The organism is Terrilactibacillus tamarindi (genome assembly GCF_009718825.1).
GTDB lineage: Bacteria > Bacillota > Bacilli > Bacillales > Sporolactobacillaceae > Terrilactibacillus > Terrilactibacillus tamarindi.
Map to the genome: position 1 here is coordinate 1 of NZ_WNHB01000012.1, position 106,793 is coordinate 106,793.

At 35.8% G+C, this 106,793-nt stretch carries 105 protein-coding genes, 3 pseudogenes and 3 riboswitches; of the genes and pseudogenes, 75 read left to right on the forward strand and 33 right to left on the reverse strand.

Features of this window, described 5'->3' with window-relative positions; translation table 11 throughout:
• The first annotated feature begins 383 nt into the window (after positions 1-383).
• Together GMB86_RS08470 and rlmD are read left to right on the forward strand one after the other, a co-directional pair.
• Positions 384-1,331: a diacylglycerol kinase gene (locus tag GMB86_RS08470; RefSeq protein ID WP_155218685.1), complete on the forward strand. Its 948-nt coding sequence runs from the start codon at positions 384-386 to the stop codon at positions 1,329-1,331.
• 87 nt (positions 1,332-1,418) lie between these two features.
• Positions 1,419-2,807 (forward strand): 23S rRNA (uracil(1939)-C(5))-methyltransferase RlmD, encoded by a 1,389-nt coding sequence (gene rlmD / locus GMB86_RS08475; RefSeq protein WP_155218687.1) that lies wholly within the window; start codon positions 1,419-1,421, stop codon positions 2,805-2,807.
• Between the two features lie 15 nt (positions 2,808-2,822).
• Here rlmD and GMB86_RS08480 read toward each other — a convergent pair whose 3' ends face one another.
• On the reverse strand, positions 2,823-3,467 hold the full coding sequence (locus GMB86_RS08480) for a recombinase zinc beta ribbon domain-containing protein (protein WP_230459054.1): 645 nt from the start codon (positions 3,465-3,467) through the stop codon (positions 2,823-2,825).
• A gap of 382 nt (positions 3,468-3,849) precedes the next feature.
• On the opposite strand from GMB86_RS08480, the gene GMB86_RS08485 reads away from it, so the two are divergent.
• From GMB86_RS08485 to arr, 25 genes and pseudogenes are all read left to right on the forward strand, one after another.
• Positions 3,850-5,349 carry a type I restriction-modification system subunit M gene (locus GMB86_RS08485; RefSeq protein WP_155218688.1) on the forward strand — a complete coding sequence of 500 codons (1,500 nt, stop codon included), beginning with the start codon at positions 3,850-3,852 and terminating at the stop codon, positions 5,347-5,349.
• A gap of 1 nt (position 5,350) precedes the next feature.
• On the forward strand, positions 5,351-6,487 hold the full coding sequence (locus GMB86_RS08490) for a restriction endonuclease subunit S (RefSeq protein ID WP_155218690.1): 1,137 nt from the start codon (positions 5,351-5,353) through the stop codon (positions 6,485-6,487).
• A gap of 36 nt (positions 6,488-6,523) precedes the next feature.
• Positions 6,524-9,865: a DEAD/DEAH box helicase family protein gene (locus GMB86_RS08495; RefSeq protein ID WP_155218839.1), complete on the forward strand. Its 3,342-nt coding sequence runs from the start codon at positions 6,524-6,526 to the stop codon at positions 9,863-9,865.
• Positions 9,866-10,021: 156 nt separating this feature from the next.
• Positions 10,022-10,528 carry a hypothetical protein gene (locus GMB86_RS15490; RefSeq protein WP_230459055.1) on the forward strand — a complete coding sequence of 169 codons (507 nt, stop codon included), beginning with the start codon at positions 10,022-10,024 and terminating at the stop codon, positions 10,526-10,528.
• A 391-nt stretch (positions 10,529-10,919) separates the two neighbouring features.
• Entirely contained in the window at positions 10,920-12,047 is a 1,128-nt protein-coding gene (locus tag GMB86_RS08505; protein WP_155218692.1) for an ABC-three component system protein, read from the forward strand.
• Positions 12,037-12,528, forward strand: a complete 492-nt coding sequence (locus GMB86_RS08510; RefSeq protein WP_155218694.1) for an ABC-three component system middle component 2 — start codon at positions 12,037-12,039, stop codon at positions 12,526-12,528. The genes GMB86_RS08505 and GMB86_RS08510 overlap by 11 nt, the downstream gene beginning before the upstream one ends.
• Positions 12,525-14,399, forward strand: a complete 1,875-nt coding sequence (locus GMB86_RS08515; RefSeq protein WP_155218696.1) for an AAA family ATPase — start codon at positions 12,525-12,527, stop codon at positions 14,397-14,399. Before GMB86_RS08510 ends, GMB86_RS08515 begins: the two co-directional genes overlap by 4 nt.
• A gap of 74 nt (positions 14,400-14,473) precedes the next feature.
• Positions 14,474-16,129: a toxin-antitoxin system YwqK family antitoxin gene (locus tag GMB86_RS08520; protein WP_155218698.1), complete on the forward strand. Its 1,656-nt coding sequence runs from the start codon at positions 14,474-14,476 to the stop codon at positions 16,127-16,129.
• Between the two features lie 823 nt (positions 16,130-16,952).
• On the forward strand, positions 16,953-17,900 hold the full coding sequence (locus GMB86_RS08525; protein ID WP_196220168.1) for a hypothetical protein: 948 nt from the start codon (positions 16,953-16,955) through the stop codon (positions 17,898-17,900).
• A 112-nt stretch (positions 17,901-18,012) separates the two neighbouring features.
• A pseudogene (locus GMB86_RS08530) lies at positions 18,013-18,793 on the forward strand (sulfite exporter TauE/SafE family protein).
• Positions 18,794-18,877: 84 nt separating this feature from the next.
• Complete coding sequence (locus GMB86_RS08535; protein WP_155218700.1) at positions 18,878-19,174, forward strand: rhodanese-like domain-containing protein; 297 nt, start codon at positions 18,878-18,880, stop codon at positions 19,172-19,174.
• Between the two features lie 11 nt (positions 19,175-19,185).
• Positions 19,186-20,881: pseudogene (locus tag GMB86_RS08540) on the forward strand (FAD-dependent oxidoreductase).
• A 118-nt stretch (positions 20,882-20,999) separates the two neighbouring features.
• Positions 21,000-21,365, forward strand: a complete 366-nt coding sequence (locus GMB86_RS08545; protein WP_155218702.1) for a sulfurtransferase — start codon at positions 21,000-21,002, stop codon at positions 21,363-21,365.
• Positions 21,355-21,615 carry a metal-sensitive transcriptional regulator gene (locus GMB86_RS08550; RefSeq protein WP_155218704.1) on the forward strand — a complete coding sequence of 87 codons (261 nt, stop codon included), beginning with the start codon at positions 21,355-21,357 and terminating at the stop codon, positions 21,613-21,615. Before GMB86_RS08545 ends, GMB86_RS08550 begins: the two co-directional genes overlap by 11 nt.
• Before the next feature lie 105 nt (positions 21,616-21,720).
• Positions 21,721-22,080, forward strand: coding sequence for a rhodanese-like domain-containing protein (locus GMB86_RS08555; protein ID WP_155218706.1), 360 nt, complete (start codon positions 21,721-21,723; stop codon positions 22,078-22,080).
• A 16-nt stretch (positions 22,081-22,096) separates the two neighbouring features.
• On the forward strand, positions 22,097-22,396 hold the full coding sequence (locus GMB86_RS08560) for a rhodanese-like domain-containing protein (protein WP_155218708.1): 300 nt from the start codon (positions 22,097-22,099) through the stop codon (positions 22,394-22,396).
• 391 nt (positions 22,397-22,787) lie between these two features.
• Positions 22,788-22,973, forward strand: coding sequence for a hypothetical protein (locus GMB86_RS08565; RefSeq protein WP_155218710.1), 186 nt, complete (start codon positions 22,788-22,790; stop codon positions 22,971-22,973).
• A 448-nt stretch (positions 22,974-23,421) separates the two neighbouring features.
• On the forward strand, positions 23,422-23,667 hold the full coding sequence (locus tag GMB86_RS08570) for a hypothetical protein (protein WP_010023864.1): 246 nt from the start codon (positions 23,422-23,424) through the stop codon (positions 23,665-23,667).
• The gene (locus GMB86_RS15760; protein ID WP_230459056.1) at positions 23,667-23,906 is read left to right on the forward strand and encodes a retropepsin-like aspartic protease; all 240 of its coding nucleotides are present in this window, start codon (positions 23,667-23,669) and stop codon (positions 23,904-23,906) included. The genes GMB86_RS08570 and GMB86_RS15760 overlap by 1 nt, the downstream gene beginning before the upstream one ends.
• 259 nt (positions 23,907-24,165) lie before the next feature.
• Entirely contained in the window at positions 24,166-24,363 is a 198-nt protein-coding gene (locus GMB86_RS15495) for an SEC-C metal-binding domain-containing protein (RefSeq protein WP_230459062.1), read from the forward strand.
• Between the two features lie 124 nt (positions 24,364-24,487).
• Positions 24,488-24,646: a calcium-binding protein gene (locus tag GMB86_RS08585; protein WP_155218712.1), complete on the forward strand. Its 159-nt coding sequence runs from the start codon at positions 24,488-24,490 to the stop codon at positions 24,644-24,646.
• Positions 24,621-25,226: pseudogene (locus GMB86_RS15765) on the forward strand (plasmid pRiA4b ORF-3 family protein). The gene GMB86_RS08585 and the pseudogene GMB86_RS15765 overlap by 26 nt, the downstream one beginning before the upstream one ends.
• A 112-nt stretch (positions 25,227-25,338) precedes the next feature.
• Positions 25,339-25,731: a hypothetical protein gene (locus tag GMB86_RS08600; protein WP_155218718.1), complete on the forward strand. Its 393-nt coding sequence runs from the start codon at positions 25,339-25,341 to the stop codon at positions 25,729-25,731.
• A gap of 279 nt (positions 25,732-26,010) precedes the next feature.
• Entirely contained in the window at positions 26,011-26,577 is a 567-nt protein-coding gene (locus GMB86_RS08605) for a DUF4256 domain-containing protein (RefSeq protein ID WP_155218720.1), read from the forward strand.
• Between the two features lie 479 nt (positions 26,578-27,056).
• Complete coding sequence (gene arr / locus GMB86_RS15770) at positions 27,057-27,470, forward strand: NAD(+)--rifampin ADP-ribosyltransferase (RefSeq protein WP_230459063.1); 414 nt, start codon at positions 27,057-27,059, stop codon at positions 27,468-27,470.
• Between the two features lie 267 nt (positions 27,471-27,737).
• Here the strand turns inward: arr and GMB86_RS08615 are convergent, their stop codons facing one another.
• Positions 27,738-29,273: a multicopper oxidase family protein gene (locus GMB86_RS08615; protein ID WP_155218724.1), complete on the reverse strand. Its 1,536-nt coding sequence runs from the start codon at positions 29,271-29,273 to the stop codon at positions 27,738-27,740.
• A 232-nt stretch (positions 29,274-29,505) separates the two neighbouring features.
• Positions 29,506-30,450, reverse strand: coding sequence for an SDR family oxidoreductase (locus tag GMB86_RS08620; protein ID WP_155218726.1), 945 nt, complete (start codon positions 30,448-30,450; stop codon positions 29,506-29,508).
• Between the two features lie 169 nt (positions 30,451-30,619).
• Here GMB86_RS08620 and GMB86_RS15500 point away from each other — a divergent pair, with 169 nt between their 5' ends.
• The 7 genes from GMB86_RS15500 to GMB86_RS08645 all read left to right on the forward strand — a co-directional run bounded on the left by GMB86_RS15500 (position 30,620) and on the right by GMB86_RS08645 (position 35,272).
• Positions 30,620-30,787, forward strand: a complete 168-nt coding sequence (locus GMB86_RS15500; RefSeq protein ID WP_181406463.1) for a hypothetical protein — start codon at positions 30,620-30,622, stop codon at positions 30,785-30,787.
• Between the two features lie 194 nt (positions 30,788-30,981).
• Positions 30,982-31,104, forward strand: coding sequence for a hypothetical protein (locus GMB86_RS15990; protein ID WP_268987306.1), 123 nt, complete (start codon positions 30,982-30,984; stop codon positions 31,102-31,104).
• A gap of 274 nt (positions 31,105-31,378) precedes the next feature.
• On the forward strand, positions 31,379-31,618 hold the full coding sequence (locus GMB86_RS08625) for a DUF6429 family protein (RefSeq protein WP_155218728.1): 240 nt from the start codon (positions 31,379-31,381) through the stop codon (positions 31,616-31,618).
• Positions 31,619-31,735: 117 nt separating this feature from the next.
• A complete protein-coding gene (locus GMB86_RS08630) occupies positions 31,736-32,674 on the forward strand; it encodes a tetratricopeptide repeat protein (protein ID WP_155218730.1) in 939 nt (312 codons plus the stop codon).
• Positions 32,675-33,102: 428 nt separating this feature from the next.
• The gene (locus tag GMB86_RS08635; protein WP_141190992.1) at positions 33,103-33,696 is read left to right on the forward strand and encodes a YdeI/OmpD-associated family protein; all 594 of its coding nucleotides are present in this window, start codon (positions 33,103-33,105) and stop codon (positions 33,694-33,696) included.
• 276 nt (positions 33,697-33,972) lie between these two features.
• Positions 33,973-34,401 carry a VOC family protein gene (locus GMB86_RS08640; protein ID WP_141190991.1) on the forward strand — a complete coding sequence of 143 codons (429 nt, stop codon included), beginning with the start codon at positions 33,973-33,975 and terminating at the stop codon, positions 34,399-34,401.
• Between the two features lie 166 nt (positions 34,402-34,567).
• Positions 34,568-35,272, forward strand: a complete 705-nt coding sequence (locus GMB86_RS08645; RefSeq protein ID WP_230459057.1) for a C39 family peptidase — start codon at positions 34,568-34,570, stop codon at positions 35,270-35,272.
• A 472-nt stretch (positions 35,273-35,744) separates the two neighbouring features.
• Here the strand turns inward: GMB86_RS08645 and GMB86_RS08650 are convergent, their stop codons facing one another.
• Both GMB86_RS08650 and GMB86_RS08655 read right to left on the reverse strand, forming a co-directional pair.
• Entirely contained in the window at positions 35,745-37,295 is a 1,551-nt protein-coding gene (locus tag GMB86_RS08650) for a C39 family peptidase (RefSeq protein ID WP_230459058.1), read from the reverse strand.
• A 373-nt stretch (positions 37,296-37,668) separates the two neighbouring features.
• Positions 37,669-38,457 (reverse strand): LysR family transcriptional regulator, encoded by a 789-nt coding sequence (locus GMB86_RS08655; protein WP_141190990.1) that lies wholly within the window; start codon positions 38,455-38,457, stop codon positions 37,669-37,671.
• A 120-nt stretch (positions 38,458-38,577) separates the two neighbouring features.
• Here GMB86_RS08655 and GMB86_RS08660 point away from each other — a divergent pair, with 120 nt between their 5' ends.
• From GMB86_RS08660 to GMB86_RS08705, 10 genes are all read left to right on the forward strand, one after another.
• Positions 38,578-39,126, forward strand: coding sequence for a DUF4865 family protein (locus GMB86_RS08660; protein ID WP_141190989.1), 549 nt, complete (start codon positions 38,578-38,580; stop codon positions 39,124-39,126).
• A 44-nt stretch (positions 39,127-39,170) separates the two neighbouring features.
• Entirely contained in the window at positions 39,171-39,584 is a 414-nt protein-coding gene (locus GMB86_RS08665; protein WP_141190988.1) for a tautomerase family protein, read from the forward strand.
• Positions 39,584-39,892, forward strand: coding sequence for a carboxymuconolactone decarboxylase family protein (locus GMB86_RS08670; RefSeq protein WP_141190987.1), 309 nt, complete (start codon positions 39,584-39,586; stop codon positions 39,890-39,892). Before GMB86_RS08665 ends, GMB86_RS08670 begins: the two co-directional genes overlap by 1 nt.
• A 539-nt stretch (positions 39,893-40,431) precedes the next feature.
• Entirely contained in the window at positions 40,432-41,037 is a 606-nt protein-coding gene (locus GMB86_RS08675; protein WP_141190986.1) for a class I SAM-dependent methyltransferase, read from the forward strand.
• 75 nt (positions 41,038-41,112) lie between these two features.
• Positions 41,113-42,081 carry a C39 family peptidase gene (locus tag GMB86_RS08680; protein ID WP_246092836.1) on the forward strand — a complete coding sequence of 323 codons (969 nt, stop codon included), beginning with the start codon at positions 41,113-41,115 and terminating at the stop codon, positions 42,079-42,081.
• 172 nt (positions 42,082-42,253) lie between these two features.
• A complete protein-coding gene (locus GMB86_RS08685; protein WP_141190985.1) occupies positions 42,254-43,972 on the forward strand; it encodes a sensor domain-containing protein in 1,719 nt (572 codons plus the stop codon).
• A 190-nt stretch (positions 43,973-44,162) separates the two neighbouring features.
• Positions 44,163-44,414 (forward strand): hypothetical protein, encoded by a 252-nt coding sequence (locus tag GMB86_RS08690; protein ID WP_141190984.1) that lies wholly within the window; start codon positions 44,163-44,165, stop codon positions 44,412-44,414.
• A gap of 558 nt (positions 44,415-44,972) precedes the next feature.
• The gene (locus GMB86_RS08695) at positions 44,973-46,178 is read left to right on the forward strand and encodes an MFS transporter (RefSeq protein WP_141190983.1); all 1,206 of its coding nucleotides are present in this window, start codon (positions 44,973-44,975) and stop codon (positions 46,176-46,178) included.
• Positions 46,178-46,573, forward strand: coding sequence for a carboxymuconolactone decarboxylase family protein (locus GMB86_RS08700; protein ID WP_141190982.1), 396 nt, complete (start codon positions 46,178-46,180; stop codon positions 46,571-46,573). Before GMB86_RS08695 ends, GMB86_RS08700 begins: the two co-directional genes overlap by 1 nt.
• A gap of 121 nt (positions 46,574-46,694) precedes the next feature.
• The gene (locus GMB86_RS08705; protein WP_373681550.1) at positions 46,695-47,531 is read left to right on the forward strand and encodes a helix-turn-helix transcriptional regulator; all 837 of its coding nucleotides are present in this window, start codon (positions 46,695-46,697) and stop codon (positions 47,529-47,531) included.
• A gap of 104 nt (positions 47,532-47,635) precedes the next feature.
• Here the strand turns inward: GMB86_RS08705 and GMB86_RS08710 are convergent, their stop codons facing one another.
• Entirely contained in the window at positions 47,636-48,013 is a 378-nt protein-coding gene (locus tag GMB86_RS08710; RefSeq protein WP_230459059.1) for a hypothetical protein, read from the reverse strand.
• A gap of 174 nt (positions 48,014-48,187) precedes the next feature.
• Here GMB86_RS08710 and GMB86_RS08715 point away from each other — a divergent pair, with 174 nt between their 5' ends.
• The gene (locus GMB86_RS08715; protein ID WP_155218732.1) at positions 48,188-48,457 is read left to right on the forward strand and encodes an ACT domain-containing protein; all 270 of its coding nucleotides are present in this window, start codon (positions 48,188-48,190) and stop codon (positions 48,455-48,457) included.
• A gap of 13 nt (positions 48,458-48,470) precedes the next feature.
• Entirely contained in the window at positions 48,471-49,826 is a 1,356-nt protein-coding gene (locus GMB86_RS08720) for a PFL family protein (protein WP_155218734.1), read from the forward strand.
• 150 nt (positions 49,827-49,976) lie between these two features.
• On the opposite strand, the gene GMB86_RS08725 is transcribed toward GMB86_RS08720, so the two are convergent.
• Positions 49,977-50,129: a hypothetical protein gene (locus GMB86_RS08725; RefSeq protein WP_155218736.1), complete on the reverse strand. Its 153-nt coding sequence runs from the start codon at positions 50,127-50,129 to the stop codon at positions 49,977-49,979.
• Between the two features lie 433 nt (positions 50,130-50,562).
• A riboswitch (FMN riboswitch) is annotated at positions 50,563-50,711 on the forward strand.
• A gap of 216 nt (positions 50,712-50,927) precedes the next feature.
• On the opposite strand from GMB86_RS08725, the gene ribD reads away from it, so the two are divergent.
• Genes ribD through ribH form a run of 4 tightly spaced genes read left to right on the forward strand, consistent with a single transcriptional unit; the run spans position 50,928 to position 54,399 of the window.
• Positions 50,928-52,019: a bifunctional diaminohydroxyphosphoribosylaminopyrimidine deaminase/5-amino-6-(5-phosphoribosylamino)uracil reductase RibD gene (gene ribD, locus GMB86_RS08730; RefSeq protein WP_196220169.1), complete on the forward strand. Its 1,092-nt coding sequence runs from the start codon at positions 50,928-50,930 to the stop codon at positions 52,017-52,019.
• A 4-nt stretch (positions 52,020-52,023) separates the two neighbouring features.
• A complete protein-coding gene (gene ribE, locus GMB86_RS08735) occupies positions 52,024-52,662 on the forward strand; it encodes a riboflavin synthase (RefSeq protein WP_155218738.1) in 639 nt (212 codons plus the stop codon).
• A gap of 18 nt (positions 52,663-52,680) precedes the next feature.
• Positions 52,681-53,874, forward strand: coding sequence for a bifunctional 3,4-dihydroxy-2-butanone-4-phosphate synthase/GTP cyclohydrolase II (locus GMB86_RS08740; RefSeq protein ID WP_155218740.1), 1,194 nt, complete (start codon positions 52,681-52,683; stop codon positions 53,872-53,874).
• A gap of 54 nt (positions 53,875-53,928) precedes the next feature.
• On the forward strand, positions 53,929-54,399 hold the full coding sequence (gene ribH, locus GMB86_RS08745) for a 6,7-dimethyl-8-ribityllumazine synthase (protein ID WP_155218742.1): 471 nt from the start codon (positions 53,929-53,931) through the stop codon (positions 54,397-54,399).
• 50 nt (positions 54,400-54,449) lie between these two features.
• On the opposite strand, the gene rarD is transcribed toward ribH, so the two are convergent.
• A complete protein-coding gene (gene rarD, locus GMB86_RS08750) occupies positions 54,450-55,376 on the reverse strand; it encodes an EamA family transporter RarD (RefSeq protein WP_155218744.1) in 927 nt (308 codons plus the stop codon).
• Between the two features lie 28 nt (positions 55,377-55,404).
• Positions 55,405-55,947, reverse strand: coding sequence for a flavodoxin family protein (locus GMB86_RS08755; RefSeq protein WP_155218746.1), 543 nt, complete (start codon positions 55,945-55,947; stop codon positions 55,405-55,407).
• A 392-nt stretch (positions 55,948-56,339) separates the two neighbouring features.
• Between GMB86_RS08755 and GMB86_RS08760 the strand changes: the two genes are divergently transcribed.
• A complete protein-coding gene (locus GMB86_RS08760; RefSeq protein WP_155218748.1) occupies positions 56,340-56,540 on the forward strand; it encodes a CsbD family protein in 201 nt (66 codons plus the stop codon).
• 96 nt (positions 56,541-56,636) lie between these two features.
• On the opposite strand, the gene GMB86_RS08765 is transcribed toward GMB86_RS08760, so the two are convergent.
• A complete protein-coding gene (locus tag GMB86_RS08765) occupies positions 56,637-56,792 on the reverse strand; it encodes a hypothetical protein (RefSeq protein WP_155218750.1) in 156 nt (51 codons plus the stop codon).
• A 235-nt stretch (positions 56,793-57,027) separates the two neighbouring features.
• Between GMB86_RS08765 and GMB86_RS08770 the strand changes: the two genes are divergently transcribed.
• Positions 57,028-58,230 carry an aminotransferase-like domain-containing protein gene (locus GMB86_RS08770; protein ID WP_155218752.1) on the forward strand — a complete coding sequence of 401 codons (1,203 nt, stop codon included), beginning with the start codon at positions 57,028-57,030 and terminating at the stop codon, positions 58,228-58,230.
• 305 nt (positions 58,231-58,535) lie between these two features.
• On the opposite strand, the gene serC is transcribed toward GMB86_RS08770, so the two are convergent.
• Together serC and GMB86_RS08780 are read right to left on the reverse strand one after the other, a co-directional pair.
• Positions 58,536-59,621, reverse strand: coding sequence for a 3-phosphoserine/phosphohydroxythreonine transaminase (serC, locus tag GMB86_RS08775; RefSeq protein WP_155218754.1), 1,086 nt, complete (start codon positions 59,619-59,621; stop codon positions 58,536-58,538).
• A 223-nt stretch (positions 59,622-59,844) separates the two neighbouring features.
• Positions 59,845-60,831: a DMT family transporter gene (locus tag GMB86_RS08780; protein WP_155218756.1), complete on the reverse strand. Its 987-nt coding sequence runs from the start codon at positions 60,829-60,831 to the stop codon at positions 59,845-59,847.
• A gap of 299 nt (positions 60,832-61,130) precedes the next feature.
• Between GMB86_RS08780 and GMB86_RS08785 the strand changes: the two genes are divergently transcribed.
• Positions 61,131-62,048, forward strand: coding sequence for a LysR family transcriptional regulator (locus GMB86_RS08785; protein ID WP_329602834.1), 918 nt, complete (start codon positions 61,131-61,133; stop codon positions 62,046-62,048).
• Positions 62,049-62,394: 346 nt separating this feature from the next.
• On the opposite strand, the gene GMB86_RS08790 is transcribed toward GMB86_RS08785, so the two are convergent.
• Positions 62,395-63,729: a 5'-deoxyadenosine deaminase gene (locus GMB86_RS08790; protein ID WP_155218760.1), complete on the reverse strand. Its 1,335-nt coding sequence runs from the start codon at positions 63,727-63,729 to the stop codon at positions 62,395-62,397.
• Between the two features lie 127 nt (positions 63,730-63,856).
• Positions 63,857-63,957: riboswitch (purine riboswitch) on the reverse strand.
• A 274-nt stretch (positions 63,958-64,231) separates the two neighbouring features.
• On the opposite strand from GMB86_RS08790, the gene GMB86_RS08795 reads away from it, so the two are divergent.
• Positions 64,232-65,224 carry a Gfo/Idh/MocA family protein gene (locus GMB86_RS08795; RefSeq protein WP_155218762.1) on the forward strand — a complete coding sequence of 331 codons (993 nt, stop codon included), beginning with the start codon at positions 64,232-64,234 and terminating at the stop codon, positions 65,222-65,224.
• A gap of 66 nt (positions 65,225-65,290) precedes the next feature.
• On the opposite strand, the gene GMB86_RS08800 is transcribed toward GMB86_RS08795, so the two are convergent.
• Positions 65,291-65,860: a LysM peptidoglycan-binding domain-containing protein gene (locus tag GMB86_RS08800; RefSeq protein WP_155218764.1), complete on the reverse strand. Its 570-nt coding sequence runs from the start codon at positions 65,858-65,860 to the stop codon at positions 65,291-65,293.
• 522 nt (positions 65,861-66,382) lie between these two features.
• On the opposite strand from GMB86_RS08800, the gene GMB86_RS08805 reads away from it, so the two are divergent.
• The 3 genes from GMB86_RS08805 (at position 66,383) to GMB86_RS08815 (ending at position 70,133) form a co-directional block, all read left to right on the forward strand.
• Complete coding sequence (locus GMB86_RS08805) at positions 66,383-67,903, forward strand: FAD-dependent oxidoreductase (protein WP_155218766.1); 1,521 nt, start codon at positions 66,383-66,385, stop codon at positions 67,901-67,903.
• A 405-nt stretch (positions 67,904-68,308) separates the two neighbouring features.
• Positions 68,309-69,244 carry a permease gene (locus tag GMB86_RS08810; RefSeq protein ID WP_155218768.1) on the forward strand — a complete coding sequence of 312 codons (936 nt, stop codon included), beginning with the start codon at positions 68,309-68,311 and terminating at the stop codon, positions 69,242-69,244.
• A gap of 40 nt (positions 69,245-69,284) precedes the next feature.
• Positions 69,285-70,133 (forward strand): TIGR03943 family putative permease subunit, encoded by an 849-nt coding sequence (locus tag GMB86_RS08815; RefSeq protein WP_155218770.1) that lies wholly within the window; start codon positions 69,285-69,287, stop codon positions 70,131-70,133.
• 47 nt (positions 70,134-70,180) lie between these two features.
• Here the strand turns inward: GMB86_RS08815 and GMB86_RS08820 are convergent, their stop codons facing one another.
• Positions 70,181-71,227, reverse strand: a complete 1,047-nt coding sequence (locus GMB86_RS08820; protein WP_155218772.1) for a 2,3-butanediol dehydrogenase — start codon at positions 71,225-71,227, stop codon at positions 70,181-70,183.
• A gap of 508 nt (positions 71,228-71,735) precedes the next feature.
• Here GMB86_RS08820 and GMB86_RS08825 point away from each other — a divergent pair.
• A complete protein-coding gene (locus tag GMB86_RS08825; RefSeq protein ID WP_155218775.1) occupies positions 71,736-72,251 on the forward strand; it encodes a type 1 glutamine amidotransferase domain-containing protein in 516 nt (171 codons plus the stop codon).
• Between the two features lie 50 nt (positions 72,252-72,301).
• Here GMB86_RS08825 and GMB86_RS08830 read toward each other — a convergent pair whose 3' ends face one another.
• Entirely contained in the window at positions 72,302-73,063 is a 762-nt protein-coding gene (locus GMB86_RS08830) for an arginase family protein (protein ID WP_155218777.1), read from the reverse strand.
• Positions 73,064-73,205: 142 nt separating this feature from the next.
• Positions 73,206-73,312: riboswitch (TPP riboswitch) on the forward strand.
• 108 nt (positions 73,313-73,420) lie between these two features.
• On the opposite strand from GMB86_RS08830, the gene thiW reads away from it, so the two are divergent.
• From thiW to thiE, 4 genes are read left to right on the forward strand one after another with little or no spacing between them, the layout of a single operon-like run.
• The gene (gene thiW / locus GMB86_RS08835; protein ID WP_155218780.1) at positions 73,421-73,927 is read left to right on the forward strand and encodes an energy coupling factor transporter S component ThiW; all 507 of its coding nucleotides are present in this window, start codon (positions 73,421-73,423) and stop codon (positions 73,925-73,927) included.
• On the forward strand, positions 73,924-74,715 hold the full coding sequence (gene thiD / locus GMB86_RS08840; protein ID WP_155218781.1) for a bifunctional hydroxymethylpyrimidine kinase/phosphomethylpyrimidine kinase: 792 nt from the start codon (positions 73,924-73,926) through the stop codon (positions 74,713-74,715). Before thiW ends, thiD begins: the two co-directional genes overlap by 4 nt.
• An 18-nt stretch (positions 74,716-74,733) precedes the next feature.
• On the forward strand, positions 74,734-75,540 hold the full coding sequence (gene thiM, locus GMB86_RS08845; protein ID WP_155218784.1) for a hydroxyethylthiazole kinase: 807 nt from the start codon (positions 74,734-74,736) through the stop codon (positions 75,538-75,540).
• Positions 75,533-76,174, forward strand: a complete 642-nt coding sequence (gene thiE / locus GMB86_RS08850; RefSeq protein ID WP_155218786.1) for a thiamine phosphate synthase — start codon at positions 75,533-75,535, stop codon at positions 76,172-76,174. Before thiM ends, thiE begins: the two co-directional genes overlap by 8 nt.
• A gap of 37 nt (positions 76,175-76,211) precedes the next feature.
• Here the strand turns inward: thiE and GMB86_RS08855 are convergent, their stop codons facing one another.
• The gene (locus GMB86_RS08855; RefSeq protein WP_155218788.1) at positions 76,212-77,582 is read right to left on the reverse strand and encodes an RsmF rRNA methyltransferase first C-terminal domain-containing protein; all 1,371 of its coding nucleotides are present in this window, start codon (positions 77,580-77,582) and stop codon (positions 76,212-76,214) included.
• 655 nt (positions 77,583-78,237) lie between these two features.
• Here GMB86_RS08855 and GMB86_RS16145 point away from each other — a divergent pair.
• The gene (locus tag GMB86_RS16145; protein WP_408033835.1) at positions 78,238-78,324 is read left to right on the forward strand and encodes a putative holin-like toxin; all 87 of its coding nucleotides are present in this window, start codon (positions 78,238-78,240) and stop codon (positions 78,322-78,324) included.
• A 597-nt stretch (positions 78,325-78,921) separates the two neighbouring features.
• Here GMB86_RS16145 and ade read toward each other — a convergent pair.
• Positions 78,922-80,652: an adenine deaminase gene (gene ade / locus GMB86_RS08860; protein WP_155218790.1), complete on the reverse strand. Its 1,731-nt coding sequence runs from the start codon at positions 80,650-80,652 to the stop codon at positions 78,922-78,924.
• A gap of 213 nt (positions 80,653-80,865) precedes the next feature.
• Complete coding sequence (locus tag GMB86_RS08865; RefSeq protein ID WP_155218792.1) at positions 80,866-82,665, reverse strand: M3 family oligoendopeptidase; 1,800 nt, start codon at positions 82,663-82,665, stop codon at positions 80,866-80,868.
• A gap of 403 nt (positions 82,666-83,068) precedes the next feature.
• Here GMB86_RS08865 and GMB86_RS08870 point away from each other — a divergent pair, with 403 nt between their 5' ends.
• On the forward strand, positions 83,069-83,539 hold the full coding sequence (locus GMB86_RS08870) for a low molecular weight protein-tyrosine-phosphatase (RefSeq protein WP_155218794.1): 471 nt from the start codon (positions 83,069-83,071) through the stop codon (positions 83,537-83,539).
• A gap of 62 nt (positions 83,540-83,601) precedes the next feature.
• Here GMB86_RS08870 and GMB86_RS15505 read toward each other — a convergent pair whose 3' ends face one another.
• Both GMB86_RS15505 and GMB86_RS08875 read right to left on the reverse strand, forming a co-directional pair.
• Positions 83,602-83,748, reverse strand: coding sequence for a hypothetical protein (locus GMB86_RS15505; RefSeq protein ID WP_196220171.1), 147 nt, complete (start codon positions 83,746-83,748; stop codon positions 83,602-83,604).
• A gap of 7 nt (positions 83,749-83,755) precedes the next feature.
• Positions 83,756-84,649, reverse strand: coding sequence for a LysR family transcriptional regulator (locus GMB86_RS08875; protein ID WP_155218796.1), 894 nt, complete (start codon positions 84,647-84,649; stop codon positions 83,756-83,758).
• 274 nt (positions 84,650-84,923) lie between these two features.
• Between GMB86_RS08875 and GMB86_RS08880 the strand changes: the two genes are divergently transcribed.
• Positions 84,924-86,198: an aspartate aminotransferase family protein gene (locus GMB86_RS08880; RefSeq protein WP_155218798.1), complete on the forward strand. Its 1,275-nt coding sequence runs from the start codon at positions 84,924-84,926 to the stop codon at positions 86,196-86,198.
• 125 nt (positions 86,199-86,323) lie between these two features.
• On the opposite strand, the gene GMB86_RS08885 is transcribed toward GMB86_RS08880, so the two are convergent.
• The 6 genes from GMB86_RS08885 to GMB86_RS08910 form a co-directional block, all read right to left on the reverse strand.
• A complete protein-coding gene (locus tag GMB86_RS08885; RefSeq protein WP_329602835.1) occupies positions 86,324-87,049 on the reverse strand; it encodes an amino acid ABC transporter ATP-binding protein in 726 nt (241 codons plus the stop codon).
• Positions 87,042-87,707: an amino acid ABC transporter permease gene (locus tag GMB86_RS08890; RefSeq protein WP_230459060.1), complete on the reverse strand. Its 666-nt coding sequence runs from the start codon at positions 87,705-87,707 to the stop codon at positions 87,042-87,044. The genes GMB86_RS08885 and GMB86_RS08890 overlap by 8 nt, the downstream gene beginning before the upstream one ends.
• Before the next feature lie 183 nt (positions 87,708-87,890).
• Positions 87,891-88,661, reverse strand: a complete 771-nt coding sequence (locus GMB86_RS08895; protein ID WP_155218803.1) for a transporter substrate-binding domain-containing protein — start codon at positions 88,659-88,661, stop codon at positions 87,891-87,893.
• Between the two features lie 13 nt (positions 88,662-88,674).
• Entirely contained in the window at positions 88,675-90,360 is a 1,686-nt protein-coding gene (locus GMB86_RS08900) for a M20/M25/M40 family metallo-hydrolase (protein WP_155218805.1), read from the reverse strand.
• 57 nt (positions 90,361-90,417) lie between these two features.
• The gene (locus GMB86_RS08905) at positions 90,418-91,407 is read right to left on the reverse strand and encodes a dimethylarginine dimethylaminohydrolase family protein (RefSeq protein ID WP_155218807.1); all 990 of its coding nucleotides are present in this window, start codon (positions 91,405-91,407) and stop codon (positions 90,418-90,420) included.
• A 309-nt stretch (positions 91,408-91,716) separates the two neighbouring features.
• A complete protein-coding gene (locus GMB86_RS08910) occupies positions 91,717-92,451 on the reverse strand; it encodes an ATP-binding cassette domain-containing protein (RefSeq protein ID WP_155218809.1) in 735 nt (244 codons plus the stop codon).
• 112 nt (positions 92,452-92,563) lie between these two features.
• Between GMB86_RS08910 and GMB86_RS08915 the strand changes: the two genes are divergently transcribed.
• Together GMB86_RS08915 and GMB86_RS08920 are read left to right on the forward strand one after the other, a co-directional pair.
• Positions 92,564-93,244 (forward strand): hypothetical protein, encoded by a 681-nt coding sequence (locus GMB86_RS08915; protein ID WP_155218811.1) that lies wholly within the window; start codon positions 92,564-92,566, stop codon positions 93,242-93,244.
• Between the two features lie 80 nt (positions 93,245-93,324).
• Positions 93,325-94,167 (forward strand): YihY/virulence factor BrkB family protein, encoded by an 843-nt coding sequence (locus GMB86_RS08920; RefSeq protein ID WP_230459061.1) that lies wholly within the window; start codon positions 93,325-93,327, stop codon positions 94,165-94,167.
• Between the two features lie 158 nt (positions 94,168-94,325).
• Here the strand turns inward: GMB86_RS08920 and GMB86_RS08925 are convergent, their stop codons facing one another.
• Positions 94,326-96,239 carry a heavy metal translocating P-type ATPase gene (locus GMB86_RS08925; protein ID WP_155218813.1) on the reverse strand — a complete coding sequence of 638 codons (1,914 nt, stop codon included), beginning with the start codon at positions 96,237-96,239 and terminating at the stop codon, positions 94,326-94,328.
• Positions 96,240-96,481: 242 nt separating this feature from the next.
• Between GMB86_RS08925 and GMB86_RS08930 the strand changes: the two genes are divergently transcribed.
• Positions 96,482-96,940 carry a VanZ family protein gene (locus GMB86_RS08930; RefSeq protein ID WP_155218816.1) on the forward strand — a complete coding sequence of 153 codons (459 nt, stop codon included), beginning with the start codon at positions 96,482-96,484 and terminating at the stop codon, positions 96,938-96,940.
• A gap of 49 nt (positions 96,941-96,989) precedes the next feature.
• Here the strand turns inward: GMB86_RS08930 and GMB86_RS08935 are convergent, their stop codons facing one another.
• Both GMB86_RS08935 and GMB86_RS08940 read right to left on the reverse strand, forming a co-directional pair.
• Positions 96,990-97,448 (reverse strand): TlpA family protein disulfide reductase, encoded by a 459-nt coding sequence (locus tag GMB86_RS08935; RefSeq protein WP_155218817.1) that lies wholly within the window; start codon positions 97,446-97,448, stop codon positions 96,990-96,992.
• A 27-nt stretch (positions 97,449-97,475) separates the two neighbouring features.
• Positions 97,476-98,687, reverse strand: a complete 1,212-nt coding sequence (locus tag GMB86_RS08940; protein ID WP_155218819.1) for an MFS transporter — start codon at positions 98,685-98,687, stop codon at positions 97,476-97,478.
• Positions 98,688-98,888: 201 nt separating this feature from the next.
• Here GMB86_RS08940 and GMB86_RS08945 point away from each other — a divergent pair, with 201 nt between their 5' ends.
• On the forward strand, positions 98,889-99,266 hold the full coding sequence (locus GMB86_RS08945; protein ID WP_155218821.1) for an OsmC family protein: 378 nt from the start codon (positions 98,889-98,891) through the stop codon (positions 99,264-99,266).
• A gap of 240 nt (positions 99,267-99,506) precedes the next feature.
• On the opposite strand, the gene GMB86_RS08950 is transcribed toward GMB86_RS08945, so the two are convergent.
• Positions 99,507-100,283, reverse strand: coding sequence for a carbon-nitrogen family hydrolase (locus tag GMB86_RS08950; RefSeq protein ID WP_155218823.1), 777 nt, complete (start codon positions 100,281-100,283; stop codon positions 99,507-99,509).
• Positions 100,284-100,522: 239 nt separating this feature from the next.
• Here GMB86_RS08950 and GMB86_RS08955 point away from each other — a divergent pair, with 239 nt between their 5' ends.
• The 4 genes from GMB86_RS08955 (at position 100,523) to pdaA (ending at position 103,829) form a co-directional block, all read left to right on the forward strand.
• The gene (locus tag GMB86_RS08955) at positions 100,523-101,707 is read left to right on the forward strand and encodes a pyridoxal phosphate-dependent aminotransferase (protein ID WP_155218825.1); all 1,185 of its coding nucleotides are present in this window, start codon (positions 100,523-100,525) and stop codon (positions 101,705-101,707) included.
• Between the two features lie 159 nt (positions 101,708-101,866).
• Positions 101,867-102,652, forward strand: coding sequence for a YfkD family protein (locus tag GMB86_RS08960; protein WP_155218827.1), 786 nt, complete (start codon positions 101,867-101,869; stop codon positions 102,650-102,652).
• Positions 102,653-102,803: 151 nt separating this feature from the next.
• Positions 102,804-102,989: an SE1561 family protein gene (locus GMB86_RS08965; protein WP_155218829.1), complete on the forward strand. Its 186-nt coding sequence runs from the start codon at positions 102,804-102,806 to the stop codon at positions 102,987-102,989.
• 66 nt (positions 102,990-103,055) lie between these two features.
• A complete protein-coding gene (gene pdaA / locus GMB86_RS08970; RefSeq protein WP_155218852.1) occupies positions 103,056-103,829 on the forward strand; it encodes a delta-lactam-biosynthetic de-N-acetylase in 774 nt (257 codons plus the stop codon).
• A 320-nt stretch (positions 103,830-104,149) separates the two neighbouring features.
• Here the strand turns inward: pdaA and GMB86_RS08975 are convergent, their stop codons facing one another.
• Both GMB86_RS08975 and GMB86_RS08980 read right to left on the reverse strand, forming a co-directional pair.
• A complete protein-coding gene (locus GMB86_RS08975) occupies positions 104,150-104,314 on the reverse strand; it encodes a hypothetical protein (RefSeq protein WP_155218831.1) in 165 nt (54 codons plus the stop codon).
• 121 nt (positions 104,315-104,435) lie between these two features.
• Entirely contained in the window at positions 104,436-104,591 is a 156-nt protein-coding gene (locus GMB86_RS08980; RefSeq protein WP_155218833.1) for a YfhD family protein, read from the reverse strand.
• 156 nt (positions 104,592-104,747) lie between these two features.
• Between GMB86_RS08980 and GMB86_RS08985 the strand changes: the two genes are divergently transcribed.
• Together GMB86_RS08985 and GMB86_RS08990 are read left to right on the forward strand one after the other, a co-directional pair.
• Complete coding sequence (locus GMB86_RS08985) at positions 104,748-105,554, forward strand: RecX family transcriptional regulator (protein ID WP_196220172.1); 807 nt, start codon at positions 104,748-104,750, stop codon at positions 105,552-105,554.
• A 181-nt stretch (positions 105,555-105,735) separates the two neighbouring features.
• Entirely contained in the window at positions 105,736-106,767 is a 1,032-nt protein-coding gene (locus GMB86_RS08990; RefSeq protein WP_155218837.1) for a YitT family protein, read from the forward strand.
• The last annotated feature ends 26 nt before the right edge of the window (positions 106,768-106,793 follow it).

Here is a 106,793-nt window from a genome sequence, read left to right on the forward strand (position 1 = left end):
TTTAACTTCTCTGATTGATAAATTGATATGCATAGTTGATAGACTCGTGCTGGTAGTTATAAAGTGAGTCTTGAGGTCGATAGATTAAGATTATGTCAATAAATTTAATCGATAGAGACTACTCGGATGAAGCCTTATCGAGATCTTAGTTTGATCGGATTCATCATATCAATTAGGTTATTAAATTTATTAAAGCGGGTAAAACTGAGTAAGACGATCTTAAGATTCTACAAAACCTTGAACAGACTGTCTGACTTTTGATTTTGTCACCCTTTTACAATATAATGAAATGGTATGAGTTAAAAAGCGTGAAGGTGAATATCTCTAAAAAGATGAACACAAATGAATTTGTAGATTTTTTTAAAATAGATCGGGTGATATGAATGAAAAGAGCAAGATTAATTTATAATCCGACGTCAGGTCGTGAAATCGTAAAAAAAAATATTCCTTACATATTAGAGCGTTTAGAGAATGCAGGATATGAAACATCTGCATACGCTACAAAAGGTGAAAATGATGCGACGCGTGAAGCTCGTCGAACAGTTGAGCGTCAATTTGATTTGGTCATTGCAGCTGGTGGAGATGGTACGATTAACGAAGTCGTCAATGGTCTCGCTGAACAACCTTATCGCCCCAAGCTAGGCATTTTACCCGTGGGTACAACGAATGACTTTGCTCGGGCTATTAACATTCCACGTACCATTGCTGGAGCTTGTGATGTGTTGTGCGAGGGAGATGTTATTCCTCTCGATGTCGGAAAAGTGAATGATCGGTATTTTATTAATATCGCAGGTGGCGGTAAGCTAACGGAACTCACTTATGACGTACCAAGTAAATTAAAAACGATGCTTGGACAGCTGGCTTACTATTTAAAGGGCATTGAGATGTTGCCTTCATTGCGGCCAACGAATGTCCGTATTCAATATGATGACCGTGTTTTTGAAGGCGATATAATGATGTTTCTTGTATCCAATACCAATTCTGTCGGCGGTTTTGAAAAAATTGCTCCTCAAGCTTCAGTGCATGACGGTTTATTTGATTTAATCATACTTAAGAAAACGAATCTCGCGGAGTTCATACGTCTAGCGACTCTAGCTCTTCGGGGCGAACATATGCGTGATCCGAAAGTCATCTATGCTCAAGCTAAGCGAATTCATATCTATACCGATGAAAAAATGCAAATCAATTTAGACGGCGAGTACGGCGGCGACTTACCAGGAGAATTTGTTAATTTATCGCATCATCTCGAATTGATCGTTCCCAAAGATATGGCTAGTCAGCAATTAAACGATTCCGAGCAGGTTGAAGAATTAGAAAGCCCAGAGGATTAATTAAAAGATTTTACTTTAAGAAAGACAAGTACGCATACAGACAGCGTGCTTTCTTTTTATTTATTGTATTGAAAAAGGTGGAATAAGATGAAGTCAGGCATTCCAGTAGAAAAAAATCAAGAAGTAGATGTGACTTTTACAGACTTAACCCATGAAGGAGCAGGAATTGCTAAAGTTGAAGGGTATACATTATTTGTCCCAGGAGCTCTTCCAGGAGAAAAAGGGATCGTAAAAATTGTTAAAACAAAAAAAGGTTACGGCTATGCGAAATTAATCGAAATAAAAGAAAAAAGTCCAGATCGAGTGGATCCTCCGTGTTACATATATGATCAATGCGGAGGATGCCAGCTCCAACATCTGAGCTACAAAGGTCAATTAATATATAAAAAACAAGTCGTTCAAGATGTTTTAACACGAATAGGTGGCATAAAAGATGCCACGGTCCATGATACATTAGGAATGGAAGACCCATGGACTTACCGTAATAAAGTGCAAGTACCCGTTGCCTCACAAAATGGTGAACTTATTGCTGGATTTTTTCGAAAAAGAAGCCATGATATTGTTGAAATGGATAAATGTATTATTACCGAAGAAACGATAGATGAGGTCATCCAAGAAGTCAAAAGGATCGCCAAAACATGCGGTATTACTCCATACGCTGAACAAAAACATCGCGGAACACTAAGGCATATCATGGCTCGGATTGGCGTTAATACGGGTGAAGTGATGGTCGTGCTTGTCACAAGAACAAAAGATCTACCTTTCCGTAAATCATTAATAAAAGGGATTACCGAAGCTTTTCCTCAAGTCAAATCGATCGTTCAAAATGTAAATACGAAACGAACAAATGCGATTTTTGGTAATGAAACTCAAGTCCTATGGGGAAGAGACGTGATCTACGATACGATCGGCGACGTGAAGTTTGCAATATCAGCACGTTCTTTCTATCAAATCAACCCAAGTCAAACAAAGGTCCTCTATGACAAGGTGCTTGAGTATGCTAAGCTCTCAGGAACTGAATCTGTCATTGATGCCTATTGCGGCATTGGTACCATTTCATTATTCCTCGCTCAAAAAGCAGGACATGTTTATGGGGTTGAAATTGTTCCTGAAGCGATAGAAGATGCAAAGAAGAATGCGGAATTAAATCAAATAACAAATGCCACTTTTGAAGCAGGACAAGCAGAAAAAGTCATCCCAGCATGGTATAATCAAGGGATAAAAGCAGATGTCATCGTCGTCGATCCTCCGCGAAAAGGCTGCGATGAAGCCCTTCTTCAAACCATGATCGACATGAAACCGAAACGAATTGTGTATGTGTCTTGTAATCCAGCGACATTGGCGAGGGATTTAAAAGTGTTAGAAGCAGGTGGATTTAGGACAGTTGAAGTGCAGCCGGTGGACATGTTTCCGCAGACGATGCACGTTGAGGTAGTATCGCAGATTATTTTAAAAGAAGAAGCAGGTTCCCGGTAAGGGAAAAACCTGCTTCTATTCAAATGTTGGGGCGGCAAATCGATAATGAATTATTGGTGTGCCGTCCTCTTTTACTTCAATTCGGTTAATTAACCGATGTAAAATTTCAGGAGTTAAATCATCAAAGTTTAAAAAGTGAAGAAGCTCTTCTTTTAGCTTGTCGTTATTATCCATGACTTGCTCACTTTCAAGCATCGTGATCATTTCATTTTTCTTTTCACTAAGCTGAGCGAGTTCGTTATTATTATCTTCCACCATATCTAAATACTTATCTTGATTGATTTTCTCATCGGCGAGCATATTGATGAATTTCCTTTTTCGCACTTTTAGAACATCCATTTGCTTGTTGAGCTTATCAAGTTTTTGTTGAATATCCTTCTTTGATTTCTTCGACTTTGTCTCTAGTTCTTTCAGAAATTGTTCTTTATCAATTTCTTGAACAAGTTTTTGAATATCATACAAGATTGTCTCTTTGAGAAAGTCTTCTTTAATCGTATGGGCGGTACAAGCTTTTTTGCCATGACGAGCATAATTTCCACAAATGTAACCATTAGGTCTATTACTCCGGAACCACATTCCCTTCCCACAATCAGCGCAAAACAGAATGTTTGTGAACAAGTGAAGCTTAGGAGCTGTAATGAATTTCTTTCTTTGTTTCATCAACCTTTGCACATCTTCTAACATATCTCTTGGAATAATGGCATCATGCTTATCTCGAAAGATAAACTGTTCCTTTTCAGATTGTTTTTTCCGCTTTTTGCTCGGTAATGCTCTAGGAATGATTTCATCCAGTCTATATTTGTCTTCTTTTTCTTGTCCTCCACTCTTGGAGTCCTCTTTTCCTGTTAAAAATGAATGCTCTTGGCCTCAAGCGATAATCATCTTACTTTTAAGAAATTAATATTCTTATAGGTCTAAGGAACTATTTTTGCTATGGTAAAATAAATAAGACACAAAATAAGATTTTCCAAGAAAGCACATATCTTATTTCATAAAAGAGGTAGTATAATTAGACTGGAAATTATTTAGGAGGAAAATCATCATGATTACAGGTGAAATTAAAAATAAAATCGATGGGATTTGGACAACGCTTTGGACAGAGGGCAATACAAATCCATTAACAAATATTGAGCAATTAACTTATTTGCTGTTCATTAAAGGATTAGATGAAAGCGAATTGCGTAAAGAAAAGGATGCGGCTTTTTTAGGCTTAGAACATACAGGTGTTTTCTCTGAAATGCCAGCTGATTTTACGGAAATACAAAAAGAACATTGGCCAAAAATGCGATGGACTCAATTTAAACAACTTCCTGCTGAAGAGATGCATCAAGTGATGATTACTACTATCTTCCCATTTATTAAAACATTAGGAGGTAAAGAAGATTCTGCATTCTCTAAATATATGAAAGATGCTTCGTTCATGATTAATAAACCAGCAACACTGCAAAAGGTTGTCACAGCACTTGATAGTATTCCAATGGAAGATCGTGATACACAAGGAGACATCTACGAGTATTTATTATCAAAGTTACAAACGTCCGGTACAAACGGTCAGTTTAGAACACCGCGCCACATTATCAATATGATTGTCGAGTTGATGAAACCAACACCTGAAGATACAATTATTGACCCTGCAATGGGATCAGCGGGTTTCTTAGTATCAGCAAGTGAATACTTACGTAAGAACCATAGTAATTTATTTCTTGTAGAGGGATTAAAGAATCATTTCCACAAAGAAATGTTCTATGGAAATGATATGGATACAACGATGTTACGAATTGGTGCAATGAATATGATGCTACATGGTGTAGATGCGCCAAACATTGAATATCGAGATTCTTTATCGGAAGACAACATAGAGGCGGAGAATTATACATTAGTATTAGCCAATCCGCCATTTAAAGGTTCATTAGACTATGAATCTGTATCAAATGACTTATTAAAAATCGCTAAAACAAAGAAAACGGAGTTGCTGTTTTTATCCTTATTCTTGCGTATCCTAAAACCGGGTGGACGAGCAGCAGTTATTGTACCGGATGGCGTTTTATTTGGTAGCTCTAATGCTCATAAAGCCATACGGAAAGAAATCATTGATAACAATAAGTTAGATGCGATTATCTCCATGCCAAGTGGAGTCTTTAAACCATATGCAGGGGTATCAACGGGAATTATGATTTTTACGAAAACAGGCACAGGTGGTACAGACAAAGTATGGTTCTATGATATGAAAGCAGATGGGTATTCACTAGATGATAAAAGGTCACCAATTGAAGAAAATGATATTGCTGATATTATTGAACGTTTTAGCAATTTATCAAGCGAAAAAGAACGCAAACGGACAGAACAATCATTCTTTGTACCAGTTGATAAAATTCGGGAGCAAGGGTATGATTTGTCGATTAATAAGTATAAAGAGGTTGAGTATGAGGAAGTGGAGTTTGCTTCAACGATAGAAATAATTGGAAAAATTGAGAGTCTTGAATTAGAGATTATTAAAGGAATTAATGAGCTGAAAGATATGTTGAAAGCTGGTGACATATAGAATGGAATTTAAATGTATAGGTGATATTGCATCATTTGTTAATGGATTTGCTTTTAAACCAGAACAATGGGAAACTGTAGGTTTGCCAATTATACGTATACAAAATCTTACAAGTTCTACCAGTGAGTTTAACTATTATAATGGAAAAATTGATGATAAATATATTGTTAATAAAGGTGACATTTTAATAGCATGGTCTGCAAGTTTAGGGGTTCACGAATGGAATGAAGATAAGGCTCTATTAAATCAACATATTTTTAAAGTGGTGTTTAACAAAGTTGAAGTAAATAAAAGTTACTTTAAATATATGGTATCACATGCTTTAACAATGGCTACGAAATATCTTCATGGATCTACAATGAAACATTTGACTAAAAAGTATTTTGACAATATTCAAATTCCATTTCCTTCATTAAGAATACAAGAACACATAGGAAAGGTTTTAGATAACGTAAATAATTTAGTTAACAAGCGAAGATCTCAAATCGCTGCATTAGATGAATTAACACAAAGTGTGTTTTTGGAAATGTTTGGAAATCCTAAATCTCAAAATACTAAATTTGCCAAGAAATCACTTGGTGATTTTGGTGAAGTAATTACTGGTAATACACCATCACGTAAAGTTAAAGAATATTATGGTGACCATATTGAATGGATTAAATCAGATAATATTAATACCCCTTATCATTTTTTGACTACAGCAGAAGAATATTTGTCCGAAAAAGGTATGGAAAAAGGGCGTATAGCACCTAAAAACTCAATTTTGATTACTTGTATAGCTGGTTCGAAAAGTTGTATAGGGAATGCTGCAATTGCAGATAGAAAAGTAGCTTTTAATCAACAAATTAATGCGATTATACCAAGAGGAAATCCTTTCTTCTTATATACGCAATTTTTAGTAGGAAAAGAATTAGTTCAGTCGGCATCTACTAATGGAATGAAGGGGCTTGTTAGTAAGGGATCCTTTCAAAAAATTGAGTTTATTTCCCCTCCAAACGAATTGCAAGATGAATTTGGGAATAAATTTTTAGTTATTCAAAATCAAAAACAACAATTATTAACTTCTCTTCAGAAAATGGAAGAGTTATATAATTCACTTTTACAAAAGTCCTTCAAAGGTGAGTTATTCCAAGATTAAGAGGTTGAAAGAGTGTATTCTCGTAAAGGAGATGATATGATGTCGAATTTTGGATTTTTGCAGGAGAAGAAAACGTTTAGTAGCTTTGCGAATGCTTGTGTTGAAGCGGAGAAAGCGATGCAAGTTAGTCCAGCAACGTGTGCGATTTTATCGCGCCGTGCGCTGGAGTTAGCTGTGAAATGGGTTTATCAGTTCGATCAGGATGTGAAAATTCCGTATCAAGATAATTTATCAAGCTTGATTCATGATCGACATTTCCTAGCCATTATAGATGAAGAATTGTTGCCAATGTTGAAATACATTGTAAAGTTAGGCAATGCAGCTGTTCATACAAATGTCGCAATTACACGAGATGAAGCGGTTTTGTCGTTACATAATTTACACCAATTTATTTCGTGGATTGATTATTGTTATGCAGAGGAATATACAGCACCAGAATTTAATGAATCTCTTCTTTATACATCAGAGTATAAGCGTGAACGACCGGAAGAACTTCATGATTTATATGAAAAGCTAAGTGCCAAAGACCAGAGTCTGGACGAGTTGCGTAGGCAAAACGAAGAACTACGTAAGCAGTTAACAGCGAACCGAGTTATTCAACAGGAAGAGTATCAGTTCCAAGTCGATGAAATATCAGAGTTTGAAACACGTAAACGTTATATTGACTTAGACTTGAAATTAGCAGGTTGGGAAATTGGGGAAAATGTGCTTGAGGAATATCCAGTGCAAGGAATGCCAAATAACACGGGGGAAGGTTTTGTTGACTATGTGTTACTTGGGACAAACGGTAAAGTGTTAGCAGTAGTAGAAGCAAAACGTACTTCAAGAGATGCAAAAGTCGGTCGTCAGCAAGCTAAGTTGTATGCAGACTGCATCGAACTAGCGCAGCAAATTCGACCAGTTATATACTATACAAATGGCTTTGAAACGCATATTTGGCACGATGAATATCCTGCTCGCAGTACATCAGGATTTTATACACAAGATGAATTACAACTTATCATTGATCGCCGAACGTTGAAGAAACCATTAGTCAATATTGAAATTAATGATGGCATTACAAATCGTTATTATCAAAAGGAAGCTATTCTAGCTGTTTGTGATGCGTTCAGTCATAACGGGCGTAAAGCATTACTCGTCATGGCAACAGGAAGTGGGAAAACTCGTACTGCCATTTCATTAGTGGATGTATTAACGAGACATCATTGGATTAAAAATGTTTTATTTTTAGCGGATCGAAAGTCACTTGTTAAGCAAGCATTCCGTAACTTTAACACGCTTTTACCAAATTTGTCTTTAAGTAATATGCTTGAGAAAAAGTCGAACCCAGAGGATGCGAGGATGGTCTTTTCGACGTATCCAACGATGATGAACTCAATTGATGAAGTGAAAAGTAAAGATGGCAACCGTTTATTTACGGTCGGTCATTTCGATTTAATCATTATCGATGAATCCCACCGTTCGATTTATCAAAAGTATAAAAGCATTTTTGACTATTTTGATGGGATGCTTGTTGGGTTAACCGCAACACCAAAGGATGAACTGGATAAAAATACGTATACGATTTTTGATTTAGAAAACGGCGTACCTACTTTTGCCTATGAGCTGACAAAAGCAGTAGAAGACGAGTATTTAGTTGATTATCGAACACGTGAGACAACATTGAAGATTTTAGATGATGGGATTCGCTATGATGATCTATCAAAAGAAGAACAAGAAGAATTTGAGGAAATTTTTGAAGATGAGCCACTGGTAAAAGATATCGACAGTGCTGCGATAAATCAATTTGTCTTTAATAAAAATACAATTGACCACGTTTTGCAAGATGTTATGGAACATGGCATTAAGGTAGAAGGTGGGGATAAACTAGGAAAGACAATTATCTTTGCGAAAAATCATAAGCACGCCTTAGCCATTAAAGAGCGTTTCGATTTGAAATTCCCTGAGTACGGTGGTAGCTTTGCAGAAGTTATTGATTATAGCGTGGAATATTACCAAACGTTAATTGATGACTTTTCAGATAAAAATAAAATGCCACAAATTGCGATTTCGGTTGATATGCTTGATACAGGAATTGATGTACCAGAAGTTGTGAATCTCGTTTTCTTCAAAAAGGTCCGCTCTAAAACGAAATTCTGGCAAATGATTGGTCGCGGAACACGTTTAGGTGAGGATTTATTTGGTCCGGGAATGGATAAAGAGTATTTCTTGATTTTTGATTATTTGCGAAACTTCGAGTACTTTCGTGCCAATGAAAAAGGAGAAGAATCGAAAGTTACACAAACACTTACTGAAAAGTTGTTTAACTCAAAGGTTGATATTGTTCGTGAGTTGCAAGATGTTCAGTATCAAGTACAGCCCTATTCTGAATACCGTCAACAGCTAATAAAAGAAATTTTGGCTGATATACGCGCTTTAAACGTTGAAAACTTCCGGGTGCGTCAATATTTGCAATACGTGCATAAGTATCAAAACGCAGACAACTGGCAAGCATTATCCGTTGTTCAGACTAACGAAGTAAAAGAAAATATTTCACCGTTAATAGCACCAATTGATGATGATGAATTAGCTAAGCGTTTTGACTTATTAATGTTAACAATAGAATTGGCACAATTGCAATCAAACAATGCAACTAAATCTATTCGTCGAGTTGTTGATACAGCAGAGGCACTTTCTAAATTAGGGACAATTCCGGCAGTAGAAGCACAAAAAGAAATCATAGATGATGTGCGAACAAGTGAGTTTTGGCAAGAAGCATCGATAGCAGATTTGGAAAAAGTACGTGAGGCCTTGCGTGATTTAATTCGCTATATTGAGCGTACCCAACAGAAAATTTATTACACTGATTTTAAAGATGAAGTAATGGAAGTAAGAGAAAACGAGTCGATTTTAAATGTAAATGATCTTCAAAGCTATCGTAAAAAGGTCGAACATTATTTAAAAGAACATCAACATGAAGACACATTAGCAATCTATAAACTTCGTAATAATAAGCCATTAACTAAACAAGATATTGAGTACTTAGAGCAGATTCTATGGAATGAACTAGGCTCTAAAGAACAGTATGAAAAAGATTTTGGTGATACACCAATAACAAAACTTGTTCGGAAAATTGTTGGATTAGACCGAAAAGCAGCTGTTGAAGCATTCTCTATATTCTTATCAGAAGAAAACTTAAATCTACAACAAACACAATTTGTCGAGTTAATTATTGATTATGTAGTGAAAAACGGAACTCTTGAGCGCCAAGCATTACAACAGGATCCTTTTACAACATTAGGTGGAATAACAGTCGTGTTCAAAGACCAACTGCCAAAAGCAAAAGGGATTTTAGATATTATTGATATGATTAATCGTAATGCAGAGGGGATTTCTTGAGTAGTAACCCAAGCTGACAGCTACAACAGAAAACCCAATCTATAGTTACCTTTTTTAAGACACCTTTGATATGTTTATTAGGGTGTTTATTTTTATCTTAGAAAACAAAACTTCTTGCATAAAGCAACACTCTAAATTAAAAATCATTCTGGAAGGATGAAGCACATTATGAGAGACCCCAATAGAATTAAGAGAATATTAACCCTGCTCCAGAAGATATGGGAACACCAAGCCGATGTGAGGTTTAATCAATTAATTTCAAACTTACAAAGTCTCTATTCTCAAGAAAATAACAGTTTTGGTCGTAGAGAAGTATATACTAAAAACTTTATTGACCTAGAGAAAACATCTTACCTAGACTTTTTCTACCTTGAGGATGATAAGTGGGAGGAATTTCTGACCTCATATTGGTCAAGTATTGAACAAGAATTAATGCTACGAAGAGAGGAAATTAATGTGGATAAGATTGAAGAAGTAATAAGGCTCTTCATTGAAGCAGGGATTGAGAGTGAACAGATTACGATTCCCTTTAAAGAAAACCTAAAAGCGTTTTTTGTTCAAGAAAGTAGATGGTTAACGGTTGAAGCAATAGTAAATCTGGTTCGAAACTTTTCACAAAATGAGAGAAGAGAACTTTTTGTAAAGGTAAAGTGTTATATCTGATTTGTAATAAGGTAATGAATTGAATTTTACAAAATAAAAAACAGAAGGAGTATTTTTATCTCCTTCTATTTTTTGACATACAGATTGCACTAACATTTAAATGATTGCCAATCGACATTAATAATAAACAGGTGTCTTTATTATTTTTTTTCACAGCAATACAAAGTAGAGATAAAAAATGTTTTTAGGTCTTCATTCGACAATTTTTGGTAAAATATATTTATAATAACAGATGAAATGAAGGATAGTCAACATTAGATACACATAAATTTGGTTAATCTTTTGTAATCATGTTTGAATCATACCTTTATAAAAATGATACTAGTTATTTTAATGTAAATTAAGAGATTAGATAAAGTGACAAAAATCCTAATTTAAGGAGATGAAAGTAATGTCGGAGATAACTGAATTAGATCTTTTGGATCTTAAAGAGCCAGAGTACGATTATCAAGTAACAAATTATCAGTTAATTATGGGCGCAGTAATACCCCCTATCGAGAAGTTAAGATCACTTTCTGATAAGCAATTTGAAGATTGTATCAACGAATGGGCAATTGGCTATCTAAGAAAGAAATATAATAAAGTCTATAAGTGTGGTGGGGCTGGTGATATGGGAAGGGATGTTATTGGATATTATAATTATGGTGAAGATAAGGAGAAGCTCATTTGGGATAACTACCAATGCAAACATTATAAAAGTCCACTTGGGGCTGCAGACATTTGGATTGAGATAGGAAAGTTATGCTATTTTACGTACGTTAAAAAATATACTCTTCCTAATAAATATTATTTTGTATGTCCTCAAAGCGTATCTCGTTCATTACATGATTTATTAAATGATAAAAAGGAACTAAAAAAACTATTTATAGAAAACTGGGATACGCATTGTAAATCTAAGATTACAAAAAGAAAAGTAATAGAACTAGATAGTTCATTATTAAAGCATATTAGTGAGTTAGATTTTAATATTTTTACTTATTTAGACCCTTATGAATTGATTGAGCAACATCGTCAAACACAATACTTTGCTTTTAGATTTGGTGGAGGTTTACATAAACCACGACCCAAATCACAATTACCACCCGAATCACTAGCTAAGAAGGAAATAGTTTATACAAAAAAGTTATTTGAGGCATATCAAGATAGTACTGGTGAAGATATTAAAACTGAAAGTGACTTGATAAATTATAGGAGTTTACATAAGCATTTTAAACGGCAAAGAATCCATTTTTATGAAGCTGAATCTCTAATGAGATTTGAAAGGGATACTATTCCCCCGAATATAAATGCATTTGAAGAACTTAAAGATGAGGTATACTATAGCGTCGTTGATACTTATGAGAACAATTTTAATGATGGATTTGAGAGAGTTAAAGCAGTTACTGATAAAGCAAGGGCTATATCAGTAACGAGTAGTAACCCGCTAAGCTCCGTATTAACAAAAAACGATCAACATGGTATATGCCATCATCTATCAAATGACGAGAGATTAGATTGGGTGAATATCGATGATAAGTAATAAGAGTATAATTAACAGTTCGTTAGAAGTAGGGTTACGATCTCTAATCATTTTAAATTCTATTGATCCAGAACGAATAGATATTGATAGATTAGTTATTTATGATTATTTAGTTCTCCATACAGAAGATGTGGAAAAAAGTTATAAAAGCCTACACCCCTCTACACCTCATAGAGCTGGCGAATTACTGGTTAGAAGGCAACTACTACAAGAAGGCATCAACTTAATGGAAAGTAAAGGATTATTGGACAGGCATTTTCTGGATAATGGAATATTTTATAGTGCTAATAATCTAACTGGACCTTTCATTAGTTACTTTGAAACTGAGTATGCTTCATTATTACATAAATATGCTGTATTTATAAAAGAAAAATTCCATCATTTTAATTTTAGTGATCTAAAAAATTATGTAATGAACAACTTAGACGAATGGGGAGGAGAGTTTGAAAACGAGTCTATTTTAAGGGGAGATATAGATTGAGTGGAATTATTATTAAGGAACTAAAAATTGTTGGAGAAAATAAAGACCCTGCCAGTGTGAAATTCAGTAAAGGGTTAAACATAATTTCTGGTCCATCAGATACTGGAAAGAGTTTTATATTTGAATGTATTAGCTTTATGCTGGGCTCTAGTCAAAAACCTAAGTTTTTTAAAGAAAGAGAGGGTTATACAAAAGCTTACTTAGAAATTGATACTAACAACACAATCTTTACTTTTGAAAGAATGTTAGATGGTGGTGATATTAAATTATATAATGGTGAGATTGAAGAAATATCCAAACTAATACCAATAACACTTAATGAGACACATCAGGCGGGAGAAGTTGATAATATTTCAGGTTTTTTATTAGACAAGTCTGGCTTTTTAATACCAAGTTGGATTAAGAAGAATCAACACAATAAGAAAGAATCATTAAGTTTCAGGCATTTAAAGAATTACATTACTGTTGACGAGGTAAGGGTAATAACTCAGGAATCTCCAATACATTCTGGACAATATATAGATGTTACTCTTGAAAAGTCAATATTTAAATTGCTGATAACTGGAGATGATGATAGTAACCTTGAGGAAAAAGACAAACCGGAAATAAAGAAAGCTAAAATAATGGCTAAACTTGATATGTTAGATGAATTAATAACTGATACAAAGGAGGAATTAAAGAAGAAAAATAATATCACTAATGTAGATACTGTAGAAAAGGAAATAGATAGCTTTAAAAATGTATTAGATAATATAAATGCTGAAATTGACGAATTAAATTCAAAGAGAAACAAATTGTGGTCACAGATCAAACAAAAAGAATCGGTCATAATTCACAGTAATGAATTAATAAAAAGATTTAATTTACTTGAAGAACAATATCAAGCTGATATTAGTCGCTTGGAATTTATAGAGGAAGGATCACATTACTTTTACCAATTAAATACAGTAATATGTCCTCAGTGTGGTCGCGATGTTAATAGTGACAAGTGTAAAGATAAATTTGAACCGATAGGCATTGAAAACTTACATGAATCTTGCGCTGCTGAAATAAATAAAATTCAACTAAATCTATTAGATTTAAAGATATCAAAGAATAACCTTACTCAAGATGTAATTGAATTAGAAAAAGAAATTGAATTGCTAAGACAAACTAAAGAAGAATTTGAGAAAACAATAGAAACGAACTTACAACCACGATCATTAAAAGTAAGAACAAAACTAGATTTATTATTAGAGAATTATCAAATTAAATTAGAAATTAATACACTAAAAAATAAATTAAATGATTTATTATCAAAATATGAAAACATAGAGAAATCTATGAAGAATACTAAAAAGGTTGAAAAAGAAAATCCTCTAGAAATTGAAGAAATAGTTAATGACTCTGAATTTACAAATTTCCTTTATAGTACTCTATCCAATTGGGGATTTGAAGATTTAAAAGAGAGTAGTGAATTGGTATTTAGAATACAAGGCAAGGAAAGAAAAATAGACTTTGAGATTACTGGCAAAGAGAGAAAAAGTTACGGTAAAGGATATCGAGGTTTAATCTATAGTGCTTTTGTAATTGGATTAATGAGATACTGTTTCCAAAAAAAATTAGCCCATCCCGGATTTATAGTAATTGACTCTCCGGTGACTACATTTAAAGATAAATTACAAAAAATAACCATTGAAAATGATGAAGCTATCCCTCTTGATAAACAAAATGCATTTTTTAATGATCTTGCTCAGAACTATAATAATAGACAGATAATAATCTTTGAAAATAAAGAACCTCTAGGCAATATAAAGGAACAAATAAATTATATAGAATTCACAAAAGATCGTAATCAAGGAAGGTATGGTTTCTTTAAGCCTTTAAATTAAAGCTATAATACACTTTTAACGATTTAAGAGACTATATTCCAATTGTGATAAAAAAACTATGCAGGAGCAAATTTATGAACGAGTTAATGACAGGAAAAAAATCACGTAGGAAACATTATTTGTTAATTGTCGCATTTATAATACCTATTATCTTAACAGCCCTAATTCTATATTTGATATTTGGTGATTTTGTCGCTGCCTTCCTAAAAATGTGGAATTTACGAGGTCATCCGAATAAAACTGCTGATGCAATGGCCTCTCTATCTTATATTGGCACAATATTAATTGCGTATTATGGATTGTTAACTACTGCACTCTTTAGCTACCTTGTTTGGAGAGTAAGTTTAGGTAGTTTTCAGATATCTAATGACTTGAAAAAGTTGGAGGAAAATCGAGATAAAGAAATTTACCGTGAACAGGCGTTAATCGTATATTATGATTTGCAAAGAGGTTTTGCATATCTACGTGATTTATATATAAGTAACGTATTAAAAAGTGAACATCCTAACCCTAAGAAATTGTTCTTTAGTAACGATTGGATTAAAAACGTGGCAAGTTTACGGAATGAACTTAGTAATGAAGATTTAAGTATAGTATATCAAATATATAATGATTTTTTTACAATACAAAGCCTGTTAGAGAATTTTCAAGAAGAAAGTTCCGAGGATATTAATGAATTATCCAAGGTTATAAATAATGTTCGCGAACTGTATTTTGCTGATTTTATACCGATGCAGGTATTGAATGAATTTAGTTCTCCAACTGCCGAAGACATAATAGACATAAACTATTTTATCGTATTACAAAAAATATACAGCCTAACTTTTTCTAATATACATTTGAAGAAAATTAAAACAGGAATTAATACATTCGATATATTAATTGATGGAGTTTTGTACTATACAGGCCGAAATGGAGATGTATTGAACGGTGAAGGTACCATATATAATAAAAATGGATATGAAAAAGCAAAGGGTCATTTTGTTGATGGGAAATTTGTAACTGGACAAGTCTATGGATATTTTGATTCAGTTAATAAACGGTATGCCATTACTTATCGAACTACTGGTTCGGAAAGAAAAATAGCTTATAAAGAGATAATTGACTTAAATAATACAGGGGAAATTGGCTATTTTTATAAGGGAGATGTGGACAATGGTGAAATAAAAAATGGGATAATAACTAAATTCCATTCTAACGGTTCTATAGCATTTCGAGGAAATATAGTAAACGGGGAAAGAGAAGGAAGTGGTACATCATACGACATAGATGGAAAGATATCCTTTAAAGGGGAATATAAAAGTAATCTTCGGTTTAGAGGAACATTATATAAAAATGGTAAGAAAAGTTTTGAAGGTAATTTCCAAGATGGTCGCCCTTGGAATGGCCAAGTATTTAATTACGTGTTTAATAACGAAAAAGTAAGAAAATTCACAGGTGAAATACTAAATGGAAAACCCTATAGTGGTTCAGGTTATCGATATAAGCGTAATGAACATGGGGAAGATTTAGACTATATTATATATCAGGAAAACTGGGAACCAGACGAAAGTGTCATTGAACAACAAGAAATAGATTTCCAAGATTATATAAATAAAAAAACAAGAGAGGAATATAATCATTGGGAAGACTATATAAAGACTGACTGGTTAGATGGTAATACAGCTGAGCGAGAGGATATTGAAGAAAATATTATTGTGTATTATAACGAGAGGGATCGAAAAAATTGATATCTAGTTAATGTTTATTTTTTACTAGTCCCTTTAGAATATTGTTTTATAGAATATGTATTAATAACATTAAATTACTTATCAAAAATCATTGGAATTAATTCTAGAAAAGTTCTAAATTAAAATTGTATTAAAAAATGACCTTTGAAGGATACTTAGAATCATTCAACAGTACAGGGAATTTTAATACATTAAGATGTAATACAGTTGTGTACTAATTTGAGGCAGATGAGATAGCAAAAAGGTTATACATTAATATTACAAAAGTTAAAGATATAATAAAAACATTTGAAGAAGATCTAAATAAGTAATATTAAAGAGGCCGTTAATAAATTGCAAACATTTTGCTAAACGTGATCTCATGAAAAATGGTAAATCCCCGATAAAGATGTTAAAGCCAAAACATCCAAGATGTTGATTTAACGCGCTTTTTTCACTTCTTGTATTACACACTCAAAGCCTACCGGCGGAATGATTGATGACACTCAACCCTATGATATAAAAGGGGTTTGAAGTGACTTTTTCACAAAATGCTAACATAATGAAAAAATTAGAGAAGCTTCTTATTAGTTATTACTATTGGGAAGCTTCTTTTTTTATTTCTTGTGTAACATGGAGATAAACTTTTTTTCGTGATTTGAACATGGGAATGTCCAATTCTGTCCATAGAATACATTATTAGTACATTCTATTTTGGAGGATTTTAACAAAATTTGTCGAAGTATGTTTATAGAAAAGCAAAATAACAGAGTATAAGTTAAACTGTAAAACTGAATTATATATTGTAAGAATGAAATAGTAGTGACATTATTGGAGGTGCAAAATGTCTAGTGAAATACTTTTACGAATAGACGCACAGATTTTTAATATAAACAAGGTTATTTGCCGTCACTTAGATAACCTTGGCACTTCACCAAGAGGCGTAGTTTCGCAGGACATCCTATCTCAATTGCGTAACTTTGTTGAGCATATAATGCTAAAGTTCTACGCCAACGGTCAAGATATAGAAAATAGCTATGTTAATATCTGCAAAGCAATTGACTTTGTTAAAGTAAGGGGCAATTTAAAAGTACTGTGGCGGTTTCATGATTACTTGCAAATTGTAGCATCACATTATACGCTTGACGAGGAAAACTCAGAGCGATTAATGCTAAAATATTATGAATACCTTTTAAAAATCAAAAACCTCATGCATGACAGATTTTCCTTTGATTTTCTTGGCAACCTTGACAAGTTTCCGCTGAATATGGATTCAAACTTGCAGGAGTACTATGAGAAGATTGCCACTAAGATAAAACGCTACAATGTGCAGAGCGTTGGAAAATCCGATAAATACTATATTCAAAAAGTTAAGCCGTTCTTTGTCGATCAACGTGTTTACTATGAGGTAACTTTTACACCCGCCAATGATTATGCGAGTAAATTTAACCGGGTTATCGCCTTTACAAGTTTGGAAATAACCGACAACTATGCTGTCAAGTTTGCCCTTGCCCACGACAGCATTGAAATCCTCGGCAAGACTATGCCTATCATTGTTATCGTAGGTTGGGAAGTCGCAATTCGAGATTGTGAGTTTAAGAATTTCACAAGTCTGATTAGAGGAACGGCGGTTACGACCGGATATGCCGAACAACAAGGAATCTCACTATTTTTAACATCAACTGGATTTAATCTTACGGAACTCGTGATTATCTGCGTGCCTGTCACCGCTCGAAATTTGGTGAATGTTGTCGAAATGCCAGGCACCTATATTAACAAATTCGTCAAGTGAATATGGGGATAATTTCTCCTGATAATGACGAACAAACTGAAATGGAAATCGGGCCAAACCGTTGTGCGGTAAGATAAAAACATTCAAATATCTATAGGAAGAAGGAAAATAAATGGAATTAACATTTATTTTGGTCATATTTGCTCTTGGGTTTATCGGTTCATTTTTATCAGGAATGCTGGGTGTTGGAGGATCAATTATTAAATACCCGATGTTGTTATATATTCCCCCATTGTTCGGACTAACAGCATTTACTGTCCATGAAGTTTCTGGAATTAGTGCCGTACAAGTATTATTTGCCTCAATTGCAGGGGTATGGGCGTACCGGAAAGGTGGATTTTTAAATAAAGAACTCATTATCTATATGGGTGGGTCTATATTAATTGGTAGTCTTATCGGTAGCTATGGATCAAGTTTATTATCAGAAGAAGTTGTTAATGTTGTATATGGGATTTTAGCTTTAATTGCTGCAATTATGATGTTTATTCCGAAAAAACAAGTAAATGATAAGCCGATAAGAACAAGTGACGTTTAATAAACCACTAGCAGTCATTTTAGCATTAATTGTAGGTATCGGTTCGGGGATTGTTGGAGCTGCCGGTGGATTTCTACTTGTACCGATTATGCTGACCGTCTTGCATATTCCAACAAGAATGACGATTGCCACAAGTTTAGCGGTGACATTCATATCCTCTATTGGAAGTAGTGCAGGTAAACTGATAACTGGGCAGGTTGATTATCTGCCAGCTATTATCATGATTATTGCAAGTCTTATAGCTGCCCCACTTGGAGCAAAAGCTGGTAAAACAATGAACACGAAAGTCTTACAGTTTATTCTAGCAATTATGATTGCTGGCACTGCCATTAAAATTTGGATGGATATTTTAATATAAATAGGTAATCAAATTCTTAGTATATAAAAGCAGGATTCGTTGGAAAAATATAAGAAAAAATTGTAAAAAAGGAGATGTGAACATATGAAAAGTATAACAACAGTAGAATTACAAGAGAAAATTATAAATGGAGAAAAGGTCAATATTATTGATGTCCGAGAAGATGCGGAAGTAGCTGAAGGTAAAATTCCTGGAGCCAAACATATTCCTTTAGGTGTTGTACCTAATTCTTTAGAGAAACTATATAAAAATGAACATTATTACATGGTGTGTCGTTCTGGTGGAAGAAGTACAGCCGCATGTGAATTTTTAATCAATCAAGGCTACGATGTTACTAATATGACTGGCGGTATGTTAGCTTGGAAAGGTGAAAAAGAATAGGAGGGTTTGAGATGGCCAAGAAAGTATTAATTGTTGGTGGAGTTGCGGGCGGGGCTTCTGTAGCAGCAAGGGTTAGACGATTAGATGAAAGTGCAGAGGTTATCATGTTTGAAAAAGGTCCTCATGTCTCTTTTTCAAACTGTTCTTTACCTTATCACTTGAGTGGAATTGTCGAAAACAGTGAAAGACTTGTTTTAATGAATCCTGAAGTCTTTAAAAATCGTTATAATATTGAAGCTAGAGTTAATCAAGAGGTTATTCAAATTAACGGTGATAAGAAAACAATTACTGTAAAAGATTTAGTTTCAGATAAAACATATGAAGAGAACTATGATAAATTAGTTCTTTCTCCTGGAGCCTCACCTATTCGACCAAACTTAGAAGGTATTAACAACTCTAATGTTTTTACAGTACGTAACGTAGTCGATATCGAGAATATTAATTCATATATTAAGCAAAAGGACATTAAGGATATTGCTGTCATTGGTGGTGGCTTTATCGGGGTAGAAGTAGCGGAAAACCTCAAGTTAGCGGACTATCATGTAACTTTAGTGGAGTTTGCTAATCAAATCATGACACCTTTTGATTATGATATGTCACAAATCCTTCATAAAGAAATGGTGGATCATGGTGTAGAGCTTGTTTTAAAAGATGGACTGGCTCGAATTGGTGATGGATATGTCACAACAAATTCCGGTAAGAAAATTGATGCACAGGCAGTTGTATTAGCTATTGGTGTAAGACTTGAAACTAGCTTGGCAGAAGCTGCTGGTCTTGAAATTGGTGAAACAGGTGCGATTAAAGTTGACCACAATTATTTAACAAGTGATAAAGATATTTATGCAGTTGGAGATGCTATTGAAGTGTACCACCGGTTGTTACACAAGCCTACAAGACTAGCATTAGCAGGGCCAGCTCAAAAACAGGCAAGAGCAGCTGCCGACCATATGTATGGCATTCCGAGTCGAAATATGGGTGTGATTGGTTCATCATCCATCCATTTATTTGATCTCAATGCAGCCTCCACTGGTTTAAATGTAAAACAAGCGAAACAAGCTGGCATTATGAACGATTACGTTTATTTAATGCCAGGAGATAAAGTGGGATTAATGCCAAATAGTAATCCAATGTATTTTAAATTAATCTATGAATATTCAACTGGTCGAATTTTAGGTGCTCAAGCAATCGGAAAAGGAAATGTGGATAAGCGTATTGATGTGATCGCAACGATGATTACGATGAATGGAACATTGGAAGACTTAAAAGATCTTGAATTGACTTACTCTCCAATGCTTGGAACGGCTAAAGATGTCGTAAACCATGCAGCATTAGTGAGTTTAAATCTACTACAAGGCAGATATAAAGAAGTAAAAGTTTCTCAAGTTCGAGAATTAGTAGAAAGCAATGCTTTCAATTATTGATGCTCGTGAAAAAGGTGAATATAATGCAGGTCATTTTAGAAATGCAGTCAATATTCCATTAAGTGAATTTAGACAAAGACTTGATGAAATCCCCAAAGACCAACCTGTATATATCCACTGTCGTTCAGGTCAAAGAAGTTATAATATGGTTATGGCATTACAAGGTTTTGGATATGAGAATGTATACAACATCTCTGGATCCTATTTGGGTGTAAACCTTTATGGATATTTTAATGATATAGTTACCAGTAGAGATAAAATTGTAACGGAATATAATTTTAAGTGATTTAGAATGGAGCGAGATTTAAGGTTCTCGCTTTTTTCTTTAAATTAAATGGAATTCTTGACATTATACCTATAGGGGTATAAAATGTTTGTGTAATCTATTTTAATAGGTGATAAAAATGGTAATCTATTTATTAGGAGTGGCTATTGTTTTCCTATGTATTGAATTATATAGAAGATACTTCCCTGTTAAGGGTATTTCTTGTAAAACAAACGTTGATGAGGGTAAGGATACAATTGTATTAGATATTAGAGATTACAACGATAAAGGTGTTTCAACAAAAGTTGCCATGCAAATCCCTTATGCTTACTTAAAGCGATATAGTAGTGAGATACCCTACAAATCGTTACATGTTGTTGCGGCCAACCGTATTGAACTGAATCTAGGTCTGAGATTTTTATTAAAAAAAGGGTACCATGTTAGCAGTTTCGAGATTTTGAATTGTCCTTGTATAGAAAAAGGAGGAGTAGTGAATGGAATATGATAAATCTGTAGTAAATCGTATAAAACGTATTGAGGGTCAAATCAAAGGTGTTTTAAATATGATTGAACAAAATAAAGATTGTCGTGAAGTTATTACTCAATTATCAGCCTCACGTTCTGCCATAGATCGTACAATTGGTTTAATTGTGAGCATGAATTTAGAACAATGTGTCCGTGAGAATATCGAAAAAGGAGAAGATACGAAAGTTCTTGTAAAGGAAGCAGTTGATTTATTAGTGAAAAGTAGATAAAAGGTTCAACAAATTCTCCTTTTATAAAAGAGTTGCTGACCTTTTTTCTTTTTAAATAAAAAAATACCCATATAGGTATACGATGAATGGAGAGGTAGAAATAGAATGGATATCATCCAATGGATCATTATTATATTTATAGCATTATTTGTAATCAATCGTTTTTTACCAACAAAGGGCATCACGAATATACCAGTCAAAGAAGTTAAAAATAAATTTAAGGACAAAAATGTACAATTTATTGATGTACGTACACCGGGAGAATATAAAGGAAATCATCGTCCCCAATTTAAAAATATTCCTCTCTCCAATTTACCTGGAAAATTAGATAATTTGGATAAGGATAAAGAGATCGTTGTTATTTGTCAAAGTGGAATGAGAAGTGCAAAAGCAGCGAATCTATTAAAAAAGCAAGGATTTGAAAAAATTTACAATGTAAAAGGCGGCATGAGTGCTTGGTACTAAGAAAGGATAATAAATAATGAGAAAACAGATATCACCAGAAGAAATAGCTAATCGTCTTCAGAATGGAGAAGAAGTATTCATTATTGATGTTCGTGAAACAGGGGAGGTATCTGGTGGTAAAATTCCAGGTGCCAAAAATATTCCTTTAGGGCAGATTGCTTTACGAAAAAGTGAGTTAGAAAAAGAAAAAAACTATGTAGTTGTTTGTCAATCTGGAAATCGAAGTAAAGCTGCTTGTGGAATACTGGGAGCATTAGGGTTCAAAGTCGAGGATATGATTGGAGGGATGAATGACTGGAAAGGTAAACTTGAATAAATGGGTAAGAAAAGGAGAGTTGAACATGTTTCATTATACAGTAGAAACAAAAAAATCGGTAGAAGATGCCATTCGTTCACTTGTTAAAGGAAGTTGCTACTGACATAGAAAGTCGCCTGTTTGCCTGTATTGATAAGAGCAAGTAGTGGAGGTTATAAAAAGAACCATAGCGGTTTTTTTCTTGTGTTTTTTTAACACTGAAATAATCTATCAGTTATACTTTTTTCTTGGTTTTCTATTTAATTTTAATTTTTTCCTCATATTTTTATTCTTTTCTCTATTATATCTCCCTGTTACTTTCCTCTTCCCCACGCTATAAAGTTCGTACCTACTGCTTTATAGTTGGTTTCCAAACGATAAAGGAAGCGGGAAGAGCAGCGGGCGGTCCATTATGTATTCAATCGTTTTTCAATCGGTTTTTACCATTACACAATTAATAAAAGAACAGGCTGGATCTAATATGGATTCAGTCTTTTTCTATGTGTCCAATATGCCCCTCAATCCCTTGTCCGATAAGGATAGTAGAGGGAAAAGAGTAACGAATGAAGAGCAAAGGTTCACGGCGTATTCAGTGTAAAGCCTTGATTCCTTCGATTTTTCCTTCAACCAACTTTCGGAAGACTTTATTTTAAAACTGAAAAAAAGGTGAAAAAACAGGTGAAAAACAGGCGAAAAAACGGCCATTTTTGAATCAAAAAACGTCCAAAATGAGGGTTCGGTCGGAAATCTTTATTTTAACTAGAACGGTGGAATGCGGGTTTGAGATGGGGATTTTGAGAAGAGTTTATTTTAAATGCACAAAAATAGTAGAAAACTTGCCCAGTCTTAAGACTGGGTTAAAGTCTTTAAGAAGCACTTAATTTAATAGGGATTGGAAATTTGTTATTGTAACGGCACAATTATTTCGGAGCCTGTTTTGTTCTTAAGTGTGATAAGCACCTGAACATCTACTCTATTGTATGATATTTCTTTTTGAATGAATTATAATAAAAGTAAAGGTATTGGTAAGAGGAGGGCTGGATAAAATGAAATGGCAAGAAGCGAGGGAGCTATTCCCAAATCAGTTTCTTTTGGTTTCAATTCTTGATTATCATGAAGAAGGTGACAAGAAAATTGTTGATGAAGTAGCCCCAATAAGAACCATTTCCGAAAAGGATGCAAACAAAGAATTCTTCCGTGCTAAAGAAGGAACTATTGTTTATCACACATCTAATGAAGAATTTGTAATTTACATTCGCAGAGATCCTTTAATGAAAGTGAGAAGAATCTAATGAAGCTTTCATATGATGGGCAACTTATTACAACAACTCTTTATGTGGAATTTCGTGGAATGGCATTAGAAATTAATGAGGTAATCGTCGATACAGGATCTTCTCATACAGTAATTAACCCGGATATTTTGGAGGAAATTGGGGTTAGATTTGAAAATGGGGACGTGATTTATGAAGCTTATGGGATAGGTGGAACTGTTCCGTTTTATACAAAAGTTATGGACAATATTAAAAATTGATACATTTTCTATTAAGAATTTTGAAATAGATATAGGAATGTTGCCTAATAATCACAATGGATTACTAGGGTTAGATATTTTAAAATCATATAACTTTACAATTGACCTAGAAAACTTGGAGTTAAATCCTTCGAATAATAATATGCAAAAAAGAATAAAAAAATAAAATGGCAGGGATAACTATGGCTAAAATTGGGGACAAATGATAGACCAGCAATCGTGCGTGTTGCAAATGAAGAAAAAGCTAATGAATTATATAATGTTTGTGAAAGTAGGGGGTGGAAGGTCATTATTGGTATTGAACCTGACAAACCCAGAAGATATTTCGGATATTCAAAGATTGCTAGGTTTAAAAGTTGAAAATACAAAAACGATAGTAAATGAAGAACAAATCGGTAGAAATGACCCATGCATTTGTGGAAGTGGCAAGAAGTATAAAAAATGCTGTGGTAAGTGACAAGCAGCCTTCAAGATTGGGCGTAAAGAATATTGGAGGAATGCTAAATGATCGATAGGGATCAAGACAGAAGAATATTACAGGTAATTCAAGATTTAAAAGGTGAATATGAAATATTAGAGGCATGAAGAACCATATTAAACAAGTGGTTAAAATTCCTTTTAAAGCTGAAATAGTTGAAGTGCAGGATTCAAATTTAATCGTTAAACAAGGAGATCGATTAAAGGTTCATTCGATAGAAGACATCGATGACAAGTATGGAATTATTGCACCTAAATATTGAATCACCCATTTGGAGAAGATTGCTTATTCCAAGTGGTATAACCTTTCATAAATTTCATAAACTTATTCAAGCTGCTTTTGATTGGCAAGATTACCATCTATATTTGTTTGATTTTAATGATTTCTTTGTTGTCAATTCCGATCCAGATACACCGTTTCATAATATTGAAAAGAATCCTAAGAAGGTAAAGATTGATCCTGTCTTTAAAGAGTACAAGCAGTTTTGATATGAGTATGATTTTGGGGATTCTTGGATGCATGAAATTGTTGTTGAGGAAGTTGGGATTTCCGATGAAGACCTGAAACATCCAAAATGTATTGACGGTGTAGGCGGTTATGAAGAGTTTTTAAATATTATTAATGATCCAAACCGTGAAGAATATGATGAAATGCTTCATGGGCGGAAAAAGACTCCGGGAAAATTTGGTGCATGTCACTTGTCGAATCATTGGTTGAAACCAGATAAAGGATTTAGATTTAAACCAGATATGGATTTTTGTGACATAGACAAATTAACTTGTGATTTAATAATTGATGAGGAAAATAAAAAAGGAACAAAGAAACTTCTTTCAGATCCATAGGTATAGAATTATGTTCAGTAAAGAGCTTTTATATAATTCAGATAAAATAAATTAGAATTTGAACGCCAGTTTTGAACTGCAAATTATTCATATTATAAGGAGGATAAGGAAAATGAAGATTCTTTTTGATGAAACATACGCTTCAAATGACGGAAAGCAAGCGAGCAGGAATATTTGGTATGGAGATGCTGATATCTATGTTGACGGTGAGTACGGAAAAGTCATTGGGCTTAATGAAAGTTTAATGAATAATCTATGCGAAATAATAAAAAACGACTTATCCAAGAACGCTGCTCATGCCCCTACCGAAACTAACTGGTATTTCTACGGAAGTGCTGTAACTCAGGATGATATTGGCGACAATAGCCGTTCGACAATTATGGTTCGTGAGAGATCTGGCGAGTTTATATCCAATTTTAATATCAGTGACCACGATTTTGCTTTAAATATTGATGCCATTCTATTGTTTAAGGAAGATTTTGAAAAACGTTTAGCGAGTCATTGACGAGTAGTAGCAGTATAAGCATATTATGGAGCAGTCAAATTTCAATTTGTCGATGAGATAATGAGCACAATCTGTATTTGAAGTTAAGACGCATCTTTCTTTTATATGAATGCAGTTGATATGTTCCCGTCTACCGATAGTCCCAAAAACGCAGTGGATATGTTTCCAAGAACGGACATACTCAAATGACATTCATTCTGTCCTCTCGAGCCACGTGGAGACGGTAGCACTGCTACAAAGGAATTTGTAACTAAACAATAGGAAACGAGGAGTTCTGGAATGAATAATAAAAAAAGGAAGTTGTCACCAGAACAACGTGAAGAAATACTCGGTGTATTGAAAGCCCGTTTTGAGAAAAACATGAATCGTCATAAAGGACTTGAATGGAGTAAAGTACAAGCAAAGCTAGAAACTAATACTGAAAAACTGTGGTCCCTCAATGAAATGGAAATAACCGGCGGTGAACCGGATGTTGTTGGTCACGATATAAAGACGGACGAATACATTTTTTATGATTGTTCAGCGGAAAGCCCTAAAGGTCGCAGAAGTTTTTGTTACGACCGTGAGGCACTGGAATCAAGGAAAGCACACAAACCAGAAAACAACGCTTTGGATATGGCTGCTGACATGGGTATTGAGATATTAACGGAAGAACAATACCGGGAGCTGCAGAAACTTGGAAATTTCGATACTAAAACATCGAGCTGGGTGAAAACACCTTCTAATATTAGAAAACTCGGTGGGGCCATCTTTTGTGATCGTCGCTACGACACTGTCTTTGTGTACCACAATGGAGCAGAGAGCTACTATGCTGCCAGGGGTTTCCGGGGCTCGTTAAGGGTCTGAATTTCGGTTGAAACGCAGCCAGGTGAAAGGACGCTAAGTTTGGTGCGTGTCACTTGTCGAATCATTTTACTATGAAAACGGTGGTCTTTCTTTTAATTTTGATCTATTTACCACACTAGGCACCTAATTGGAGGTAAGATTAGATGAATATAAAATTTGATCCCAATAATGTCGTTATTAAACTATGTATGAGTGGGATGGTAATGGAAGAAAACGGAAACACTGAGGGATCAATAATGATGTTTCTTAAAGCATGGCACGAAGCAACAGACGACTATGAAAGATTTATTGCAGCTTACCATTTAGCTCGTCAACAAAAGAGTATTACAGACAAATTAAAATGGATGGAAACATCTTTACAGTGTGCACTAAATATAAATGATGATAATGTTAAGAGTGCATACTCAACGTTATATTTAAACATTGCCAAATGTTATGAGGAGTTGTGTGATTCTACTAATGCAAGAAGAAATTATGAATTGTCAAATTCATATAAGGGTGCGCCTTCTGATGAAGGACCATTTTATCATGGGACAAAGGCAGATTTGCAGGTTGGCGATTTATTAATAGCGGGTGGAAATTCAAATTACAAACCTAATCTTAAAATGAACCATATTTATTTCACTGCTAATGCCAATGGTGCAGGACTTGCAGCAGCATTAGCAAAAGGAGAAGGAAGAGAACGCGTTTATATAATAGAACCAACAGGTGAATTTGAAAACGACCCAAATGTTACTGACAAAAAATTTCCTGGTAACTTAACACGTTCTTATCGCTCAAAAGAGCCTTTAAGAATTATTGGTGAAGAAACAGAGTGGGTGAAACTGACAACTACGGAACGACATAAATGGCGCGAAAATTTAGCTAAAAACAAGGGTGAAATTATTAACTAAAATATTTAATGGTGTGATAGTCGAAGGTCGATATGTTCCCGTCTACTGATAGTGCAAAATGTGTCATGGATATGTTTCCACCTACAGAAAACTCTAATGAAAGTTTGGTGCCTGTAAGTTTGGTGCCCGTCACTTGTCGAATCATAAATAGTCTGAACTTCTTAGGTTCTAGTTGGAAAGTAAACTCGGTAAATTAAATTGTAAATAATTAGGATAACATTACGAACCGTCCAGGTGTTTCAAGTTAATTTTGACAGGCGCCGATTATTATCGGATAACAATATACGGTCCCATCATCTCATAATCCTCGTGCTCCAAGATATGACAGTGCCATACATATAACCCGGTAAATGGTCCGAACTGCATGATTATTCGAGTAACTTGCTTCGGATTAGCTCGAACGGTATCTTTCCATCCTCGTTCTTGTGGTTCCAGTGGCATTGCCGGACCTGTATATTCGATAACCTTCTCCTTGTTAAATTTTTCAACATCGAAATTTCTTCGGTCAAGTATTTGAAAATCAATTAAGTGAAGATGAATTGGGTGTGAATCATCAGTTACGTTGATGAGGTACCATATTTCGGTTGCCCCTAATTTTGGATTTTCTGATATAGGTGCATCCCATGGATTATTATCCAATAGCATCCATTCACGACCGTACTGATCCATATTATCATTTAATGTTAGGCATCTTACTCTCGTAACTGACTGTTCTTTTGTTTTTGGAACAGGCATCATATGAGCCGGAATTGTACTAGTGTCAACACTTGATAAAGGAAGAGTTACTCTAAATTGCATCACTTGACAAACCGTATTTGGATCCGGTTTGTCACCCCCTGGAAAAGGAGCGGGGGCATCATTTGTCATGATAATATTCTTCCCTTCTAAATTGGTAAAATCAATGATCACATCTGCTCTTTCTGCAGGGGCTAACATGATTTCCTTGAGACCAACTGGATATTCCAGCAACCCTCCATCAGTCGCAATTTGATACATAAGTTGTCCAGAATCAAGCTTAATCCTATAGAAACGAGTGTTGGATGCGTTTAAAAGCCTAAAGCGGTATTTGCGTGGTTCCACTTTTAAATAAGGCCATACTTTACCATTTACTAGAATCGTATCCCCAATAAATTTAGGAGTAATCGACATTTCTAATTCAGGAATCGGTTTTTCTGGTTGCTTCGGGTAGTAAAGAGAACCATCCTTATTAAATGTCTTGTCTTGTATCATAAGAGGAATCTCATATTTCCCACTCGGTAAATTCAATGAACGTTCTCGATTTTCTCTGATAAGATAAAATCCCGCCAAACCTGCATAAATATTTAGCCTCGTAATACCAATCGTGTGGTCATGATACCATAAAGTGCAGGCATGATTACAATTATCATATCGATAGATTTGCTTTCTAAAATATGGCCCCACTTGTTTGAATCCCTTTGTAAACCAAGCCTCTGGGTAGCCATCGCTTTCCCATTCAACACAAGCTCCGTGTACGTGCACGACTGTTCTTACATCAGGCACGTCCCGATGGGCACCATGAACCGTATAATCGATAGGAAAAAGATGCTTACCAGGAAGGTTGTTAATCCATTTAATAAACACTTTTTCTCCACTTTCGACTTCAATTGTAGGTCCTGGATATCCATCTTCGTACCCCCAAACAGTTGTGTCATTTAACTGACTATGAAGTGATTGACGGAATTCAGTCATATTTACTTCGTAATAAGTATAAAACTGATTTTTCCATCGAGGTTTTAAAATAGGTGGGATGGGTAGTTCGTCTATAAATTTAGAGAGAATCATCATTCGCCTCCTTTATAACATACCGTAATGTCAAAAAGTTAATAATCCTTGATTTAATGGGCTATAAATGTTAAAAACTTGCCAATCCCATAGTTTTAGATTAAAAGTGAGGTTACCACAGGCAACACCTAATCCCTAACACCGAGGAACTGACAAGTCGTACCCTCAATTATTAACTTATTTAATGGAATCAAGCATCAAGATTAACTAATCTTACTGATTTGACTAGTTCTTATGATGATGTCAGCTCTCCACCATTAACATGAATGGTTTGGCCAGTAACAAATCTGGAATCATCAGAGGCAAGATAGACATACGCTGGCGCAAGCTCAAATGGTTGGGCCATTCTCTGCATCGGATTACCGGAACCTAATATAGCGACCTGATCTGCAGAATATGTTGACGGCTGAAGCGGAGTCCAGGTTGATCCTGGTGCTACAGCATTGACCCGAATTCCCTTATCTATAAGATTATTGCTTAAAGCACGAGTAAAGCCAATAATCGCTGCCTTCGTTGATGTATAATCAATCAATTGTGCAGGACCTTTAAAAGCCACAACCGAAGATGTATTAATAATTGAGCTGCCTGGTTTCAAATAGGGAAGCGCCGCTCTAGTTGTGTAAAAATGAGAATAGATATTAACTTTAAAGGTGGCTTCGAATTGTTCGTCAGTGATATCGAGTAAACTTGGTTGCTGGAACTGGATACCCACGTGGTTAACAAGGATATCCAATCGTCCGAATGATTGGATTGTTTGTTCCACAATGGAGATACATTGAGTTTTGTCTCGGACATCACCTGGCAATAAAATGCAACGCTGGCCGAGTTGTTCGATCCGTGCTTTTGTTCTGTTTGCATCTTCATGTTCATCCAAGTAGGAGATAGCAACACTAGCGCCTTCTTTAGCAAACGCAATCGCTACAGCTGCTCCGATACCGCTGTCCCCACCTGTGACGAGGGCGACTTTCCCTGTTAATTTGCCGCTTCCCCTGTACTCTGGATTTTCAATAATAGGCCGGGGAACCATCTGTTTTTCCACGCCCGGTTGTCGAAGTTGACGTTGTTCAGGGACATTTATCGGAATTTCCTCATAGCGAGTTATTACCCCGTAATTTGGATATAATGGATAATTTCCATCGGTGATTTTCTTCTGATTTTTTTGCTCATTCTGTTGCATTGGAGACCTCCTTGCAGTAATAGAAAATACCGTTTTAGATTATGTTACATGGGCGCACCTAGTGCATGTTCCAATCCAAATTGTTTAAAGCGGATGAAAGAAGTACTTGCTCTTTATTAGAAGTAGCTGAATAAGGTGTATTAGGTAAATTTAAGAGGAGGTTATTCGCTTGTTTCAATATAGTCCTGAAGTCAAATTATTACTAGTGAATTTTTCTGATGAAAAAGTAGAGATGCTCTATAATAACAACCCTTACACGTGGTCAATGCCGTTAATAGGACCTAGACCGCCCTATTATACTAATCCTCGTTACGTACAAACCTATCCCATAATCTAATGAGGGTGGTGCCAATCACCACCCGAAATATAAAAAGGGGACAGGTTGGAGGTTGAAAGTGTGAAAAATGAAGGGAAAAAGTGGGTTCCCTTGACCCTAATTCCTGTTCCCTGTACCATGACTTTATTATCATAATAAATAAATTTGTGGCAGAAGAAACGCGTCAAAATTTGTGAATATGAGTAATTCATACAGTGTATGTTCAAAAAGGTGACAAATTAGAAGCAAGAAGATCAAGGCGGCGCTGTTTTGAGGACCGGAATGTAGGTTTTTACTACATGAGGACCGGAAAAACGAGCGGGCGCCGAGATTCGTAGCTTATCATTTGTTGACTTTTTGAACAACCTCATACAGAAAAATTTTGAGAAAAGAGGCGTAGCAGGACTTTATTTTTACTTAACAAGAGTAATAATTAAAAGGCAATTGGCCCAGCGGCAAAACAGGACTTTTGTAAGTAACTAGTAAACCGTACTAGTGTCTATCAATACCGATGTTTTTGAAAATATTCAGGGGATTTTTCCTAACACATTGTAAATTACTCATATCCAAATAAGCTAAGGGAACACTTATGGAGAAAAGGTGTGGATGGAAATGGAGGAAAAGATTAAGGAACATACTTTGTTATTGGTATATTTAACATCATGGAAAGAGGATGAACTGTATGAAGAAATGAGAAGAAGCTGGAAGGGCTATCCGTTTGATGTCTTAAATGAACTTACTGACGAGGATTTTATTCGTGGAAGTATTAGATCTAAATCTGTCTATTTAACTGAAGCGGGTATCATAGAAGCTAAGGTTTTAATGAAGAAATACCAAGTTAATGATGTCTAAAGGATAAAAGCAAGGAAATAATTATTTACAAAGTAAAATGGCAGTCTCTTCTTGTGATTCTGATTGTGATTGATGAAATGAAAGTTAAATTAGTGACAGATTAAGGGGAGAAAAAATATGCTTAAAATTGGAAGAAATGATTTGTGCCCGTGCGGAAGTGGTAAAAAATATAAAAAATGCTGTATGGACAAAGATAAACAATTGAATGTGAAAGAAACTTTAAGAAATCCCTTTAATCACTTGCTTACATATGAAGGGGTAAACGAACTGAGTACCGCCGAAATCATTCACCAGTTATGGAGATTTGGTATTCCATTTAAACAGGAAACATTTTTAAAAGATGTCGAAAAGTTCTACTCTGCTGAAGATCTTTCGGAAAACTGGTTCCATCAATATTCTGTTACTGCAAAGGGAAGAGATGAAGATTTCCCTTGGCTGGCGGCCTCGATTTTATGGGAGAGATTGGCTCCATCAAAAAAACTATCTATGGAACAAATGAATGACTTGATTGATAGTGGTATTGAGTATGCAGATCAAAATGATTCTATATCTGCATGTGATACATGGTTGAAAGTATGGAAGGCAATAAAGGATAGGATTGAACCTAAATTCCAAAACTTGGATTATCTTGACAAGCACTATAAGGGCAGTTTTTTTATTCGGGATTTTTGCCAGGACCTAGAAGCTGAACTTCATAATGCGGGTTTGAATGATCCTGTTTATTTTGAAAAAAGAATAAATTATTGTCGCGAGTTTTGTAACTATTTTCCTAAAGAAAGTGAGCTAATTATTCATAATATGCGGCGTGCCATTGCGGATTCTTACGCTAAGTTAGATCAATATGGGAAAGCTGAGTCTGGGTTTGAGAAGTTAGTGCAAGATTTTCCGGACAATCCTTGGGGCTATATCGGGTGGGGAGATCTGTTCTTTTTTGAACATAAGAAGGATTATCATAAAGCGCAAGAACTATACGAAAAAGGTTTAGCAATCGCCAAGGATCAAATGGATATTGAAGCCATAAAAGAGAGGCTTGAAGATTTAAAGGAAGGATTATAAATATAATGTTTTTTACTTGGACGTAGCTTATTGTAATTAATAAATGGCGAATGCTAAGGTGAAATGAATGTTAATCCAATGTACGAAGCCCTTACTTGATAAGATAGGAATAAAGGGCAATGAACTAGTTTCATTTGAAGGCTATGAGCAATTTCCCAATAGTTTCATAGCGTGGCACGTTAATTTTGTAAAATTGGTATAACTCTACACATGAAAATAAAACCAATGATCAAGATGTTTTCATCTATTCAGGTGATCTTTATCAAATTCAGTAAAAAAATGAGCGTTTTACAGGACTAGTGTATTCCGTTAAAATGTCATTAAGACAAAGAGTAAAGTAAGTCTCAGATATAATAAAGCTAAAATGAAACATTAGTTAGCTCATTCTTGACTCTCAGCTGATCGAATTGAAAGAGGGGTGCTCCTAGATGACAAAGAGTCAATTGAATCCTAAGGTAGATGAATTTCTAAGTAAAGCTAACAAGTGGAAGGAAGAATACGAGAAGTTAAGACATATTATTCTTGACTGCGAACTGACTGAAGAATTTAAGTGGATGCACCCTTGTTATACATATGAGAATAAAAATATCGTATTAATACATGGATTTAAAGAATACTGTGCGCTTCTGTTTCACAAAGGTGCCTTGTTAAAGGATACCCAAAGGATTCTTATCCAACAGACGGAGAATGTGCAGGCGGCGCGTCAGATTCGGTTCACCCATGTTCAAGAAATAGTAGAGATGGAAACGATCATAAAAGACTATATTTATGAAGCGATTGGCGTTGAAAAAGCCGGTTTGGAAGTGAATTTCAAAAAGCACACTGAATTCATCATTCCTGAAGAATTGCAAAATAAATTCGATGAAATCCCTGCCTTGAAAACGGCTTTTGAAGCATTGACACCGGGACGGCAAAGAGCATACATTTTGTATTTTTCTCAAGCTAAACAAGCCAAAACTCGAGAGTCAAGGGTTGAAAAATATACGAAACAAATTCTTGATGGGAAAGGATTACATGATTAATATATTCGATGAGAAAATAAATTAGTCAAACTAAGATTGGTCTCTAGAATTATGGAATGGATTTCCTTAGAAACCATCTTTTATATTATTGATAAAGTTGACCACTATTTCTTACTGTAGAATTTTGATGGTTAATCATGTACTGATGAATACGATCGATATTTCTTGTGGTTTTATTCAATTATGGTAATAATACAGTTATACATCATAAGACAAACATTAATTGGTAGTAACACTTTTAGTCTTAAACAAATTAATAAATAGGAGATGAGATGTATGACATTGAAATTGATTCCGTATTTAGTTATGAATGGAAATGCAAGTGAAGCCATTGACTTTTACAAAAAAGCATTAAATGCCGAAGTGCTTTTTACCCAGTCATTTGGAGAAATGCCTGAAATTCCAGAGTATCCAATACCTGAGGATGCGAAGAACCGGATCTCTCACGCTTCAATAAAAGTCGGCGAAACAGAACTGATGTTTTCTGATACATTTCCTGGTCAGCCTATTACAAGCGGAAACCAAGTGACGATTTGTATATCCACTGATGACGCTGAAAAGTCTAGACAGATCTTTGAGACACTAAAGCAAGATGGTGAAGTAACAATGGAGCTACAAGAAACGTTTTTCAGCCCGGCTTATGGTGGTGTAATAGATAAGTTTGGTGTTAGCTTTCAGATTTTTACAAACGGTCAAGAAGGATAATTTATTCTATATTTCAAGTGTTATATAACCCCTTTTTCAACTAGATTTACATAAGTATTTTTACAAAAATGACTTTGTTGTCGTACTTTTACAATACAGAGTCATTTTTGTTATATAAATATATCTAGAGTTTGTTAATTTCTTATAGATGGGAGTTAAACGAAGAATGATCAAACAGCCATTCCAAACGAAATCGATTTTTGCAAAATTTGCTAGTGCAATGACCTTAATTTTCATTTGTTTAGCAGTTAAAAGTCGAGTTAAAAGTTTGTCATCTACTAAACTACTAAATGTTCCATTAATCAAGCAGAGACCTGAATTACCATCAGGTTGTGAAGTCACAGCGTTAGCCATGGCATTAAGATATTATGGTATAGATGTAAACAAAACGACATTAGCCAATCAAATGCCTCGAGACAATACACCTGTAAAGAGAAACCAAGATGGAACCATTAAAATATGGGGAGATCCAGAAGTTGGATTTGTTGGAGATCCATATGATAATGGCATCACCATTAATCCCAATCCGTTAAAAAAAGTACTGGATAATTACCGTCAAGGCGGTCTAGCTTTGTATGGCAAAGACTTTAATGTGATTGAAGGTTATGTAAAAAACAAAAAACCTACACTTATTTGGTTTACGATTACGCATGAAATGCCTATAAAACGGACATGGGAAACACCTAACGGAAAGATCATTTTCGCTCCACGCCCGCTACATTGCATTGTTGTAACAGGTGTTGATCGCAAATATGTTTACTTTAATGATTGTGAATCGACGAAAGTAAGTGGACAGAACGTAAGAGTGCCTAAAAATGAATTTATTCAAATATATAATGCGATGGGAAAAAGAGCATTAGTGGTAAATTGATTTCTTTGGTTGTATTCGTTTTTGTTTAGACATGGAAATCACTCCTTTATATGATTCATTATGGCCATGATTTCCATTTTCTTTGGAGTCTTGATACCAATTCAAATTAAACACGCACTATAATTTAAATTTAGAGGTGAATGAAAAATGAAATTCATTATTTTTATTTTTCTTTTTATCTGTTTAGTGTTCGTATTCAATAAAATTAGAAGAAACAAGGATAAATAAAAAGGGAACTGAGTCCCTTATAGTGCGTGTTCAAAAAGGTGACAAACGAAGATGAGAAATATGAGGGAAAAGGAGTGTATGATGGAAGTCGATGGGCACAATATAATGCCTGTCACCACCCGAACCACTCGAAATTTATCGAATAAAGTAAAAAAGGTTTTTAAATAAAATGTACCAAAAAATAACTTCTCCCAACTTAATAGTTGAGAGAAGCTCTGCAGGTCAAGTTATTATTGACCATGATTCAATCGTTTTTCTTATTCAATTCTAATGTAGCAACATAATTATGACCTTCTGTCCCAAGAACATAAAGAGTCAGTTTCGCATGCTTTCCATTTAAGCCATTTTCCAACTGTCTCACATTTAACTCGATATTGCCATCCGCTGTTTCATGAGTATAAAAGAATTTCCTATGAGCATCTGTATCATATTTCTCCCCATCCGAAATAGTATAAGCTAAAGTTCCAGATTGTTCAGTCAGTGGACTGATATTTGCAGTAAAGTGAGTCGGAATGGTGATTTTCTTATTGCCAACGTATAGCGCATATACATTATCATGATCTGTCGGTAGCAAAGCAGCCTGAACTCGTTTTGCAGCGGCGTAACCAGCACCTTTTTCTTTACTATGCACGATGTAAGCAACACCGTTCGCCCATGCTTTCTGGAATTGATCAATCTTATACTGCCGAACTGCAGTATCATCCGATGGGGCAAATGAATCGTTGACGATCACATAATCTTGGGTACCAATCGTTTTAAACCCTCTCACTAAGATTAAATGACCACCTGTTGTGCCAGGAGCCCCCTCCACATAAGGTAGCTTTGTGTTCAACGGATTATTTGTGTACTTAACGCTGACTGCGACAGGATATCCTTTCTCAATTTCTTTTTTCAATCCATCAATATCGGTAAATACGGAATATGATCTGTATCCGTAACTGCCGGCGAGTGCCGAACTAAATGCCCAGTTACCAAATCCATCATACTCGTAGTCATAATCTCGATAGGCTGTTTCTTCCAATAACAAGTTTTCACCCATACGATTCATCGCCATGGTTATTGTTGTCGGACTGCAAATGGAATCAGCAATCTTTGGATCGCGAATCATTTGCGAATAGGCTGGTGTATCAATATCCTTATTTAACAAGATTTTACTCGGATGCTTACTAGTCGTGTTCCAACCAAGTTCAGTGGATGCAGAAAGAAGACGTATACTAGGTGAAACACGCGGATTATCGCTGTGCAAAATCGCTTTTATTTGGAATTTGTTTGCATTTTCTCCCTGGCTACCCCGAACGGTGAACGTGTCGACATCTACATAGGCTAATGGATCAGACATATCAGATACGCTGGCGCGGGCTATATTGGTGCCCCATTTTCCCCACGATCGCCAAGTTGACCAATCCTGTACCCATTGGTTATCAGCGTTATAATGACTGATTAAGGCACGTGCCTGAATCTCGACATATGTTCCCGTTGGCGTGTCACTGTTCCAAGATGCAATCATATAATCAAATTTATTAGTTGAAATTTCAGGAGATACATACACGCCGTCAGTAGCATATTTACCTCGTAACTTTTCCAAGGTTATTGCTCCGTCGCTCGGTCTCTGATGTATGGAAATATTCTGACCGGTTCCTTTAGAAAAATCATTCGCTGTACTAATAATATACGTATGATCACCTTCAATCATAAAACCTGGTCCATTAGCATGGGCTGCAATAGATAGAACTGGCGTTAAAATCAAAAATGCTGAAAGTGAAATGGCTATAATATTTTGTAACAGTCTATTCAAGTTGTACCCTCCCCATTATTATTAGCTTGATTCAGAAAAAAACAAATAATCTAACTCTTTTCTACCATAAACCTAAAAAAGGGACGAGACTAGAGTCTCGTTCCCTATTTTTAGTAGATTAATAGAATAATGATCGTTAGCTAAAGAATGGTTCACTTAGTCAGTGATTTTCTGATTTTATCCTTTAATTCACAAGTTCTTTTTCCTTAAAAATCACTCCATATTCACCAACCAAAAAGAACTATGCATATAGGTTTAATTTAAAAAGAAATGAATCGATTTTGATCAATCTTTTTTCAAAATGGATTCGTTTTATGAGCAGTAGAATAAGGATTTATGAGATTTTAATCAACTTAATTTAAAAATTACATTATCAATCAAATAATTCGCTTGGAATCTTTTTTTCTGATTCACGAATTGTAAAAAAATTAATCGTTATTTTTTCTTTTTGTACTTCCTCAATATTTTCTAATTTATCATTGTTTATAGGTAAAAAAGCTAAACCCTTTCCCTGAGCAATGAATTCCTCAATAAGTGAATAAGAATCTAGCTGCTGAAGTTGTTTTTTAGAGAGAGAATTTTCCTTCATGAATTCAATTGTATAATTTCTAAAGGGACATTGTTTATCATGGCTAACAAAAAAGAACTCCTTTGAATAGTCAATATTAGATTTTCCTTTTGCTTTTAGTAAACCCATAGAAATTGTAGTACTAAAGACTTTTTGAAACGCTGGATCGGAATAATGACTATAAGTTAAGACCATGTCAACTCTTTGTTTCTTTAATAGTTGTTGCAGATGATTACTACTTTCCATATATATTTGGTAATTCCTGAAATTTTCATTGATACGGTTACTTAAATAATTTGACAAAATAGATTGTGACGTCCCTATTCGATAAGTATTGCCACTCATTTTAATTTCATTTTTTGCTTCTTCTACTAGATTTAGTATTTTATTAGTATAATCTAACAAAATATCACCCGATGGTAATAGTGAAATACCTTTGTTATATCTATGCAATAGCGGTGTTTCTAACTCTTGTTCTAGTTTTTTAATTCTTTCAGTTATATTTGGTTGCACATAACCTAGTTCTTTTGCGGCTTTACTGATTGAACCTTCATTCACTACAGTTTTAAATATGATAAGATCATTCATTTCCATTCATTTCAACCCCTTATTGAATATCATTATAAATGATATCATTCATAACTTATACCTATTTTACATTGTTTAAATCCCGCATTATGATCATTTATATAATATTGAAAGTGAGTGATAAATATGGTTGGAATGCAATATAAAGTTATTTTGCCAAAAAATTATGATATGGGGATTATTAGAAAAAGGGTGCAAGATAATGGTCATAAAACGGATGGTTTTCCAGGTCTTAATTTTAAAGCGTATTTAATCACTGAGGCAGAGAAATATGAAAATTTATATAATTCCTATGCACCGTTATATCTTTGGAATAACTATCAAGGAATGAACAAATTTATCTTTGATGGTTTTTATGACAATATTTTAGAATCCTTTGGATGGCAACAAATTAATATCGGTGTTCCTTTATCTATTAACTTAGAAAAAGATTTTAACAAAAGTAGATATGTTGTTGAATATGCAGGAAATATTCCTGAGAGTAAATCATTAATTAAAACGCCGTTTAATTCCATTAATCAATATGTAAAAAATACAGAAAAATGTTTGGGGAATTTATTAATTTATAACCCAGATAAATGGGGTTATAGCCAATTTAGTTTTTATCAAGAAAAGCCAAAAATTGACTCAGTAGATCACCTTACAGTATATGAGGTTTTACATGTTTCACAATAGCCATTAATCATAAAAACGAACAACAAGAAAGGGAATGAGAGTATATGCCGTTTGTTAACGTTTATTATCCTGAAGGTCTATCGAATAAAGAAGAATTAGAGAAGGTGAGCAAAAGTATTCATCATTCGTTGATTGAACATTTTGAAGTTCCTGAAAATGATTACTTTCAAATGTTTTTTCCCTACCTATCTAATCAATTTTTTTATGATCCGTATTACCTAATAGAAAGAGATAAAAAGAGAACAGAAAACATGATGCATGTTTCTATTACTTGTGGGCCAGGAAGGACAGTAAATCAGAAAAAGAACTTGTATCAATCCATATCAAAAGCTATTTCTAACCATTTAAACATCTCTACAACTGATATTTTTATTACACTAAACGAGACATCTGCTGAAAACTGGTCATTTGGTCAAGGAGTAGCACAAATGGTTAATATGATGGAGGGAAAAGAATAGTGAATGATCGTATCGAATCCAATATACCAAAAAAAATGAGAGAAATGGCTCCCGATTTTGTTGATTACAGTGAAAACATATTGTTCGAAAAAGTATGGAGAGATCCTACTTTAACATCCAGAGAAAGGAGTTTAAGTACACTATCTGCTCTAATTAGTATTGGCAATACTGAACAACTATCATTCCATATACGATTAGCTGAAAAGAATGGAATTAATGAAAAGGAAATTATCGCTTTGATAACACATATGGCCTTTTATGTTGGCTGGCCTAAAGCAGCCTCTGCGTTAAATATAGTATTGGCCTGAATTTTGTTTGGCGCAGTCTACTGTCACCACGCGAAATTTATCGAATGAAGCAAGTGTCTAACAACATAAAACGGGTTTTTGCAAGTGAAGCGATTGACTTTTACAAAAAGGCACTAAATGCTTAACCAGAATCTACTTAATATTTTATCTAAAACAGCTCTGTTTACTTTTCTATTGCACAGAGCTGTTTTTGTTTGTATAGAAAAAAGAAAAAATTATTTTAAGTGCGTGTTCAAAAAGTCGCCAAATGAACCCTCGGCTCCCGCTTGTTTTTTCGGTCCTCATGGAATGGATACAAAAAGATCTCTAGCTAAAATCTCTCACGTTGGCGCCTGAATCTACCACATCATATGGAATGCTGGTCCAAAGAAAACTGCCAGCTCTTCTCCTTCTTGCTTCTAATTTCCCACCTCTTTGAACACGCACTTTAATAAACTGGCTGTTTGTAATAAAATTAAACCAGTTATATCAAATGGAAGAAGCTGAGAAAATTCAACTTATAGTCTTAATCGTTTTGATTTTAAATAGAGGTGAAGTCCATGGGAAAGTGGTTCCCAAGAATCTATGATATAGCCATGAGGCCAATTGAACGATCAGGGTTTAAAAAAATTCGAACGAAGCTGGGGAAAGAAGCGAATGGTAGGGTACTAGAGGTGGGTTCAGGCACAGGAATTAATTTTCCTTACTACAGAAATGCGATACGTGTAGATGCAATCGAGCCAAATTCAATCATGAGAGAGAAGTCCCTCCGTCGTCTAGAAAGAGCCAGGGTTCCAATACAGCTATCCAATGCCCGTGCGGAATCTCTCCCCTTTGCTGATGATACGTTTGATACGGTATTAGCAACGTTGGTATTTTGTACGATTCCAAATCCAGTCAAGGCTATACAGGAAATAGAACGGGTCAGTAAACCAGGAGCGAAAGTGCTGTTTTTCGAACATGTTAGAGTCGAACAACCTTTTCTAAGAAAAACGCAGGATTTACTAACACCGCTATGGAAAAAACTATGTGATGGTTGCCATTTGAATCGGGATACTCTAGCGTTATTGAAACAGTCTAATTTAGAAGTCACAGAAGTTAAGTATTACTATAATCAAATATTTGTAGTTGTTAAATCATTTAACAACAAATCTAATAAACTATGATGACGAGCTTACATATATTGTCAAACTATTAAAATTATAAAATAGTTCAATCTATCTCATTTAAGGAGCAAAAAAGTGGACAAAAAAGAAAAAAATATAATATCTATTAATGAGAAAAAGCTATTTCACGCGAAATCGTTTTTTGCAAAATGGGCTATTACTATGGTACTTGTTTCTGTTAGTATAACTGGGTTTACAGGAGTTAATTCGGCCATTGCTACGACAACGAGTATAACAAAATATACCGTCTCTGCCACATCCTTAAACGTACGAAAAGGAGCAGGTACAAAATACCCGGTCATTGGAAGAATTAAAAAAGGACAGTCATTATCAGTGAAGCAAAAATTGTCCAATGGTTGGTACAAAATAAATTTTAGTGGAAAAACAGGCTATGTAAGTGGAAGTTATGTCAAAGTATCGACGGTAAAAAGTTCTCCATCTACATCAACCACCAAACCATTAAATGTACCATTAATAAGACAGCGACCTCAATTACCTTCTGGTTGTGAAGTAACTGCACTGGCTATGGCATTAAGTTATTATGGAAGAAATGTGAGCAAAACAACATTGGCAAATCAAATGCCGCGAGATAGAACTCCTCTGAAAAGGAACCGTGATGGTTCAATTAAAATATGGGGAGATCCTGAAATTGGATTTGTTGGAGACCCATACGGGACTGGATTTACAATTAATCCAAATCCCCTTAAAAAAGTTCTTGATAAATATCGCAAAGGCGGAATGGCTTTATATGGTAAAGACTTCAGTGTGATCGAAGGTTATGTAAAAAAACGAAAACCAACCCTTGTTTGGTTTACCATTACGCATGAATTACCTACAAAACGTACTTGGAAAACACCTAAAGGAAAAACAATCCTAGCTCCACGTCCATTACATTGCGTTGTTGTGACTGGTGTAGATAGTAAATATGTTTATTTTAATGATAGTGAATCAACGAAAGTAAGTGGAAAGAATGTAAAAGTATCAAAAAGTAAGTTTATCCAAATATACAACGGCATGGGAAAACGGGCATTAGTTGTGAATTAATTTCTTCGCTGTATCATCTTTTGAACAATATTTTATAAGATATATTATGGGTGACATCTATCACATCCTTGAAATATAAAATATGTTAGTTTTTAAAAACAAGGTGTGATTATAGTCACAATAATAGGATGCAGTATTCATTATATAAAACAGGATGTCAAGGGTGATATGAGTGAATTATATAAAACAACTAGGTGAAGCTCAAAAAAAGTTGAGAGATCTTGAGATAGCCTTAAATGAATCGTCCATTGTTGCCATAACAGATAACAAAGGGGTTATACGATTTGCTAACAAGAAGTTTTGTGAAATATCTAAGTACAGTAAAGAAGAATTAGAAGGCAGTAAACATAGTATTATAAATTCAGGTTACCATGATAAATCCTTTTTTAAAGACATGTGGCGTACCATTGGAACTGGCCATGTTTGGAAAGGTGAGATTAAGAATAAGGCCAAAGATGGGAGTTACTATTGGGTCGATACAACCATTGTTCCATTTTTAAAAGATAACGGCAAACCGTATCAATATATAGCAATAAGACACGATATAACATCACTTAAAGTTTATGAGAAAAACATTGAAGTCATGGCTTTTTATGATCCGCTTACCACTTTACCTAATCGAAACATGCTAAAAAAGTGGGTTGGCAATCTTAAAAATGTTAAAACCAAAAACATGGCTGTTTTATTTCTAGATATTGATAGATTCAAATCAATTAACGATAAATATGGTCATAACATTGGAGATTCCTTATTAGAGAAATTTGCGAATCGTATTAAGAAGTGTCTTCGAGAAGACGATCTCATTGTACGGCAAGGTGGTGACGAGTTTATCATCATTCTTGATAACGTGATGGTCAAAGAAAATGTCATCGTAGTCATTGAAAAACTAATAGACAATATTTCAGCTCCCTTTCTGGTTTTTGAGAAAAAACAAATTGGAGTATCGGTCAGTATTGGCATAAGCTTGGGGCGTATTGACTCTGAACAAACAAATATCGATGGATTGGTAGACACTTTAATAAAACAAGCTGATATCGCTATGTATCATGCAAAAAAACAAATAGGTAATTCTTATTGTTTCAATACTCCTAATCAAAACAATGAATTAGAACGTTATTACAAAATAGAAAATGAGCTTAGAAATGCTTTGAGGAATAATCAGTTTCATATTGTCTATCAACCAATTATTAATTTAACTCATAATACAATTAGTGCAGCTGAGGCCTTGCTACGTTGGGAAAGTCCTATTTTGGGACATGTACCGCCATCAGAGTTTATTCCTTTGTTAGAAGAATTTGATCTAATCACGGAAATAGGCAACTGGGTATTACAAAAAGTGTGTTGTCAAATGAAATCATGGCTCATTCAAGGAATTAAATTAAAGAGAATATGCGTCAATGTCTCTCCAATTCAGTTTAAGGACACATCATTTGTGAAAAATTTAGAAAAAATTCTTGATGAGGCCAGGCTTGATCCAGCTTATTTAGAAATTGAAATAACTGAGGGAACGATATTGGATATGAAGGAATCTGAAAAAATTCTAAGAGATTTAAAATCGCATAAAATAGGCATCTCCATTGATGATTTTGGAACAGGATATTCATCTTTGAGTTATTTAAAACAACTTCCAATAGATACTCTAAAGATTGATAAATCTTTTATCAAAGAGTTGGATTTAGATGGAAAAGTGATCGTAAATACAATCATAAGCATGGGAGAACATCTAAATCATAGGGTTATTGCTGAAGGAATCGAAACAAAGGAACAACTGGACTATTTAAAGCAACAGAATTGTCATGAGGGTCAAGGTTTCTATTGGAGTAAGCCTATCAATGCTGATAGATTTCAGAAATATATTGAAGATTTCAAGACGATGAAATTAAAAATATGAAACTTTATTCATAGTTCTCGATTTGAAGTGTAGGTTGTTGATTCAATAGGTTGGTACCTTGATAACCTACTTATCTAATTTTTTTATTACACCATATGACTTAGTCTTATTCACTTACCTTGTATAAAACTTCCTCGTTATGGATAAAAATGACTAATTAATGAAATAGGAAAAAATGAGGGACATTCTCTTGTTATTTCATATATTAGCTGGATTTGTCATTCCATGGATTATTGCAGGCTTTATTTTCAGAAATAAAATAAAGTTACTATTGACTTTTGTTCCCGCTGTAATGGCTATTAGTTTACTTATCAACCAGTTTGGTTTTAACTTCTTTTGGAGACTGGATGTGAGATTCACAGAAATTTCATTAGCAGCTATCCCTTATGTGGTCGGTATATCCTATTCTAGGCTGTCTTTTTATTTTCTTTGTACATTATAGAAAATACAACAAAACCGTCATGTTCTTTTTATTTATTGTTATTACCACAATTATGGAATTAATCGGTGTTTTGTTTGGAAAAGTCATTTATCGAAATGATTGGAACATCGGCTGGACGTTAGTTAGCTACTCACTTGCCTATGTGGTGCTTTATCTTTACTACAGATTGACTATAAAATATAAGGTTTTCGGTTAGTCAACTAGATGCCTAAAATATTTCAAGTTTGATATCACGCCACAAACTTTGGATTCAAACAGTCGTGGCAAGCCCTTACATAACCTATCGCTATTTTGAAGGTTGCTCCCAATTAATGAAAAGGGAACTGAAAGGTTATATCAACCTATTAATCAATCTTTATAAACACTTCCTATTTATCTTGTTATGATGAAATATAAAATGTATATTTTTTTCTCCAGTCATTTAAGTTCCGGTACTAGCTATTAAGTAAGTTAGTTTAATTTAAATATTACAGGGGTACTTTTTGTACCTGTATAACTACGCTCCTATGAATAGGGGCGTTTTTTTTATAATCTTAATTCAGAAAGTGAGGTGAGGGAATGGAACAAAAAAGATCAATATCAAGACGTACCGTGCTGTTAATGGCCATCACGTGCGGCTTCACTGTTTCCAATGTATATCTTAATCAAAATTTATTATTAAGCATGGCAGAAACTTTTCGTATTTCATCAACAGAAATAGGTATAGTAGCGACTCTATCACAAGTTGGTTATGCGATAGGTAATTTAACTCTTGTGCCGTTAGGGGATCTATTTGAAAGACGAAAAATGATTTTATCGTTATTAATGTTTGTCTGTCTAAGTCTTGTTGCTTCTGCGCTGTCACCAAATTTTATTTGGTTGATCATGGCTAACTTATTTTTAGGTTTCTTTACTATTGTGCCGCAAATTATCGTGCCATTAGCTGCTAGTTTCTCTATCGATAAGGAGCGTGGAAAGGTATTAGGTAATGTCGCCATAGGATTAGTTTGTGGAATATTAGGTGCCCGTTTTATTAGTGGTGTGGTGAATAATTATTTGGGTTGGCGATCGATGTATTGGATCTCATTTGGATGTACACTTGTGATCATTTTACTGATAAAAATGCACTTACCTAAAAGTAAAGGGATTCAATCTATGAAATATGGTGAGTTACTTCAATCACTTTGGCCACTTTTTCTTAGAGAAAAAATATTAAGGAGAGCCTGCGTAAGTCAAGCTATGATGTTCGGGGCATTTAGTTTGTTTTGGACAACGTTAGTTTTCCGTTTAAGTCATTCCCCATTTCATTATTCAAGCAGTGTAGCAGGAACAATTGGTTTAGTGGGGATAGGAGGAGCTTTTGCTACCCCTATCATTGGACGAATCATTGACCACAAAGGAGCAACATTTGCAAACATTTTATGTATGTTGCTTGGTTTCATTTCTTTTATGCTCTTTACTATAGGGAATACCTCTTTAATAGCTATTGTTATCGGTAGCCTCTTTATTACCATGGGAACACAAGCCAACCAGGTTGCTTGTCAAGCCCAAATTTTCCTACTTCCTGAGGAAATACGAAGTCGATTAAATGGCATTTATATGGTATCTACTTTTTTAGGAGGAGCACTGGGCTCTTATTTAGGTACTCTCGCTTGGAGTCACTATAAATGGGGCGGAGTATGTTTTGTTGGTTTAATTATGATCATTGTTGCATTTACTTCAGCTTTTGGTTTGAAGAAAAAAATAAATACAGAAGCAAAAGTGTCACAAAGGAGAGGACAATAATGATAAAAAAAGATGAAAACTTCGAAAAAGGTTTAAATATTTTAAAACAAATAGACAGTGAGAATTATGAAAGTATTGTAGATAGCTTTAAAGATTCAATTGCTCCGGATTTGGGGACATTGGCTGTTTCATTTAATTATGGACAAATTTTTTCTAGGCCAGGCTTAGATTTGAAGTCACGCCTTCTGGCCACTGTTGCTGGCTTAACAGCTATGGGTAATATTGAGCAACTGAAATTTTATATAAATGGAGCACTAAACGTTGGATGGACTGAAGAAGAGATTGTTGAAGCTATGATGCAAATGATTATTTATTCAGGGTTTCCGAGTGGATTGAATACAATTTTAACAGTAGCTACAGAAGTTTTTGAAGATAGAAAAGCAAAGAATATATAAATTAACGTATGGTCGAATTTAAAACAAAGTTTCTTTTCAGAGTGGGAAAATTCCCGCTCTCTTTATTTTTTGATATTCTAAGTTAAAGACTCCTAAAAAGAATAGTCGGGAGGAATGAACTGTGAGTATGGATAAAGAAAGAAAAAAAGAACTAGGAAAATTTCTTAAATCAAAGAGAGGAAAAATATCACCTACAGAGTTTGGTTTACCTATTGGTAAAAGAAGAAAAGCAATAGGATTAAGAAGAGAAGAACTATCTCAGTTAGCAGGAATTGGTTTAACTTGGTACACGTGGTTGGAACAAGGACGTGATATTCAAGTTTCAACACAAGTGTTAGATAGTATCTCAAGAATTTTAAAATTAAATCATGAAGAACGGAAACATATTTACCTGTTAGCAAACCATCAAATCCCTTTGGACAACAATTCTGATATAGTCGATACCTTACATCCAGTTGTACAAAATTTCATTAACCATCAAAAAGATTGTCCGATATATGTGACTAATGAAAAATGGGATGTAATATCTTGGAATAAAGCGGCTTGTAAAGTTTTTGGGGATTTTACTAAAATGAGTTCAAAAGAGAAAAATGCTCTTTGGAGATGTTTTTGCTCTAAAGACTATAAAGAACTCCTTGTAAATTGGGAAGATCATGCGAAACGCTTACTTGCACAATTTAGAGCAACAACCAACCGATTTATTGGTGAAAGATGGTATAAAGATTTAATCGATGAATTAAGAACCACTAGTGAAAAATTCAACAATTGGTGGGGGGATCAAGAAATTTTAGGTACACCCATTGGGGAAAAAGAAATTAGACATCCTTACATAGGAACATTATTTATGGAACATATGACATTACAAGTTTATGATTCTCCAGATCTTAAGTTAACGATTTATCGGCCTTTGGAGAAAGGTCATACGGCAGAGAAAATGGAAAGATTATTAAATGGTTAACATTAGTCGCATTTTCCTAGAATAAAAAGAAAATAACGACTATTTTTTAAAGCCGATGGAAAAGCCCTTGGTCTTTTTCTTGGTCAAGGGCCATCTTTTTATCATTAGTAAGGATATGGATAGTAAGGATAGTAATAAGGATAAGGATAGAAGAATGGAAAGACGAATTGGAAATATGGAAAGCGATAAGGTCTAAATCGACGGTATCTTGGATAACCACCATAACCACCGCCATAATATCTTTCATCGGATGATTCTCTTTCACTTTCACTTACGTCTTCAGGAACCAATAACATAACATGTTGATCGTCCATACCTGTTAGAATACCTTCTATTTTTTTACCATCTTTCATTTGACCAACAACATGATAATTCATATACTTTTGGCAAATTTGTTTAATATTACTTTGTTCCTGATCTCTAACAAAATCAGAGTTCATATCAAAACCTTGCTGACCCATTTGTTCATTTTCTGGATACATACGTCATATCTCCTCCTTTGCTATACCAAGATATGCACCTAAGTATGTTTAGGTTACGAAATAAATATTTTAGATCTTAAATGACTTAGTTTTCAATTATGTCGAATTCTAATAGTGTATTGCCTTCTTATTCACGTATAATAAAGTTAGTATATATAAGGAGTGTTGTTTGAAATGCGGGCCATATTGACGGTTATAGGAAAAGATAACGTTGGGATCATTGCTGGTGTGAGTCAAAAATTAGCGGATCTCAATGTGAACATATTAGATGTGAGTCAAACGATTATGAATGGTTATTTTACGATGATGATGATCCTTGATCTAGAAAAAGTGACAGAAAGCTTTGATGATATAAAAACAGCATTGTCAGCGAAAGGCGATGAATTACACGTACAAATTAAAATTCAACGCGAAGAAATATTCAAGTCAATGCACAGTTTGTGAGGTGAGGTAAATCATGGAAACAACACAGATACTAGAAACCATACGCATGATTGAAGAAGAAAAATTAGATATTCGAACGATTACGATGGGCATTTCATTACTGGATTGTATCGATTCAGATGGAGATAAAGCTCGACAACGTATTTATGAAAAAATTACTAGCAAAGCCAAGCATTTAGTCGAAGTTGGAGAGCATATCGAGTCGGAATTTGGTATCCCAATTATAAATAAACGTATTTCTATCACACCGATCGCACTCATTGCAGGGGCTACAGATGATAAAGACTATGTCGCTTTTGCAAAAACACTCGATAAAGCGGCAAAAGAAGTGGGAGTCAATTTTATTGGCGGTTTTTCGGCTTTGGTTCAAAAAGGATACAATAAAGGTGATCAGATCTTAATTCAATCCATTCCAGAGGCGCTTAGCGTAACTGACCGTGTCTGTTCATCCGTCAACGTTGGCTCCACACGCTCAGGAATTAATATGGATGCAGTGAAAGAACTTGGCACGGTCGTGAAGAAAACAGCTGAGTTGACATCTGATACTCAAGGATTAGGCTGTGCGAAGCTGGTTATTTTTGCAAACGCCGTGGAAGATAACCCTTTCATGGCAGGGGCTTTTCACGGTGTCGGTGAAGCCGATTGTGTCATAAATGTCGGTGTTAGCGGACCAGGAGTCGTTAAACGAGCGCTTGAAAAAGTTAAAGGTGAACCTTTTGATGTTGTGGCAGAAACAGTGAAAAAAATTGCCTTTAAAATAACAAGAATGGGCCAACTGGTAGGTCAAGAAGCTTCTAAACGACTCGGTGTTCCTTTTGGTATCGTTGACTTGTCTCTTGCTCCAACACCTGCTGTTGGGGATTCTGTAGCTCATATTTTAGAGGAAATGGGACTTGAAGTTGTCGGTACACATGGCACAACAGCCGCACTGGCTTTATTGAATGATGCGGTCAAAAAAGGCGGCGTTATGGCATGTGGACATGTTGGTGGATTAAGCGGAGCATTCATTCCAGTTTCAGAGGACGCAGGAATGATCGATGCCGTGAATAATGGCTCGCTCAATTTAGAAAAACTTGAGGCGATGACAGCTATTTGTTCAGTTGGCCTAGATATGATTGCTATACCAGGGGATACTCCAGCAGCAACAATATCGGCGATGATTGCTGACGAAGCTGCCATCGGTGTAATCAACAATAAAACGACAGCCGTTCGAATTATTCCTGCTCCAAATACAAAAGTTGGCGATACAGTTGAATTTGGTGGTTTACTTGGACATGCACCTGTTATGAAAGTGAATCCATTTTCTTCTGATGACTTTATTGCTCGAGGTGGACGCATTCCAGCCCCAATACATTCATTTAAAAACTAAACAACATGATTAAAGGATGGATCCTATTAAAGGATTTGTCCTTTTATTTTGAAACACAAGGTAGCTGGTTTAGATAGATGATGGTATGTAAGAGGAATTATGGGGGGTAGTAAGAGAGTGTTTAAAAAATGAGAGAAGAAGATACATTAGCTAAGCTTTTTTTGTATTAATAACTCTATAGCCAAAAGCGAGAAATTGAGCGGCAGACTCCTTCTTTATAACAAGGATGACTTTGTCATTAGTAATCAGTATCTCATCATGATGAATCGATTCTTTATTTTTTGAATCAAGGATCCTTACCAAGTAATCACCTCCTTATTTCTTTGAGATTTATCCCACCTTAACGGCAAGTAGAGACCCCCACCTCAAGATTCTGAGTATTCAAGGAAGATCGGTGGGGGATCAACTGCCCGTAAAGGTCCGATTGGTTCAGCTAACCATCAGTGGGGGATTAAGAAAACCCCCACTGATGGAAGCTTCACTTTATAAGCTGCTGCTAGATTGAAGAACTTCGTAAAGCTATTCAATAACCTCAAGCCGATTTGCACAACCTGGGGCTAAAATTGTCCAACATCGGCTGACTTGCAAAATAAGAGTATCATAAATTATGTAGTAAAAACGTGTATTTACAATAGGTTTGAGAAATATTTACAAAGATGATTGAAATTTAAAACAAAAAAGATGCATTTCTTTTTTATTTCTGATAAACTAGGATCACAATAACATATAAACGAATTTAGTCCTTCGGGGTAGGGTGAAATTCCCAACCGGCGGTGATGATGCTTTAAAGTATCTAAGCCCGTGACCCGGTTATCTTTTAAGATAAGCGGTGGATTCAGTGAGAAACTGAAGCCGACAGTACAGTCTGGATGGGAGAAGGATCGTAAATGAGTGCAAACGAGTCGTGTGTTGGTTGCGTCTTCATCTATTTTTAGAGACAAAGTAACATCATTATTCTGTCAATATGAATAATGTTGCTTTCTTTCCGATATAAAAACACACACCTCTTTTTAATACACTCCTATGATTTTAAAACTCATCACCCCTGAAGATACGTATCTTCAGGGGTTTTTAAATGGATAAAAGTGAGCAGGTGAGACATTGAATGATCAAGATTATATGAAACTGGCGATAGATTTAGCCAAAGCAACAGTTGGACAGACCAGTCCTAATCCCGCAGTTGGCGCGGTTGTTGTTCATCATGGTGAGATAGTCGGCATGGGTGCTCATTTAAAAGCAGGAGAAGCACATGCAGAAGTTCAAGCCCTTCGAATGGCAGGTGAGCGAGCAAGAGGTGCTACGATTTATGTCACATTAGAGCCTTGTTCTCATTTTGGTAAAACACCGCCTTGTGCTGATCTAATTATTGAAAAGGAATTAAAAAGAGTGGTTGTGGCTTCTAATGATCCGAATCCTCTTGTGTCAGGTAAAGGTTTAGAAAGAATAAGACAAGCAGGAATTACGGTAGAGACAGGCATTTTGAAAGAACAAGCGGATCAACTCAATAAATTTTTCTTTCATTATATGAAGAAGAAAGTACCGTTTGTAACATTGAAGACCGCTAGCAGTGTCGATGGAAAAACGGCAACAGTAACAGGTGAGAGTCAGTGGATAACAGGAGAAGAGTCTCGCCAGGATGTTCATCAACTTCGTCATCAACATGACAGTATTCTTGTCGGTGTCAATACGGTCATAACAGATAACCCAAGTTTAACGACTCGATTACCTCATGGTGGGAAAAACCCGATTCGTATCATTCTAGATACGTATTTAAGAACACCAGAAGAGAGTCAAGTGATCAAAGATCAAGCGGCGCCAACATGGATTATGACAGGATCTCAGATTGATCAAGAAAAGAAACGTCGTTTGATGAAACAGGGTCACGTCACTATATACGAGCTACCAGTCGATAAGATTAAGATAAAAGATGTTCTCCATCTTCTAGGAGAAAAATTAGTCACATCTCTTTTAGTTGAAGGCGGAGCAACCATTCATGAAAGTTTTGTAAAAGAAGGTTGCTTTGATGAAATCATCATGTATTTTGCCCCTAAAATTATTGGTGGCGAAAAGGCACCTTCCATTTTTGGTGGAATAGGCATTTCAAAACTATCGCAAGCTATTCATATGAATATTGAATCAATAGACAGAATAGGGCGAGATGTTAAGATTATAGCTAGACCTGAAAGAAGGTGATGTCTTGTTTACAGGGATTGTAGAAGAAGTGGGTCAAGTTCTAAGTATAACTAAAAAAACGGATGCGATTCAGTTGTCAATTAAGGCATCTGAAATATTAAACGATACGAAGTTAGGTGATAGCATAGCTATCAATGGCGTTTGTTTAACCGTCACTTCTTTTTCAAAAAATGGATTTGATGCGGATGTGATGCCGGAAACCATTATGGGTACAACCCTTAAATGGCTAAAACCCCATCATGAAGTGAATTTAGAACGGGCGATGTCAGCCAATGGAAGATTTGGTGGCCATTTTATGACAGGTCATATTGATGGAGTTGGACAAATTAAACAAATTTCAAAAAAAGGTAACGCTATTTATATGACGATACAAGCCGACCCGCAGATTACAAATAGATTGGTGCTTAAAGGTTCGGTAGCTGTGGATGGGACGAGTTTGACACTATTTGATGTGACTGCGACATCGTTTACTATCTCACTGATTCCACATTCGGCTGAATTCACCATTTTAGGTAAAAAAAGAGTAGGGGATCATGTTAATGTTGAGTGTGATGTCTTGCAAAAGTATGTTAATCAGGAGAAAGCGGCACCATCCAGTTCAATTACAATGGATTTTCTCGCTAAACACGGTTTTACAAATTAGTTGTTAGGGATGATACGTATGAAAAATTCAATAGATGAAGCCCTTCGTGATTTAAAAGAAGGCAAACTGATTATCGTCTGTGATGATGAGAATCGTGAAAATGAAGGTGATTTAATTTCATTAGCTGAAACAGCAACACCTGAAGTTATTAACTTTATGGCGACACATGGCAGAGGACTCATTTGTACCCCTATATCAGAGGAACTTGCACAATCTCTAGATTTAGTGCCGATGGTAAGCCATAATACCGATGCCCATAGAACGGCATTTACCGTAAGCATAGACCATAAAACGACGAAAACAGGTATTAGTGCTTTCGAACGTTCACAAACGATTCAGGCCATGGTCGATGACCACACAACAGCCAGTGATTTTAACCGCCCCGGACATGTTTTTCCACTTATTGCCAAAGCCGGTGGTGTTCTAAAACGACAAGGTCATACCGAAGCAGCGGTGGATCTAGCTAAATTATGCGGTGCCAAACCAGCGGCCGTTATCTGTGAAATTATGAGCGACAATGGTACGATGGCTCGTTATCCAGAGCTTGTTCAAATGGCACAGAAATTTGGACTTTCCATCATAACAGTCAAAGACTTAATCGCCTACCGGAAAACTCACGAAGCCTTCATTAATCGTGAAGTTGAGATTCACCTGCCGACATCATTTGGCGACTTTAAAGCTGTTGGTTATACGAGCTTGATTGATGACAAAGAACATGTTGCTTTAGTTAAAGGCGATGTCTCTGGCGGTGAACCGATCCTCGTCAGAATTCATTCAGAGTGTCTAACAGGAGACGTCTTTGGTTCACGCCGTTGTGACTGTGGCCCTCAATTGCACGCTGCCTTACAGACGATTGAAAAAGAAGGTAAAGGTGTTCTTCTCTATCTTCGCCAAGAAGGAAGAGGCATCGGCTTGATGAATAAATTAAAAGCCTACGCGCTTCAAGAGCAAGGCTTTGATACAGTAGAAGCTAACGAACAATTGGGTTTTCCGGCTGATATGCGAACCTTTGATATTGCGGCGCAAATGCTTCAAGACCTAGGCGTTAAGAAAATTAAACTATTAACGAATAATCCAATGAAAATAGCCGGTCTAGAAGCCTTTGATTTCGAAGACATTGAACGAGTTCCATTAGAAATGCCTGTATTAAAGGAAAACGAACGATATATGCATACGAAACTAGAAAAGATGGGACACCTGTTACATTTATAAGAGGGCGTTCACAAACATACGGGATTAAGAGGTCCCTTAAAGGAGAGAATATAGATGAATACAGTATTTGAAGGACATTTAATTGGAACTGATTTAAAAGTTGGTATCGTAGTGGGGCGGTTTAACGAATTTATCACAAATAAATTATTGTCTGGTGCACTTGACGCATTAAAACGTCACGGTGTGGATGATAACAATGTCGATGTTGCGTGGGTTCCAGGTGCTTTTGAAATTCCGTTGATTGCCAAAAAATTAGCGGAAACTAAAAAATATGATGCCATTATTACATTAGGAACGGTTATTCGCGGGGCAACACCTCATTTTGACTATGTTTGCAGTGAAGTGTCAAAAGGGGTTGCATCACTCAATCTCCAAACTGGAATTCCCATTGTCTTTGGTGTATTGACAACGGAAAATATCGAACAGTCAATCGAACGTGCCGGAACAAAAGCAGGAAACAAAGGCTGGGATGCGGCTGTTAGTGCCATTGAAATGGCGAATCTAACGGCAAGTATTGAAAAGTAAAGAGTCAAAAAAAGGTTTGCTCTATTGAAGCAAACCTTTTTTTAACTATATTATTTGACTCGAACAGAGTGTCCTTTTGGAAGTAGTCTGGCCATGAATTTGGTTCCTGACAGTGAGAAGACCACGAGAGCGATCCATATGAATATAAACGAGATGAATTGAACATGGGAGAAAGATTCCTTAAAAACGGTAAGACCAAGTATCAGTGTCATTGTAGGTGCTATATATTGAAAGAAACCAAGCATGGAAAGTGGGATTCGTTTCCCTGCTTCTGCAAAACAAAGCAATGGTAAGGCGGTTGCAACCCCTGTTCCAATTAATAAAATGGTTGTCAAATGCGAGATATTCCCAAATGCAGCTGTTCCTTTTGCTTGAATAAAGATGAGAAACCCGAGAGCAATCGGTGTGACAAAAAGGGTTTCATAGGTTAAGCCAATGGTGGAATCAAAATGGATAAATTTCTTAACAAGACCGTAAAAGCCAAATGATAAAGCGAGGGTTAAAGCCACATATGGAATTTGGCCATACTCGATCGTAAGAATTAAAACACCAACTGTCGCAAATCCAATCGCCACAATTTGCCATAAATTAAGTTTTTCTTTTAAAAAGATAATGGCAAGTAAAATACTAATGAGCGGGTTAATATAATAACCTAAACTCGTCTCAATGACATGCCCATTATTAACAGCCCATATGTACACACACCAATTAATGCTGATAAGAACGGCCGCTAAAAAAACCAGTATAAAATTCATCGGTTTGAACAGGACCTTAAAATTAACGATAAAGTCATGAAATCTCTTGTTCCAAATTAAAAGAACAATCATGAAGATGAAAGCCCAAAAGATTCGATGAGCCAATATTTCAAAAGCAGGGACCTCATTTAATGGTTTCCAATAAAGCGGGAAAATCCCCCACATAAAATAAGCGCCGATAGCACAAAAAATACCGATTTGATTTCTGTTTTCTGAATTCATTCTTTTGCCCCATTTTCTTAAATGATTTTTAACACAATGTTTGAAGGAATGCTTGATTGTAAAATTTAGCTATATTGATAGCCTTTTTATCTTGAAGAATATCCCCCGGTTTATTCCCTTTACCAAGAATATACCCTTCAAAAGAAGCACCTACAAAATCAAAGATATACTGAAATTGCATAATGAGAGGGAGTCCCTTTGTTTTTGGTTCGTCTCCTCCAACGGTAACAACATACATCTTCTTCTTATACATTCCCTGTTTAAAATTAAGTGATGGGTCTCGCATACTTTGTGACCAACGATCAATGAAATTCTTCATAAGGCCGCTCATCCCATACCAATATATTGGAGTCGAAAGGATAATCATATCATTTTCTAATACGTTTTTAATAATGGATTGATAATCATCCTTGATTGGCTGAAAGCCCTCATCAGTATGCCTTGCATCAATAATAGGATGGACAACTTTATCTCTAAGTGAGATATATTCATGTGGAATATTGTCTAAGAGGATATGTAAAAGAGTCTGTGTATTTCCATTACTTCGGCTATTTCCGTCTATAACGAGCATTTTATCTCCCCCTCGTTAACTATAAAAGCTGTTTTCCCAAATAACTAACAAACAATCTCTTAGAAAAGAGTCAAAGATTCCTTGTCACTGTTTAAAAAAATGTCAGTTAATAAATCACTAGTAATATTGTATATCTTAATTATGATTCAGTAAAATAGATAGATATGATAAGTTCTATCGGTTTATCTGATAAAAGAATAAAATGGAGATTAGACATTTAAAACTATTGTAGATTGTCATGCGTTTGCCAAAGCATCTCATCATCGCCTAATCTAAGAAGAAATTTAATCACGTTATAATTTGGATGGCATTTTTTATCTTTCCATAAGGTTATGTTTAGATTTATCTCGATGGGGAATATAAAAACTAACCTAAGACAGGAGGTATAATGGATGTCAAACACAACAGACAAAGTCAAAGCTGCTTATACGAAAGTCAAAGGTGAAGTGAAAGAGAAAGCTGGATACTATACGGATAACGCTGAAACCGAAGCGGAAGGAAAAAAAGATAAAATTAAAGCCAAAGTTCAAGAGAATGTGAACGAAGCGAAAGATGTACGAGATGACTTTAAGAAAAAAATCAATAAAGATTAAAATAAAATTTAAGTCTTGAAACATAATAAGGCAGTGTGACATATGTATTGTCATGCTGTCTTTTTATGATGAATATTTAAGAGGAAGTTCAAAAAGTCACCAAATAATAAGCTGCGAATCTCTACGTTGGCTTGTTATTCCGGTCCTCATGTAGTAAAAACCTACATTCCGGTCCTCAAAACGGCGCTGCCTTAACCTTCTTGCTTCCAATTTGTCGCCTTTTTGAACATGCACTTTAAGTACCACCGTCACGAAAAAGCCTTCTAGAATTCAATGAAAATTCCACTAATGGAAGTTACAAATTTTTTTCTAAGAATCGACAAAAATACATAATCAACAAAATAAATTGATCCAAATTGTGATAAGATGAAGGAAATAGAATATCGGTGTTATGTTATAACTCATAACAATTCTCTTCAGGTGAAAGGCCTGGAAGTACATTTAGAAAGAGTTATTTCATGATCCATACAAAATTGGAGGCATTAAAATGGGTAGTCAATTTTCAGAACGATGTAATCATGTACAGGCTTCAGAAACAAGAGAAATTTTAAAGGTTACCGCGAAACCTGAAGTTATTTCATTTGCGGGTGGACTTCCAGCCCCTGAACTTTTTCCCATTGAAGATATTAAAGTAGCATGTGAAGCCGTGCTTACAGAATCTGGTCAATCTGCATTGCAGTACAGCACGACAGAAGGCTATGTTCCTTTAAGACAAGAAATTGTTAAACGGATGAAGGCCATCGAAATTGAAACTTCTGTTGACAATGTGATCATCACAGGGGGGTCTCAACAAGGGTTAGATTTAACAGGCAAGCTTTTTATTGATGAAGGCGATACCGTCATCTGTGAAAGTCCTACCTATTTAGCTGCCATCAATGCTTTTAAAGTATATAATGCCAATTTTGTTGAAGTAGCCATGGATGACGATGGAATGAAAATGGACGAATTAGAAAAAGCCTTAAAAGCCAATCCTCAAGCTAAATTTATATACACGATTCCGGATTTTCAAAACCCAACTGGTCGAACAATGAAGTTGGATCGAAGAAAAAAAATGGTTGAACTCGCCAATAAATACGATATCGTCATTCTTGAAGACAATCCTTATGGAGCGGTTCGTTTTGCCGGTGAAGCCCTTCCACCTGTCAAACACTTTGACACAGAGGGCCGGGTTATTTACTTAAGTACTTTTTCAAAAATCTTTACTCCCGGATTACGTCTAGGTTGGATTTGTGCAGATACAAGGTTTATTGAAAAATATGTGGCATTTAAGCAATCAGCTGATTTACATACAGATAGCTTTGCTCAAATGATTACAGCTAAATATATGGAGCTATTCGACATTGAGGCTCATATTCTTAAAATTAAAGAGGTATACCGCTCAAGACGTGAAAAAATGATGCAATGTATTGACAAATACTTTCCTAAACAAGCTAAACATAGTGCCCCTGAAGGTGGTTTGTTTATCTGGGTTGAACTACCTGGAGACATTGATACACAGGATATCTTTAATGAATGTATTAAGAATAATGTGGCCTTTGTACCAGGAAAACCTTTCTTCCCAAATAGTGCACAAAGAAATACATTCCGTTTAAATTATTCAAACATGCCAGAAGATCGTATCGAAGAAGGCATGAAGCGTTTGGGTGAAGTACTCACTCGGCGTGTTAATGAACAAACGGTCGCTAAATAAAGTGAAACTTCCATCAGTGGGGGTCTTTACTTGCCGTTAAGGCGGGATAAATGATACAGGTTTAAATAGACAGTGAAAATCTACTTTTCACGGTCTATTTCTAGATTAATAACTCTGAAAATTTATTTTTTTGATTGGTGATTAAAATAGGTTGAACGAGGGAATATTGCAGAAATGTTTGAATGGGTATGAACGATTACCATGGTTAGATAAAAATACGACTGTTGAAGAAAAAAACACAATATGTCAATTATAAATATGATTTGAGGAAAAAAAAGAACCCGCGATGGCGGGTTCTTTATGGTTTATTTAACTTGTTGTTGAAACTTTTTCATAAATTCAGCAAGTTGGCTGACATTTTCAAGGGAAACAGCGTTATAGATCGAAGCACGGCATCCTCCAACTGAACGGTGACCATTCAATCCAACAAAACCGGCTTCTTTCGCTTGATTAAGGAAGTCTTTTGATAGTTCATCTGTCGGAAGAGTAAAGGTCACATTCATTTTCGAACGGCTATCTTTTTCTGCATGTCCTTTATAAAAACCATCACTACCATCAATCACATCATATAAAAGTTGGGCTTTTTGTTGATTTATTTTAGCAATGGCCTCAACCCCGCCAACATTCTCTGCCCATTTAAGAACGAGAGATAATAGATAGATTCCTAGAGTAGGTGGTGTATTGAATAAAGAATTGCTTTTAGCATGTGTGTTGTAATTTAACATCGTAGGTAAGTTGTCACTTGAACGTTCCAATAGATCTTTTTTAATAATAACAACGGTTACGCCAGATGGTCCCAAATTCTTTTGTGCACCAGCATAAATGAGGTCGAATTGTTCGACGTTAAGTGGGCGACTAAGAATGTCACTTGACATATCGGCCACGAGAGGAACTGTCAGACCTTCAGGGAAATCTTGCCACTCAGTACCGTAAATTGTATTGTTGCTTGTGATGTGAACATAAGCTGCATTTTCAGGAATTGTATTTTTATCAAATTCAGGAATGAATGTATAGTTAGAATCCTTACTTGATGCAAGGACGGTCGTTTCACCTAGTTTTTCCGCTTCTTTTAATGCCTTTTGGGACCAAGATCCAGTCAAGACATAAGCCCCAACTTTTCCTTCTGTAAGGATATTCATTGGAATCATTGTAAATTGAAGACTTGCTCCACCTTGAAGTAAGAGAACTTCATAGTTGTCAGGAATCGATAATAAGTTACGTAAACGTGTAATAGCTTCATTATGAACATCATCATACGTTTTACTGCGATGGCTTAATTCCATTACGGACATGCCTGTATGATTAAAGTCCATCCATGTTTTCTTAGCTTCTTCTAGCACCCACTCAGGTAGTGCAGCGGGTCCAGCGTTAAAATTCAATGCGCGATTCATTGTATGGCCTCCCAAAGTAAAAGCTTTATTCGCTATTTTGCGAAAGTAAAAATTGTGTAACCCTATTGTACCAAAAGTTAAACCAAATGAAGCGAAAAATATCGAAATTTATGATTTATTTTTTATTTTAAGGATTCAATTTTCACAAAATATATAACTTTATCCAAAAAAGACATGTAGATAGAAACCTACATGTCTTTTAATTAAACAATATAACTTGCATTTAATGTGCATGTCGAATCGGACGGTGATGTCTCCTTCGTTGCGTTTTTCTTTTTGCAAGTTTAGGAGTTTTGTTAGTTAATAATGTTATGGTTGATCCTGCTAGAATCAATACGATTCCGATAATGGTATTAATCGTTATGGCCTCGTGTATCAGGATTAAAGCAAAAATCGGTGATAAAGCAGGTTTAATAAAGAAGACCATTGATGCTGTTGTTACATTGGTTGCTTCCATAGCTAGGAAGTAAAAAGCAAATCCGAATCCGGTGACAAAAACGCCTACGTAAATTAAGCTAGGTAAACTATGCCAACTAATGCCATGAATGATGGGGATGTTACTAAACGTTTCAAGTCCATGGTTCGTGAGCCATGATGATACCAAGGGCACCCTTGAGATCAGCATGAGCACGAACATTTCGAGACTACCCATTAAAAAGCTGAAACTACTGAGGACAACGCCATCAAATCCGTTCTTCTTACTTCCTTTGCTACCGATAACACCATAAATCGCAAAAGCGAAAGCTGAGAGTAAAGCGAGTAATATACTTAATGCATGACTTAATTGAAAAGGATTAATGATACAAACAATACCTATTAGACTAATCATTAATGATAACAAAACTTGTTTGGTTATTTTTTCGTTTAGTAGAAAATGGGCTAGAGGAATGATGAAGATTGGGTTACAACTAAAAAGGATGGCGACAATCGATGCTTTTCCGTAAATGATCGATATCTGAAATAAACTCATACTTATAACAACCATAATTAATCCGGTTAAAGCAAAAAAAGTGAAATGACGTTTTTCAAGTGATACATTTCTCGCGCGCAAATGTTTAATCGCGAGTGGCATTAATATTATAGATCCGATAAGAAAACGCATAAATGTAATCTGAATTGAGTTAAAATCATGTGCTGCTTGTTTTAAAGCGATTTCCATCGTACTAAATAAAATCGCAGATAGAAAAATATAAATAAAACCTTTCTTCATTTTCTAATTCATCTCCAAATGTCTCGTCAAAGTTGTGAATGTAAATGCATAAAGCAAAGTAACATGAGATTAATTGCCTCGCTATGATTAGAATTCTTCCTCACATCTAGTTGCATTCATTCTTATAGTATTAGTATAATGATTCACAAAGTATATTTAAAATATCTATAAAGTATCGAAGTATACGAAAAGAATATGTGAGTATGACTAAACAAAAGTTATTGATCAACTATTAGACTCACTCTTTAACAATTATACTCTGTTAATCAACCTTTAATAAGATCTAGGAGATGTCTGGTGTGGATATTCGGCAATTAAAATATTTTTTAGCGGTGTCTGAAGAACAACAAATCACAGCAGCAGCAAAAAAGTTACACATTTCGCAACCACCATTAAGTCATCAAATTAAGCTATTAGAAGAAGAATTAAACGTTCAATTATTTGAGAGAGGGAGTCGAAATGTACAGCTGACTGAAGCGGGAACCATTTTAAGACACCGAGCGGAGGAAATACTTGAACTCATTAAGTTAACTATCAAGGAATTAAACGATGTTAATGAGGGAATACATGGCACATTAAGTATTGGAACCGTTGCCTCTTCTTATTCTACCGTCATCCCCGAACGATTAAGTTCCTTTCATGATAAGTATCCCAATGTTAATTTTCAAATTTGGGAAGGGGATACCTATCGAATAACCGAGTTATTAGACAATGGTGTCATTGAGTTTGGATTTATTCGGACACCCTATAATACAGAACATTATGACTCACTCGTTCTGCCTCACAAAGCCCACAACGATCCGATGATTGCCGTTGTAAATGATAATCACAATTTTTTATCGGAAATAGATGTCGATGTCATATCACTTTCCGCAATGAAAGGTAAACCGATTATTATTCATCGAAGATATGAAGAAAGATTAGTTAAAGCATGTAAAAAGCAGACATTTAAGCCAGATATGGTTTGCGTTAGTGACGACATTAGGTCTATGTTGACAATGGCAGATGCAGGTCTAGGTATCGCCATTGTTCCGAAATCGACGATACATTTGGTGGCGAATGATCATTTGATTTATAAAGAAATTAATGAACCCAGCTTAGAGACAACGGTAGCCCTTATTTGGGTTAGAAATCGGTACTTATCAGCAACCGCACGTCACTTCATTGCTAAATTTTCCGCATGGAAGGATCAAATGGAAGAGGATAACCAATTTTAGATCAACTGGAGATTTTTGTTCTCACCTATATTTACCAATAGGATAAGTAGAGTCATAACTTAAAAGAAGAAAAAGGTGGCTTCCCAAGATTAAAAAAATGGGGACGTCACCTTTTTTATTGTAAAATTAATCGAATTCTAAGTTATATGTCATGCGTGTATTTGATTTTTATCCCGACTTAACGGCAAGTAAAGACCCCCCACCTCAAGATTCTGAGTAGTCAAAGAAGATAGGTGGGGGATCAACTGCCCGTAAAGGTCCGATTGGTTCAGCTAACCATGAGTGGGGGATGAAGAAAACCCCCACTCATGGAAGTTTCACTTTATCTATTTAATCTTCAAAACTCTCATTTTAAATTGGCTCGTTTTAGTAGGTTTTGCATCGTCTTATTTGATTCGCTTAAGGTTAAGGCTTTATCAATGGTTTTCATGATGTGATTTTCCATGACGATTTTTCCATCAATGATCGTTGTTTCCACATCCGCTCTCGTTGCAGAATAGACGATACGTGAGATAGGATCCACATCAAACGATGGATAGGTATGAAATTGGTTAAGATCTAAAATGGCTAAGTCTGCTTTCTTACCGACCTCAAGACTTCCTATTTCATCACTCATACCTACAGCTTTTGCTCCGCCTATAGTTGCCATTTGAAAAACTTCTTTTGCATTCATGACGGTTGGACCGTGATGGGGCTTATGAATCAGAGCCGCTAATCGCATTTCATTTAACATATTGAGGTTATTATTACATGGTGCTCCATCTGCTCCTAGACTTAATGTAATACCCTCTTGGTGCATATGTGGAATATCAGCGATCCCAGACGCTAATTTTAGGTTTGAACCAGGACAATGACTGACATTGACTCCTCGTTCTCGAATGATTTCTTTTTCCTCATCATTAAGCCAAATGCAATGGGCTAAAATGAGTCGCTCGTTGGCCAGTCCAATGTGGTCAAGATATACAACGTTACGCATGCCTGTCTCTGCTTCAACGATTTCGATTTCTCCCTTATTTTCTGAGGCATGAGTATGTACTTTCACTTGATAGTGATCCGATAGCGAAGAGACTTCTTTTAATAATTCTTCTGTGCATGATATGACAAAACGTGGTGTGAAAGCATATTGAATCCGTCCCTGATCGTGTCCGTGCCATTTTTCAAGAAGATCAACACTCTGTTGAATGGAATCAGCCGTGTTCTCTTGCAGTCCAAAAGGAACTTCATCTCCTTTATCCATCATAACTTTACCTGAAATGGCTCTCATTCCACTTTGGCTAATGGCTTGAAATGCAAAGTCTGTATGATGGACTGTTTCCATATCAACGATGGTTGTTGTACCGCTCTCAATCATCTCACCTAAACCTAGCATGGCAGAATAATAGATAGATTCTTCATTATGAGCCGCCTCAAGTGGCCAAATGCGTTTTTTTAACCAATCAAGTAATTCTAGGTCATCTCCTTTTCCACGAAAGAGCGTTTGGCAAAGATGGATATGAGTTTGAACAAAACCAGGTATGACTGTACGGTGAGTGGCATCAATAATTTTATCCACCGAATTTGTACTTAGATTGGGCGCGATGGCTTCAATTCGGTCGTTGTTTATTAGAATATCGCCAATAAAAATATCATCATTTTGATTCATTGTAATGATCTCAGCATGTTTAATTAATATTTTCCCCATTAAAAAATCCTCCATTTTTTAGTGTAAGGTCATTAATGTATAGTATATTCATGAACGTCGTGATAAAGAGTCATTTTACTCTATTTACGAAAAACATAGCTAAAAATAAAAAAATAAGCTACGAAAATATGCGGCGCGCATATTCCGTAGCCAGGAATTATCGGTTCCTTAGTAGAGACCCTTAAACCATAACTTTAAGGTTATACGAAACAGAAGGTGTGAAGTTTTACAATTATTATATTAAAGGGTAAGTAAAGAAGGTGCAAGTTTTATGTAAGATAATCTTACATACTTTTTTAGTTGTACGTTGTTTGGCGTTAGGAAAGCTCACAAACCAAGGTTGGTACTGCTTTTAATCTCAAACACCATTATTAAGTATACAGAATGGCTTACTCAAAAAGCAATGATTAGAAACGGAAGTTCCGACCAATATTGCGGTATTTTAAGATAAATTCATTTATAATAATGATAGCGCTTATTTATAATACGAGGGGGAAATAAGATGAGATTTGCTACTGTTGGAACAAGTACCATTACTGATTCATTTATTGAAGCAGCAAAAATGAGTCAACAATTAACATTAACAGGTGTTTATTCACGATCAATAGACAAAGCAAAGGAAATGGCTAACCGACATGGTGCTACCCATGTTTTTACTGATCTAGATGAAATGGCTGAAAGTGATACATTTGACATTGTCTATATTGCTTCTCCAAATAATCTTCATTTTGAACAATCGGTCCAATTCTTAAGACAAGGCAAACATGTTATTTGTGAAAAACCATTTTTTTCAACACTAAGGGAATTTCATGAAGCCTACCGGGTAGCTGATGAGCACAATGTTTACTTATTTGAAGCGATACGAAATATTCAAACGCCCATATTCAAACGTTTAAAGGAAAACTTACATAAGGTAGGGCAAATTCGTAACGCAACAATCCAAGTCCAGCAATATTCATCAAGATATGACAAGCTTTTAAAAGGTGAGGTTACAAATGTTTTTTCACCTCAATTTTCAGGTGGTGCATTGATGGATATGGGGGTTTACCCATTGTATCTTGCTGTAGGTTTATTTGGGAAACCAATGGAGTCTCATTATTATCCGACGATGCTCGAGACCGGAGTGGATGGTAGTGGAACACTTGTATTGAAATATCATGATTACGTTTGCCAAGTCATTTGCTCCAAAATCACACACTCATCGAACCCTTCAGAAATTAATGGTGAGAAGGGAGTTTTTACTTTTAATAATGCTTCAAGTTTAAAAACGTTAAACTATACCGATCTAAAATCTCGACAAATTGAAAACTATCATATTGATCAATATGAAAATGATAAAGTATATGAAATTCAGACCTTTACAGATATCATCAATCAAAGTGACAGGTCTAGATACATGGAATTAAGAAGGTTAAGTGAGGTTGTGTTAGGCATATTGGAAGAATCAAGGAGACAGAACCAAATTAAATTCCCAGCAGATCTTAAAAGATTTTAAAATACTATTAAAAAGCGTCCTATACAAAAAAGTATAGGACGCTTAAGCTATTTAAGCTATATTTATTTATTTGTAATACACTTTAATAGTGACTGTTCTGCGACCCCATTGAATGGCTTTTTTGTACGTTGGAACATAGAGATCAATGATATTTTTGTTACGATGCATGGCACCACCCGTATCACCAGCAACGGCCGTACCGTAACCTGGAACATAAACTTTTGAACCAAGAGGGATGAGCTTAGGGTTAACTGAGATAACTTTTGTATTTGGATGTTTTCTTAAGTTGATACCTGTTGCCGTAATTCCTCTTCCGCCTGCACTCTTAATTGTATAGGCTGTACTGCTCACTCGAATGGTTCTGTATTTTTTGCTGCTGACCTTTTTGCTCGTCGTTTTCTTCTTAGCAGCTGGTTTAGATCCTGAAACTTTAAGTTTTTGATGTATTTTAATTCTATCTGATTTCAAGTGATTCCAAGATTTTAATTGACTAATAGAAACATGATATTTTTTTGATATTTTCCAGAGACTATCTCCACTTTTAACTGTATATGTATTCGTTTGGGCAAAAGCACCAGTAGAAAAGCCAAGAGATAAGACAACGACAGTTCCTAACGATAAAATAAATTTTTTCAAATTCCCGTCTCCCTTTATCTTTTTCTCGTTGACTCTACTTTACCAAGAGAATATGACAGGTTCATTTCATAGATTTGCTAATTACATTACAAAAATATTGTCGTTTGTAACAAAACGATTAAATTAGTGAGTTATGTTAAGAGTATATTAAAAAAGGGAAAAGATGGCATAGGTTTGTATAAGAATAATTGAAACATTTAACAATAAAACATGATTATTATTTAGTACCTTGCATTAATCAGTAGCATGTCAATCAGTAAGTCAATTATCATGAAGACTGACATCTCTGGCTTAAAAAAGTGATTATCTATTCATCCAACTATTATTTACATGAAAAGGCGATTAAGTCTTTTCTTTTTTTGTTAGTAAATGAGCCAAATGTATTATCAAAAAGTATAGGTGAAACATCGTCGGATTTTGAATTAGAGCCTCATCTAAAGGGTTGAACCTTATCTTATTTGTCTATACTTATGTGAGAAGTTGTTTAAAAGTGGGTAAGTGTATTCAAAAGGAGGGGTTTAGATGTCTGAAAATGGACCATTACCTGATGATCAATTAACAAGTTTTTGGTTAGAAACTTGTCCTATACCGAGTTTCGCATCTCTAAAAGAAGATAGACAGGCCGATGTAACCGTTGTTGGTGGTGGGATAAGCGGGGTTTTGACCGCCTATCGATTAGCAAAAGAAGGGGTTAAGGTTGCTCTTTTAGAAGCCAATCAATTACTCCACGGTACCACAGGACATACAACAGCTAAAGTGACGGCCCAACATGGTCTTATCTATGATGAATTTATCCAGCATTTTGGTATCGAGAAAACAAAACAATATGTTGATTCTAATTTTGAAGCTATGAATTGGATCAAAGACATGATTAAGACAGATCAAATTGAATGTGATTACCAAGAACAAGATGCTATAATTTATGCCACAACGAAAAAAACAGAAGAACGATTAAAGAAAGAGTATGAGGCTTATCAAAAATTAGGTATTGAATGTGAGTGGCTTACCGCACTGCCTATTCGAGTTCCAGTCATTGCAGCATTGAATATGAAAAACCAAATGCAATTTCATCCAATTAAATTTCTCGTACATATGATTCAAGAAATTAAAAAGTTTGGCGGCCTTATTTTTGAAAATACGGTTGTTAAAAGTGTTGAAACAAAACCTTCAATAAAAGTGAAAACACAGTCAGGTTTCGAAATGGCTTCCGATAAAGTTGTATTCTGCACGCACTATCCTTATTTTGTTAAAGGACAATATTTTGCCAAATTATTTCCTTATCGATCTTATTTAGTTGCGACGAAAGTAAGCGAAGAGTATCCAGGGGGGATGTACTGGACTCCGGATGATGGGACCAGGTCAATACGTTCAACGACTCATGCCGGAAATACCGTTGTATTCTTTGGAGGAGATGGTCATAAAGCGGGGCAGGATGATGCTCATCGAATGCATTATGATAATCTTCTCGACTTCGGAAATACGGTATTTGATATTCAAGAAGAGTATCAAAGTTGGTCAGCTCAAGACCTTGAATCTTTAGATAAGCTCCCTTACATTGGGTTAGTAAAATCTAACCAAGATAACCTTTATATTGAAACAGGGTATCGAAAATGGGGAATGACGCTTAGCACGGTGGCATCTAAAATCATCAGTGACCTTATATTAAAAAGAGATAATCCTTATAAAGATCTTTATAGCCCTGAACGGTTCTATGCTGACCCGTCTATCAAAAAAATTATCAAAGAAAATGCTAATGTAGCTGCAGAATTAATTAAAGGAAAAATGCCGAAGAAAACCATCACAATCGATGAGCTTCAACCTGGTGAAGGAGCCAATGTTGTCATCAATGGAGAAAAATGTGGGGCTTATAAAGACAAAGATGGTCAAGTTTCGATTGTTGATACAACCTGTACACATCTTAAATGTGAAGTAAAATGGAATAACCATGATAAAACGTGGGATTGCCCATGTCACGGATCACGATTTTCACCCTATGGAGATGTCATTGAAGGACCTGCAAAAAAACCGTTAAATAAAAAATGATTTTTCAACATTCTAAATGGCCCACGTCATGAGATATGCACCCCAAAAATTAGACCTAAAAATCTAACTTTTGGGGTGTTTTTTATTTTGTCTCATTTTTTAAATTGGAAGCATGATAGTCGTTTTGAAAAATTTACATATAATCTTTTTCCAATCATAGACATGTTACAATAGAATTTGTTTTTAGTCCGCACGTTATAACATACAATAGAAAATGAAAGTTCCGGAACTGATTGAGTTTCGATATTGTTTGGTTGTACAGGAATTTAAAAGGATTATTAGTCTTCTATTCTATTAGAATAGGAGAATGAAAAGTGTAAACCAATAGATTTTGGTCCATAGATAATTACACATGAAGTTTTAGGTTATATTGGACAAGTTTTCATAAGATTGGGGAGAAACGTATTGATCAGTCAGTCTTTTCTACAACTTAATACGATTTTTATTAGTATTCTGATAGAAGCGATCCCATTCGTTGTGATTGGAGTCTTTATTTCTGCCTTTATTCAGATGTTTATCAGTGAAAAAATGATATCAAGAATTATTCCAAAAAATCGATACGCTTCGGTTGTAATGGGGACATGCATGGGGGCTTTATTTCCGGCGTGTGAATGTGGCATTGTTCCTATAACAGAACGTTTAGTTAAAAAACGTGTACCACTTCATTCAGCTATCGCCTTTATGCTTGCTGGCCCAATTATTAATCCGGTTGTTATCTTTGCCACCTATGTTGCCTTTGGAAACAGTTGGCAGATGGTTATCTATCGCTGTGGTCTCGCAATTGCAGTGTCTATTTTTGTAGGACTTATGGTATCTTTTATTTTTAAAGAGGATCAATTAAGAGACTTTATCGATCATAAGTTAAAGAAATATCGTGATCACCATGACCATGACCATGACCATGAACACGGTCATGATCATCATCATCATTCAAAACCTACTATTCTAGCTAAAATTAAAGGAACATTTGATCACGCCGTTGATGAGTTTTTTTCAGTTGGAAAATATCTTGTATTTGGTGCTTTTATCGCATCTGCCATGCAGACTTATGTTAAAACAAGTACATTGTTAACGTTCGGAGATACAAAAGTTATGGCGATACTCGTGATGATTGTACTTGCATTTATTATGTCTCTTTGTTCCGAAGCTGACGCATTTGTTGCTTCATCATTTCGAGGGACGTTCGGACCAAGTGCATTATCGGCATTTCTTGTTTTTGGTGCAATGGTGGATATTAAAAATCTTATTATGATGTTAAGTACATTTAAAAAACGATTTGTTGTGACTTTAATTTTTCTTATTACAGTAAGTGTGTTTGTAGGCGCTCTGTTTATCGCTTAATCCGTTTACTTCGCGCATAATTTATTAAAGGGTGATGGATATGTTTCGCATCATTATTTTATTTGGATTTACGTATCTTTTTTTACATCTTCACTTAACTGGAGATATCAGTCAATACATCAATATGAAATATTCTTATTTATCGTTTACCATGATTTTTGTATTAGGTTTTCTTACGGTCTATCAAATTATAAAATGGAATAACGAAGGAAATCATAAGCATGAGCATCACCATGATATAGATTGTGGTCATGATCACTCCAACGATGAAAATACATGGTACAAGAAGGTCGTTGTCTATGGTTTGTTGTTATTCCCACTTGTGACAGGGATTTTTCTACCAATCGCGACATTGGATTCAAATATAGTCAAAGCTAAAGGCTTTCACTTTGCGGAAATTGATAATGACAAAGACCAATACGCAAATCATCAAATCTTGCGTCCGAATACGAGTTTATACTATGGTAGTGACGAGTACAGAAAAATGTTGGCGTCTGATTTGAAAAAATATAGTGCTAAAAATAGTCTATATTTAGATGATAGCAATTACTTAAGAGCATTAGAAACCATTTATAACTACCCGGGTAATTTTACGAATAAGCAAGTATCGATTGAGGGATTTGTTTACCATGGGGATTCATTGAAGAAAAGTCAATTATTTTTATTCCGTTTTGGTATTATCCATTGTATTGCCGATGCAGGCGTTTTCGGAATGATGGTCGATTTTCCACAAGATGTTTCCTATAACGATGATGAATGGATTAGAGCAGAAGGAACGCTTTCAACGATTTATTATCAACCGTTTAAACAAACGATTCCTTATTTAAAAGTGACGAAATGGCAAAAGGTAGATAAGCCTAAAAATCCTTATGCTTATCGTAAATATTGACTAATAAAAAAGGCTCATGCTTTTCAGCATGAGCCTTTTTAACGCAATTAAGAATGTTTCGGTTCAACTAAAATTTTAACTTGACTTTTTTCTTTAATGAGAGCACCAAAGCCTTCTTCAACGAGGTCATCAAGTGCAATTTTTTTAGTTACTAATTTATCTGCTGAAAAATATCCTTGTTCCATTAAAGAGAGAACAGCAGGGAAGACGTTTCGATAACCGATGATTCCTTTTACGGTCCGTTCTTTAATAACGATATCGTTTGGAAGGATTTCAGCTCCTTTTTCCCAAATAGAAACAATGACGGTTTCACCACCGATGCCAGTCGATTGAATGGCTTGGCGTAAAACGACAGGGACACCCGTAACTTCAAAAGCTACATCAACCCCGCCATCTGTAAGTCTAGCAATCTCAGCGACAGTGTCATCGACCTTGCTTGGATCTACGACTATCGCACCTAATTCTTCTGCCTTCGCTTGTCGTTCTGGTGAGAGTTCGACGGCATAAATCGGAGATACACCCGCTGCTTTAAGTGCTTCAATGACTAAAAGTCCGATTGGGCCACAACCGAATACGGCTGCTTTGTCGCCTGCTTTTATTTTACTTGAACGAACAGCATACAATGCAACAGCTGAAGGTTCTACTAACGCACCTTGTTCAAAGGAAACATGCTCAGGCAATTTGAAGACAAGTTCTTCATCTACGGAAACATATTCCGAAAAACCTCCGCCTCCACCAGCTAAACCAAGAAAGCCCATATTTTTATCAAGATTATAAGCACCTTGGTGACCGTGAGTCGCAAAGATTGGTTCTACAGTTACACGATCGCCGATTTTAAAATTATTAACGCCTTCGCCTACTTCAACGATTTCACCTGAAAATTCATGTCCAATTGTGACTGGAGCTACTTCATGTGTTAGAGGATGAGGTTCACCTACAGGAATAAAGATTGGGCCACCTAAATATTCGTGTAGATCGCTCCCGCATATACCACACCATTTTATTTGGATTTTTACTTTTCCTGGTGCTACTTTTGGTTCTTCGATGTCTTCGATTCGAATGTCTTTTTGGTTATGCCATCTTGCAGCTTTCATACCTAATCACTCCTATGATGTTTTTGAGAGCGTGTTTACACATGAAAAGCAAATTCACAAAGTTGTCACATTTATAGATGGGCCAAGTCATAATTCGATATATAATAGTGTTAAGGATATTTCCCGATATCCTATAACCATATGGAGGGCACACATAGTTACACCCTCATAAGTGGTATAGCGCTAACCACACCATTTTTAAAATGTTGAAAATCTTAAGAGACTATAAATGACAAATGCAGTAAGCGCTTACACAACGCACTTTAAGTAATAAGTATGACAAATCAAGCCCTTTTACAATGCACGTTAATGCTTTTCATTTTGTAAACATTTCCTAGCTCTATTACATATTATAACTCTATTTTATTTTTATGAACATCAATTTGCTTTAAAAATTTAAATTAAATGTAAGCCCTTACTTTTTAGAACTGGATCCCTGATTGAGGTTTAGTCATGTCACAACAGGGTATAATATCCCCGTGACAAATTCTAAGGAGGGTTTTATTTCATGGGGAAAAAAATAGCAGTGCCTTTAACCAATGAATTTGAAGACTCAGAATTCACAGAACCTGCGAAAGCATATAAAGAGGCAGGACATGAAGTTGTTGTCATTGAAAATCAAAAAGGGGCCACGATCACGGGTAAACATGGTACAAAAGTTCAAGTTGATCTGTCCATAGATGAAGCAAAACCAGAAGACTTCGATGCTTTATTTATACCAGGCGGATTTTCACCTGATATCTTGAGGGCCGATGATCGTTTTGTTGCCTTTGCAAAAGCTTTCATGGACGATATGAAACCGGTATTTGCCATTTGCCATGGACCACAATTGCTCATTACAGCAGAAACTCTTAAAGGCAGAGATGCGACAGGCTATAAATCAATTGTAGTTGATTTGAAAAATGCTGGAGCTAATTTCCATGACACCGAAGTATTTGTATGTAAAAACCAACTCGTCACGAGCCGCACACCTGACGATATCCCAGCGTTCAATCGAGAAAGTCTCAAATTATTAGGTGCGTAAATAAAAAACTCCGAATGTGGGAACGGCCCCACGTTCGGAGTTTTGTGTAATTAGACAGAAAGTAAAGTATGGATTAATTCTTGATTTGCCACTTGATTTTTTCTGATAGCATGTCGGGAGGTAGATCGATAGGATTGCCCATCTGGATCTTTCCATTCACCGCAAATATCTGCACCTAGGCATGTTTTATGGTGAAGTAGATATGTAATTAATTTTTCAGCTTCTTCTAATTGTAACGTGCCTTGATCCCAATTTGTTTGAACAATGTCAGGTGAAAAAATATCTTTATCAATACTAAGGTAGATATGCTCTGTTAAAATGGACTTTTCAAGGGTTTGAAGTTGATTCGATGTAAAATTTGGAAATATTTTGACTTTGTGTTTGATTGTTTTAGAAAGGTATCTCGGCAAGGCTGTATGTGAACCTACAATGATCACTTGTTTTAAATTTGGGATTAGCCGAAGGGCATGATAAACCCAAGATCCGCAAGATAAAAGATCGGGCACGGAACCAGGTTCGATGTCTGTATGGTGGTCCATAAGAATGAGTGTAAAAGGTTTTTTTATATCAGACATTAAGGCTAAAGATACATAATGATAATTGCCGCTGCCAATTAATGTGATGCCCCGATGGTCATTTTGTTTAAGTATCTGTTCAATTTTCATTAAAGAATCATGTTCACAGAATAGATTGGTTTGTTTTATGGTAGTTAGGTTTAACCAACGATGAGGAAAAGTTTGTAGTAATTCTTTTTGTTGTTGGTAGCATTCATCAAAATTTAAAATGGTAATCTTTTGACTAAATAAAGCCATATGATCAAGACCTTTCAAAAAATGATATAATAGCTATGAAGTTATCAATATAGTTCTAGTTTATTCTTTTCCTTTTGAATGTCAAAAAAATAAGATTGATATTTCGTCATTTATGTGTTAGTTTGATAGTAAAATTTAATCTATTTAGCAATAGGGGAGCTGGTCGCCCAGCTGAGAGTAAGACCTAAGTCTTTGACCCTTGACCTGATCTGGATTATGCCAGCGTAGGGAACTTGCGATCAAATCGATGATTTATATATGATGATGTGTTTTACATATGTAATCGAAAGCGCAATCCTACATTGGAATGCGTTTTTTTGTTGGTTAATTACAGGTTGTGAAAAGGAGAAGAGTTACATGTCAACGATTCAGAAATTGTGTTATTCTGCGATTTTAATCGCTTTTGGTGTCGTCACGAGTCAGTTAATTTACGTCCCCGTCGGTTTTGCAAAGGCTTTCCCAGTTCAGCATATCGTTAATGTTCTTTCAGCTATTATTCTTGGTCCTGGATATGCTGTCCTGAATGCCTTTTGTATTTCACTTATCCGCAATATCTTTGGCGGCGGAACCTTGTTTGCCTTTCCAGGCAGCATGATTGGCGCTTTTTTTGCCGGTATGATTTATCTTAAAACGAAAAAGTATTGGCTAAGTGCTGTAGGTGAGGTATTTGGAACCGGAATATTAGGGGCACTTGCTTCGTTTCCAATCGCTAAATTCATCTATGGTCAACAAGTTGTTGCGACCTTTTACATTGTGCCATTCTTAGTTAGTACGAGTATTGGTAGTCTTATAGCCTATGTCATGATCAAACTGTTATCAACGAATCCATCATTCACACGAATCATAGGAGGGAAGAAAAAATGAAAACGGCATTGACGATAGCTGGTTCCGACTCAAGCGGTGGAGCAGGTATTCAAGCTGATTTAAAAACATTTTCCGCTCATGGCGTCTATGGAATGAGTGTGATTGTTTCAATTACCGCGCAAAATACACAAAAGGTCGAAGAGGTTGAGGATTTATCTCCTAGAATTATTGGAGCCCAACTGGATGCTGTATTTTCTGATATAACGGTAGATGCAGTGAAAATTGGTATGGTTTCCAACCCGGAAGCGATTAGAGTCATTGCTGAAAAACTGATTCAATATAAACCAAAGTTTATCGTCTTAGATCCTGTCATGGTTTCAAAAAGCGGATATGATCTTCTTCAACCTGAAGCCAAAAATGTTTTAATTGAAAAACTGTTGCCGCTTGCCACGATTGTTACACCCAATTTATTTGAGGCAGAACGCTTGATCAATAATGGAGAGATCACAACGATCGAGGGAATGAAAGAAGCAGCAAAACAAATCTATGCATTAGGACCCCAAGCCGTTCTTGTAAAAGGTGGACACTTAGAAGGCGATGCGGTAGATGTTTTTTACGACGGAAAGCAATTTGAAACGTTTGAAGAAGAAAGAATTGAAACGAAGAATACACACGGGACAGGATGTACACTTTCTTCGGCCATTGCAAGTCATTTGGCAAAAGGAGAAGCTTTAGAGGAAGCAATAGAAGGAGCTAAGACATATATCCAAGGCGCCATTCGTCATAGTCTGTCTATCGGCCATGGATCAGGACCAACCAACCACTTTTTTCAATGGTTTAAAAATTAATAACTGGAGATGAGTAACATGACACTAAATTTGTTTCAACATTATTCCAAAATTCAGGAAATACATCCACTTGTGCATCATATTACGAATACCGTAACCATTAATGATTGTGCGAATGCTACACTGGCTTTAGGCGGAAGACCGGTTATGGCAGATAGCCCAAAAGAAACCGCTGAAATGGCCAAAAATGCGTCCTCTTTGGTTATTAATATCGGGACATTAACAGAAGATGCTATTCTAGCTATGAAAGAAGCAGGAAGATCCGCCAATCACCATGGTGTTCCAGTTATCTTTGATCCAGTCGGAATTGGGGCGACCGCTTTTCGAAAGGAAACAGGATTTGATTTATTAGATGCCATTCATCCTTCCATTATTTGTGGTAACATGTCTGAGATGAAGACACTTGCAGGACTTGAATCGAAAAGTCGTGGAGTGGATTCTGGTGATTCGATGGATGACGCTGATAGACTCGCTAAAGAACTTGCTAAGAAGTATGAAACCGTGATGGCGATTACGGGACCTATTGATGTTGTTTCAGATGGAGAGAGAACGGTGAAATTGAAGAATGGTCACGAGCGTCTCGCTGATGTTACAGGTACGGGATGTATGACTAACTCACTAATAGCCACCTATGCAGGTGCCGGAAATACCCCGTTTGAATCAGCTATTCTAGGTATCCTAACCATGGGTATTTGCGGAGAAAAAGCGAACGAATGGTCAAGTAAAGTTAATGAAGGCATAGGAACGTTTAAAGTAAGACTATTTGATGCTTTTTCATTGCTATCAGAAGAGGATTTCTCAAGAAGTGTGATCGAATATGTCTAGTTTAAACGTTGACTATCGGTTGTATTTGGTTACAGAAGCATATCACCCAGATCAAGATGATGAGTATTTCCGTAAAGTCGAGTCTGCCCTTAGGGGCGGGGTCACACTGCTTCAATTTCGCGAGAAAAAAGCTTCGTCTAAAATATTGTATGATGTCGCTAAGCGGTTAAAACAGCTTGCTCAGCAATATGAAGTTCCTTTTATAGTGAATGACCGGGTAGATGTGGCGCTTGCCGTTGATGCGGACGGTGTACATATTGGACAAGATGATCTGCCTGCTGATTTTGTTAGAGAATTGATTGGACACGATAAAATTTTAGGTGTTTCAGCTGCAACGATTGATGAAGCGGTAAAAGCTGAGCGTGATGGCGCAGATTATATTGGGGTTGGAGCTGTATTTCCAACTTCCTCGAAGTCCGATGCGACAGTCATTACATCCGAGATGTTTCAAGCGATTCGAGAGCGAGTGGACTTACCCATGGTCGCGATTGGAGGGATCACCAGCGATAATGTAAAAGACTTAAAAACGTTCAATATTGACGGCATTGCGGTTATTTCAGCGATCTTAAATCAAAAAGACTGTGAACAGGCTGCTAGACGTCTGTTGGAAGTTCAAATTAAATCTGAACACTAATGAAAAAAAGAGGCAGTTCATAATGAACTGTCTCTTTTTAATGTCTACGTAATCCCTTGGGATAGAAATTCTTTAACGTTCCATTCGCAACTTTTCCCCAACCAATCGGATAGTTATCTATGGTCACGATCGTCCATCCTTTGTTCAAATTAGATGGTAATGTTTCGCCTCTCAAATAGGATGCCCACTCTTTATCAGTTGAAGAGAGGTTCAGTTTCTGTTTAAAATTAGATGGATCTAGGCCTAGAGCAAGGGCGTGATTCGGTTCAAATCGTTGTTTTTTTTGCTCACCAATATGAAGACCTGTTCGGACAATCCTTAATCCAGAGAAGTCAGGGAAATCTTTTGGAATCGAAAACAAATGATTTTTCATAAAAAAGAGGGTCCCTGGGACAGAAGTCGTTAAACTCTCCTTCTCAAATGAATAGAAATCTTTCAAGTCACATTTCTTCGCTGTTTGAGTAAACGTTTGACTGTTATTTTCAGATTGAGTTGACGTATGAGCTTTTTTACATTTAGCAATAAAATGTCCTTCGCCTTGAACATGGTGTGGCCACAGTCTTGCCGTTTTTATGAGATCCTTTCGATGTGATATAGACCAATCGGGATTTCCGTCTGTCATTCCACCTTTCTTCTGAATAGGAAGTAATTCTAGATCAGGATAATGATCTAAAAAATGGTCGATGGACTGCTCATTTTCTTCTGCAGAAAAAGTACACGTGGAATAAACAAGAATACCACCAGGTTTTAACATGTGATAAGCGTGATCTAAAATCTCTTTTTGCATGCTAGCGCAGTGCTTCACATGATCCAAACTCCAATATTCTATCGCTTCTGGATCCTTTCGAAACATTCCTTCACCAGAGCATGGTGCATCAACCAAAATTTTATCGAAATAACCGGCAAAACGATTAGCCAATCTTTCGGGTTTCTCATTTGTAACTAAAGCATTCGTTATCCCGCAACGTTCAATATTCTCAGAAAGTGCTTTAGCACGTTTCGCATTGATTTCATTCGCCATGAGAAATCCTTGATTTTTCATGGATCCTGCAATTTGGGTTGTTTTTCCTCCTGGGGCAGCACAGAGATCTAAGATCCGTTCACCAGGTTTTGCATCGAGGCAGTCTGCAACCGCCATCGCACTCGGTTCTTGTATATAATATAATCCTGCTTGATGGTAGGGATGCTTGCCAGGTTCATCCTCAAGCTTATAGTAGAATCCGGTATGACAGAATGGAACGGGTTTAAGCTGAAAAGGGGCGATTTGAGCCAATCGTTCAGGAGTTATTTTTAATGGATTAATACGTAATCCATGATATCTTGGTTTTTCATATGTAGCGAAAAAAGCATCGGATTCATCGTTTAGCATATGACTGATGCGTTCGATGAACAATTTTGGCAACGACAATAAGAAAATCTCCTCTCAAATTAGATTAACATCATCACCTTATTATAATGAAATAAGAATGGTTTTGAAAGATAACGAAAGAAAGACTCCCGCATAAAGGTCTGATCGGAAATCCAGATTGACTGAAGGACGGATCATCTTGGGTTTACACTTTTTCTTAATTGATCTGACCATTCTTAATGAGATTACAAATCACAATAGCTATTAGCCCTTTTACTATTTTATTAATGAACAACCCCAGTAAAATTACTATCAACGAGTTCTCAGCACTAATCATGCCCAAATATCTCTACTCCATTAACCGATAGTATCATCTGAGAAAATGAGAATTAAAGATAGATATTTTTTATTAAATCATTAATTTTTTGACACAAAAGTCCTTAGTTTTCAGGAGTTTTATGTCCAAATACATTTTTATGTCATTATTTTAGACATAAAAATACTGAATAAAAATAAAAAGATCCCTATATTAGGAATCTTTACTCAGGAAATTTATGTCAACCATCACTAATGGTCATTAACATTATCAAATTAGTGTCAATTGTTCTCTTTAAATCTATTAACATATGCTACAATAAGCTATAGAACAACAAAAGGACTTAAAGGTGGGTTGCATGCTACTCTCTATGTCAAAGCATAGATGGGTGGTGATGCCATGACGACATTCCAAGCATTGACGCTAATGATTCAATTCGCTACGTTGGTGCTATTGATCATGTCGTTTAGAGAAAGAAAAAAGTAACCCCACCTTTGAGTTGACCGCTCTTTAGGGTTACTTCCTTAATTAGTAGCGTGTTTCTCGCCTTTGGGCGATTTTGTTGTTCTTACTTGCCATCAGTGTTGTAGCACTGGTGGCTTTATTAGTTTATGCTATGCCTATACTTTTCATACTATATTATTCTATATATTTAATATATACTATTTATATTCGTGTTTCAAGGATGGAAGTGTCAATAATTTTGTGTAAATAAGTTTTCAACCCTTTCAGATAAATTATCACATTCTAATTGTTCTTGTTCGATGGATTGTTTTTGATTTACTTGGTAGGGCTTTTAAAATTTTAGTTAAATGTAATTATCGAAATATGTCTCGTAATAATGATAAGTCTTCACGAAAGATATTTCTTAATTCTTTTCCTAACGTGTTCTCTATTTTTAACAGTCATGGAATTCTTATCGAAAGTTCATCCTTTTGCGACTCTCTTCTCATGTAATCATCTAAACTGCCGTTTTTAATTTCTCTACAAAAATAAAAATTCCATCGTTCTTTAGTTTATCGTTCACACAGGCTATTTGTTCATACCTGTTTTTCGGGAGCCTAAAATAGGTTGCTACTATTTTTAAGATAGATGAATATGTTGAAATGTTTTAACATCAAATAACCCACAATCCGTTAATTTGAGATCTGGAATGACCGGCAAACTTAAGAAAGACAGGGTCAAGAAAGGATTAAATTCATCTGATGCACCTATCGACTGAAGAGCTTCATGAATGGCCTGTAATTTATGATTAACATCAAGAGCAGACTCATCAGAAATGAGACCAGCAATAGGAAGAGAAAGCTCAGCTAAGACCTCACCCTTTTGCACGACGACGAGACCCCCATGAATGTCTTTTAATCTATTTGCAGCGACAATCATATCTTCATCATGGGTACCTGTCACAACGAGATTATGAGAGTCATGAGCGATGGTTGTGGCAATAGCGCCAGATTTGATTTTAAACCCTTTGACAATTCCTAAACCGATATTTCCAGTCCCTTGATGTCGTTCAATAACCGCCATTTTTAATAGATCACGATCCGTAGAAAAGGCAAAATGATCATCTACAGTTGGAACGGGTATATGAAGGTGTTTCGTCACCAAGCTGTTCGGGATGATTTCAATAACATGCGCGAGATTATTTTCTAACTTAATGTCGAAGTCAGAAGGAGATAGTTTAGGCAAAAGTAAATGGCTTATCACGTTATCTTCATTTACTTTCCGAACACTTTTATTAATCATTTCACCATTTTCTGCAATATGCTCACCTTTTTGAAAGACCGATTGAATTGTAAAGGTATCTAAATCATTAAGAATAAGGAAATTTGCCTCGTAGCCAGGAGCGATCGCCCCTTTTTGGTGAAGACCATAACATTCTGCTGCATTAATTGAGGCAAGTTGAATACTTGTAATTGGATCAAGTCCTTCTTGAATGGCGAGACGAACGTTATGATCGACACTGCCTTCATTAATTAGATCGTCTGTATGTTTATCATCCGTACAGAAAAGAAAACGTCTTGAATTGCGTTCATTAACAAGTCCAATTAAGGCCTTTAGATCTTTAGCCACAGAGCCTTCTCTAATTAAGACATGCATGCCTCGAGAGAGCCGAGCTTTTGCTTCATCTTGGTTAACACATTCATGATCTGTTCGGATACCTGCTGCTTTATAGACGTTTATCGCATTTTCATCCAGTCCAGCTGCGTGGCCATCAATGCGTGTTGTGTGATTTTTTGTCAAAAGTAATTTGTCGATCATTTGATCTTCCGCATTTAATACGGCAGGATAATCCATGACTTCAGCAAGACCGAGAACTTTTGGATGCTCAAAGAAAGGTTCAAGGTTTTTTGCTTGTAAAGTTGCTCCATTGTGCTCAAACGAGGTTGCTGGAACCGAAGAAGGGAGCATCACAAAAATATCCATTGGCACATGATCGGCATCGTCAAGCATGAATTGGATCCCTTTTTCCCCAAATACATTGGCAATTTCGTGAGGATCCGTTATCACTGTTGTTACTCCGTGAGGAATGAGAACGTTAGCGAACTCTGTTGGTGTCAGCATAGATGATTCGATATGTACATGTCCGTCAATCAGTGCAGGCGAGATGAATTTCCCTTTTGCATCAATTGTTTCTCTTCCTTCAAAAGAACCAATACCTGCTATATATCCATCACATATCGCAATATCACCTTCGAGGATTTCCCCATTAAACACATCAACGATCTTGCCATTTTTAATGACGATATCCGCTTTCTTTCTCTTACTTGCGACATCAATTTGATTTTTAAGTGATGATTTGCTTTGTGTCATACGCATCAGCTCCTCGCCTATAATTAATCCCGTTCTTACTATTTTAATATAATTGTTGATCATTATATGCTTTCACTAGGAAGAAAGTCAATGAAAGTGAAAGAATTTGACATAGCTTAAAATAAAAGCTGTTTTTGCAAACAACTAGCCATAATCTCTTAAAAAAGAGAAAAAAACCAAGGAACGATCTTATTCCTTGGTTACTCGAATCCATTAATTTTTTGTTAATTCAAGGAAATCTTTAACATCTTTAATCGCGTAATCAACGGCAGATTGCCAAAAATCTGGCTTAGTTAAGTCCACTTTTAAATGTTTTTTAGCGAGTTCTTCAACAGTCATCCGGCCCGTGTCTCTTAGCAAGGCATCGTATTTATCGGCAAATGTTGCACCTTCTTCTAAGGCTTTTACATAAATCCCTGTGCTAAAGAGATAACCAAAGGTGTAAGGGAAGTTGTAGAAAGGCACATCTGTAATATAAAAATGTAACTTAGATTGCCAGAAGGCGGGATGATAGGAAGATAGGGCATCACAATAGGCTTCTTTTTGAGCGGCTAACATTAGTTCATTTAAACGGTCACTGCCTACGATACCTTGTTTTCTTTCTTCATAGAATCGAGTCTCAAATAAGAAACGGGCATGAATATTCATAAAGAAGGCAATACTGCGACCCAGTTTTTCATCCAAGAATGATATCTGTTCTTCTTTGGTTTTTGCAGCGGCTTGTGCAGCATCACTGACAATCATTTCAGCGAAAGTCGATGCTGTTTCAGCGACGTTCATCGCATAATGTTGCGTCAGATAAGGCAAATCGTTCATGACAGATTGATGATAAGCATGACCGAGCTCATGAGCGAGTGTTGATATGTTCGATGCCGTTCCACTGAACGTCATAAATATCCGTGATTCTTCTGATAATGGGAAACTCGTGCAGAAACCACCGGGACGTTTTCCATTGCGGTCTTCAGCTTCAATCCAGCGATTCTTTATGGCATGTTCAGCAAATTTAGCCATATTAGGATTAAATTTATGGAAATGCTGTATGATAAAATTAGCCGATTCTTCATAAGTCACCTTCTTGCTTGAAGTGGCGATAGGAGCGTCGACATCAAACCAAGATAATTTTTCTAAACCAAGCAATTTGGCTTTTCGATCTAGATACTTAACAAAATGGGACTTATTATCTGTTATGACTTGCCACATGGTTTCAAGCGTTTTGTCAGTCATACGATTGTAACTAAGAGGCTCTTTTAAGACTTTTTCCCAGCCTCTTTCTTTATATGTTTGAAGTCTAAAACCTGCAAGATGGTTAAGAGAAGCTGAACAAAAATCGACTTGTGAGTGCCATGCTTCTTCCCAAGCAGCAAAGGCGGCTTTTCGAATGTCGCGATTCGAATCATCCATTAAATTAGCCAGCTGTCCTACAGAAAGGTCTTTTTTACCATCAACAGGATGATCGAATGGTATGGATATATTACTAACGATGGTGTCATATAAAGTTCCCCAACCATGATAGCCATCAATAGCAAGACTACTGATGATTTTTTCTTGATCGGCAGAGAGTCGTTCTTTGGCTTTTTGACGACTTTCTTTTAAATAGAAGGAGATGGTTTGCATGTCAGGGTCACTTAAGAAAGCATCCCAAACGTCACTTGGAAATTCATTGTATTTACTTTCTAGAAGTGTTGAACAAGCTTCAAATTGAGCAGCTGTTGCTTGAATGGCAGCAAATAACTGACTTGCTTTATCGTCTTTCATATTTTGAGAGGTTAAGCATTCAAGAAAGGCATAGCCTTCAATTAGACGTTTATACAGAGCTTCGTATTTATGTATGATGTCTTTCCATATCGTTGTTTCACCGTTAGTTTTTGGTGCATTTGTTTCTGTTAGCGTACTTTGAAAATTGTCTAGGTCTTCATTTAATTTTTTTAGAAAAGAAGCAAAATCCTTCGAATGACTACCACCTTCAAAGATGGTCTCTAAATTCCATGTTTGATCAAGAGTTTCATTAATCATTCATTCATCCCCTTTGTAGTTAAATATTTCGTATATTTCCAACTTCTATTGTATCAAAACTCATCTTAATAATGCATGGAAAACACCACCGATGATATGATAAACTTTGTAGAAGAGTAAAAAAATTCGTTTAAGGATTGAAAACCAGACTTAATAAACTATAAATACGTGTTCAAAAAGGTGACAAATTAGAAGCAAGAAGGTCAAGGCGGCGCCGTTTTGAGGACCAGAATGTAGGTTATTACTACATGAGGACCAGCCTTCCACAGGATGTGGTGGCTTCAACGTTGCTCACAGGACGTGAGCGCTTTTAGTTGAAGATCCTCTTGACGGGCGTCCGAGATTCGTAGCTTATCATTTGGTGACTTTTTGAACAACTTCTAAGAGTAGGTGTGAGAAACTTATGATAAAAGTCTTATTCGTATGCCTCGGAAACATTTGTCGTTCACCGATGGCAGAAGCTGTTTTTCGAGATAAAGTACAACATGCTGGGTTAAATCAGAAAATTGAAGTTGACTCAGCTGGCACTGGAGATTGGCACATTGGTCATCCACCACATGAAGGAACGCGGAAGAAATTAGACGATATTGGTATCTCTTACGAAGGCATGAAAGGGCGTCAAATTCGTTCGGAGGATTTCACAGATTTTGATTACATTATTGCTATGGACGAAAGCAATCAACGTGACATTGAAGACTTAATGGATCGTTCAGGTCAAGCGAAAGTGATTCGTTTCATGAGCTTACTCAATGATGAGCCATCAAAAAGTGTGCCAGATCCCTATTATACAGGTAACTTTGATGAAGTTTATGAGCTAGTTAATAAAGGAACCGAAGCCTTGCTTCAAATGATAATTAATGAACATTTAAAATAATAGACTAAAAAAAGAGAGCTCAGTCTTAACATGAGTTCTCTTTTTTGTACTTTAAGCAAAAACTAGGCCTCTGTCAGCCCCTTAAAGGCCCCGCAATCGACAAGTTTTCTTAATGATTTAATCGATGTTTCAATTCCTAAGCTATATACAACATCAACAGTAGAATAGACCTTTATGAAATAGTCGAAAACACTCGTGACTTTAGTCATGAGAGATTCAGATACTATGAATCCTTTCCCAGTTACTTTTGATGATCTCAATTAAACGTCTTACTTTTTTAAAACTTAGTTTTTCTTCAGCAATAATGAGAGAGGTTTGAATATTAACAGGAGCGTGATTTAACTTTATTTCAAATAATATTCCAGTTTGTAGTTCTTTCTTGACTAAATTACGACTAATAAGCCCAATTCCAATATTATTAATTACCGCACTTTTTACAGCTTCTAGACTACTGAATTCAATGATATTATCCGTAGAGATATTGGCTTCTTTAATAAAGGTTTGAATACTATCATCAAAAGGTCCATCGATTTCATACTTAATAAAAGGATAATTGGCTAGTAGAGTTTCTGGATTTTCCTCAGACCCAAGTTCCTTTGAGGCAATCAAAACCAAATCCTCATATTCAGATAATACAATATTGGAGATCCCGCCTTTATCTAATTGGCCGGAGATGATTCCTATATCATACAAATTACTTTCCATACCCTCAATGACTTCATTGCTATGACATGATACGAGTCTAATATTGACCTTAGGATAATCGTTTAGAAACTCTCTGATAATATAAGGGAAGTAATGGGTACAGAACGTTTCTGAGGCCGCAATAATAATTTTACCACCTTTATTCATCTCACTTTGTACGAGTGCCTGATCCATTTCTTCAATTAAATGAAAAATTTGCTCTGCATAATCTTGTACAATTTTGCCTGAAGAGGTCAAGAACGTTTGTTTTCCAATTCGAAAGAAGAGAGACTTTCCTAGCTCATTTTCTAAAGATTGAATTTGGGAGGTGACAGTTGGTTGGGTAAAATTCAACTCTTTAGCTGCTTTTGTAAAATTTAGGTGTTTTGCTGCGACTTGAAAGGTTTTTAGATTTCGAAGTTCCATTTTTACCTCTTCATTCGTTATAGTTATACATAATTATAATATTCATAAATTTGTTACACAAGAGTGGTTAAGTTATTTATTTTGGCAATACATGTTATAAGCAATGTCAATTTTTCTTATTTTTATATCTGTGATAACGTTAAATTAACGTACAAAATATTCAGAATTGGAACAATGTAATTACTCATTTTTGGCTATATGTCAATTATTCTTTTATGGTAACAAATCTATAGTTTGAAGTTTGGTCATAGTCTGTACTTTAGGAGGAAATAGAATGGTAGAACGTTCACTTTACGCGAGAGCAAAGGCAATCTTTCCTCCCGTAGCTAACCGTGCAACTTCTCTTGGCATTGTAAAAGGAGAAGGGGTTTACCTATGGGACGAAGAAGGAAACAAGTATCTTGATTTTGCTAGTGGCGTGGCTGTAACGAATGTTGGTCACAATCATCCGTATGTTGTGCAAAAAGTCGTAGAACAATGTCAAACCTTGATTCATGGCGGACATAACGTGATCTATTATCCGACTTACGTTGAACTAGGTGAGAAATTGATCGAAGCAGTTGATCCAAATTATAAAGTCTATTTCTCAAATAGTGGGGCTGAAGCGAACGAAGCAGCTATCAAATTGGCTAAGCAAGTGACGAAACGACCAGGAATCATCTCGTTTAAAAGGAGTTTCCATGGTCGGACCCTTGCAACAACGACACTTACTGCTTCTAACTCTGGTTATAGACAAAACTATGAGGGACTACTCCCAAGTGTTTATTATGCTGATTATCCTTATGCTACCCGTTCAGGTTTAAATGAGGAAGAGGAGGTTAAGAGATGTATTGGCGCACTTGACGAAATTTTCCATTGTTTAATTGCACCAGAGCAGGTTTCAAGTATTATTGTGGAACCCATGCAAGGTGAAGGGGGATATGTTGTTGCTCCTAAGGCTTTCATTCAACATTTACGTAAAGTCTGTGATGAACATGGCATTCTACTTATTTTTGATGAAGTTCAAACGGGCTTTGGTCGAACGGGAAAATTATTTGCCTATGAACATTTTGATGTGAAACCTGATATTCTTACTTTAGCAAAAGGGATCGCTAATGGTTTTCCACTTAGTGCTATTGTCGCTAAAGGTGAACTGATGGATGCATGGACACAAGGAACTCATGGAGGAACTTATGGTGGAAACCCAGTGGCCTGTGCTTCTGCTCTAGCTGTACTCGAGTTATTGCAAGATAAATACATTGACAATGCCAAAAAAATGGGCGAATACTTTGTTGAAGAATTGACGCTGTTAAAAGAAAAATATGATGAAATCCTTGAAATTAGAGGACTTGGCTTAATGATTGGTGTTGAGTTCGTCACTAAAACAGGGGAACCGAATGCCACTCTCGTTAAAAAAGTGATTGGTAAAGCGCTTGAAAAAGGACTCATATTACTGAATTGTGGAGTAGACAAAAACGTGATTCGATTTATTCCACCTCTTATTGTGAAAGAAGAAGAAATTAATAAGGCAATAACCATTTTCTCAGAATGCCTTGAAGAAATTCTATAATGAACCGAAAATGAACGGCGTCACTATTGTGAGACAGGAGCTATCAATGGTGACGCCGTTTTTTCATGATTATCCACATAAAGAAGCAGATCATAGACAAATTAATCCATGGTCTGCTTCTTTTGTTATAGAACTTTCTCTAAAAAGTCTTTGGCTCGGTCTGTTTTCGGATGACTAAAAAATTCTTCCGGTGGTGCAACTTCTAGAATTTGACCTTTATCCATAAAGATCACCTTATCGGCTACCATTCTTGCAAAGCCCATTTCATGAGTAACAACAGCCATTGTCATCCCTTGCTTGGCCAAATCCATCATAACGTCAAGCACTTCTTTCACCATTTCAGGATCGAGTGCAGAGGTTGGCTCGTCAAATAAGAGATAGTCCGGTTCCATAGCGAGAGCTCTTGCTATCGCTACCCGTTGTTTTTGGCCACCAGAAAGACGGCTTGGATAGGCTTCTGCTTTTTCAGATAATCCGACCCGCTTGAGTAACTCATCAGCTATTTGAACAGCCTCTTGTTTCGTTTTGTTTTTGACCTTTACAGGCGCATACGTCAAATTTTCTAAAACAGTTTTGTGAGGAAACAAATGGAAATGTTGAAACACCATCCCGACTTTTTCCCGTATTTTTATCATGTTGCGGTTATTTATAGTTGTCACGTTTTGATCATCAATAAAGATATTGCCTTGCGTTGGTGTCTCAAGTAAATTGATGCAACGTAATAACGTTGATTTACCAGATCCAGAAGGCCCAATAATAGCAACAACGTCACCTTTTTTAATTTCTAATGAAATGTCTTTAAGTACCTCATTAGTTCCAAATGATTTGTGTAATTGTTCAACTTTAATCACTTCTACTCATCCTCCTCTCAAAGAGACGTCCAAGAATCGTTAAGATCATGATCAGAAAATAATAAACGACAAAAGAGACGATGAGCGGTGGAAAATATAAACTATTTTCTGCTGCAACCACTTGTGCCCGGCGCATGAGATCAAGAACACCGATCGTAGAGACAATAGCGGATTCTTTTGTTAATGTAATAAATTCGTTCATCATCGCTGGTAAAATCTTTTTAACCGCTTGTGGTAAGATAATATCTTTCATCATGGCTCCATAAGGAACCCCTAAAGCACCAGCTGCTTCAAACTGTCCTTTGTCTACAGCATTAATACCTGAACGAATAATTTCAGACATATAGGCTCCTGAGTTGAAACCAAACGTAATGACAGCAGCTAGAAAAGCTGATATATCATAACCTATAAGCTGGGGTGTGGCGAAATAGACAATCGTAAGTTGAAGAATTAATGGGGTACCACGGAAAATGGATGTATAAAAGTCTGCTAACAGAGCCAAAATCTTAATCCTTCCAATTTTACATAGGGATAATAGGATACCTAAGACCATACCAGTAACAGCGGACACAAGGGCAATTTCTAATGTTGTCCATACCCCATTAACAATATAAGGGATTGAGTGGGCAATTAATGAGAATCCGCTAAAAATATTCAAATTGGAACCTCCTTCTTTGAAATAACAATCGATAGTAAATAAAGAAAGCGAAACGTCGATCAGCATGGGGCTTACAGCCGATTAATGTGGAATACAATAGTTTAGGGGGACTACTATGTCCCCCAGGGTTTTTTACTTCATCTTTACGTTTCTCAAGGGTGAAGCTTGATTGAGATAGTTCTCTTATTTTATAGTGAACCATTTTTTAACGAGCTCGTCCATTTTTCCGTTTTCTTTCATTTTCTTAATTTCTTTATTGAAATCTTCTCTAATTTTGCTGTCTTTAGGGAAGGCGATAGCTGTTGGATAATCGGGTTGATCAGGTACATAGAATGATGTTAACTTATTATTTTGTTTGAGGTAACCAAGAGCAACCGTATCAACAGAGAATACCGCATCTAAACGACCTGTTTTTAATTCTTCAACGAGTTCATTGAGCTTGTTTAACTTTTCAAATTTCATTCCAAGTTTCTTTTGTTTATTGACTGATTCAGCTAATTTTTCTTGAGTTGATCCGAGTTGGAGACCTACTTTTTTACCTTTAAGATCTTCAATTGTTTTAATGTTTTTGTCTTTACTTGTCACAACGACTTGCTTAATTTGATGATAGCCATCTGAGAAATCCACACTTTTCTTTCTTTCAGGGGTTGGAAGCATACCTGCGATAACAAAATCGGCACGTTTACTATTTAAAGCAGCGATTAGGCCACTGAACTCCATATCTTTAATTTTTAGATCATAGCCAAGTTGTTTTGTGATGTATTTAGCTACATCAATATCGAAACCAGAAATGGAACTGTTGCTACTTTTACTGTCAACAAATTCGAATGGAGGATAGTCCGCACTTGTTGCCATGGTTAACGTTTTCTTTTTAGAATCACCATCACTAGATGATCCACATGCGGATAATAAAACTAACATGAGTGCAGTACAAATTAAAATAAGCTTTTTCAAAAGAAACACTCCTCTATTTTTTTGTATTATAACTTAAAGAGTTAATACCCTTCAATGTTGTATTTGTGATTTCCTGTATTAACATTGGGAGAACATGGAATGAGTAAGGCTTATAGACTCTCTCGGTCCACTGATGGGCGTCTTTTCCATAAACACCAATATTAATAGATGGGATGTTTAAATGATGAATCAGATCCAATGGAAGTTGATATAAATGATCCCAAACAGGAATATTCATTTTTAAATCTTCAGCATCATCTTCAGTCCCATTCATGGAAAGATAGCTGCTGTCTGAAAGATATGGGAAAAACTTCTTGATGGCAAAAGATTCATTCGTTTCATTTGCAATTTTGTCAATGGCGTGTTCAAGAATCAGTCTGCATTGTCTTTGATCATCGACATGATCTTCCAAATAATTATGTGGGCAATAAGGGGGCCCAAAGAAGACAATGACTTTAGGCTGCTTATCATGATCAAGTTGCTCAAGTGCATCTACAATATGAAAACAAACGTCACGAATGTCTGCATCCGGATATTGACTAACAGTCGCTTTAACAACTGAATTGACGTCAATGCCTTGAGATTTAATATGATTAATATAATGATCATATCCGTAAACCTTGATATTCCAATCCGTTTGATCATCTATGAGAGCACTATTTGCAAGAAATCGTTTATATTGAGATCCAAGATAAAGTTTAACTTCTTCGCATGATTGCTTGGCCACATGAATTAATTTTTCCAATACCTCACTTGGAGAAGCTTCATATAAAAAATAGTTAAAATACAGATGAGACTTTCCGGCTGTTTGGACATTGTAAAATTCTTTTTGATCTCGTTGAAAGAGACATGATGGTGGTAAGACAGTTTCATTCGGTATCGACTCGGCAAAGTCCATATTATTGTTAAGATGATCATTAATACGACTCGCAATTAATGTTGGATCAACACCTGTTAGTGTTTGTCCAACGTGAGCTTCGCGGCCCTTGATATAAAAACATCCGAGTAATTTACCTGCATTGCCTGTGTAAATATAGCGATTCGGATCATTTGGATAGAGAGGGCTATTAAAGTCACTGTTAATGGCCATTGCGTAATGTAATTTTTCTTCAATTCTTAAACGATGAAGTTCTTTTGTAGCTTCAATGACACCCGTATGTTGGTTTTCTTCAACCGGATTAAACATGACTAAAATATTTCCGTTTAACTCTTCTCTTCTTTCTGAATAAGACAACAAATTAACAAGATGAACAGCGATGCCGCTTTTCATGTCGAGCGCCCCTCGACCAAATAACCATTCACCAGTCGAGGCGTCTTGTTTAACTTCAGGGTCTTGATCATACACCTTAAAATACTGTTCCAGCTCATTTGATTGAAAAGCAGATGTCTTTAAACTTCCAAAATCGTCTATGCCCACAGTATCCATATGCGCATGGTATATAACTGTTTTATCATTTTTTGATTTGCTTCTTAATAAAGCAAAGACATTTTGTCTTCCAAGTGGATCATCTTGAAGCTGCTGCGTCCATACTTTACTTGGATTTTCTTTAAAGTAAGGGAATGAGCGTAATATTTTTTCAATCGTTTTGGCTAAATCAACTTCACCAGACGTCCCATTGATACTTGAAATATTAACGAGCGAGCGAGTTAGAAATTCAATTTTATTTGAGAAAGAAAGATCTTTAATATGTTCATACATCTTGATACGCTCCTTCATTCAGGTGGTATAGAGACATGTGCAGGTGTCTTTTTCTCTTTATATATCGTCTCTATCTAGCACCAATGTTGAACAGTGAAGCCCTCCACCCATTGCATTAATCTCATTAATATTGATCGGAATAACCTCAATATTGTTTTCTTGTAACTTTTTCATGGTCGATTGACCTTTTTCAGAAAATAGCACTTTTCCTGGTGACAAGCATAAACAGTTATTGGTTAGTGGTGGATCATTAGGGTCCGTGATAATGAGTTTAATTCCACGATCTTGCAATAATTCCAAAAACCAATGAGGAAGATTTGTTATGTCGACTAAGGCTTTATCTCGATCAACCATCATAAACGTTTCATCTAGATGAATTAAATGAGCAGGCAGGTCGACAACAATTAGTTCCATGCCTTGCCAAGATAATATATCTCTTAGTTGATCGATTCCTTCTTGGTTCACGCGAATGGATCGTCCAACAATGGCTGTTTTTGCATCTAATACAGCAAAACTACCGCCTTCTGCATAGCCATTGCCTTGAATAGATGCTAGGACAGGCATACCAATTTTTGCAGCTGTTCTAAGGGCAAGCCGTGTTTCCCCGTATCTAAATTTAAAAGCGAAACGAGTTAAAATTAAACCACCAGGAACGACCATGCCGACATCTCTTGCAAAGAGTTTGTTTGTGATTAATTTGCCATCATCTTCAAGTTCAATCACTTCAATCCCTTCTGCTTTTAATATGCTGACCATCTTATCATGCTGTGCTTGCATTAAAGCTAAATCTGGCGCTGTTTCATGAAGACAATAACTTACAATTTCACCATCATCGTCTCTAAGAATGAGAGCTTCAGCCTTGGGATCAAATTTTGCATTTTGAAGAGCATGAACTTCTTTATCGGGGCGGTGAACAAGGATTTTTCTTATTTTACCTACAGAATTGGTTACGCCCCAATTATTGTCCCAAAACTTTTCTAGTAGTCCTTTGTCTGAAGCGGGTTCTTTAACAAAATTTTCGCCTAAAAATTCATGTAACCTAGACAAAATACTGGCTCCTTTCGATTTCTTTCACACACACCTAACATTGACTGAATCGTTAAAATCTTTATAAATTTATCATATTGGATATTGAGTGTGAATAAAAATTGTAATTTTAAATAGTATATATTTAAATATCTAATCAAAGATAAAAATGACCGTGGATTCCATTCACTGATTTATAGACTGCACCTGCTTTATTTATTCATATAATTGGGTTTATGTATAAAAGAGAGAGGGAACTAAATGTATAAAAAGGGACAAAAAAAGAGACAACCTTTTGATGATAAGTCATTAGTTTGTCCCAAGGGTTAATTAAAATTGACTTAAATGAGTATAAGCATCATTAATTGTTGTTTGATGGGTTAAATTAAAGAGGTCCGGCACGGTACCATCATAAATCAATGAGCTTTTTTGTAATAAGAGCACATGGCTATTCATTCTTACTTCTTCTTCAAGTGACGTAGCCATCACGATGGTTGTTCCAAAAGAAGAAGCAAGGTCCTTTAAATAATTCCAAATCCTTTTATTTAAAACAGGATTAATACCATAGGTCGGTTCATCTAATAATAATAAAGAAGGTCTGTGTAGCAATGAAATAGCGAGCGATAGGGATCGCTTCATATCATTTGTATATTGAGAGACCAAAGTATGGGAATGTCCCCATAGTTCAACTAGACTAAGCAACTCTTTAATTCGGACTTGAGTGGTTTTATGCGGTAATTGATAAAGTCTAGAATAATAAGTCATATGCTCTTTTGCATTTAAAAATGGATAGAGTCCATCAGTCTGTGGCATAAATCCCATTTTTGGTCTGTTTGTAGGATGATCTTCAAATGTTATTGTACCTTCTTGCAAATGATGATATCCAGCTAGTATGTTCAATAACGATGACTTTCCAGAACCCGATGGACCGTAGATGCACGTTATTGTCCCCTTGTGAATGGAAAAAGAGATATGGTGAAGCAATGGCCTGCTTCGCTTTTTAAGTGAAATGTTATTAACGTCTATGTAAGCCACCCGCGCACGTCCTTTCTGCCCTAATTGCATTTTAGCACTATTTAGTAATTGATTGAATGCCTTTTCTCCTCATATTCGTAAGTATTTTGAACAAAATAGGAAAGTGGCCTTTATTGTCACAGACTAAAAAGGAGGGAAAACGATGGGGAATAATAAAAGCACGCTTAGAAAATATGCGCTAATCGGAGGTCTACTAGGTGCTTCTGTTTCTCTAATGAATAAAGAATCCAGACGTTCATTAAAACAGACTATGAAAACAGCCTCTTCCAATTGCGGGAAATTAATATATACACTGTGGACGAACCCTAACAAAGTTAGTCAATATATTAAAAGTACCGGTAATAATATGCGCTTAATGGCCCAAGAAGTATCGGATGATTTTTCTAAAATGGTCAATAATGTCGATCAAGTAAGAAAAAGTTCATCAGAAGCTGTCAATTATGCTATAGAAGCAGGAAGTGAATTGACAGATATAGCTTCGAAAATAAAAAATTCTAGTCAATCTGTTATCCCAACAAATTTTGGCGGGCAGTCGAGCAATTTAACACCAAGTATTGCTCAGTCGTTTCTAGATTCACCAACTAATTTAACGCAGAAGAAAACAACGCCTGTTCAAAGCGCTACTCAAACTCAGCCAACTACTTTATCAACACCAAAGAGTAACGTTAACACGTCAACAAATCAAACCACGATGACGAGTTCAACAAATGCTGAAGATTATATCAATCATCTTCCAAGCAAAGAAAAAGAGAAAATTAATTCCGTAATAGAGGATATTAAAAGTAGTACCGGTGCTCAAAAAAATTCAAAACCCATTCATTAAATAGTTAACCAATGGCCCAGAAAACTACACCATAAAAATAAGTTAAATCGAACCAAAGGTAAGATGGGAGAGGAAACCTAATGATGGAGGAACATAGTCAACGTACAGACATAAAGATGATTATAAGACGTTTTATTAAAAGATTTACAAAGGAAGGGACATTGGATATAGCGGCAACGTTAGCTTATTACTTTTTGTTGTCGCTGTTCCCTTTCCTTATTTTTTTATTTGCCATTATTCCATATTTAGGGATAGATCAGTCTCAATTTTTAGATCTGCTGCAACGTTATGCACCAACAGCTTTAAATGACGTTATCAAACAAAACATCGACAAAGTGTTTAATAAAAATGGAGGTATATTATCATTTGGGGTTATTGCAACGCTTTGGCCAGCATCAAATGCCTTGAATGCTTTAATCCGTGCTTTAAACCATGCTTATGACGTTGAAGAAACGCGATCATTTATTTATCAACGTTTATTAGCGATTCTTTTTACCGTCTCAATGGTTTTTGTTATTATTATATCTCTTGGTATTAATGTCATTGGAGGAGCTGTTTTTAAAACTATATTACACAAATTGGGCTTTTCAGACGGTTTAGCCACCATTTGGCATTTACTAAGCCTATTAATAACGTTTGTCATTGTTATTATTATTTTTGCTTTACTTTATTACTTCTGTCCAAACAAAAAGTTGCACATAAAAGATGTTATTATTGGAGCCGTTGTAGCTGCAGTAAGTTGGCAAGTTGTATCATATGGCTTTTCATTTTACATTAAATACTTTGGGAATTATGCTTCCACGTATGGAACTTTAGGCGGTATTATTATCCTGATGTTATGGTTTTATATTACTGCATTAACCATTATCGTTGGCGGAGAAATTAATGCTGTTTACCGATATATAAAATATAAACATAAATAAAACGAAGTAGTTCGTAACCTGCTTCGTTTTCTTATGGCGATTGAAAGAAGGTCGAGTCTAAAAATCATCTTTACAGCTTAATTAACATTTGATTATAAGCCATGCCCTACCCGATGCCGAGAACACTCATGACTAAAGTCACGAGTGTTCTTGGCTATTCATAAATTTTTCAATAGTCTTAGACCATTTAATATGACAAGAATGGTACTTCCTTCATGACCGACAACACCCAACGGTAAATTCACAATTCCTATAAAATTACTCACAACTAGTATAAGAATGACCATTAATGCAAAGGCAATATTTTCTTTAATGATGCGATTCATCTTTTTGGAGAGTTTAACGGTATCTAATATTTTCATCAAATCATTTTTCATAAGGATAATATCCGCCGTTTCTAAAGCTGCATCAGTTCCAGCACCCATTCCAATGCCTAGATCAGCTGTAGCAAGAGCCGGTGTATCATTAATTCCGTCACCAATCATCGCAACCGATCCATATTCTTTCTTTATTTGTTTAATGGCATTTGCTTTTTGGTCAGGCAGGCAATCGGCAATCATAGAATCTACACCGGTTTCTTTCATAATGGTTTTAGCTACTTTTTCATTATCTCCTGTCAACATTACGGATTTTATGCCGTATTGTCTAAGTGATGCAATGGCTTCTTTGGCCGTCTGTCTGACTTGATCGTTCAGGCCTATGCATCCGATAACCTGACCGTTCCTTTCAATGAAAACCAAAGATTGATCTTCCTTTATATGAACCTCTTTGAGGAACAGATGAAGAGACACCTCATCAATAAATTTAGGATTTGCCTTTCCTATTTTGTAGTTAAACTGATCTATTTGCCCGTATACGCCATATCCGGGAACAATCTTCACATGATCTGGATTTGGGATCGTTTTGATATGTTCTTTTGCATAATCAACGATAGCGAGACCAAGAGGATGTGTTGTATGAGATTCAATAGCCGCGACATGACTTAATAGATCATCATTTGTTAATGGACTTAAATTAACAAATTGAGTAACTTTTGGTAAACCCGTTGTTAAAGTTCCTGTTTTATCAAAGGCAATAGCTTGGATTGATGCCAATTGTTGCAGATGTATGCCCCCTTTTATGAGAATTCCATTTCGGGCTCCATTCGCTATTGCGGACAAAATAGCCGGAGTAGTCGATGCCACAAGTGCACAAGGTGATGCCACGACGAGTAATACCATACTTCGGTAGATCGTATGACTCCACGTCCAGCCAAATAAAAATGGAGGGAGGGTCAGCATTAGAGCAACAAATATAAGGACAAAAGCAACATACAGATTCTCAAATTTTTCAATAAAAGCTTGTGCAGGAACTTTTTCGTTTTGTGCAGATTGTACGAGATGTAAGATTCTACTAAACGTTGAATCCTGACTTCGTTTGGTCACTTTAACAATTAAGTGTCCTTCTAGATTCACGGTCCCAGCCATGACTTCATCATTTACTTTTTTAAAAATGGGTATCGATTCACCTGTCATTGACGAAGCATCAATTGTGGTTTCTCCTTTTAGTATGACGCCATCTGCAGGTACGCGTTCACTAGGCTTAATTTGAATCAGATCACCAAGATTCAATTCGTTGACGGGAACAGTCGCTACTTGACCATGGTCCAATCGCTCAGCTGTTTCGGGTTGCAAGTCCATTAAAGCAGACAAGGCTTTCGAACTTTTTTCAGTTGAATAGGTTTCAAGTGCGCCACTTAAGGCAAAAATAAAAATTAAAATGGCACCTTCAAACCAATGACCTATAAAAGCTGCACCAAGAGCAGCAAAAATCATAAGCAATTCAACGTTTAATGTTTTTTCTTTTAACGTCTCTTCAATACCTTCTTTAGCTTTTGCAAAACCGCCAATAAGGTAAGCTAAGAGAAAGAGGTACCACGGGGTTTGTGTAGACATGTGGTTGATCATGTATCCAATAAGAATCAGGATACCGCTAATAAGTGCAGCAATAAGTTCGGCGTGCCGTTTTAAAAAAGAGAGATTCATTCCGTGAAAAATTGTTGGCTGTTTCATGAGTTCGCTTTTTTCATCCATTAGTATCACCCAATCATTTTAATTGATAAAGATAATCAACTTCAATTCCCTGAAAAACTCGAAATGCTGCCGCAAAGATGCGACAGCATTGGAAAAGTAAAATAAATTATAATGATTATTAAATTTGAATGAGTTTATAATAACACAACGACATCAAATGTAAAGGATAAACATCACAGATTAATAGATCACTTAATACAAGCATAAACATATAAAAAATTGCTGAGAAAAGGATGTAAACATTGATACATATTATTAAAGAGAGATGGATGCGTTTTATCGAATTATTATTCGACACGTACATCGCCATTTTACTCTACGTGACCTTATTTACTTTTAATCATTACACTTATGGCAAATCGGTTAATTTAGTTCTATTTAATAGCATTCATTTCATGTTTGATACAGGAAATGTCGTTCTTATATTAAAAAATGTTGTTGGCAATATTGGCTTATTTGTTCCCTTCGGCTTCATGGTTCCTTTTTTATATCATAAGCTAAGGCCATTATATATGTGCTTGTTTCTATCGAGTTTTTTTAGCTCATCTATCGAAATATGTCAGTATCTATTCGCTGAGAGGATCTTTGATGTAGATGATATTGCATTAAATACAATAGGGGCTGGTATGGGATGGTTCCTCTATTATTCCTCGGTAAAACTATATGATTTAGTCTTCAAATCCAAAATAGACACACAGTGAACGAGACATTGTGTGTCTGTTAGATTTTATAAGAATTAAACCGTTCTTATCATTTGGTATCTTTTTGAACATTCTCTAAAACTCGATTGACTCTTTTTTCAAGCATCTTCATCCCACTCCCACCAGCTTGAAAATGACGAAGTTTTCCTTCAGCATCAAAAACGTAATAGGCGGGTACATATTGATTATCGAAAGCATCAGCTAATTTATGTTCATTATCAACAAAGATGGGTTGAGTGATATCATATGTTTCAGCATTTTCTTTGACAAGGTCTAACGGTAGATCGTTCTCTGAACGTGGCATATGAACAGCTACGATGTTTAATTCATCTTTGTATTTGTCTCGAAACTCGTTCACTTTTGGCATCGCTTCTTTGCATAAATGACAGCTGACCGACCAAAAGTGAATCAGCGTTGGTTTAGTCCCAATTAAATCGTTTTTGGATACCTCACCATTAACCCAATTTGTAGCACCGGTTAACTCTGGCATTTCATCTCGTAATTTCATCGTTTACCACTCCTTAATATAGAAAAACTAAGTATTTGAGTCAATCTGTTCTAGATAATTATTATTCCCAACTTTTTTTGTTCTACCGGATATGAACATTGATACGCAAATGATCATCATCATTCCAGCAATTCCATACAAAAAGCTACCATTTGGAACATACTTAATGAGAAAACCCCCAACGAGCGGCCCTGTCATACTGCCAAGGCTAAAACTGATTCCTGCTAAGATGTTTGCGAGTGGAATGAAAGAAGGTTTTAAGATATCACTTAAATAAGTCATTCCCATTGAGAATAATGAACCCACGAGCATTCCTGAAATAAAGAAGGTGATAAGTAGGGCAAGAACAGAGTGCGATAGTATAGCACTAATGATAAACGTGCAGGCACCAAGAGAAGTAACGATAAGTATGAGTACACGTCTCCCAATTTTATCCCCTATGCTCCCAAGTGGAACTTGTGTAAGCAAGCTTCCTAATACAAAAGTTGGTAATATTATTGAAATATCGCGTAGGTTTAATCCCTGACGTAAGGCAAACACTGGGAAATTGCTATTCATAGAAGCTTCAAGAAAACCATACGTAAACGTGACCACAAGGCCAGACCATGCGACTGACAAGATTTTTTTGTGCCTATAAAAGTAATTTTTCTCATGACTTTTTTTCGGAACAAATTTCTCGGGAAAGTCATTTTTAATAAATAACATCGGTATGAAAAAGAGTAGGCAGCTGAATCCTGCGATAAGGAATGGTGCGTAAAGACCTAAGGATAGTGAACTGGCTATCAGTGGACCAATCGCAAATCCAAGCCCATAACTTAAGCCGTAGAAGGCAATATTTCGCCCTTTTTTCTCCTTTGGACTCGATACAGTAATCCAAACTTGGGCTGCAAAATGTAGCATGTTGTCGCCAAGACCAATAATCATTCTTAATGCAAACCAGAACCAAAAGTAAGACCAAATTGGAAAGAGAAAAATGGGAATAAGCGTTAGTAACAATCCTAAAAGAAGCATGGGCTTATATCCATATTTATTTGTAGGCTTTTCAATTAGTGGTGCTGCTAGTAATACACCAATGTATAAACTCATCGCATTAAATCCATTTAACGCCGATGATAAGCCTTGGTTCTCCAATAAAATGGAAAGGGTGGTCATGAGCATGCCTTGTGACATTCCTGAGATAAAGACTGATCCAATAAGCAGAATAAAACGAAATAATCGATAAGATGATGTATGTGTCATGTTGTATTTTCGTGACAACTTTGAAGCATTTTTTCCAATGTTGTCACCTAATCTCCTTGTTTAATTTGTTTTAAAAATAGATCATACAGATCAATGATCATACAGATCAATTACTTGATTCAATCCCTACATTATTATACAAATAAAATGATTGGAAATCAGCTAATAAGAATGAAGATCTGTCATGGAAAGGTGATATAGATGGAGTTTAATATAACGGAAAATGGCATTAAAACAGAGACAGGATACGGTGAATTGGTCATTTCAGGTGATGAAACGTATGGTTTTCGACCTTATCAACTCATGATTGCGTCATTAGCAGGATGCAGTGCCTCTGTGATGCGAAAGATATTTTCGAAAAAGAAATTAAAGATAGAAGAGATGACGATTCGAGCAGATGTAACTCGAGAAGAAGTGGAACCAAAGAAAATTGAAAAAGTACATCTTCATTTTCTCATTAAAGGGGATAATTTAGAAGGTAAAATGGACCGAATATTAGCTTTGACAAGGAAATACTGTTCGATGGTTCAATCTGTAGAAAAACAAATTGAAGTAGTTGAAACATACGAACTTATATAATATGCCTGAATCAGCCTGTTTTTTTAAAAAAGAAAGCCTAGCAAATGCCTGCTAGGCTTAACAAATGTTTATCCCGCCTTAACGGCAAGTAAAGACCCCCACCTCAAGATTCTGAGTATTCAAAGGTAGATAGGTGGGGGATCAACTGCCCGTAAAGGCCCGATTGGTTCAGCTAACCCTCAGTGGGGGATGAAGAAAACCCCCACTGAGGGAAGTTTCACTTTATGAATCCGTATGAAGTTAATAAAGTTCGGGTCTTCTATCTTCAAATACGGGAATACGCGTACGAATTTGATCTAATTCATCAAGATCAATATCGCCTGTGACAATCGCTTCATCTTCGCCGCCTTCAGCAATAATTTCACCCCACGGATTAATGATGAGGGAGTGTCCAAAAAAAGTATTATTTGGATCTTTGCCCGTACGGTTACAAGCGACAACATAAGCTTGATTTTCAATAGCCCGGCAGATGAGCAGTGTACGCCAATGATCTAAACGGGGATTAGGCCATTCAGCAGAGACAAAGAGGACTTTAGCTCCACTCACGACATGTTTTCTTAACCACTCCGTGAACCGAATGTCATAGCAGATAAATCCTGCACATGGCGTGCCATCTAGGTTGAAATGGCCTTCTTTTCGCCCTGCTGCAAGGAATTTTTCTTCATTCATTAAACGAAATAAATGGACTTTATCATAATCACTGACTAAATCACCTTGTCGGTTAAAAATAAGTTGTGTGTTGGTCACATTATCAGCATTTTTCTTAGCGATTGACCCTGCAATAATATTAACATCGTATTTTTTAGCTAAAGAACTTATAAAATCACATGTCTCTTTAGCATCAGGATCTGCAATTTCATCTAAACGTTCCAGATCATAAGCTGTTGTCCAAAGTTCAGGAAGAATGATCACATCAGGTTTATCAGCCATAGCCTTGTCGATTAAGGAATGAACTTTTTTAAAATTTGCTTTCGGGTCTCCAAAGACAATGTCATATTGGATAAGTGCACATTTCATATAAAAAATCTCCTTTAAGAAATTGAGTTTTTAGCTCGTTCATCATGTTAATCTGTTTGTTTCTAGTGCTTATAAAGGTATTATAATGTTTTTTTAAAGTTAGATGTATGATTCTTTCTTAATATTATTTTCAATTGTATTAAGATAGGATGATTTTTGAGAATTTATACGATAAAATAGGACTTAATCAATCGTAATTATTGTCTTCTTCAATATTTAATGAAAGCGGTGAATGTAATTTGAATTTTCCTCAGTCAGACGCTCTTAATCGGTTACCTAAGCAATTTTTTGCTGGGCTTGTCCAAAAAGTCAATCGAGTGATAGCTGAAGGTCACGATGTCATAAATTTGGGTCAAGGGAACCCTGATCAACCTACACCAGATCATATCGTCGAAGCGTTAAAAGAATCAGCTGGAAACCCTGAATTCCACAAATATTCGCCTTTTCAAGGTTTCTCATTTCTTAAACAGGCCATAAGTACATTCTACAAAAGAGAGTATGATGTTGATATTGATCCAGAGTCTGAAGTGGCGATATTATTTGGATCGAAAACCGGACTCGTAGAAATTACGCAATGTTTACTTAACCCAGGAGAGACAGTATTGATGCCCGATCCCGGCTATCCAGATTATTTATCTGGTATGGCAATGGCGAATGTAAATATTGAGTTCATGCCTCTTCTAGAAAAAAATGCTTTTCTTCCGGATTACAGCCAATTATCAGATGACATTCTAAACAAAGCAAAATTAATGTTTTTGAATTACCCAAATAACCCGACATCGGCTACAGCGACTAATGAATTTTTTGAACAAACCATTGAAGTAGCTAAAGCTAGAAAAATTTGTGTATTACATGATTTTGCGTACGGTGCAATCGGTTTTGATGGAGAAAAACCGCGTAGTTTTTTACAAACAGAAGGTGCTAAAGAAGTCGGGATTGAAATGTATACCTTATCCAAAACTTACAATATGGCAGGCTGGCGTGTTGGTTTTGCTTTGGGAAATAAAAGTGTGATAAAAGCACTCAACCTGGTACAAGATCATTATTACGTAAGTCTGTTCGGAGCCATTCAGAAGGCAAGTTGTGAAGCTCTTCTTGGACCACAAGATTGCGTCAATGAATTAGTGGCACGTTATGAAACAAGACGGAATGCCTTTATGGATGCAATACATGAGATTGGTTGGAAAGCAGATGCTCCTAAAGGTTCTTTCTTTGTCTGGCTTCCTGTTCCAGCAGGATATACTTCTGAGTCCTTTGCAGACTTACTACTTGAAAAAGCCCACGTTATGGTCGCACCAGGTATTGGATTTGGAAAGATGGGTGAAGGTTACGTTCGTGTCGGGTTATTAAATGAACCAGACCGTCTTGTTGAAGCCGCTAAACGTATCGGTGCCCTTAATCTTTTTAAGAAACCTGTAAAATAACATAGTGATTCGATATCGTTGATAGCAGCAAACACGTTTATATACGTTATTTGCTGTTTTTTTTTTGCCTATTTTAAATAGTGATGGTAAGCTCTTCATCATTTCTTGGATAATTTAACTTGAATCAGAAAAAAATAAAGAAAAAAGGAGGTCAACAACTTGAAACAGTTGATATTAGCGCTCGGGTTATGTTTACTTTTTACACCGACTACACTTGCGAAAGAAGGCCATCATCCACAGCAGCCAAGCTTTCAAACACCAAATTCCGCAGTTGATATATCAAAAGAAAATACGTATCCAAATCCAGACCAATCGGCACCGGAACTTCAGCCAAGTGGATTAACAAAAGAATTATTAAAAACATCCAAAGTTAAAATAGAAAACCCTATGTTAATAAAGTATTTAAATGAGTCTACCATTCATCCGTCCAAATTCTCTATCGGTTATCATGCTCATATTTATTTAGGTAAATGGGCTTTGTCATATAAATCAAGTAAAGTGTCGATTAACTGGGAGTATAAAAAAATAAATGATTCCTCGCTAGATGCCAGAGGAAGTGAAGGACAACAAGAATTTAAATATACTCAGGAATCGAATTCGAAAGTAACGGGAGGTTTAACTGCCAAAGTTCCGAACCAAGAAGGGGTCAAGGGCTTAATGATGGCACATGCCTCTAAGAAAACCGATCTCCCATTAGCCTTTTCAACCGTAGTTGGTAAGGGAACAAAGATTGATCGTTTATATCATGTCCAACCTAAGAAAATGGCTCATCTCTACGGATATGTCCCAGCTGTTAATGAAAAAGGGACCATTTTCTATGGGGAAGTCTTTCTCGTGTTAAAAGGTGGCAAGAAATGGATTGAAGTAAAAAATGTTGAACAACAAGGAATAGGAGCTTGGATCCCAATTCAAGATCATGTGTCGTTAAGGTACGTTTCGAATTAATTGTTAGATACGAGTACTCAAATGGGTACTCGCTTTTTATGTTACTACGCCAGTTAAAAGGACGGATGGTGGACTTTAAATTCGGGACAAAAATGTAGATTTTCAATCATTTAACATGGTAAGGTTGGATAGAAACGAGGAGGGGATTCTATTGGGAAGAGCGTCTCATGATAAAACCAAACAACATACCTATATTGTATCTAGAGTCAAGCTGTTATTGTCTGTCGTTGAGTCGTTGGATACGGAGAATGCGAGTGAACAGGACTTGAAAAATATTAAACAAATGTTAGATGATTTAAGCCTAAAAATCAGCACGTTTCAAGATGAATGGAAGTAAAAGTTCATGTTTACATAAATCTCTGATTTAAGGTCAACCTATAAAAAAAGGGAGGCCTAAGGAATGATGAAGAAATATACCATACTCATGGTTCTGGTCTTAATAATGTTATCACCAACGATAAGTTATGGACAGGATTGGTATTTCAAACCAAGTGCCAATCACAAACCTGCCACAACCGAACCTGAATATGCTGCTTTATTGAAAAAATACGATGGTATCTTTATTGGTGAAACAAACAAAAAGGTGATCTACTTAACATTTGATAACGGTTATGAGGCCGGTTATACTGGGAAAATACTTGATATATTAAAACAAAAACATGTCCCAGCAGCATTTTTTATTACAGGCCACTATATCATGGATCAACCGAAACTTGTTAAGAGAATGTATAAAGAAGGACATATTGTTGGAAATCACTCGTGGAGTCACCCCGACTTGGCAAAAATTAATGATGAGAAGGCCAAAATTGAATTAGAAAAACTTAAAATGACGTATACAGAACTTACGGGTGACACCACAATGAATTATGTAAGACCGCCAAGAGGAACGTTTAGTGAACGTGCCCTTAAATTGGATAAAGAAGAAGGCTATACAACCGTATTTTGGTCTGCTGCCTATAAAGACTGGGTGAGAGATGATCAAAAAGGAGCAGATTATGCTTATGATCATATTATGAAACGCATGCATCCGGGAGCCATCGTACTGCTTCATACCGTTTCTAAAGACAATGCAGAGGCACTTGGACGTGTGATTGATTCTCTAAAAAAACAGGGGTATCAATTTAAGAGTCTTGATGACCTTATGGCACAAAAAGCATTGCCAAAATACTTTAGATAAAGTGAAACTTCATCAGTGGGGGTCATGACTCTTCTTTATTGAGGGATATATTAGGATCCATGCCTTTTTGGTATGGATTCCTTTTGCTTCTTTAAACGTTATGCACATTATCCACAGGGTGTTCATAACTTATCCACAAAGTTATGAACATTATAAACACACTTTAAAGAGTAAAATTTATCGTTTATCCACATTATCCACAACTAGTTTATATTTAAATGATGTTTTTTATATTTTCCGGGAAATACCTGTCGATTTTTAGAGTAAAAAAGTAAAGCAGCACCGCTTTGGTGCTGCTTTACTTTAAAGATAATTTTAATTTACTTGAACGAACCTTTTGCACTGCTCCCAGTTTCTTTTGCGCGTTCTTGTTCTTCGACCGTATGTTCATCTAATCCCTTAGCAAATTCCGTATCTAATGGTTTTCCCTTAGTTGGATCTCCTGGATTATAAGCTTTATTATTTGCTTTATATTTATTACCCATTACGAAACACTTCTTTCTAATTAGATTTAGCGAGGAGGCTCGCTTTACTATTTTTAACCTAATGGAACTAAATATTCAGGTTTTCGCTTTTTGATTTTATCCTCATTTTTTTCAATTTAATTTAACGGTTATAATCATGATATTTTCCTTCTGAACGGCTATCTGCTTCTTTTGCACGGCGTTGGGCTTCCATATCATCTTGATCTGCTAACTCCTGAGAAAATTCCACATCTTCGGCTCTTGAAGTAGGTAATGACTTTGGATCTCTTCTTGGCATTACGAATTCCTTCTTTCTCAAATAATATGGTCTCAGAGATATTAGAGACAGAAATAGTATGTGCTTAATCTAAAGTGTTTTATTATAGGGAAAAAATACTTCTTGTTTATAAAATAAAGATGGAATACATGGTATCATAAAGAATAGGTGATGCTTATGTATAGTGTTAATAAAATCGAATACGAAGAAAGTGAAAAAGGCATTTTTAAAGTTGACATAAAAAGCGATTCTGCTTCAGACACCATACTAGTTCATGAAGATGTTCTTGTTCGTTTTGAATTGAGAAAAGGGATGCAGCTTTCACTACAAATGTTAGAACAATTAAAACACGCTCAAGAAGATATAAAATGCTACCATGCAGCGATTTATTATTTGTCGTTTAGAATGAGATCAACGAAAGAAACACGTGATTATCTTTATAAGAAAATGTACGAAACTCACCAAATAGAGTCCGCTATTAAACGTTTAACAAAAGAAAATTTGCTTAATGATCAAGCCTTTGCTGAGATGTTTATCAAAAATCGAATCCACTTATCGAATAAAGGTCCTGAATTGATTAAAAGAGAGCTCGATAAACTGGGCATTTCTCGAGATATTGTCGAACAAAGTATTCAGACCTATTCCATATCTGATCAGATAAAAAATGCAAGATCCTATATTGAAAAAAAAGTGAATCAAGGATCTAAGCGTTATTCAGCTAAAGAATATAAAAACAAGCTGACTCAAAAGTTAATTCAGAGGGGTTATTCACAAACAATCATCAAAGAAGTCCTACAAGATGTCATTTATTCAAACCCTGAATTAGAACAAGAAGCCATTTATTTTCAAGGACAAAAAGCCATGAAAAAGTATAGGAATTATGAAGGAAAAGAATGGGCATATAAAGTGAAAAGTTATCTGTTTAGAAAAGGATTTTCCATAGAAGATATTAATGCTTTTCTTCAGAATTCTAAAGAAGAGTAATTCTATTTTTAAGATCTTTTAAAGAGAATTTACATGTTGAAATATGGAAATAATAAGATTTTTTAAAATATCTACCATTCCCTTGAATCATTTTTTTACCATGATATAATGTGAACGCACATCGACTCAGAAGAGTATTTAACACATGATTTTAAACATATTCAAGGGGACGATAAACGTCATGATAAAAGATATTTACTTAGAACATGGGAAAAAAGTTGCGATTTCTTGTTTCTCAGCTTTTCTATGTGCTATCAGTATGAATCTTTTCTTAATACCTGCCAAAGTATATGCATCTGGTATTAATGGAGCTGCTCAGTTGGCCGTTAACTTAATATATAGTGGATTTCACTTTCATGTATCCATTAGTCTGCTGATTTTATTATTGAACTTACCAATTGCATTTTTAGGTTGGTACAAGGTTGGAAAGATGTTTACGTTTTATAGTTTTGTGACGGTTATCTTAACATCGCTTTTCCTAGGAGTTATTCCTGTTTATGAGCTTTCAAATGACCTTTTGTTAAATGCTATCTTTGGAGGATTTATTTCGGCTGTTGGGGTAGGAGTTGCCTTGAAATTTGGTATTTCAACGGGCGGTTTGGATATTATTGCGATTTATATGACTAGAAAGTGGCGTAAATCCTCATCCGGTCGTTACTTTATGGCTTTAAATGGCATCATTATTCTGATTGCAGGATTTGTTTATCAATGGCAATACGCTCTCTATACGTTAATATCTCGCTACGTTAATAGTTATGTTGTAGATAATATTCATACAAAATATCAAAAGTTAACCATTATTGCTGTTACAGAATATGCAGATACGATGGTTGATGCCATCCAAGCTCGCTTTGATAGAGGAGCGACAGTAACACCTTCCTATGGTGGCTATTCAAAGAAAAAATTATTTTCCATTATGATCGTGGTCAGCCATTATGAATTGTATGAAATGGAAAAGTTAATTAAACAGATAGATCCTCACGCTTTCATTAATATTATAGAGACGACTAAAATTGTTGGGGTATTTCGTTCAGAAGAAGAACAACGTGCGGTCCAAGCCATAAAGGAAGGGAAGATTCAAGAGAAAAGGAAGCTTCCGTTAAGTGAGCATGAATATGAAAAATGCAAGAGGGTGATTGACACTCACAATTATCAAATTGGCTATGGACCTGGTTATGGTCGCTATTCGTTTTCTAATGAAATAAAAGATTAAGATGTATCTCGAATGCATTTAGTAAA

Coding starts and splice junctions, on each gene's coding strand:
- GMB86_RS08470 (WP_155218685.1), top strand. CDS start 384: ATGAAAAGAGCAAGATTAATTTATAATCCGACGTCAGGTCGTGAAATC.
- rlmD (WP_155218687.1), top strand. CDS start 1,419: ATGAAGTCAGGCATTCCAGTAGAAAAAAATCAAGAAGTAGATGTGACT.
- GMB86_RS08480 (WP_230459054.1), bottom strand. CDS start 3,467: ATGAAACAAAGAAAGAAATTCATTACAGCTCCTAAGCTTCACTTGTTC.
- GMB86_RS08485 (WP_155218688.1), top strand. CDS start 3,850: ATGATTACAGGTGAAATTAAAAATAAAATCGATGGGATTTGGACAACG.
- GMB86_RS08490 (WP_155218690.1), top strand. CDS start 5,351: ATGGAATTTAAATGTATAGGTGATATTGCATCATTTGTTAATGGATTT.
- GMB86_RS08495 (WP_155218839.1), top strand. CDS start 6,524: ATGATGTCGAATTTTGGATTTTTGCAGGAGAAGAAAACGTTTAGTAGC.
- GMB86_RS15490 (WP_230459055.1), top strand. CDS start 10,022: ATGAAGCACATTATGAGAGACCCCAATAGAATTAAGAGAATATTAACC.
- GMB86_RS08505 (WP_155218692.1), top strand. CDS start 10,920: ATGTCGGAGATAACTGAATTAGATCTTTTGGATCTTAAAGAGCCAGAG.
- GMB86_RS08510 (WP_155218694.1), top strand. CDS start 12,037: ATGATAAGTAATAAGAGTATAATTAACAGTTCGTTAGAAGTAGGGTTA.
- GMB86_RS08520 (WP_155218698.1), top strand. CDS start 14,474: ATGAACGAGTTAATGACAGGAAAAAAATCACGTAGGAAACATTATTTG.
- GMB86_RS08525 (WP_196220168.1), top strand. CDS start 16,953: ATGTCTAGTGAAATACTTTTACGAATAGACGCACAGATTTTTAATATA.
- GMB86_RS08535 (WP_155218700.1), top strand. CDS start 18,878: ATGAAAAGTATAACAACAGTAGAATTACAAGAGAAAATTATAAATGGA.
- GMB86_RS08545 (WP_155218702.1), top strand. CDS start 21,000: ATGGTAATCTATTTATTAGGAGTGGCTATTGTTTTCCTATGTATTGAA.
- GMB86_RS08550 (WP_155218704.1), top strand. CDS start 21,355: ATGGAATATGATAAATCTGTAGTAAATCGTATAAAACGTATTGAGGGT.
- GMB86_RS08555 (WP_155218706.1), top strand. CDS start 21,721: ATGGATATCATCCAATGGATCATTATTATATTTATAGCATTATTTGTA.
- GMB86_RS08560 (WP_155218708.1), top strand. CDS start 22,097: ATGAGAAAACAGATATCACCAGAAGAAATAGCTAATCGTCTTCAGAAT.
- GMB86_RS08565 (WP_155218710.1), top strand. CDS start 22,788: ATGTATTCAATCGTTTTTCAATCGGTTTTTACCATTACACAATTAATA.
- GMB86_RS08570 (WP_010023864.1), top strand. CDS start 23,422: ATGAAATGGCAAGAAGCGAGGGAGCTATTCCCAAATCAGTTTCTTTTG.
- GMB86_RS15760 (WP_230459056.1), top strand. CDS start 23,667: ATGAAGCTTTCATATGATGGGCAACTTATTACAACAACTCTTTATGTG.
- GMB86_RS15495 (WP_230459062.1), top strand. CDS start 24,166: ATGTTTGTGAAAGTAGGGGGTGGAAGGTCATTATTGGTATTGAACCTG.
- GMB86_RS08585 (WP_155218712.1), top strand. CDS start 24,488: ATGAAGAACCATATTAAACAAGTGGTTAAAATTCCTTTTAAAGCTGAA.
- GMB86_RS08600 (WP_155218718.1), top strand. CDS start 25,339: ATGAAGATTCTTTTTGATGAAACATACGCTTCAAATGACGGAAAGCAA.
- GMB86_RS08605 (WP_155218720.1), top strand. CDS start 26,011: ATGAATAATAAAAAAAGGAAGTTGTCACCAGAACAACGTGAAGAAATA.
- GMB86_RS08615 (WP_155218724.1), bottom strand. CDS start 29,273: ATGATTCTCTCTAAATTTATAGACGAACTACCCATCCCACCTATTTTA.
- GMB86_RS08620 (WP_155218726.1), bottom strand. CDS start 30,450: ATGCAACAGAATGAGCAAAAAAATCAGAAGAAAATCACCGATGGAAAT.
- GMB86_RS08625 (WP_155218728.1), top strand. CDS start 31,379: ATGGAGGAAAAGATTAAGGAACATACTTTGTTATTGGTATATTTAACA.
- GMB86_RS08630 (WP_155218730.1), top strand. CDS start 31,736: ATGCTTAAAATTGGAAGAAATGATTTGTGCCCGTGCGGAAGTGGTAAA.
- GMB86_RS08635 (WP_141190992.1), top strand. CDS start 33,103: ATGACAAAGAGTCAATTGAATCCTAAGGTAGATGAATTTCTAAGTAAA.
- GMB86_RS08640 (WP_141190991.1), top strand. CDS start 33,973: ATGACATTGAAATTGATTCCGTATTTAGTTATGAATGGAAATGCAAGT.
- GMB86_RS08645 (WP_230459057.1), top strand. CDS start 34,568: ATGATCAAACAGCCATTCCAAACGAAATCGATTTTTGCAAAATTTGCT.
- GMB86_RS08655 (WP_141190990.1), bottom strand. CDS start 38,457: ATGGAAATGAATGATCTTATCATATTTAAAACTGTAGTGAATGAAGGT.
- GMB86_RS08660 (WP_141190989.1), top strand. CDS start 38,578: ATGGTTGGAATGCAATATAAAGTTATTTTGCCAAAAAATTATGATATG.
- GMB86_RS08665 (WP_141190988.1), top strand. CDS start 39,171: ATGCCGTTTGTTAACGTTTATTATCCTGAAGGTCTATCGAATAAAGAA.
- GMB86_RS08675 (WP_141190986.1), top strand. CDS start 40,432: ATGGGAAAGTGGTTCCCAAGAATCTATGATATAGCCATGAGGCCAATT.
- GMB86_RS08695 (WP_141190983.1), top strand. CDS start 44,973: ATGGAACAAAAAAGATCAATATCAAGACGTACCGTGCTGTTAATGGCC.
- GMB86_RS08700 (WP_141190982.1), top strand. CDS start 46,178: ATGATAAAAAAAGATGAAAACTTCGAAAAAGGTTTAAATATTTTAAAA.
- GMB86_RS08710 (WP_230459059.1), bottom strand. CDS start 48,013: ATGTATCCAGAAAATGAACAAATGGGTCAGCAAGGTTTTGATATGAAC.
- GMB86_RS08715 (WP_155218732.1), top strand. CDS start 48,188: ATGCGGGCCATATTGACGGTTATAGGAAAAGATAACGTTGGGATCATT.
- GMB86_RS08720 (WP_155218734.1), top strand. CDS start 48,471: ATGGAAACAACACAGATACTAGAAACCATACGCATGATTGAAGAAGAA.
- GMB86_RS08740 (WP_155218740.1), top strand. CDS start 52,681: ATGAAAAATTCAATAGATGAAGCCCTTCGTGATTTAAAAGAAGGCAAA.
- ribH (WP_155218742.1), top strand. CDS start 53,929: ATGAATACAGTATTTGAAGGACATTTAATTGGAACTGATTTAAAAGTT.
- rarD (WP_155218744.1), bottom strand. CDS start 55,376: ATGAATTCAGAAAACAGAAATCAAATCGGTATTTTTTGTGCTATCGGC.
- GMB86_RS08755 (WP_155218746.1), bottom strand. CDS start 55,947: ATGCTCGTTATAGACGGAAATAGCCGAAGTAATGGAAATACACAGACT.
- GMB86_RS08760 (WP_155218748.1), top strand. CDS start 56,340: ATGTCAAACACAACAGACAAAGTCAAAGCTGCTTATACGAAAGTCAAA.
- GMB86_RS08770 (WP_155218752.1), top strand. CDS start 57,028: ATGGGTAGTCAATTTTCAGAACGATGTAATCATGTACAGGCTTCAGAA.
- serC (WP_155218754.1), bottom strand. CDS start 59,621: ATGAATCGCGCATTGAATTTTAACGCTGGACCCGCTGCACTACCTGAG.
- GMB86_RS08780 (WP_155218756.1), bottom strand. CDS start 60,831: ATGAAGAAAGGTTTTATTTATATTTTTCTATCTGCGATTTTATTTAGT.
- GMB86_RS08790 (WP_155218760.1), bottom strand. CDS start 63,729: ATGGGGAAAATATTAATTAAACATGCTGAGATCATTACAATGAATCAA.
- GMB86_RS08795 (WP_155218762.1), top strand. CDS start 64,232: ATGAGATTTGCTACTGTTGGAACAAGTACCATTACTGATTCATTTATT.
- GMB86_RS08805 (WP_155218766.1), top strand. CDS start 66,383: ATGTCTGAAAATGGACCATTACCTGATGATCAATTAACAAGTTTTTGG.
- GMB86_RS08815 (WP_155218770.1), top strand. CDS start 69,285: ATGTTTCGCATCATTATTTTATTTGGATTTACGTATCTTTTTTTACAT.
- GMB86_RS08820 (WP_155218772.1), bottom strand. CDS start 71,227: ATGAAAGCTGCAAGATGGCATAACCAAAAAGACATTCGAATCGAAGAC.
- GMB86_RS08825 (WP_155218775.1), top strand. CDS start 71,736: ATGGGGAAAAAAATAGCAGTGCCTTTAACCAATGAATTTGAAGACTCA.
- GMB86_RS08830 (WP_155218777.1), bottom strand. CDS start 73,063: ATGGCTTTATTTAGTCAAAAGATTACCATTTTAAATTTTGATGAATGC.
- thiW (WP_155218780.1), top strand. CDS start 73,421: ATGTCAACGATTCAGAAATTGTGTTATTCTGCGATTTTAATCGCTTTT.
- thiD (WP_155218781.1), top strand. CDS start 73,924: ATGAAAACGGCATTGACGATAGCTGGTTCCGACTCAAGCGGTGGAGCA.
- thiM (WP_155218784.1), top strand. CDS start 74,734: ATGACACTAAATTTGTTTCAACATTATTCCAAAATTCAGGAAATACAT.
- thiE (WP_155218786.1), top strand. CDS start 75,533: ATGTCTAGTTTAAACGTTGACTATCGGTTGTATTTGGTTACAGAAGCA.
- GMB86_RS16145 (WP_408033835.1), top strand. CDS start 78,238: ATGACGACATTCCAAGCATTGACGCTAATGATTCAATTCGCTACGTTG.
- ade (WP_155218790.1), bottom strand. CDS start 80,652: ATGACACAAAGCAAATCATCACTTAAAAATCAAATTGATGTCGCAAGT.
- GMB86_RS08865 (WP_155218792.1), bottom strand. CDS start 82,665: ATGATTAATGAAACTCTTGATCAAACATGGAATTTAGAGACCATCTTT.
- GMB86_RS08870 (WP_155218794.1), top strand. CDS start 83,069: ATGATAAAAGTCTTATTCGTATGCCTCGGAAACATTTGTCGTTCACCG.
- GMB86_RS15505 (WP_196220171.1), bottom strand. CDS start 83,748: ATGACTAAAGTCACGAGTGTTTTCGACTATTTCATAAAGGTCTATTCT.
- GMB86_RS08875 (WP_155218796.1), bottom strand. CDS start 84,649: ATGGAACTTCGAAATCTAAAAACCTTTCAAGTCGCAGCAAAACACCTA.
- GMB86_RS08880 (WP_155218798.1), top strand. CDS start 84,924: ATGGTAGAACGTTCACTTTACGCGAGAGCAAAGGCAATCTTTCCTCCC.
- GMB86_RS08900 (WP_155218805.1), bottom strand. CDS start 90,360: ATGTATGAACATATTAAAGATCTTTCTTTCTCAAATAAAATTGAATTT.
- GMB86_RS08910 (WP_155218809.1), bottom strand. CDS start 92,451: ATGCAATTAGGGCAGAAAGGACGTGCGCGGGTGGCTTACATAGACGTT.
- GMB86_RS08915 (WP_155218811.1), top strand. CDS start 92,564: ATGGGGAATAATAAAAGCACGCTTAGAAAATATGCGCTAATCGGAGGT.
- GMB86_RS08920 (WP_230459061.1), top strand. CDS start 93,325: ATGATGGAGGAACATAGTCAACGTACAGACATAAAGATGATTATAAGA.
- GMB86_RS08925 (WP_155218813.1), bottom strand. CDS start 96,239: ATGGATGAAAAAAGCGAACTCATGAAACAGCCAACAATTTTTCACGGA.
- GMB86_RS08935 (WP_155218817.1), bottom strand. CDS start 97,448: ATGAAATTACGAGATGAAATGCCAGAGTTAACCGGTGCTACAAATTGG.
- GMB86_RS08940 (WP_155218819.1), bottom strand. CDS start 98,687: ATGACACATACATCATCTTATCGATTATTTCGTTTTATTCTGCTTATT.
- GMB86_RS08945 (WP_155218821.1), top strand. CDS start 98,889: ATGGAGTTTAATATAACGGAAAATGGCATTAAAACAGAGACAGGATAC.
- GMB86_RS08950 (WP_155218823.1), bottom strand. CDS start 100,283: ATGAAATGTGCACTTATCCAATATGACATTGTCTTTGGAGACCCGAAA.
- pdaA (WP_155218852.1), top strand. CDS start 103,056: ATGAAGAAATATACCATACTCATGGTTCTGGTCTTAATAATGTTATCA.
- GMB86_RS08975 (WP_155218831.1), bottom strand. CDS start 104,314: ATGGGTAATAAATATAAAGCAAATAATAAAGCTTATAATCCAGGAGAT.
- GMB86_RS08980 (WP_155218833.1), bottom strand. CDS start 104,591: ATGCCAAGAAGAGATCCAAAGTCATTACCTACTTCAAGAGCCGAAGAT.
- GMB86_RS08985 (WP_196220172.1), top strand. CDS start 104,748: ATGTATAGTGTTAATAAAATCGAATACGAAGAAAGTGAAAAAGGCATT.
- GMB86_RS08990 (WP_155218837.1), top strand. CDS start 105,736: ATGATAAAAGATATTTACTTAGAACATGGGAAAAAAGTTGCGATTTCT.